The organism is Spirochaetae bacterium HGW-Spirochaetae-1 (assembly GCA_002839375.1).
Taxonomy (GTDB): domain Bacteria; phylum Spirochaetota; class UBA4802; order UBA4802; family UBA5550; genus PGXY01.
In genome coordinates, this window is record PGXY01000011.1 from 57,672 (window position 1) to 173,014 (window position 115,343).

Sequence of the window (115,343 nt, forward strand, 5' to 3'; positions counted from 1 at the left end):
AATAAAAAATGTTCTTTTTTGCCTTTTCTAAAACCCATATGGGAGGTTTTTTGTTGACATTATTTTAGAGATGTCGTTATAATAGATTTGTCGTTAAAGTTAAAAATACCGGCTGGACGGTTTGATAGTTTGAAAAAACTTATCCTTCTCCATCAGTGTTTTAACGGGCCTTTGAAATTAAAAAATATAAAGACTCACAATAATCAATCAGCCAGATTATAAAACAACTCACTGACAAAAAAAGACCTTACATGCAAAATCAATCACACCTGGCTGCCGTCTGAAAGTATCCTGAAAAACTCCATCAATGAAGTTTTTCAGCTAATTGTTAATTGTAATACTTGGGGGGTATTCCATAATGAATAAAAAGCTCGTCACCACGAACCAGAGTGATCTTGCCACACTTCCTGATGCGGTCACTTCAGGACCGGAACTCAATATTCTTCCTTATTTTCCCTTGACCCTTGTGGATATGATCTGCTCAACGGCCAGGATTGCCTCAAAAAGGGGCATTATCTATGTTGATACACAGGGAAATGAAGAGCTGCAGACATACCCTGAACTGCTGGAGCAGAGCGGTCGAATCATGGGTGCTATGCGATCTATGGGGCTGGCTAAGGGCGACAGCGTCATAATGCAGCTGGATAACGAGAGAAATTTCATCGAGGGATTCTGGGCCTGTATCCTGGGCGGATTTATTCCCGTGCCGCTGGCGCTTCCCGCGGGCCTCATGGGAATCGGTGCCGAAAAGGTGGCCAATGTATGCCGCATCATGGGCAACGCTCATCTGCTCACGGATCAGTCCACTGACCAGTACAGGGATTTCCAGGTTCTTTCGGTCATTGAAATAGCGGGCCTTGGTGACCATGCCGAGGATCGGGACTATCATCGGCCCGATCCTGATGATCTGGCCTACCTGCAGTTTTCCTCGGGATCAACGGGAGATCCCAAGGGCGTCATGCTTTCTCACCGGAATCTCGCCAGCAATATATACGCTATAATCCGGGCCTCGGCCAACGAGGAGGAGCAGAAACTTATCGATGATATGTTCAGCAATCCCCCCGTTGAAATGGAATACCCCGTTTCTACGTGCAGCTGGCTTCCCCTTTCCCACGACATGGGTCTTATCGGTTTTCACATCGCACCCCTTGCCGTGAGTATGATGCAGATAAAAATGGGGACCACAACTTTTGTGGTCAATCCCTCGCTTCATTTACAGCTTATTCACAAGCACCGCGTTACGCAGATGGCAAGCCCCAATTTCGGTCTTTCATGGATGGTGAATGTCGTCAAGGATGAACTCATCCAGGGCGTTGATCTTTCCTGTGTCGAAATTCTTTTCAACGGCGCCGAACCCATTTCCGGCAGCGCCGTCAGGGCCTTTGTCGATCGTTTTTCGAAATATGGATTCAATCCCCGGGCCATGTTTCCGGTTTACGGCATGGCTGAGGCAACGCTCATGATATCGGCGCCTCCCGTCAACTCTGAAAACGTTTTTCATCACCTGGATCGGCGGACCTTTGCGCTCCGACATATGGCCGTTGATGCCGAAGGCGATGCCGAGATGATAGAATTCGCCGACGAGGGATACCCCTGCGCGGGCATGGAGGTGCGGATCGTCGATGATGAAGGAAATGCCGTCAAGGAAACCGTTGCCGGGCATATCCAGATAAAGGGCCCCCATGTAACGGGAGGCTATTACATGAATGAGAAGGCAAACACGGAGCTCTTCACCGAGGGATGGCTGAAAACCGGCGATCTGGGTTTCATCAGGGAGGGAAGGATCACTGTAACGGGCCGCTTTAAAGATGTTATTTTTGTCAACGGGCAGAATTTTTACTCGGAAGATATCGAGGAAATGCTGCAGCAACTTCCCTTTGTGGGATTCAAAAACCTGGCCGTATGCGGCATCACCGATTGTGAAGATGGAAATGAGAAGATAATTCTTTTTATGAAGACCGGCAAAGACAGGGAAAAGCTCCAGGACCTGCTCATGCGGATAAATGAAAGCATCGGTAAAAGAATAATGACGGGCATTTCTTCCATCGTTCCCATGCAGGATATTCCCCGCACGACGAGCGGTAAAACCCAGCGGTACGTCATGAGGGAGATGTACATGCAGGGAAAATTCGAGGACAGGGAAGTGAAGGCATCGATTGAAATCATGCCGGAAAACGAACCGGCCGGAGCCCCGGAAGAAAAGAGGAAGGAGATGGACCTTGAAGGTTTTATTAACATGCTCCCGCCGGCGATTACCAAAGGAAAATCAGGTCCCCGTCACCAGAGCCTTCACCTTTTCATCAGAAATCTGCCCATGATTATCAGGGTGGCCAATATAATCGCACCTGACAAGGGCCCCATATTCGTTGATACCGAGGGGAACGAAGAGCTGCTTACCTATGCAGAGCTGCTTCACAACGCCCGCTGCGTTCTGGGTGGTCTGAGGAAGCAGGGGATGAAACCCGGCGACCAGGTCATAATGCAGATTGAAGGAACCCGGGATTTCCTGGCGGGCTTCTGGGGATGCATCCTCGGCGGGTTTCTGCCGGCCCCGCTCCCCGTTCCCGGAGGGTTTCCTATAAGTGAAGGTATGGAGCGTGTGGCAAAAGTAAGCGAGCTGCTCACCAGCTTCTGTATCATCACCGATCAGCCTCATGACACATATGCCTCCCTGGGTGAAGTAAAAATATATACTATCGGTGACTTGCTTAAAAATGTGCCTGATAAAAAGCATCACCGGCCGAAACAGAGTGACGCCGCTCTTCTGCAGTTTTCCTCGGGTTCAACGGGCGATCCCAAGGGTGTCATGCCCACGCACAAGAACATCATAAACGCCATTGAGGCGGGGACTGCCGGCGTATTCGGCGTGCCCGACAATGATTACCGGCCCATCATCGGGTTTATCCTGCATATCATAAGGCGGAAGTTCCATAAACAGAATGCGATAAAAAATAACATGAAGCCGGGCCTGCTCCGCCGTTTCGACAGATCCAGGGCCGGTATCCTGCTGCGGAGATGGAAGGCGAGCGAGTACCTCCTGGATACGCTGCTCATCCTTTCGGGCAAAAAAATATCCACGTCGCTGGACATAACCTTCGACGATATTTCCATGGCCAACTGGATGCCCTTTTCCCATGTCATGGGACTTATCGGCTTTCATATTGCTCCCATGCTCGGCGCCGTGTACGCCGTGACTCTGACTCCCAGGACTTTCATTGAAAAACCGGCCCTGTTTCTAAGGCTTATCGACCGGTACGGCGCGACTCATATCCCGTGCCCCAATTTTGCGGCGCAGTGGCTTACGGCCCAGGTTAAGGAAGAGGATATGGACAGGGTGGACCTCTCGTGCGTCAAGGCTCTCCTGAACGGATCGGAGCCCATCTCTTCCATGGTGACCAGGGACTTCCTCACCAGGTTCAGCAGATATGGTCTTGATCCCAGGACCATGTGGTGTGCCTACGGCATGTCCGAGGCCACGGTGGAAATCACCACATCACCGGTAATGCGTGAGCCCCTGTTCCATCGCGTCGACAAGGAAATGTTTTTTAAGCACAAGATCGCCGCTCCCACTATTTCACCCAATGACGGCATAGACCTGGCCGATGTGGGGAGTCCCATACAGGGCCTTGAAGTCCGCATTACGGATGAAAACGATCAGGTTGTACGCGAAAACATGGTGGGTCATATACAGGTGAAGGGAAACACCGTGGCATGGCGGGGATATTTCAATAATCCCGTGGCGAACGAAAATCTCTTCACGACCGACGGATGGCTGAAAACCGGCGATATGGGTTTCATGATCGGCGGGCGCATCGTGGTGGCCGGAAGGTTAAAAGATATTATTTTTGTGAATGGCCAGAACCTGTATTCCAATGACATCGAAGAGCATATCAAGAAGGTTCCCGGTATGGCATATATCGAGTTTGCCGTAACGGGACTTAGGCAGTATGAGTCCGACAGCGAAAAGATCGTTATGTTTGTAAGGTCCGGTGAATCAAGCGAGGCCATGGCCGTGCGGCTGGCAAGGATAAACAAGGCGCTTACCTCGGATATCGGTATTCATATAGATATCCTGGTCCCCGTGGAATCGATTCCCAGGACGCCCAGCGCCAAGATAAAGCGTTTTAAGCTGCGCGATAATTTCGAACAGGGAATGTACGGCGAACAGATCACTGCGGAAGATGCAGCCAAAATGCTTCCCGATTCCGGCGAGGCGGGCAGGGAAGAGGAGTTGACCGACACGGAAGAGCGACTCATGAGGATATGGCGGGAGGTTGTAGACCGGCAGGATATCCGCAAGACCGATAATTTTTTTGACATGGGAGGCAACTCTCTCAAGGCCACCAGGATAGGGTCGCGCGTAAAAGAGGAATTCGGCATAGACGTTCCGCTGAGGGTGGCCTTTGAGAACCAGACCGTGCAGTCCCTTTCCGCGGCCATTGACGCTCTCCTGGGAAAGGTAAAGCCCGGCGAAGAAAAATCGTCCCTGCCGAAACTCGTACCCGTTGAGAAGAAGGAATACTACGAGGTCTCCCACGCTCAGAAGAGACTCTGGTATCTTGACAAGATCATACCCGACAGCCCCTTCTATAATATTCCCGGCGCCGTGCTCGTGGAGAATGTGGAACTGGATGTTGCCGTCATTGCCAGGGCCATGCAGGCCGTGGCGGACCGTCATGAAACACTGCGCACCGTTTTTCATGAAGTTAACGGAGAGCCGGTCCAGGTCATTTCTGAATCAATCGCCATTGAAGTGCCGGTCATAGACCTTCAGGGAAAGGAGAACCAGGACGGTCTTATCGCGGAAATTCTGGAGAAGGAAAAGTTCAGGCCCTTTAATCTTGCAGCGGGCCCCCTTTTCAGGGTGAAAGTTGTGCGCTGCTCACCGCAGAAACACGCGCTGATCATAGTCATGCATCATATTATCTCTGATGGCTGGTCCATGGGGCTTCTGGTCCAGGAGGCCGTGGGCAATTATTTTGCCATGGCCGCCGGCGGAGCCGTTCCCCAGGGCAAACTCGCCATACAGTACAGGGATTATGCAGCCTGGCAGAACAGGGTACTGGCAGGCGATGCCTATGATGCTCAGAAAGAATACTGGCTGAAGGATCTTACGGGCGAGCTTCCCGTTCTGGAGCTCCCCTATGACCGTCAGCGGCCCGTCGTCCAGAGCCAGCGCGGTAAAACCTTCCGCACGGTCATGGATAAAAATCTGTCACGGCAGATCAGGGAATCGGCGCGCAGTCTCGATGTGACGCCCTTCATTCTGACCCAGGCAATATTTAAAATACTGCTTCATAAGCTTTCGCGGCAGGATGATATCATCATCGGCACTCCCATCGCCGGAAGAAACAGGTCCGAGATCGAGCCCCTCATCGGGTTTTTCGTCAACGTGCTTCCCATGCGGACCGTTATGACGGGAGATCCCGTGTTTAAGGCGCTTGTGGAAAGCGTGAAACAGACAGCCCTGGGAGCCTATGCCAACCAGGACTACCCCTTCGACAAGCTCGTGGAGGTCCTCAATCCCGCAAGGAACATGAGCCGTTCACCTATATTCGACGTGGTCTTCGAGTTCATCGAGGAGTCGGAGTACCTCTTCAATAACATGAACAGGAATGAAATACTACTGCGTGACATCACCGGCGATGATCCCAATGCGAAGTTTGATATTTTTCTCACTTTCATCGAGGGAAAGGAAGGCATAAATGTTAAGTTTGAATACAACGCCGACCTGTTCAACGATGAAACCATTGAACGCTTCATGAAATATTATGTGAATATTGCGTCGTCGGTTCTGGAGAATCCCGATCTGTATATTTCTCAAATCAGCATGCTTGATGCCGGCGAAGAGAACATGGTTCTCCATGAATTCAACGGCAGGGAGCGCGATTATCCGCGGAACAAATGCATCCACGAGATATTTCAGGATATGGCCCTGCGGTACGCCGATAAGGCTGCCCTGGTCATGGGCGGCGAGACCATGACCTATGGAGAACTGGACATTCTTTCCAACCGGATGGCGCGCCATCTCCGCGAACACGGCGTGGGCAAGGGAACCCATGTCATACTCATGGTTGAAAAATCAACGGCGATGCTGGCGGCGGTTCTGGGCATCCTCAAGGCCGGGGGCGTGTATGTGCCCGTGGATCCCGAGTATCCACTGGCCCGCCGTAATTATATGATAAGCGATGTGAAGGCTCCCGTGGCCATTGTTCAAGGGTCCCTGACGGGAAACCTGGGTGATTTCACCGGACACACGGTGATACTGGACAGCTTTATACATGAGTGCGGTCATATAAACGGTTCGGCGATCACGAACGTCAATGATCCCGATGATGACTGTAATATCATTTATACATCGGGCTCAACGGGACAACCCAAGGGAGTCATGGTCACGCACCGGGGAGTGACGCGCCTGGTGATCAATACGGACTGGGCCGACATTACTGAAAATGACCGATTTGCCCAGCTTAGCACTATATCTTTTGACGCGGCCACAATGGAATTCTGGGCGCCGCTTCTCAACGGGTGCACGCTCTTTATCGCCCGGAAGGAACAGGTTCTGAGTATTGAAAGCCTGGCAGAATTCCTGACGGAAAACGGAATTTCCATATTGTTCCTGACCACGGTACTGTACAATCAGTTTGTTGATACGAAGCCTGAGGCACTCAGGATATTTAAAAAAATACTGGTGGGAGGTGAGGCCCTCTCGGTCTCCCATGTTAGAAAAGGACTGGCATATATCGAGCCGGGAGTTTTTACCAACGTTTACGGGCCCACGGAGAATACTACCTTTTCAACCTGGTATTCCGTAAAGAGCGTGCCCGATGACGCCGTGAGCATCCCGATCGGCTATCCAATAGCGAACTCCACCCTCTACATTCTCGACCAGTATATGAAGCCCGTTCCCGTGGGTGTGCCGGGAGAGATTTATGTGGGCGGCGACGGACTTGCCAGGGGCTACCTCAATGACAATGAAAAAACAGCCATGACCTTTATCAAGAACCCCGTAAAGGGAATAGCCGACAAGATCCTGTATAAAACGGGAGACCTTGGGAAATGGCTTCCCGACGGCAGCGTTGACTTCCTTGGCAGGATTGACCACCAGGTTAAGATCAGGGGACACCGCATCGAGCTCGGCGAAATCGAATGCGCCGTTCGTGCCATGGACGGGGTCAGTGACGCCGTGGTCGTGGTGAAAGGCACGGGAGACCAGAACAAGATACTTGCCGCCTACTATGTATCAGAGAGTGAGATGCCGGCCGACACCATCCGCGCGATCCTCAGGAAAGACCTGCCCGATTACATGATACCAAATGTATTCATGCGACTTGGGTCGCTTCCTCTGAACAGGAACGGGAAGGTTGACAGAAAGGCCCTGCCTGAGCCCGATAACTCCAGGCCCGATATGGCAACGGAGTATATGGCGCCCCAGGGTGATGTGGAAACGGCCATCACCGCTATATGGCAGGATGTGCTGAAGATTGATAAAATAGGACGTTCCGATAATTTCTTCGACCTTGGCGGTGATTCCATAATAAGCCTCCAGGTGGTGAACAGGCTGAACCAGCGTGGCTTCAGCCTGCAGCCCCGGGATTTGCTTCTTCATCAGACGATCGCCGAACTGGCACAAATAGTCGACATGAAGAAATCCGTGGAAGCGGAGCAGGGCATAGTCACGGGACGCGCTCCTCTTACTCCCGTGCAGAAATGGTTCTTTTCACAGTCGCTCTGCAATGTGAATCACTTTAACCAGGCACTTCTGTTTAAAACATCTCTCAGGCTCGATGATGAACTCATGCGCCGCTGTATGGAGGAAATTCTTAAACATCACGACGCTCTTCGCATGCGCTTCGCGGACGCTGGACAGGAGAACAGTGCCGGGGAAGGGGAACTGCTTTTTGTATCGTGCCGCGTGGAAAGCCAGGAAGAGCTGGAAAGAGAAATCATGCGGCTCCAGTCATCCTTCGATATCTCCAGCGGTCCTCTTTTCGGCATGGGGCATTTTATCATGAAGGATACGGAATATCTCATGCTGACCGCCCATCACCTGGTGGTGGATGGCGTGTCCTGGAGAATACTTATGGAAGATATTCTCAGTTCATACATGAGTCTCATGAAGGGGGAGGATATTTCTCTTCCGCGTAAAACCACATCCTTCAAGGAGTGGGCGGTGAAGCTCCATGAATATTCAGCTTCTGAAAAGGTGAAGAAAGAAATTTCCTACTGGAATGAACTGACTGCCGGCGACAACGGGATAGTCGAAAGGGACCACGATCTGGGCGAAAATACCATGGCGGTCCAGGACGTGGTAGGCATATCATTCACTCCCGAATTCACGAACAGCCTGCTCCGCGAGGTTCACAGGACCTATAACACCGATGTGAATGACCTTATGCTCGCGGCCCTCATGAAATCCATGCAGGAATGGACGGGCAGTGACATGGTATACATCGACCTGGAGGGCCATGGACGCGAGGATGTAATCGACGATGTCGATATAACCCGGACCGTTGGCTGGTTTACGACGATTTTTCCCGTGGTGATGAGAATGCCCGTCGAATCGGAGCTTTCGAGCCAGATTAAATATGTGAAGGAAAAACTGCATTCCATACCAGTCAAGGGGTTCAATTACGGACTTCTCCGCTTTAACGGTGAACTGGCGGAAACATTCCAGCCCGATGTAAGTTTCAATTATCTGGGCCAGGTCCAGAACAGTGAAATGGGAGAAGTTTTCTCCCTGGTGACCACGGAGGTTGCCGGTGTCGTGGACGGGAAGAACAGCAGGGCCCATCTGCTGGACATCATCGGTATTGTGGTTGACGGCGCCATGCAGCTCGAGTTTTGCTACAGCACCAATCATTTCAGGCGCGGGACGATTGAAACCCTGGCCGCCTTTTATAAAAGGGACCTGGAAGATGTTGTTAAACACTGCATGAACATGGAAAATTATGACATAACGCCATCGGACTTTGATCTTATCGATCTGAAACAGGAAGAGCTGGATAGCATCATCGATTTTGACTAAGGAGTTTTCTATGGATTATCTCACCAAGCAGAACATTGCCGATATATATCCCCTCTCGCCTATGCAGCAGGGGATGCTTTTTCATACGCTGTATGATCCCGAAGCATCGGCATATTTTGAGCAATTCTGCTGCACCATAACAGGCACCTGGAACCTGGAAAATTTCCGGAAGGCCTGGAACCACCTTGTTGATCAGCATGATATATTCAGAACCGTTTTTAACTGGAAAAATGTGGCCCAGCCGCTGCAGATCGTTTTAAAAAAAAGGCCCGTGGATTTTTTTGTTCACGACCTGGGGGCCATGAGTGAGGAGGAGCAGAAGAAGCGGATAGATGAGTTTATAATCCGTGACAGGAGCGGATCTTTTGATCTCGCCCGCGGCTCCCTTATGCGTTTCAATGTATTCCAGCTCACGGCGGACAGGTTTTATTTTGTCTGGAGTTATCATCACATCCTCCTTGACGGGTGGTGTCTGTCCCTTATCATCTCCGATCTCATGGCGGCTTACATGGCCCTGGAAAAGGGGACAGCACTTCCTCATTTCAACCGCCCGTCATACAAGGGGTATATTGCCTGGCTTATGAAGCAGGATAAAAAGAAGTCCACGACATTCTGGACGGAATATCTCCAGGGTTTCGAGGCGCCCACGGTCCTGCCCTGGGACAACCGTGATGCTGGAAAGGAATTCGATATCAGGGAATATGCCTTTACCCTTCCGCAGGAAATGACCGCTGAACTCAATGATTTCGCACGGAAAAATCGTGTTACCATGAGCACTCTCATACAGGGTGCCTGGGCTCTGGTTCTCGGCAGGTACAGTGGGAGTGATGACGTGGTGTTCGGTTCCATTGTTTCCGGAAGGCCCGCTGATCTTAAAGGGGCGGAACAGATGATAGGTCTCTTCATCAATGCTCTTCCGGTCCGGGTCAAGCTGAACCGGAGTGTGGGCGACATGCTCGCCATGCTGCAGGAGAAGACACTGGGTATACAGGAATTCAGTCATTCCTTCCTTCCCGATGTGAAGGCATGCAGCCGTGTACCCCGTAGCAGCAATCTCTTCGACAGTCTTTTTATTTTTGAGAATTATCCCCTCGATTCCTTTTCTTTTGTCAACGAGGACGGCATCGGTGTAACGGATATTAAAGCCATTGAAATGACCAATTTTGATCTCACCCTCTGCGTTCTGCCCGGTGAGAAACTGAAAATGACCCTGGCCTATATGCAGGGACGTTTCCTTGACGTCACCATTGAGCGGCTCATGAATCACCTGGTGACCTGTCTCAGGGCATTCCTCGACGATGCATCGGCATCTGCCAACGATATCGATATTCTTTCCCTTGAAGAAAAACGACTGATCCTGAACGATTTTAACAATACATCCCTGTCCTATGATGAAAGCAAAACCCTGGTAGGACTTTTTGAGGAACAGGTCCTGCTATCGGGCCTTGAGGCGGCTGTCCGGTTCAGGGATCAATCTCTCACCTATGAGGAACTGAACGCACACGCCAACCGGCTTGCCTGGATGCTCCGCGAACAGGGGGTTGTTCCCGGCACCCTGGTGGGCATGATGTTCGATTCGCCCGTGGAAACCGTGGTTTCCATCATGGGTATACTCAAGGCCGGCGGCGGCTATCTTCCCATCGACTATGAATTTCCCGAAAGCCGCATACAGTACATTCTCGGCGACAGCGCCATGCCCGTTCTGCTCACAACGGAAAAACTCGCCGGCAATGTGAAACACGCCGTAAAGAAGATATGCCTTGATTTAAATAACGACGGATTTCTTTCTCAGCCCTCGCATGATCCTGATCGGATCAACAATGCCGGTGATACGGCCTATGCCATATACACATCGGGCTCAACGGGAAATCCCAAGGGAAGCCTCATTCCGCACCGCGGCGTGGTGAACCTGGTCCAGGGTCTGAAAAAGGAGATATACTCACATTACGAAGGAAGGCTGAAGGTGGCGCAGCTGGCGTCCTTCAGTTTCGATGCCTCTGTGCAGCAGATATTTGCAGTCCTGCTGCAGGGGCACACCCTGCTGCCCGTACCTGCCGCCATGAAGCGTGACCTGGGGGAACTGATTCCGTATATTGTCGAAAATAAAATAGATATCATCGACGGTACGCCCTCGCTCTGGGGGCTTCTTATTGAAAACGGTCTGGGTGACCGCGAAGGCCTTAATCTGAAGCATATCATTGTGGGAGGCGAGCCCCTGCCGGCGGTACTGGTGAGAAGATTCGGTGAAAGCAGTTACGGCACTTCCGTTAAGTGGACCAACGTGTACGGTGTCACGGAAGCCAGTGTTGATTCCACGCATTACACGGTGCGGGCCGCTGAACTGCAAAACAGGAGTCATGTTCCCATCGGTACGCCCCTGGCCAATACGCAGATATACATCCTGGACCGCTCGCGCCGGCCCGTTCCTATCGGCGTGCAGGGAGAGATTTATATCGGCGGCCATGGCCTGGCAAAGGGATACCTGAACAATCCCGGACTCACAGAAAAAGCCTTTGTCGCCAGTCCTTTTATTCCAGGAGAGCTCCTGTACAAGTCCGGGGACCTGGGGCGATGGCTTCCCGAGGGAACGGTTGAATTCATCGGGAGGATGGACTACCAGGTAAAAATCCGCGGTTTCAGGATTGAGCTCGGTGAGATAGAGGTCGCCCTGGGAGGCCATGAATCCGTGAACGACTGCGTAGTAGTGGACAGGGACGACCCCCGCGGGGAGAAGTTCATCATCGCCTATTATGCCTCGGAGAACGAAATTCCCATCGCCGAACTGCGGTCCTTTCTGGGACTGACCCTTCCCGAATACATGATACCCCTGAAGTTCATCTGGATGAAAGAGCTTCCCCTCAACACCAGCGGTAAAATAGACCGCAGATCTCTGCCTGAACCTGATGATCTCAGGCCCGAGATGGCCGTCGAGTATGTGGCGCCAAGAAACGAGATGGAAGAAAAGATCGTTGAGCTGTGGAAACAAGTCCTGGGAGTTGACCGTATAGGTGTTTTCGATAATTTTTTTGAACTGGGCGGCCATTCCCTCAGGGCGACCCAGGTCGTAGCGGCCATAAAGAAGGAAATGAACAGGGATGTGGCCCTGAAGGCCATATTTGAGAATCCCACCATTGAAGGTCTGTGTCGTGTACTGGAGTCCCGGGGCGGAGAAGCCTATGAGCCCATAGATGCCCTGCCGGTTCAGAAATATTATGAAATGTCCAATTCCCAGAAGCGTCTCTGGTTTCTTTATAAACTCATGCCGGGATCTTCATCGTATAACATACACGGCGATATAATGCTGGAAGGAAAAGTCGATATCGACGCCGTCATCGGGGCGCTCCGGATCATTATGGAACGCCATGAGATACTTCGCACCGTGTTCAAAGAGGTGAATGATGAACCGCGCCAGTTCATTTCCCGGGAGATGCAGCTGACTGTTCCCGTGGAGGATGTCTCCGGAATGAAAGACGCAGATAACCGTGTGGCGGCTATCATAAAGGAAGAAGAAAACTTTGTTTTTGACCTGGAAAGGGGACCCCTTTTCAGAGTAAAGATAGTGAAACAGGCCGTGGAAAAGCACATGCTCCTGCTCACCATGCATCATATTATTTCCGACGCTTGGTCATCGGGCGTACTCATGAAGGAGGCAGCGCTGCTCTACTCGCAGATAACGGCATCGGGTTCGCCGCAGCTGCCGGCCCTCAGGGTCCAGTACCGGGACTTTGCCGTATGGCAGCAGCGCATGCTGGACCGCGGCATGCTGAAGAAGCACGAGGAGTACTGGAAGAAGGAACTGTCCCATCCGCTGCCTGTGCTGGATATCCCGGCTGACCGTTCGCGGCCGCCTGTCCAGACCGATCACGGCGACGTCTGCCGTTTCAGTCTCGATGCCGATGTATCGGAGTTATTGAAAAAACTGACGGGCGAGAAGGGCGCTACGCTGTACATGACCATCCTGGGCCTCTTCGCTCTTTTTCTCAGCAAGCTCACGCAGCACGATGATATTATCATCGGTTCGCCCATTTCCGGCAGGAACCATCCCGACCTCCAGGACCTCATCGGGTTCTTCGTGAACACCATTGCATTGCGCCTGGACCTGGCGGAAAATCCCTCCTTCAGTGATTTTATGAACCAGGTCAAGACAAAATCTATCGATGCCTTCGCGCACCAGGACTATCCCTTTGACCGTCTCATCGATGTGGTGAATCCCGCGAGGGACACGAGCCGGACGCCCATATTCAACACCATGTTTGTCCTGCAGAATGACGCCGATTCCCTGCGGCAGGCCACCATGGGGGGCATCACATTCAGTGATGTCACGGGAGACCGGGGAATAGCCAAGTTCGATCTTACCCTTTTTGCCTTTGAGAAAAGGGACGCCCTTGAATTGGCCTTTGAATACAACACGGACCTCTTTGACCGTGAAACCGTCGAGGCCTATGCAGGATATTTTACCAACCTGATAAAGCAGGTTTGTTTATCGCCGGAGAAAAATGTCTCGGCCTACGGGCTCCTGAGCGATTCCGACAGGGAAAGACTTTTTGAAACCTTTAACCGTACGGAGAAGGAATATCCGGCTGAGCGCTGCATACAGGAACTCATGGGAGACATGATTGAAAAATATCCCGACAGGACAGCTCTCGTCTGTGGCGGCGAAACGCTCACGTACGGCGAAATGGGGAGCCGTGTCAACCGCCTGGCCCACTACCTGCAGAACCGGGGTGTGGGGCCCGGGGTGCCCGTGGGTATATTCATGGACAGGTCCATGGAAATGGTCCTGGGTGTACTGGCCGTTATACAGGCAGGCGGTACCTATATTCCCATAGAATCGGAATATCCCGCGGCGCGGATATCCTACATACTGAACGACTGCGGGGCTTCCCTTATACTCACGCTTACCGACGTCATGGACCGCCTTCCCGTTTTTAACGGAGAGATCATTGTTCTGGATAAAGACCATGGTACCCTGGATAAATACCCCGATACAAAACCGGAAACGACAGTCACCGGCGATGACTTGGTGTATGTCATCTATACATCGGGATCAACAGGAGAACCCAAGGGGATAGAGATCGAGCACCGGGGGCTGGTTAATTACATAACCTGGGCTGCCGACTACTACGGAGCCTGGGATGGCGGCAGCTTTCCGCTCTACACCTCCATGACCTTCGACCTCACGGTCACCAGTATATTCGTACCACTTACCACAGGTCATGCCATACACATTATGCCTCCCGGCCTGGATGCCACGTCGCTGGTAAGGGCCGTGATAACCAGCGATACGGATATTGCAAAGCTCACGCCGGCGCACCTGGAGATTGCCGATGCACTCACGGCCGGTGATGTTGTCAAACCGCGACGGCTCAACAGGTTTATTCTCGGCGGCGAGGCCCTTTCACCGCGGGTATCCCGTTCCATGCTTGAGCGCTATCCTGAACTGACTATCTACAATGAATACGGTCCAGCCGAGACCGTTGTGGGCTGTATCGTCCATGCCTTTAAATCGCTGGAAGAGGATTGCGCCAGTGTGCCAATTGGTACGCCCATCGCCAACACGGTCATCTATATCCTGGACCGGTACATGAATCCCGTTCCCGTGGGAGTGCCCGGCGAGATTTACATCAGCAGCCCCGGCGTAGCCCGGGGATATCACAATAAGGATGATATCACCGCCGGGAGTTTTGTTCCCAATCCCTTCAGGCCCGGCAACCGTCTGTACAAAACAGGGGATCAGGCCCGGTGGATGCGTGACGGTATTATCGAATATATCGGCCGCGTTGATCACCAGGTCAAGATCCGGGGCTATCGCATCGAGCCCGGAGAGATTGCAACACTGCTATCAACAATGCAGGGGATTACGGAATGCACGGTCATCGATCGCAGGGATAAAACCGGCGACTTGTACCTGGCCGCGTATTATGTGGCCGGAGCGGAGATACCGGTCCAGGAGATCAAGTCCTTTCTGAAGGATCGGCTCCCGGAATACATGGTGCCGTCTCGTTTCATGCGCCTTGATTCAATGCCCTTGAATCCCAACGGCAAGGTGGACCGCAAAGCGCTGCCTGAACCTGAAGCCGTTGTATCGGCAGCGCACTACGTTGCGCCTCGTGATGAGATGGAGCGTGCCCTTGTGCAGCTCTGGCAGGAACTCCTGGGTGTGGAGAAGATTGGTATTCACGATAACTTTTTTGATCTCGGCGGCCATTCCCTCAAGGTGACGCAGGTTGTCGCGAGAGTTAAAAAAATGTTCGACAGGGACGTGACCATAAGCGGATTTTTTACTGAACCTACCGTGGAGGGTCTTGCCGCGCTTCTTGGTGGAGCGGCTGAAGAGGGCATCCCTTCCATACTCCCCGTGGCAAAGAGCGATTTCTACGAGCTCTCCCATGCGCAGAAGAGAATGTGGTTCCTGGACCAGATGATGCCCGGTACCGCTACCTATAATATCCCCATGCTTTTCAACCTGGAAAGTACGATCAACATAGAAAAGCTCCGCGGTGCACTCCAGGCTGTCGTTGATTCCCAGGAATCACTCAGGACCTGTTTCAGGGATTTTGATGGAAGGCCCGTCCAGGTGATCGCCGATTATTTGAAAGCGGAAATCACCGTGATTGAAAATACGGACAATGTGATGGAAACGGCATTCCGGGAAATGCTGCGGCCTTTCAACCTGGCCGAAGCACCGCTTTTCCGCGTCATGCTGGTAAAGAAAAATGACGGCGCATTCCTCATGGTCATGACCATGCATCATATCATCTCCGACGGCTGGTCCGTGGAACTGCTCATGCGCCAGCTCATGGGCGCTTATACGTCACTCGCAGCAGGCTCATCACCGCAAATCCCGGCATTGCCTGTCCAGTACAGGGACTATGCCGCATGGCAGAACACCCTCCTGGAAACGGAATTCCTGCGGAAACAGGAAGATTATTGGAAACAGAAACTGGGGGGGACTCTCCCCGTTATTGATCTCCCCTTTGACCGGCCCAGGCCGGCCATGCAGACACTGAATGGCGCCGCGTACCGGTTCACCATCCCGGTGCAGGCCACTGAGAAGCTGAGAGTCCTGGCCAGGCAAGAGAACATGACCATGTTCATGATCATGCTGGCTGTTTTCGATATGCTCATCATGAAGCTCTCGGGACAGGAGGATATCATCGTGGGTACGCCCATCGCGGGGCGCAATAATCCCGATGTGCAGAATATCATCGGTTTCTTTGTGAATACACTGGCACTGCGCGTGGCCGGAGAGGGAAACCCGTCTTTCACGGCATACCTGGAACGGGTAAAGGAGAGCTGCCTGGGGGGATACGCGAATCAGGATTATCCCTTTGACCGGCTTATCGATGCTGTAAATCCCGTGCGGGACATCAGCAGAAATCCCATCTTCGACATATTTTTCGTCTACCACCAGAGCGGTGGTGATATCGGCAAGGCCGCTTCTTCGGGACTCATAAGCTTTGACGGGCTGGTGGAGGGGATTTCAACGTCGAAGTTTGATATCACCCTTAACATCTCCGATCCCGGCGATGAACTGCAGGCCATTTTTGAATACAATACCGATCTTTTTAATCGAGAAACCATGAGCCGCTTTGCCGCTTATGTTCTGAATCTCGTTGATGCCGTGACGGCCGATCCCGGACGACCCCTGTCGGAATACAGTGTCATGGGTGCGGACGAACTCCATTCGATCCTGTATGGTTTCAATGAAACTGCGGCCCCATTTCCTGCCGCGACATGTCCCTATCGGCTTTTTGAGGAGCAGGCGGCGAAAACTCCCGACAGGACGGCAGCGGAGTTCAACGGCGCATTTCTGACCTACCGGGAATTGAACGAAAAGGCCAACAGGCTTGCACACCGCCTCATGAAGGCAGGAGTTACAGCCGAATCCAAGGTTGGTCTTCTCGTGGACCGGTCCTTTGATATTCTCATCGGCATCCTCGGCATTCACAAGGCCGGCGGGGGCTATGTTCCCATGGACCCGGACTATCCCCAGTCGCGTATCGAGTACATGCTGGAGGATTCGCAGAGCCCGGTCCTGGTAACCCAGAGCAGGCATATCCCGCGTCTGAAAAAGAAACCGGAACATATCATAGCCCTTGACCGCGAAGACATGGGCGGCGAGAACAGTCAAAATCCCGTATCACGGGCCGGTTCGGATAACCTATCCCATCTCATCTACACCTCGGGGTCAACGGGGCTTCCCAAGGGAGTCATGATCGAGCACCGTAATGTCACGGCCTTCCTTCACTGGTGCCTGCGGGAATTTTCACCGGAGGAATACGCCGAGATGATAGCGGCCACATCAATGTGTTTCGATCTCTCGGTTTTTGAGTACCTGCTGCCCCTCATTACCGGATCGAAGGTGATCATACTGCGCTCGTCCCTGGAGATGAACGAGTACCTGGAGAAAAACACGGCAACCATGATAAACACGGTGCCCTCGGCGCTGAAGCATTTCATCAGCGTGAGTTCGAAACGGCACCGGGTCATGGCTATAAACCTGGCTGGTGAGCCGCTGAAGCTTGATCTCGTCCAGGCCGCCTATGAACATATTGACGTTGACAAGGTGCGGAATCTTTACGGTCCCACGGAGGATACCACCTATTCAACGGGATTCATGGTTCCCCGGAATTATGGCAGGCAGCCTCTTATCGGGCGGCCCATCGACAATACCAGGGCCTATATTCTTGACCGTTATATGAAACCGGTACCGGTGGGAGTCAAGGGCGAGATATACCTCTGCGGTGCAGACCTGGCCCGTGGATACTGGAACGCTCCGGAAAAAACAAAGGAACGCTTTATTCCGAATCCCATAACGGGCGATGAATACCCCTTTATCTACAAAACGGGAGACCTGGGCAGCTGGCTTTCCGATGGCAACATCGATTTCCACGGCAGGGTCGACTACCAGGTGAAGATACGGGGCAACCGCATCGAGCTGGGTGAAATAGAGACGCGCCTGTCCGAAGTCGATGAAATCAGCGACATCTGTGTCATCGACCGCGACGACCGCGACGGAAACAAATACCTGGTTGCTTACTATGTCGCCGATGAGGACCTGGTCATTGGCAGCCTCCGCGAGTTCCTTAAAAAGACTCTGCCGGACTACATGATTCCGTCCCGGTTTATCCGGGTGAATACACTTCCCCTGACACCTAACGGTAAAGTTGACCGTAAAGCACTCCCCGATCCCGACGAACTCCGCCCTGTACTGCAGTCGGAATACGTGGCACCCCGCAGCGAAACGGAAAAAACACTGGCTGATATCTGGCAGCAGGTGCTGGGAATGGAACAGATCGGCGTAAAAGATAACTTCTTCGACCTGGGAGGTCATTCCCTGAAGGTTACCGAAGTAGTCGCCCTGGGCAAAAAACGCTTCTCACTCGATCTCGAAGTGCGAATGCTTTTCGAGGCGCCCACCATCGAGACCATGGCCGAAAGGATTGAGGAACTGCGAAAGGGTGGATCTGGGTATATGCTTATCGGTAAACAGGAAAGGAAAGAGTTCTATGAGCTCTCCCATGCGCAGATGCGCCTCTGGTTTCTTGACAGGATGAGTCCCGGCGAAGCCACGTATCATATACCCATGGCCATGATTATGGAAATGAATCTCGATGTGACCCTGCTGGAGCGGGCCATCCAGATGGTCGTCGACGGGCAGGAATCGCTGCGAACGGGCATCACCTCACGCAACGGCGAACCCGTTCAGTACATAGTTGACGAGGTGAACGTTTCTCTCGATGTACAGACTATTTCCTCCAAGGATATACTGCAAAGTGTTGTTCTCGAGGTTTCTGCTCCCTTTGATCTCTCACAGGCACCCCTTTTCCGGGTCAGGCTTTTCAGAATAGAAGATGGAAGATATTTATTCGTCTTCGTCATGCATCATATAATATCTGACGGCTGGTCCCTGAAGGTTCTGGTCAGGTCCCTTGTGGAAGCCTATGCCGGACTATCGCGTGACGAATCTTTCACCATGCCGGAATCGGCCATACAATACCGTGATTATGCCGTATGGCAGAACGAGCTTATCCGCAGCGGCGGTATGAAAAAACAGGAGGAGTACTGGAAAGCGAAGCTGGGCGGAACACTGCCGGTGCTGGATCTTCCCTTTGATCGTCCCAGGCCGGCGGTGCAGACGCAAAATGGTGCCGGTTTCAAGTTTACCCTCGATGCTGCTCTCACCGGCCGGATTTATGAAAGGGTCCGGGAGAAAAACATCACGCTCTATATGTATCTCCTTGCCGTTTTCAACATGATGCTTTCACGGCTAACGAATCTCGATGATATCATAGTGGGTTCCCCCATCGCGGGCCGGAACCATCCCGATGTGGAAAATGTGATCGGCTTTTTCGTCAATACCCTGGCATTCAGGACCGACATGGCCGGCAACCCGTCTTTTGAAACGCTCCTGGGACGCGTTCGGGAAGTCTGCCTCGAGGGATACGCCGGACAGGATTATCCCTTTGACCGGCTTATCGATCTTATTAACCCCGTGCGCGATACGAGCCGAAGCCCCATCTTCAATGTTTTCTTCGTGCTGCAGAACGAGGCCGATGAACTTTCGGCCGGCGGCATGAAGGGATTTAATTTCGAAGAGGTGAGCGGAGAGCACCGGACTGCCAAGTTTGATCTCAGCCTCTATGTGTCGGAATTCAGCGACCGGCTCGAGGCCTATTTTGAATACAACACCGATCTTTTTGATAAAGCCACGGTGGAGCGTTTTGCCGGTTACTTTAATATGCTGCTCAGTGCAGTCACTGCCGATACGACGGTAAAGATCGGCCATTGCCCCATGCTGGACGATACGGAAAAACAGGCGTTGCTTGCCGATTTCAATGCAACTGACAGGGAATACCGGAAAGATATCCGTACCTACCAGCTTTTCGAGGAGCAGGCGCAGAAAAATCCCGGGTCCGTGGCCGTGGTGTACGGCGATATGTCCATAACCTACGGCGAACTCAATGTCAGGGCCAATCAGCTGGCACGGAACCTCCGGGAAAAGGGTGTTCGGGCCGATGACATTGTGGGAATCATGGTGGATCGCTCGATTGAGATGATCATCGGCATACTGGCGATAAACAAGGCCGGCGCGGCCTATCTACCCCTTGATCCCGTCTATCCCCAGGACCGCATTATCTATATGCTGGAAGATGCCGGGGCACGCATACTCCTTTCCCGGGAAAGCCTGGGAGAAAAAATACGCGAGATGAATTTCCAGGGAACGGTCATCGATATATTTGATAAAGACCTCTATACGGGCGACGGCTCTGATCTTACCCCGATAAACGGGCCGGAGAATCTCATCTATGTGATCTACACCTCGGGATCCACGGGGAAACCCAAGGGCGTCATGCTGGAGCATGGGAACGTGGTCAATTTTATCACGGGGATGTGCGAGGATATCGACTTCTCACCGGCCAAAACCATTGTCTGTCTCACCACCATTTCCTTTGACATATTCGTTCTGGAGACCCATCTGGCCCTGGCACGGGGAATGAAGATCGTCATGGCCGGCGAGGTCGAGCAGAATGACCCGGAACACCTGAAGGACCTCATTGTCCGCAATGGTGTGAACATGCTGCAGAGTACGCCATCGAGGCTTCGCCTGCTCATGGAGAGCGCCGGATTTATAGAGAGCCTCTCCTGTCTGTCGGAGATACTCGTGGGAGGGGAACCCTTTCCGGAAGACCTGCTGGCCATTCTGCGGAAGTCAATGAAGGGACGTATCATAAACGTCTACGGTCCCACGGAGACCACGGTATGGTCGACACTGAAGGATCTGACCGATGAGGCGCGGATCACCATTGGAAAACCCATCGCCAATACGCAGATATACATCGTCGACCGCTTTGACAATATCCAGCCCCGCGGCGTCATGGGCGAACTCTGCATAGGCGGTGACGGCCTGGCCCGCGGCTATCATAACAGGCCCGAGCTGACCGCGGAGAAATTTTGTCCCAACCCCTTTGCCGCCGGCAAGAAAATGTACCGCACCGGCGATCTGGCCCTATGGCTTCCCGACGGAAACCTCATCTGCCACGGCCGCGTGGACCATCAGGTCAAGATCCGCGGGAACAGGATCGAGCTGGGTGAAATAGAAATCAGGATTCGTAACTTTGAAGCCATTGACGATGTGGCCGTCATCGACCGCGACGACCGGCTGGGAAACAAGTACCTGGCCGCTTATTATGTTTCACAAAATGAGATACTTCCTGCCGAGTTCCGTGAATTTCTTAAAAAGGATCTTCCGGCCTATATGATTCCCAGCCGCTTCATGCGCATGGATTCCCTGCCTCTGACGCCTAACGGCAAGGTGGACCGGAAAGCCCTGCCCGAGCCCGATGATAAAAGGCTCATGGCGGAAAATGAGTATGTGGCGCCTGCAGGAGATGTTGAAACGGCCCTGTCCCTGGCCTGGGGTGAGGTGCTGGGACTGGAAAGAGTGGGGGCAACGGATAATTTCTTCGACCTGGGAGGGCATTCGCTGCTCATCATGAAGGTAATCGCCAGGCTACAGTTCCGATATCCCGTTACGGTCCAGGATTTCTTTGATTACCAGACGGTTCGTCTTCTTGCTGAACGTATCGCCGATAATATGAGCCAGGCCGGTAAGGTGCCGGTCAATGAAACACTGGTAAGCGAGGAAAAGACAGCCGTCAGTGTTGATATTCCCCTGTCAGGAACCGCGGAAAGGCCGCGCACTGTTTTTCTTACCGGTGTCACGGGATACCTGGGAGCCCACCTTCTCTTTGAACTTCTGAAAGAAAGCGATGCCGTCATATACTGCCTTGTCCGTGCGAAAAGCAGGGAACAGGCCGAAGAGCGGATACTTGCAACCATGAATTTCTATTTTGAAAATGTGAATATTGATTTTGCCCGTATCCATGCCGTTCCCGGTGATATTGCCGTTGACGGACTGGCCATCGGGAAGAAAGACATGGCGAAACTCGGGAAAGGCCTTGATGCGGTCATGCACTGCGCCGCCGATGTCAGGCACTTTGGTGATTATGCCCAATTCGAGAATATCAATGTCATGGGTACCGGGAGAATGATAGAACTGGCCAGGGCCGTCAACTGCCGCCGGTTCCATCACATTTCCACCATGAGTGTTTCCGGCGATCACGTCCCGGGCATGTCTCAGGCCGTTTTCAGAGAAGGGGATTACGACCGGAACCAGCGTTTGGATAATGTGTACGCCCGGAGCAAGTTTCATGCCGAGGGACTGGTAAGGGCTGCCATGGATTCCGGCCTCAATGCTACCATCTACCGGGTCGGTATCCTGGTAGGTGAAACGGGCAGCGGCAGGTTCCAGCGTTCCATCGGTACCAATGCCTTTTACGGTTTTCTCAAAGGGATACTGGACCTGGGTGCAATCCTGGATTTCACGGCGGAAACCGTGGAAATGACTCCCGTTGATTCCTGCCGGGAGGCTATTGTGAAGCTTATGACCATGCCGGAAACAGCGGGACAGTGTCTGCATCTGTATAATCCCCGTTATATAAGCCTTAACCGGATCGGGCAGTATCTTAATTCTTTCGGGTACGATATTACCATGGCCTCACCGGGTGATTTTGCCCGTGTCATCGGCAGGGCCAACGAGGAGAACGCCGCATCTCTCGAGGGCATGGTGCCTCATCTTTCCGGCGGTGTCGCAGCGAAAACAAACATACTGTATGATGACAGTATTACCAGCTATTTTCTCACGGCAACGGGATTCAGATGGCCGGAGCTGAATGAAGAATTCATCCATGCCATTTTCAGATATGGCGTCACAGCCGAATTTTTCGAACCGCCCGTTTCCAGAAAAGAATTTGCATACTCGGAATAAAACAGGGCGGTGTATATGACAAAAAGAATCGCGATTATAACAGGCGCCTCTTCCGGGCTGGGAAGGGAGTTCGCTATACAGCTTTCAGCCGCGTATGAACTTGACGAGATGATACTCCTGGCTCATGAAAAAGAACTCAAGGGCCTGGAGGAAACGGCATCTATGATTTCCGTGCCCGCGGTCCTGGTTCCCCTGGACCTGACTGCGTCGGGCAGTATGGACCGGATTCGTGATATGCTGCGTGACCGGGCTCCCCGGATCAGCATCCTGGTGAATAATGCCGGATTCGCCCATCTGGGCACCTTTACCGAGGCGCCGCTGGACCGGCTTCTAACAATGATAGATTTGAATGTCAAGGCTCTGGTGGAGCTTACGCATATCTGCATCCCCCTCATGGATGCGGGAAGTTTCATATATCAGGTGGCGTCAATTTCGGCCTTTCTGCCGGGACCGAACCTCGCGGTTTATGCCGCGTCTAAATCCTTTGTGCTCAGTTTCGCCCATGCCCTGTACCGTGAACTGGAGGGGAGGGGCATACATGTCATATCAGTGTCGCCCGGCCCCGTGGCAACCGGTTTCTGGCAGACCGCTTCATCGGGAGCCATGGCTCCTCCGCAGAATGCTTCCCGTCCCGCCGATGTCGTGGCCAGGGCTCTTAAAGACGCCGGAAAGAAAAGAATAAATTCCACCTATGGCTTTGCGGCGCAGCTCACAATCGCGCTTTCAAGAATTTTGAACAGAAAATTTCATCTGAGGCTGCTGCAATAGCTGATGATTTGAGGTCGATACTATGGGAAACCAATGGATAGATTTTACCCGAAGCACCGGTTATTCTGCCACGCTTTTCTGCTTTCCCTATTCCGGGGGGAGCGCCCAGGTATTCCTGAACCTGCCCAGGTATTTTTCTCCCGCTGTACGCATCATGGCCTTTGAGCCGCCGGGACGGGGGAGGCGTTTTGTCGATACCCTGGCCGGCTCTCTTGAAGATCTGGTGAATGATGCCTTCCGGGATTTTGACGACCTGTCAGGGGGGAAACCCTTTTATTTCTTCGGCCATTCTCTGGGCGGACTCACTGCCTTCGTGATGGCAGAGCGGTTGAAGTCCACCAACCTGCCCATGCCGGGCCATCTTTTCGTATCGGGGGTCAGAGCCCCAAACGTGCCCAGGCGCGAAGGCAATACCCATGATCTGCCCTTTGACGACTTCGTGGAAAAACTGAAGGAAATGGGCGGGACGCCCCAGGAGATCATGGATAACCGGGAAATGCTGGAGATCATGGTTCCCATCCTGAAAAGCGATTTCCGCTGCTATGAAACCTATCGCCCGGGCGAACCGGAACCGCTGCCCTGTCCCATAAGCGCCCTGGGAGGCAGCGCCGACCAGTTTGTGCTCCCCGCCGATATTGAACAGTGGTCATTGTACACGGGTTCCCGTTTTTCCAGCAGGATATTTTCGGGAGGTCATTTCTTCCTGCACACCGACATGAAAAATGTATGCCGTTACATCCAGGAGCGGACCGGCCTGAAGGCATGATCATTCCCGGGTGGCTGTGGTATTTTCATGGCTTCTTTTATCCATTGACAAATAACATTAATGATGAGATGTTATGTTACTGCAAGGGAGGATATTTCCATGAAGAAATCAGCCAGTACTGTTAAGACCAGGAAGATCGGGAAAATACTGTTACAGGTTTTCGGCCTCATTCTGGCCATATTGATTATTCTGGGTGCAGTTTACCACCGGCAGCTTGTGGCTCTCTACCGCGCCGTTACCCTCTTCGAACCGGGTCCCATAACGGAGAATTTCCGGAGCATGGGAGATATGTTCGAGTCACGGGTTATTCACCATGGCGATGCGGTTTTCCCATTTCGGCACGATATGAAAAAACTGCCCGTGAACTACCGCTTTGAAGGTAAAACTTTAAATATCGAAAAATTTCTTAATCGTACCGACACCACGGGCATTATAGTTGTAAAAGACGATATCATTCTTTATGAAAATTATTATCGGGGAAATACCGATACATCACGGGCAATAGCCTGGTCCGTATCGAAGTCCTTCGTTTCAGCCTTATTTGGAATTGCCATACATGAAGGCTTTATAAAGGATATAATGCAGCCCGTGACGAATTACGTACCATATCTCAAGGGCAGCGGGTACGATGGAGTTCCTGTAAAACATGTACTGCAGATGTCATCGGGCATCCGCTTCAACGAAGACTATGCCGATTTTAATTCCGATATCAACCGTATGGGCAGGGCCTTCGCCCTGAATACGTCCATGGATGAATTCGTGTCGTCGTTGAAATCAGAAAGAAAATCGGGAGAATACAACCACTATGTGAGCATGGATACACAGGTGCTGGGTATGATTTTGCGTGAGACAACGGGTAAAACGCTGTCGCAATATACCGAGGAGAAGCTCTGGAAACCGCTGGGCATGGAATCGGACGCACTCTGGCTCATTGATGGTAAGGGTATGGAACTGGCTTTTGGCGGCCTTAATGCCGTGCTGAGGGACTACGCACGATTCGGGCGTCTCTATCTGAAACGAGGTAACTGGAATGGACGGCAGATAGTCCCGGAGGCCTGGGTCAAGGCATCGCTGACGCCCGATGCCCCGCACCTCGTTCCCGGAAAGCGTGATAGTTCAAGCTGGGTCCTGGGCTACGGCTACCAGTGGTGGATCCCGGAGAATCCCGACAGTGATTTTCTGGCCATCGGCATCTATGGGCAGGCCATCTACATCTATCCGAAATACAATATTGTTATCGCACGGACCTCGGCATACAGGGACTACAACAAAGACGGCGATGCCATGGAAATAGAATCAATCGAGATGTACCGGGCCATCGCGAAAAGCATGGGGAAGTAATACATGGCTCAACACTACATTGCCTGATAGCCTGCTTTCCGCAGTAAATGTCTGTCCTTTATGAACCCGGGAAGAGATATTTTTCAGTATCGTCCCGTGAAAAATTCCCGTATCATCGTCGCGGCGAAGCTCGGCATCCTTGAAATCGATATAGGCTCCCACCAGGGGGAAGAAGGCTTTGTATGCCGCTTCCTTGGCGGAAAAAATCATCCTGAAGCGGAGCTGGCATTCGTCGCGGGAAGCGTGGATCCATTGCAATTCAGAATCGGAGCAGACCAGGTTGAAGACGGGAAGTTCGACCGGTTCACCCATGTCCTCCACGTCAAGGCCGATGCCTGAGGCCAATATCACCGGGCATACGGCCGATACGGCCACTACCGATGTATGGGAAATGGCGCCCACGTATCCTTCGGGCCACAGGGGTTCACCCATGGCCCCCCTGAGGACCGGGGGCGGGTCAGTGCATCCCGCACGCATGAGGGCGTTGCGGCTTGCAGCCCGTCCCATGATGAATTCACGGCGCCGTTTTTCCCGGGCCTTTTTTCCGAGCGAGCGCAGTTCGTCGGGATGAATGGCGAGGCCGTTAACATCATCCATGGTGCTGATTGAAAAACCCACGTATTCGGGAAAGGGTGAAGCTATCATACTCGTTACGTCGTACCGTTTCTATTGTTTGTATTCTGAAAAAGAGATGACAAAAATCTTTCATGAGAGTATGGTAAAGTAAAGAATGCGTCAAGCCCTTAAATATAATTGTTTATCCACGAGGGAGCCACAGTGAATTTCCGAACCGCGGACAGAATCGGTAGAACAAGGGAGACAATACCCCTTAATCATGTGGATTATCTCTGGCTGGTCCTGGAAGACCTCATGCCCTCCATGGGGCAGCTTATCACGCTGAGATTCAAAACCCGGCACGGGGTGGAGGACATGTCATCTGCCTTGCGCCACATGATGCAGATATATCCCCGTCTCAGGCATCTCGTCTGTCCTGCACGGTGTACATACAGGCTGGAAATTCTTCCCGATACGGAAATAGATGATTATTTTCAGGATATTTTCACGGTGGAAACCGGTATTCCTTATGAATCGGATTCCTTTATGCATAGACGAAGAAATTTTCTGAACAGGGGTTTTGATCTGGAAAGGGAGCTGCCCCTGCGGGCCGTCTTTTTCCCCGACCATGAAAGTCCCACGCTTCTCCTGTCCCTGCACCACATTACCTGCGACGGCATGGGGTGGCGCCACCTGGTCGATACTCTCATGGCCTTTCTCAACGGCAAAACCGTGATGCCTCTTCCTGTGGAGGATAATAGAATCTATTCATCATTCCTGGAAAAGCCGATCTGCCGGGTTCCCCGTCAACTGTTCCGTTCATGGAAGAATAACCGTGAAAACGTGTCGCGTAATCGGCAGGGAAAGCCCTTCATTTATCCGCTGAAAAACCGGTGTCCGGTTTTCGGTCCCACTGATATGCATGAACAGGACCTGTCATTGGGGCTTGATGTATTGAAAGGAGCGTCGAGGAGATATGACTGCACCATTACCGTTCTCCTCATGGCCGCCCTTGCCCTGACCATGGAGGAGCTGGATAGCTCCGACCGGGGCGGCGATACCGCCCATATCCATTTTCTTATCGATCTGCGACCCTTTATGAAGCAGCCGGCGCCTGTTTTCGGAAATTATATCATCTCGGGGCTGGTTCGCGCTCATAACGCTATTTTCTCCGATTATCGGGCTCTGGTGAATACAGTGAAGGAACAACTCCAATATAACCTGGCGCAGGCGGAGAAGAAAAATATCATCATGCCTATTCTGATAAACGCCCTGATCAAGGTGGCGGGAAGAAGGCTGTCGGTACGCATAGCACACATAATCGAGAAGAAGGGGCTGCTTTCCTTTTCATATGTTTTTTCCAACATGGGAAACCTGGGAGCTTTGAACAGACATGGGTCCGGGGCAGTGCTTCTGGGCGCTAATGCCACGGTCTCCCAGCAGGGAATATTTTTTGTCACCAGCTGTATCGGGAACACCATGAACATGGTATTCTCATATCCGGAACGGGAAGTATCAAGAAATGAAATTCAATATCTTATTAATGTCTTCGAAAAGCATCTTAAAATGATTGTTGGCGGGTAAAACCCGTAGTCTTCGACAGGGCAATGTCCCATTATACTTTAAGCAGGTCGTCCAGGGCGCCATCGAAGGCGTGGAAAAATTTTTCAATCTCGTCGCGGGTGAAAATATCCACGGGGTAGGAAATGCCCGTATTGATCCGGTCGCCCAGTATGGAGGAACTTATAAATATCCCATTCTGGGGAACGGTGCCGATCACTTCGCAGATTTGCGCTTTTGCCCCGTGGGAGTTAAGACGGTCGGCATGGCCTATGTTGGAGAATATATAGGTCAGGGGTACCTTGCCGCTTCTTTTCGCATAACGAGCCGCTTTTGTGTAGTTCTTGAGTCCCATGAATGTAGACAGCTTGTTGAGCATCATGGGAAACATGGTCTCTCTTTTTTTAACCTGCCTGAGATTCTCCATGAGTTCGGACCTGACGATCGTTATAAGCCTGTGGGGGTTTTCCGGAGCTTCACCGGGAATGCGTATCATGCCCAGGAGCAGGTAGTTGCCGAAAACGGGCTTTCCCGTGTGAAAGAGAGGTCTCATGTCAATGATGAAATATATCTGGATTACGTTTCCGTCGTGGGAGTGAGCCATTTTCCTGATTGCCATGGAGATGGCGGCGATGCACAGTTCTGTGAAGGCGAAAATACTGCATCCCAGCTCATGCGATTTGGCGTGGATGGCTGAGAAGGGGTGCGTGATTTCGGCCTGGAAAAGATCGGCATCTCCGAAGGTGTTGAAATCGGTGCACCGAGCGTGAATGATGGGGATATCATTTCGTCTGATATTCATGTTCCTTTTATATGTCTTGAAAGAGACAAGGAGCCTCGCAGGCATGTCGTACCAGGGTTTCAGCAGCGCCGAGGGAATGAGGCTGGGATTGTCCGCGGGGATGGGCTTTACCGGGGCGCCGTTCAGGAAAGACATGAATGTGTTGAGCATGTGCAGCCATCCCCTGGCATCGGTAAGGACATGATGGATTGAAAGGAACAATACCGGCGTATCACCGTCGGGAAGGTAGTGAATTTTAAAGGCCAACCCGTGTTCCAGGTCAAAGGGTTCGTTGAACAGCATTTTTCGGTACTCGAAATAACCACGGCCATTATAGACCATATCGTGCTTCACGATAAATGACTCATCGAAGAGTTTCTCCAGAATGGGATCGTTATCGGCCGGAACTTTCAGACGGAGTCTCATGATTTTATTTTCAAGCACCGAACGCATGCGGGGATATGCCGAGAGAAGGGACCGAACCGCCCTTTTTATTTCCTCGGGAGCATGCTTCGTGGTGAAGCGCAGCGTGATAAGCTGGCCGAATGAGGGGAACAGGCGGCTCATGACCAGCCATAAAAAATCGATGTGGTTGAGTTTGATGTACTGTGACCGGGTAGACATATTATACATTCCCGAGGCTTTTTTCTGTTTTATGCGACTGTTCATTGTTCGGTATCCATCTCAAAGGTTATGACGCGCGTGTCCGAGCTGCTCTGGAGATGAGCCGCTTCCTTCTGGATAACCCGGATCATCGCCATGTTGTCCTCCCAGACATAGGCTGATAGTTTTTTGAAGCCCATATTGCCGGCTATTTCCGTCATGTACTTCAGGAGATAAGTTCCTATTCCCTTGTTCTGCCACCGGGGGTCTACCATGGCCGCAAATTCAGCCGTGTCCTTTTTGTCGTCGCCGTTTTCCCGGGCGATGTGGGCCACGGCAAGAACGTTGTCCTTGTTCCTGTTTAGCTCAGTCACGACAAGGGCCATGCTGTTTATGTAATCGGCGTTCACCAGGGGCTGAGCCTGCTGGTGGTGCAGCACTGTGACGTTTCGCAGGAACCTGAAAAATTTATCATTCTGCGGCATAGTATAGAAGAGATCCTGGATGGCGCGTTCATCGGTGATCTTGACGGGCCTGATGATAAACTTGTTCTCCCGTATGGTTTTTTTCATCTCATATTTAAAGGGATAAATGGCACTTTCAGCGGGAAGAACCTGGTCCTGGTATACGAAATTGAGGCGTTTGGCCTCTTCAAGGAGCCACTGACGGAAGCCGGGGTGGGCGATGCTTATAAGAGCCAGGGCCCGGTCCCGGATGGATTTGCCGTAGAGGTTGACGCAGCCATATTCGGTGACGATCCAGTTGGTGTCCGTCTGGGTGGTAATGATACCGCTGCGGCTGTAGGTGAATTCAGGCACGATGCGCGATTGGCTCCCGTCGCGCGTAGTGGAGCGCAGAGCGATGATACCCTTGCCGCCCGGTGAGAGCATGGCTGTCCGGTTGAAATCGGCGTGGGAGAGAACGCCGAAGAAGTCAATCTGGTCCTTCATGCCCACACAGGTCTGGCCGGTCAGGTCCACTTCCACGGCACCGTTGATGGCCACCATGTTGCCGTGGCTTCCAATGACCTGTGGATTGCTCACGTATTCCGGTTTACGCATTTCGATGCCGGGATTGTCGTTAAGGTAGTCAAAGAGGCGACGGGTGCCCAGACACAGGCTGGCAGTGGTTTTTCCCGTGTCGATATCCTTATTCATGTTTGTGACCGTTCCCGATTCCATGAGGTCGCAGATTGTGTCAGTTATAATTTCGGAATGGATTCCCAGGTCTTTTTTTCCCACCAGGGAAAGCAGGGCGGCTTCTGGTATGCGGCCGAAGCCGAACTGGATGGTGGAGCCGTCGTCGATGAGAGAGGCGATATTTTCTCCCACCTCGAGCGTTTCAATATCGAGCTTTTCCATGGGGTACTCAATGAGAGGGGCGTCATGCTCGATAAGGTGATCCACCATGCTCATGTGGATGAACCCATCGCCGAAGGTCCGTGGGATGTTCCTGTTTACCTGGGCAATGACAACGCTGGCCTTTTCAATGATTGTCCTGGTAATGTCAACGGTGACTCCCAGACTCATGAATCCCCGGGAGTCGGGAATGCCAAGCTGGATCAGTGCCACGTCAACGGGTATGTATTCCTCAAGGATGAGGCGGGAAAGCCCGAAGGTTGAAACTGGCATATGGTCTGCATTACCCTGGTCAAAGGCGCTGCGCAGGCTGGGCGAAATGAAAAATGATTTTATCCGGAACCTCGAACCGAATTTCCCGCCGAAATCGCTGTAACCGCTCAGAGGTATGGTGGTAAAAATTTCCACATCACTGAGCCCCCTGTTGTTTATGATGAGAGTTTCCACAAGGAACCGGGGCTCGCTGCAGCCCGTTTCTATATACACCTTGTTGCCCGGCTGAACGAGATTTATGAGCTGTTCGGGCTGCCGCAGTTTTTCTTTGTATTCATTCTGCCACATATTAGTATTCCATGGCCCATCGGGCCCTGAGACGGTTTGATTCATAATAGTTCCATTCTCAAATACAGGTTGCCGTATATGCAAGGGTTGTTAAGATTACTGTAATGCCCGGGCATTAAAAAAAGCAACAAAAAAAGTATGACTGGACGGTTAAAATGAAAAATTCAGGTCAGGGCATTCCACACCAGTGCACCGGCCCCGGCAATGGCTGCATTTATCTCCGAGAGCTGTGAGGGCAGAATGCGCACCTTGCCGCGGTAAATGGGAAGGAGATACTCTTCCAGGTGCCGCCGAACCGGTTCCAGGATCAGGTCGCCTGCCCCGGCCAGTCCGCCAAAAAGGAAAATAGCCTGGGGACTCACATGGGCCACCGTGTCAGCCAGCTTCATGGCCAGGATTCTGCCCGTCCGTTCAAAGGCCTCCAGGGCCAGTGAATCGCCCTTTTCCGCCGCCTCGCTGATCATGCGGGCCGTGAGATCGTTAAAGGAAATATTCCTCATGGAGCTTTCGGAGATATATTCCGCCATCAATTCAAAAACAGTGCGGCGGATACCCGTGGCTGAGACATAGGTTTCCAGGCAGCCTCTTTTCCCGCAGCCGCATTCCCTGCCAGCTGGGTCCACAATGGTGTGTCCCAGTTCTCCGGCAAATCCATCGTGGCCATAGACCATCTGTCCGTTCACCACGATTCCGCTTCCCAGCCCCGTTCCCAGGGTAATGAGTACAAAGTCTTTCATGCCCTGCGCCCCGCCGTAGATCATCTCTCCCAGGGCCGCGGCATTGGCGTCGTTGGTAAGATATACGGGAAGATCAAAGTGATTCCTGAAAATATCTGCCAGGGGGACGATGCCCTTCCAGCGCAGGTTAGGAGCGAACTCAACGGTGCCTCTGAAGAAATTACCATTGGGTACGCCAATACCGATACCCTTCAAACCCAGGTCCCGGGGCAGGCCGGCGAGCATAGCGTTGATTTTTTCCGCCAGGCGGGACACGAAATCTTCAGCTTTCTCATGTTCACTCGTGGGAATGGAGTCCTCGGCCAGGCTTGCGCCCGAACGGTCCACGGCGCCGAATTTTGTGTAGGTTCCCCCGATATCGATACCGATTACAATCTCTTTCATGGTGTTTTCCCCGTTTTTAAGGATTAAGTCTGCGACAGCCATAACTGAACGACATATATATGATAAATGCAAGCAGATTCACTGATTTTTAATACTATTCAGAAGCTGTCTCGTGCTGAACTCAAGTTCTGACCGGTAGACCCTATTTTTATTGACAGTGTGCTGCAACTATGTTAATAAATGACTGAATTGTCATTCATATTAATTATCTGGAGAGGTATTCATGGCTAAAAAAACTGCTTTTTTTACAATGATTGTTTCCCTCATGATTTTTGCGGGAACATCGGCTATTTCAGCGGGAAATCCCGATGCGCTGCTGGGAACCTGGCTTGTGGCTGCCAAGGACGGCAAGGTTGAGATTTACAAGTGCGGCAGCCGTTATTGCGGGAAAATCGTCTGGACACAGATTCCCGATGACAAGGACGTGAATAATCCCGATCCTGCCAGGAGAAACGACAAACTGCAGGGCAAGCTCATGCTGCAGAATTTTTCTTTTGACGGGGAGGAGTGGGTTGACGGTACCATCTATGATCCCGGTGATGGTAAAACCTATAGCTGCCTGATGTGGATGGATGGGAATAACAAACTCTGGGTCAAGGGCTATATCGGCATATCACTCATAGGACGAAAGGAACTCTGGACACGGGTAGAAAAATAAGCGGCGAAAACTATGCTCCCGAAGGGGCCGATGGCCGTGACCGTCGTCCCTTCGGGCTACATATATCCATGATAGGGTAAAAGGCAGTATAAATTCTATTCGGTTGTTTCGGTCTGGGCAATGGCCAGGGCAATTTCGTCGATCTGCAGGGCTGCCGAGCGGAGTAAATCCGCAGAGTTGTCCATTCCAAAAAGAGTTGAAATTACTACATTCAACTGAAGACTGTATTCAATTTCAAAAATATCATATCCAAAAATAACGATTGTTTCATAGAGATCCGCAAAGGCATTCACCGTTTTGCTGATATTATAGACAAGTTCCGAGTTAATGGAAAGCTCTGTTCCGGCGGTTTCCGGATCGGCCTGCTGGGGATTTACCTCCCCCAGAATGGGTATCAGAAAATCAATGAAGATTACGAGCTGTTCGCGTCCGATTTGAATGTTTACACCGGAGATATAGCCTAATATCATATCGGCTATGGCTGAAGGATCCGTTGTATCAATCCCGGTATCGGTATCGTCGAGAGCGCCGCTTCCCAGGAGACCCGTGATAAAACCGATGTAAGGGGCTAATTCATCAGCTGTAAATATCGGATCACCAGCGGCCCGGGCCGGGCTTGACGGTGCTGCCTGACTTCTCAGATTGTTCAATGCTGTAATGACGGGCTGGAGATCAAGATTGGTGAACAGAACCTTAGAAGTGCCATCATAGGTTACAGTAACATCATCATAACCCAGGAGTTGGGCCATGGTATTGAATGCATCAATGATCATGGCTGCCAGGTCATTGAGGGCGATAGGTAATATGTTATTCATGAGTTCAGTGTTAAGGCCGGGAAGGGCCGCCAGAAAGGCCCCCAGTTCTTCGGTGCCTTCAATATCCTGAAATTGTGCGGCCAGATTCGTAAGCATCTGTACATAGCTATCAACGCCACTGACTTCTTTCAACTCACCATCAGAGAGATCGCTGTACATTTCAAAAATTGCCGCCAGAGCTGAAAGACTGTCGGTATCTGTATCCCCCGGCAGTCCCTGAAGAAGCGCCTTGAAATCGCTTAATTTTGTTTGAAGGTCGCCGTATTGCGTCGTGATATCGCCCAGGATTTTAGTGATATCTTCTGCGTTGACCCCGGTTCCACTTTCTTCATCAATGGTCTGCAGCTGACTGAAGAGATCAGCCAGTGAATTCATATCAAGGGCTATACTATCGGCCTGTTCCGCAACCTGCCGTACCTGATCGTCGGTGGCACTGTCGGAAGAGCTCATTTCACAGCCTGAAAAGGCCATCATGAGCAGGGAAATGAAGATAATTGCATGGTTTTTAAGAAGCTTTTTAATGCCGGATTTAATTATATGTTTCATAATACACACCTCTACACGGAAATAATGCACAGTATACCAATTAAGAGCAAATTGTCAAGATTAATTTAAACCGTCCGGATGGTTTTGTTCATTATTGGGGCAATCCAAAAATTGCCCCAATAAAATACCCTATTTCCCCAGGGCACCCTTGGAAAATACCGAATCGGGAATCCGGATATTATATTGAACAGATTTTACTTTTAAAATGGTCTTTCCCTCGCCATTGGCCATGGTCATGATTACTTCCATTGGTGTCAGGATTCCGCTTATATTCTGTACATTATTGTTTTCCAGGAACTTGAAAAGTTTTCCATGCTTGTAAAAATCAACGCGGATTACGAAAAAGTCCGCCTTCCTGACATGGAGCACTATCTTGTCGTAGTTTATGGTTCCAACGGTCTTGACCGCTTCTACAACATAGCAGGGCGTTCCCATGGTTGTGGCGTCGGACAGCTTTTTATACGTAAAGTCGTCGGTTTCCCTTGATTCCAGATCGTCATAAGTCATGTGTGATCCCGCAAAGGGTTTGTCCCGTTCGCCGCCCACGATCCGTTTTACCTTACCCGAACTGAGACGGATCCACTGGTCGTCATCCCTGCCGGCGTGGGCATGTGACAGGACCTTCATTTTAGTAGGTTTGATAAAGGCGCTGAGGGTTCTTGTTTCGCCGCCGACCTTTTTGGTCTTGATCTCAAATTCCTTGACGAGCTCACGCCCGCCCTTGAAAATTATCATTTCAATTTTACTCTCGGCACTGTCGGCGCCCTTGAGGTTATTGGCCTTGTCGATTATTTCTCTTCCCGTCATGGCATACAGTACGGCTGCGGCTAAAAGTACGATAAGTACGGCTGATGCTGCTTTTCTAATCATTCTGATTCTCCTCTGATAGTTTCCTGAATGAGTCCTCACCGGACTTCTTCAATGTGTATGTTTGTAGGAGTCCATTTCCCTTCAATAGGTTTCAGAAGAGAAGCGGACCGATTGATATAATACGTTGAGTCTGTTTTCAATATAGGTGTTTTCGTTAATCATTTTTATTTTGTCAGGCCAGTAGATGTATGTGAAGAGGCCCGTTCTTCGCCAGTAGTATCCGATATTCTCGCCATCATCGATGAGGCCGTTATTGTTTTCATCGAGGATTCCTATGAGATAGATGCTGTCTATTCTAAAGTTGTCGCCCACAGTTATTTCATCGAAGATGAAGGGAAATATGTCCATGTAGACGTAATCTGTGGCAAAATTGCCGTCACCGTCTACGTCCAGGGCTGTCACGGTCTGCAGGCCTATGACATAGTCGATATCGTCGATCTGGAAGAAATTGATGAGGTCCGTGCTGATGCCCCCTTCCTGGATTGCCACCATGATGATATTTTTACCGTTAACATCTGCATAGGGCAGGACTCCCCTGTCGAAGACAAAGGCCAGCCGGGCATTATGGTCATGGATGGTCCTGTTTATGCGGAAGTCCCATCCGCTCTGCGGTATCACATTATCTCCCGCTGTGATCGGGAAGGAGAATTTCATGTCGTCCTTGTTCTGGCAGTATCCTATTTTATCACCCGCGTCGGGATAGACAAATCCGCCGTCATAGTTGCGGTCCCAGATGGCGATGACCATGATCTCTGTTCCGTCACCGGGCTGGAGGCCCGTTGCAGCCAGGTCGATGTCGAAATGGGTTGATCCCGGCTCCAGCTTGCCGTAATACCGCAGTGAGGTGAAAAGGTTGTCCAGGATATTCATGGACGATGATTCCGTCACGAGCAGGAAGATGGGCGGCGAGTTCTCGTCGTATCCATCGGGGGCTTCGAAATCGCCTATGAGCCGCATGGGCTCCCCGCCCGGGTCGGGCGTGTCCGAGATATCCATGACGAAGTTGATATCGATGTCCGTAACGCCCGTGGAGGGCACGGTAATCATGGATGGAATACCGTATTCATTGTCGGCATAAAAGCCCAGGCCGTCGCCCGCATCGGGGCTCCCGTTGTTGTTCCGGTCGAGTATTGCGAAAAGGGTCACGTTCTCCAGGGGCAGTGTATAAAAGGGCAGGATATCCAGCTCGTAGGCCATGGGTCCGGACCCCTTGGTGAAGGACTGGTACGCCGCGATTTCATCGGTGTCAATTTGTGTCATATCGAGGGAATTGATCTCGCCGGTATAGGCAATGAAAAGGACTGTTCCGCTCTCCGTGCCGTTTACCGTTCCCCGGACCGAGGCCTGGGTGCCGTAATGGGTTTTGTCTACCGCTATGGTCACCGGCGGATTTTCCAGGGACTCCAGGGTATAATTCATGGAGAGGTTGGCCTCGTCGATATAGTAGCCTATCATGTCACCCTGGTTCATTACGGGGAAACCGCCTGCGTCCATATCAAAGTCCCGGTCCCACAGGGCGAAGATAGTGATGTTTTCACCTGCCGTCAGGTCCGTCAGGGAGAGGTCGATGTCAAAGGTTTTCTGGCCTGCGGGCACCTGGTAATAGGTTTTCAGCGAGGCCAGGGGACTGCTCAACAGATTGGATGCACCGTTGCTGTCCGATACGATGATAAAGACCGCGCCTGAATCAATGTCAGTCATGCCGTCGGGCAGGGTATAGGCGCCCCTAAGATGCACATCGTATCCCGAGGGCTCCATGATATCCATGATGAATTCAATGCTGCCGCAGTTATTGGTCCCTTTGTTGATTATCATGGTGGAAGGATATCCGTCATCACCGGAGAGGAAGCCGATGATATCGCCCTCATCGATGAGGCCGCTGCCGTTCCTGTCCAGTATGGCGAAAATATACACATCGTTCACCGGCGCGTCGAAGCCGTAGGGAATAATGGGAAGGGTGAATTTCTGGCAGGTGCCTGTTTTTTTTATGCGGCTGTATCCTATGATGGCATTAACATCAATGTCGGTAAAATCCATCCCCGTGAGCTCACCGGCATAAGCAACGAGGAACACATCGCCGTTTTCTTCTCCCCGCAGGGTTCCCTCTACCTCGGCGCTGTAATCGAAGACCTCACGGTTCAGCTTGATGTGAATACCGCTGTTTACCCCGTCTTCGAGCACGTAGGCCATGCTGAGCGTATCCTCGTTTATATAGAAACCCACCATGTCACCGGGGCCCGGGAAAGGCACCGAATTGGTAAAGTCGTCGTCGGTAAAGGCAAAGAGGTATACGGCATCGCCGGGGCTTACGCCGTCGTCCGTGAGGTCAATGCTGAAGTTGTCGGCGCCCGTTTCCACGGAGACAAGCGTAATGATCGTATTCAGGGGGTCTGATATGACCAGGGAAAAATCGTCGGTGTTGGACACTGCAACAAAGAGGGGGGACGCCGTCGCAGCGAGTTCCGGTGTCACAGCCCAGGATCTCTCCAGGGTACCCTCAAGCATGAGGTTTCCTTTCGTATCCAGGCCGCAGCCGGAAAAGGCGGCGCATATCAGTAGTATTACGGGAATGAAGAACTTAAAAATCATAGCGGACTCCCAGGGAGACGACGTCGTTATTGCTGAAGAGGTCGAACATGTTTACCGTGGCAACATCACCGTCGTCGACGCTCCTGATAAAGGCATAGGACAGGCGCAGGGTGACGCCGTTTTCAAAATCGTAGTCAAACTGCTGCATGAGAATGAATCCGCTCTCAAAGGTGTCAAAGACGCCCGTGAGTGACGCCGAGAGCCGGTCGTTCAGGAAGCTCCGGTTGATGTTCATGGTGAGAAGACCGGTGTAGTACGATGACATAAGGTCCGGGGCGAAGTATTTTGACTGCGACCATTCCATGGTGAACCGCCAGTCACCTCGGAAATAGTTGAATCCCATAGCATAGGAGAAGTAGTGGGAATCGCGTATCCTGAAAGGCCATATGATGGCGCCGGGATCGAGGTTTCCGTCGTCATCGGTGGCTATTGCCGATTCATCAACAACTCCCGGCTTGTCAGGCGAATAGAGCGCCTCGGCCTGGATGACGAACTTGTCCAGGGAAAAGGAGAGAGCCGCTCCCAACGCGGTATAGGTATAATATACAGGAGTGACTGCGACAAAGGAACCCTGGTTGGGCGGTGACAATATCTCCATGGGACGAAGGGCCGGTGTCTTGTCGGGTCCATGATAGGCGCTCACGGCAAAGTCGTATCCGTTTACGCTGCCGGCAAACCGCATGGCATATCCGAAATTTTCCCATGAGACGGGAAGCGCGCTGTTGCCGTCCTGAAGGATGGTCAGTGGTCCTAACTCATAATTATATCCCCAGAAATTCGTCTGGGACGGCGTTATGGCGGAAATATGCATGGGAACGAAGACAACATCAAGGGTATAATCTCCGATAAAAAACAGCGACGATACGGAAGGAACCCCGCAGTTTATCTCATCGCCGTCTTTAAAAAAGAGCTCACGCATGTCCTGGGGATTGATATACGACGTGGGATTGGTCGTATCGGCCGTTCCCCAGGCATAGATCTGGTTTCCCACGCGGAATTGAAACAGTGACGTGGTTACATTGAAATAGAATTCATTGAAGGTGGCCTCAAATTCCCTGGTGGAAAAGCGTCCGTTCCGGGCGAGTGACCTGTCTTCGGTATAACAATAATCATCATACAGTCCCTTGTTGATGAAGGTGGGAAGGTAATAGAAGTTGGGAACGGCCTTTACGTAGACGGACTCGCCACCCATTTTCATGGTCAGTTTCAGTCTCACTTCATTTTTTTTAATGCTGTCCACAGGCTCCTGTTCGGTGTAGGTGCTGATGAAGTTTTCAAGTTCTATCATGCCGTTCACCGAAAAGAAGGAATCACCACTTTCATTGCCGGAAAAATCCTCGTCATCGTCTGAATCCTTAAAATCCTCCTCGTCATCAAGGTCCTGGTTTTTTTTCACCGGCAGCATGGGTTTGTCCGCTACGCGCGGAATCGTTGTTTTTTTGGTTAGCCCTTTATTGACTGTCTGGGCCGCTGCCGAATTAGAAAAAGTGTGCAGAGTAACAAAAATAAGAAGGTAGAAACAAAAAATATTGACACAACCCCTAAAAACGCTCATAATTATTCCCTCAAATGCGCTATATGAGGGAAAGCGCAGATGTGTCTGATTTTTTTTCATGATTTGCAGTTGCTGGATATTCTGATTTTTTATTTTTTTATGTGATACTATACTGTATAGTATATAACCCGTCCGGACGGTACCAGTATACTAAAGAATCAGGATTTTTTTTGCAATAAAAAAACACATTATTAAAATTAATTTTTTGATTAATATTAATAGTGTTAAGTTCTCTAATATAGAGTAAAATATGCAGTCGAAGTTTTTTGTGACTTTATTCCCGATTACAATACTGATTACCTGTATTTTACACCGGTGTTTCAGATGAAAATTGATTCCCGGACATTCTATCAACGGTTACAGAAAGATAAGGGAGCTCGAATGATGAAAAGTGAATTAAAGGAATACTTTGAAACAGTCAGGGGAGCGGGAGTACTTTCCACGGCCGATTCCCGGGGGAGTGTCGATGCCGCCCTGTACGGCCGTCCCCATTTTATGGATGATGGTACTGTGGCATTCATAATGCAGGACCGTCTCAGCCATGAAAATCTTCAGAGCAATGGGAAGGCCGTCTATCTTTTCAAAGAGGACGGCCCCGGCCACAAGGGCAGGCGTCTCTACCTGGAAAAGAAGCACGAGGAAAAAAACACTCCCCGGATCAATGAACTCAGGAGGAGTTCCCATGGCCATAATGGCGGAGACGCCGATGAAAAGGACCGCTTCCTGGTGTTTTTTTCGATAGAGAAGGTCCGTCCTCTTGTTGGTGATTGATTTTTCGGCAAGGACATTCGATTAATAACAGGGGGGTTCTTTGTCATGAGGATATTTATTACGGGCGGTAATGGTCTTGTGGGCAATGCGGTAACGTCACTTTTACTGCAACAGGGACACGAGGTGACCCATATGCAGCGGCAGGCAGGCCCGGACGGTTTTCACGATGGGAAAGTGCATACCATTCTTGCCGACGGGACCGGTTCGGGACCGTGGCAGGACGAGATGATATCTCATGACGTGGTTATAAATCTGGCAGGGGCAACCATTTTTACACGCTGGAATGAAAAGAACAAGTCACTTATCTATAAGAGCAGGATTCTCACCACGCGGAATATTGTGCAGGCACTGGAACGGAAGGGTAACAGGGTAACGCGTTTTATCAGTACCTCGGCTGTGGGCTATTACGGACCGCACGGTGATGAATTTCTTGATGAGGAGGAACTGCCCGGCAATGATTTCCTGGCCGTGGTAACACGAGATTGGGAAGGAGAGGCACGGCAGGCTGAAAGGTCCGGCGTATCTACGGCCATAACCCGTTTTGGCATAGTCCTGAGTGAAAAGGGAGGGGCCCTGGGACAGCTCATTCCCCTCTTTCGCCGTGGACTGGGCAGTCCTCTGGGAACCGGCAGGCAATGGTTCTCCTGGATCCACCACGAAGACCTGGCGCGTATTATCCTGTTTCTGATTGATAGCACCCGTATACAGGGACCGGTGAACTGTACGGCCCCGGTGCCCGTGACCAACAGGGAACTCACCACTGTCCTGGCCCGGGTTCTTGGCAGGCCTGCCTTTTTGCCGGCCGTTCCCTCCTTTGCATTGAAGCTCGCCCTGGGAGAATTCGCCTCGGTTCTTCTCGGGGGACAGCGGGCCGTACCAACACGGCTCCTCGGGGAAGGATTCTCCTTCTCCCACGGGTCCCTGGCGGAAGCCCTGGAGGATATCCTGAAAGCGCGATAGGACCCCGGCGAAGTTACTGATGCCATGCATGAATTGAAAGTCGCCACCCCTGCGAGGGATTTTTAAATTTTCCTATCTTATCCAAAGGCCTCTTTTTAATAAATCAGTGAGTTTTGAGCCCCTGAGGGGGCGGCGGGAGCGGGTATCGGAATTATATCGATATTTATGCCGGGGGTCTTATGTTTTTTCCATGGAGATAATTATCTTGACAAACCGCTTCACAACCCGGCACCTTTCAGAATACTATCACATCAATAAAGGATACGGTCGCGCCCCCATGCCGCTTTCTAAGGAAGAAATAAACAGTCTCATCGACAAGTTGAGGCAGAAATATGACGAGTATGCTGAAAAATACAGCATGAAATGGTTCGATAACGGACCCTTCGAGGACAGGCTCCGCATGGCTGTTAAAAACAAGATGAACCTGGAAGGCTTTATCCTTGCCGAGATTACCAACTTTGAAAAGCTGAAAGAGAAATACGATAAAAAGAAAAATGAGAAGTCCTTTTCTGCCACGGTGGAAAATATCATAGAAGAGAATACGGCCAGGATACGGCGCCATCCCCGTATTGAGTTTCATCCCAGCGCCGGTTTTGAAATCAGCCATTTTTACGGGGCCCTGGCGGAATTCACCCAGTTCTATCTTCCCGTGCTGTGGATTCTGGAGCCCGATGATGAGGCCAAAAAGTCTCTTCTCGCATTTGAGAACAGCCTGAACTTTCAGGCCATGCCCAGGGGCAATAAGCCGTCAAAGAGAATCGAGGACCACGCCCTGCTCCTTTCCCGCAAGGGTATCACCGAGCTGGAGATTGAGCGGGACGCCAGCCATATCATGAAGGATTGTGCTTTTCTGCTTCATGAAATCATTGATTACTGCGGGGCTCTTCTGGAGGAGCGGAGGGCCCAGTGGGAGAACCCGCTGCGTTTCGACAAGCTTTACCTCGAGGAATCGCGGAAAAAAAGGATGATAGATATTTTCTCGGGAACAACGGGATATGGGGCCATACTGGCAGTCAGTGAATACGCCGGAGCCGTTATCGAGGATTTTCGGCTCCAGGCCTTCAGAAGATGACGATGTCGCCCACGTCGCGGTCCCGCCTTATGCATATGATGGTGATATCATCCTCCTGATCGGCGTACTCGGTGAATTCATAGAGACTCCCGATGATGGTATGAATAATATCGCGGGAACTGTGCCCCTGGCCTTCGATAAACTGATCTTCAATCCTCTGTTCACCGAACATTTCCCCGTCCTCTTTCTTGTGGGCTGACCCCGCTTCCTGGATGCCGTCAGTGTAGAGAATTAACGAATCGCCCTCTTCAATGATTATCTCGCTGTCTTTATAGAGGTTGTCGGGGAACAGGCCTATGAGGGGGCCGGTGCTCGATAGCCTGTTGCAGCTTTTTTCCCTGATGCGGTAATAGAACATGGGTGGGTGCCCCGCATTCACATAACGGATAACCCCGCTTTCCAGATTTATATGCAGGACAAGGGCCGTGGCAAAATAATAAAGGCCCTGCAGGTCTGCGGCGATGACGTCGTTCACTGATTTGACTATTTCTGCCGGCGTTTTTCCATTACCCGAAAGAGTCTTGAAGAGAGTGCGTATCTGGTTCCCGATATAAGAAGAGGCGATGCCGTGACCCGAAACATCGCAGAGGATTATCTGGTAAACCTTTTTGCTGATGAAATACCCGTCGAAAAAATCACCGGAAATGTCCTGGGCCGGAAGGAATGCCGATGATATGTCGTAGCCCGTTATACGGCTGAAATCGGGAAGGGATGAGACCTGAATCTTCCTGACCCGGGAAACCTCGGATTTATACTCGCTGTTCATTTTTTCAATGGCGTGCTCTACGCTGAAGCGGTTGTGCAGAATGGTGAAAAAATTTGAAAAAAGGTTTATCATTTTCTGGTCGTCGTCGCGGAAAGGCGTATCGTTTTCGAACAGAATATAGCCGAATATTTTTTCCCCGAGGAGAAGGGGAATTATCAGGCAGTATATGTGAGAATCTCCCGATTTGATGCGCATGGTGTCGCTGTTGGTGGTAAACCTTTCCGAAATACTGAGTATTTTGTTCAGTTCCTCGAAGGAGCGGTATTTTCCCGATTCCTCATATTCCTTTTTCACCAGGGTGATGAATTGCAGCCCCTGTTTTTTAACCACTTCGATGTAGCTCACGTTGATGATTTCCGAGAGGTGCTCAGCTGTCTTGAAACTCGATTCCGGGTCCCGGGTGATTATATTTTCCTGGACGATCTGGTTGAAGGTATTGAGTTTATTATTCAATTCAAGCTGAGAGAGATACGCTGAATGTATGTTGGATCTGTCTCGTATGATCTTTTCGAACATCAGTATTTTTGCTTTCAGCTCATAGGGGATGAAGGGTTTACGGATGAAATCGTCGCTTCCGGCCACGTACCCTTTTTCAATGGTTTCAGAATCGGTTGTGCCCGTTATGATAAGAATCGCCGTTTCGGAAAAGGTTTTTTGTGCACGCAGTGAGCGGCAGATATCGATGCCGTTTCCATCAGGGAGGTTCAGGTCCAGGAGGATTATTTCCGGTGTCACGGATTTAATGGCGGTTTCGAAATCGGCCAGGTTTTTTGTCAGGATAAGGTGATAATCCTGATCCAGAAGTCCTCTCAGGGCTTCGAGCATGACTGCCGAATCATCGACAGCCAGGACGGTTAATTTTTCGTTATCGGGAATCTGTCTCATGGTCGTATGGACGTTTTAATGAATATAGCTGTTGATATATTATACGCCCTTTTTGCGGTGAGTCAACAATAAAGTCGGGAAAAACCCCCTGCCGAGTTATTCCCCGCTGTCAAAATCAAGTTCATACGAAACGGTCCTGTTTTCAAAAAAGACCCAGGCCATTTCAGCACCGATGACAAAGAGGAAGCAGGTATACCAAATCCATATCATGAGAATAACAATGGTGGAGAGGGGGCCGAAGATGGAAGAATAGTCGTTTATTTCAGTTATATAGTAGGAAAAGAGCGATTTGATGACCTCGTAGCTGAAGCAGGCGAAAAGCGCCCCCTGGAAGAGCGATTTATTGTCCAGTTTTTTCGGCGGCACAAAGCGATAGAGGGTGAAAAAGAGAAGGGTGTTCACAGCCAGGGTGGATATAGAAGAAAGCAGGAAAGGGATATGGCCGATTGCTATGATAAAGTCGTGTAGGACCGGCACTGTTTTCATGTTTCTTTCAATAAAAGAGATTATATCACTGTTTTTAGCGATGGCGATAAAGTTGGAGATGATGGTAAAAGACAGGGCGAGTATGCTGATGCCGCCGATTATTATGAAGTGCCGTATTTTTGCCTTCCAGTACCGCCTGCTTTCCCCTATCCTGAAGGCCTTTTCCAGCACCCTTTCGAAAATATCGAAGACAAGGCTGCCCCACCAGAAGAGAAAGGGGATCCAGATAAAGGCCAGGTATCTTTTCGTATACACGATCTGGTCGAGGATAGCCACGAGTCTTTCGATATTTATTGACGGCAGCTGGAGCTTCAACTGGTTCAGGTAAAAGGTGACCATATCGCCAGATTTGTAAAAAAAACTGAGAAGAGAAATAATTACCAGAGAAGCGGGGATAAAGGATATGAGAAGAAAAAACGCAATGGCACAGGTGGAAAGTTCCCCATCATGTTCCTCGTAATTACGTATTACCAGCCGCAGGTCGTTGAAAATGAGCTTTTTGATGGCACGGAGGGGTTTGATCACGAGCTGTTTTGGTATAATTAATAATTTTTTTACTATTCCTTTCATCAGGTCCGGTTATTTGCTAAATTCGGGCGCGGGATTTGTATCTTCAAACGTGATACGGCAACCATGAGACATTTTTACTATTTAGCGGGTTGAAACATCAAGTGTTTTTTTTACAGATTAATCATCTCCACCGAGAAAACCGGCACGCATGAGAAAATAGAGCAGTGTGGCTATGGCTGAAGCGGTCGCCGCGACATAGGTCATGGCCGCAGCAGACAGGACGCTGTTCACGCCGCTAAGTTCCGCTGATGATACAAGGCCTTCGGCGGCCAGTATCTGTTTTGCCCTGCTTGAGGCATTGAATTCTACGGGAAGCGTTATGATCTGAAAAAGGACCACCACACTGAAAAGGGCGATGCCGATTTTTACCAGTCCGGTAAAACTGAGAAGAAGACCGGCGATGATAATGATCCAGGCGAAGTTCGATCCTACGGATGCCACGGGGACCATCATGTTTCTCAGCATGAGAGGTGAATAGGCTTCTTTGTGCTGAAGGGCATGGCCTGTTTCGTGGGCCGCGACTCCTATGGCAGCCACGCTGCTGCCCCGGTAAACTTCCGGGGAAAGACGTACTACTTTGCGGGCCGGATCATAGTGGTCAGAGAGAAAGCCTCCTGTTTCCACAACGTTAACACTGGAGAGACCGTGGCGGTCCAGTATCCTGCGCGCCGCTTGTGCTCCTGTCACCCCTGACCGGACAAAGGAACGTGAATATTTCTTAAAGGTGCTCTTTACCCTGTATGACGCCAGAAGTGATAGTATAAGTACGGGCGCCATTATCATCCAGTAAAGGGGATCTATTCCAAAGTACATAATTCTTCTCCTTAATATCAGGCATAAACCAGGTCTTTTTGCGTCTCTTAATATATCTATGAAATATTGAATGAAATATGTGGTTTTTGTTACAAAAATATGACTGTCCGGTCCGGGATGGCATGCCGTAGCATACGGGGAACTGATGTGGACAATATCATTTGACAATTTTACCGTGAATTGATATCTTAGTTCCGATTCGGTACTGCCTGCAATTAATTGGAACCGATATCAGAGGACGAATACATGAAATTGACCATCAGAACGGCATTCCTTCTTTTACTGCTTATACCCGTCACCCATTGTGCTACTACAGGGCAAAAGGAAGGGATCAAAGCGGCTGCGGAACCGGGGCATTCATCCCCGAATGAAAATGGTATTTTAATCAGGGAAGACTGGTCCCTCTACAGTTATGGCCTTCATTACAAGCAATACGCAGTCGAGAATCCCCAGGACCCGAAGCGTGCGGAATACCTGAATAAGGCCCTGGGCTATTTCCAGGAAGCACAGGCTTCGGAGCGCGCCCTTGACCGTGTCTGGTCCCAGATTTCGGACTGCTATTTTTACCTCTATAATTTCCCCGCGGCACTGGAGTATGCCCGGAAGGCAATCGATCTGAACCCATCTTTCCAGGAGCCGTATAACAGGACGTATAACATCTATATGCGCCTTAAAAATGAGGGGAAGGCCGCTGAAATTCTGGAAGAATACTGCCGGGCCAATCCCGGGGATATTCACATCCTTTTCCTTCTGGGTGAACATTATCTGAAATCCATGTCGGACCGTGATAATGCCGGGCGGATATTCAGGAGGGTGATTGAATTATCCAACAATTCGGCCAATGAAAACTACTACAGGGAATACTCGTATTACTATTTAGGGTACCTGGCATTCTACAATAATGATTACGAGAAGGCTCTTACATATTACCGTGAGGTCTATTCCATCAACAATACCAATGATAAGGCCCTGTACATGCTGGCCCTTCTCTACATGCTTCGATATGACCTGGACAGGGCGCAGGAATTCGCCCTCCTGTATCTTGCCATTGCTCCCGATAACAGCGTAATGAACGGCATCATGGGAAGGTCTCTCTATCTCAGGGATGACGGCAGGGCGATTCATTATCTGAGAAAAGCAATTGATGGCAGGACCGTTGAAGGCTTCCAGGCCCAGGGGCTGCTTCTGGAAATGCGGCAGAAAGATGACGAAGCCGCCAATGTGCTCACGGCCATTATAAAAAACAGGCCCAGGGCCATAACGCCGCACATCGCCATGGCGCATATATACAGGCGGGCCGGCGATACGAGGAGTGAGTTCAATGAGCTGATCAGCGCCGGAATTATTTCATACCAGTCCGGCTTAATGTCCGTAGCCAGAGAATGCTTCAGCCGCGCCGTTGAGATCGATGACAGCGTTGCAGAAGCCTTTTATTACCTGGGGAGGATTTATGAGGAGAATGAGGATTATTCCATGGCCCTGGTGCGGTATCGGAGGGTAAACGAAATCAATCCCGACACCGACATGCTGCTGCATATGGGTTACCTGTACGGTTTGCAGAAAAATTATGATATGGCCTTTCAGCATTTTGAAATGGCTTCCAGGCGTGAACCGGTAAATCCCAAGCCGTATTTTTACAAGGGACTGGTGTTCCTGTGGGTGAAAGATTATACATTCGCCGAGGAAAACATGCTCAAGGCCATTGAACTGGATGATGGCAGCGAGACCTACTATTTTTATCTTGCCGTCATTCAGGAAAAGAATAAAAAACTGAATGAGGCCATAAGCTCTCTTGAAAAAGCCCATGAGAAAAATCCTGAGAGTGCCAGGGTGAATAATTACCTTGGTTATCTCTACGCTGATAATGATATGAAGATCGACAGGTCCCTGGAATTGATACAGAAGGCACTTCTGTCCGAACCGAACAACGGGGCATACCTGGACTCTCTGGGCTGGGCCTATTACCGGCAGGGCAACTATCCCCTGGCCCTGGAAAAACTCCTTCTGGCCGAGAAGCAGCTGGATAAAACCAGCTCCCCGGACCCTGTGGTTTATGATCACATCGGGGACACGTATTATAAAATCGGCGATGCCGATCGGGCGGTCTTTTACTGGAAGAAGTCCCTGAAGCTTGATGACAACAGGAAAATCAGGGGAAAGCTCGACGGTGTTTCAAAAAAATAATCACAGGACAGAATGAAGATGAAATTAAAGACCATTGCCGTAGCATCGGCAGCGCTGCTTCTGTTTTGCCTCGGCTGCCTCGGCGGGCAACTGCATAAAGAGAAAAAGGAAGCGGTCATACGCTCCGGGGATGGAAAAACCCGGTCCATGCTTGATGCGGTGAAGGCCTTTAATACCGCGGCTCCCGACACAATATCGGCTTCCATGACCATTGATGGTGCAATGAAGACTAAAAAATTCAAAGCCCTGGGAAAGGCACAATTTGACCGGAAAGCGGGTAAAATGTCCCTGGCCTTTATCGACTTTATATTCAAAAGCCCCATTACGCATATGTTTCAGGACAGGGACGTGATATATTTTTATTTTCCCGCGGAAAAAAAGATTTTCAAGGATAATATCAATACCATCAGTCTCCTGAACTACAGCACCATAAATCTTGATTTTAAATTGATTCAGGATCTGGCCACGGGTCGTATACCGGTTCTCGAGAACTATACGGTGAAGGACGGACTGGCGTCGCCGCAGGACAACAAATCCTATCTCATCCTGGAGAATGATCTCTGGTACGAAACAATATCATTCTCATCGGACCAGCCCGATAGGATTAAACTGATGAATAAAAAGACCAGGGAAGAGGTGGAGATATACCTGAAGAGGAAAATCTCCACCGACAGCTGCTCCTTTTTCCGGCAGATCTCAATCGTTATTAAAAATGCCGAAACGCGCATCGATGTTCAGTTCGACGATGTAAAGCTCAATAAGCCGGTCATGGTAAAAACCATCGGTGAAATAAAAATACCCCGCGATGTTCAGATCATCGGCATGTAGATCATCATACATCGATTCCTATGAGGACCCTGACGCCATATCCAATTGCGAAGGAAAGGGCGGCCACACCCAGGCTTATAGCGCACATCTCGAGAAACCTTTTTCTGAAAGGAAGGTCCTTCGCTACAGAAATATAAAAATTGAACATGAGGATGATGAGAATGGCATTAACAAGCGTCATGGCCAGGCACAGGAGATAATGGTCAAGTAACAGGTATGGAGCGATAAGTATCGCTACCGTTATGACATAGGCGATGCCGGTATAGATGCTCGATTTAAGGGGATTTTCTCCACCCTCATCGGATTTCGTAGAAAGATACTCCGAAGCCGCCATGGAAAGCGACGCGGCAATGCCGGTGATGAGCCCGGCAATGGCGATAAGGCGAGTGTTCTGAAGAGCGAAGCTGAGTCCCGCCAGTGTTCCCGTGAGTTCCACCAGTGCGTCGTTGAGGCCCAGAACCACGGAGCCCATATATTTCAGATGCTCCTCTTCTATGAGTCCGATGAGTTCCTTCTCATGGGCATCCTCATCGGCCATTATCCGGTCAGCATCGGGAATGGACTGGGCGACGAGTCCATAATTGATGACGGCCTGTTCCTCTCCGCGCTCCATTAGTTTGATGCCGAAGGTTATGCCCAGGAGACGCGAGATCCAGAAAAATTTGAATATTTTCCACCGGCTTGGACGAACATCTTTACCGGTAAATTCCTTCCAGAACGAATAGTGGCGCAGTTCATCGCCGGCAATATCCAGAAGAATTTTACTGTTTCGGGGGTCCTTGATTTTTCCCGAGAGCCTGGTGTAGATGTGGTGCTCGGTTATCTCATTTTTCTGTGCTGTCAGGAGCGTCCGTATGAGTTCATCGCTGAGTTTATTTTCACTCATGATCCGTGCTCCTCGTTTTATTTCTGCAGCAGAAAATTTTCAATGAGATCGGCCGTCATCGTAGCGCCCTTGCAGTTCAGGTGCAGGTAGTCCGTCATGAGGCTGAAACCGTTTGTCGTTGATATGTCATTGAAACTTGTACCCATGATGGTGTTCATGAAAATGGCCTTGTACATCATCATCTCGTGCTGATCGTACGGCGACGGGGGACTGCATGTTTTGTCAGCGAGATACGTCCGCATATTTTCGTGGAGCGGAATATAGGATACATTTTTACCTGCAGCGATTTCCTTTATGATGGCGCTGTATTCTCCGGTTCTCCGGAAGGCCTCATGATTATTATCCTCCCCGATGGGAGGCAGGGAGAGCAGGGCGATACGTGCCTTTGTTTTTGTCCGCAGGATATCGCACAGTGACGAGAGGTTTTTGCGGAACCATTCCCTGTCGGGATATTGCGGAAGTTTCATTTCCTTCATCTGGTGGCGTGCTGTGGAATCGCGCAGTGATCCGTTTGCGTCATTGGAGCCGATGAGGATGGTGATATAATCGGGGTCGCACCGGATAACCTCATCGACACGCTGAAGGGCGTTCCAGGCCAGTTCGCTGTTTATCCCGGCATTGACGAAGATAAACCCATCCCCTTCCATTTTTTCCGATAATATATCGACATAGTTGCAGCTCACACGGCCGTGGGTAATACTGTCACCGATACATACAACAACTTTTTTCTCAGGGTTTTTGTTCTGCAGGATAAAGACTGCCGGCCTGTTGTCGGGCAGCTTTGTAGCCCGGTAATAACCAACGGTATAGATGACGACAAGAATTATGATAAGAGCGGCTAAAGCTGCCAGAGCATATTTTATCATAGCGGGTTTCTCCTGTGAACCTGTTTATTTATATGTATAAACAGTCCCGGATAATAGCAAACATATTTTAATACGGTCGCAGCTGAAAAGGTGCAGCATGCTGCTCCTTTTCAACTGGATTGAAAATCAAAAAAATAATTGTAAATCTCCCGCCGGGTCTTTATATTGTGATCAATCATTCCGCCATAAATCGAGACAAAAAAGGGTAAGTTCCCGGGAGGTAATTTATGAAAAAGTATGGTGTTGCTGTTTTAGTCTTGTCTATGATTACAGCTGTTTCTTTCAGTTGTAAACCAAAGGAGACGGCCAGGGATATGTCTATCAAGAACCTGAAGGAGGCCATAACAGGTGAAACCACGGCCAGCCAAAAGTATGCGGCCTACGCGAAAAAGGCAAAGGAGGAGGGATTTGCACCGATCGCCGTTATGTTCGAGGCCACTTCAAAAGCTGAAAGCATTCACGCAAAAAGGGACATGGAGGCGCTTTCAGGTCTTGGTGAGAAAATGGAACCCATTAACCCTCAGTTTGCGGTAAAGACGACCATGGAAAATATCAAGGATGCCATAAAGGGCGAATCCTATGAGATTGAAACAATGTATCCCGGTTTTATTAAAACTGCCGAAGAGGCGCAGTTGAATGAGGTTGTAACATCCTTCAACTATGCTTTTGATACAGAGAAAAAACACCTGGCAATTTACAAGGAAGCCCTGGCAGCACTGGAGAAAAAAGATCTGAAACAATTATCAGCAACATACAGTGTATGTCCGAAGTGCGGCAATACATATTCCAAGGATGTCCCCACGTCATGTGAGATATGCGGCGAGGCGCAAGGTACATTCATAGTTATAAAATAACAGCATAAATTCAGACGGCATGGAATCGATGGCGGACCTGCATGGCGGGTTTTCAAGCCGTCTGAATGAATTTCAATTCTTTTCCTGTATTCATCGGTTTCAAAGAACCTGCAGTAAGTCCCTGACCGTAATAAGTGTGGTACGGTCGTCGTTCATATCTTAATTTCTATCATTCTCGAGGAGGCGTGATATGATCAACAGGCCTGGGTTTTTTTTCCAATCGGTAATCATTGTTTTCATTTCGGCAGTTTTTTTGTGGTTTGCAGGGTGTTCCGTGAAGGGGTGTGGAACCACAGGATCTGTGATTGCACCGGCGGTGGATAATGCGGGCTATATTATCCTGGCCTGGAACGATCTCGGTATGCACTGTCTCAACGCCACGTATGATAACGGGGTGATTCTGCCGCCCTATAATACACTGTGGGCCCAGGTAATAAAACGGGGCGTCAGGCCGGAGATAATAACGGGAGACGTTTCTCTGCGTTACCGGATTCTCAATAATACCCGTTCCTATGGAAAGAAAAACGCGAAAACCGGCGCCGATTATGGACAATTCTGGGATAACGCCAAAAAACTTTTTGGCGCTGTTCTTGAGCGGGATACGGGACTGAATCTTGAGGATCCGCAGACACATAACGGCCTGCAGGGGGAAATGGTTGCCATGACCGATCATTTCCAGGCCAATGGCATTCCTTTAACACCTGTTGACGATTCCGGCACATGGAATCCCTTTCAGGTTGCCGAAATATCTCTCTATGATGCTGACAATAAACTGCTTGCCATGACCAGGACCACAATTCCCACATCTGATGAAATAAATTGCGGTAAATGTCATAATGACGTAAAACCGGTCATGCTCGATGTATTACGGAAGCATGATGAAAAAGTTAAAAAAGTGAACCTGGAAAAAGGCAAGCCAAAATTATGCGCCGAATGCCACGGCAGTCCGGCTCTGGGAATGAAGGGACGGGGTTCGGCGAATACATATCTTTCCGAAGCAATCCACGGTTTCCACGCCGACAAGGGAGCTCTTTGCTATGACTGCCATCCCGGTCCCGTCACCAGGTGCAATCGAAGCATAAGTCATAGCGCCGATGATGGTAATTGTATTAAATGTCACGGTGATTTGAAGACAATGGCCGACGGCATTAAAAAGGGCAGAATTCCCTGGATGGAGGAACCGGCCTGTTCCGATTGCCATAAGGGCGTTGCCCAGGTGGATACGAAAAGTGTGCTCTATCGGAATGCTGGAACAGGCCACGGAAATCTTTTCTGCCCGGCCTGCCACGGAAGTCCGCATGCCATGACTCCTTCGTCAAAGGAGACCGATAACTATCAGGCCCTCCAGTATCAGGGAAAGGCCATGAGCCTGGGAAGCTGTGGTGTCTGCCATGATGATTCACGGGGCAAAGGCAATATGGGGTTTATCAAAAAACACGGAGAATCGTCCGTGGCCTTCTCGGCCTGTAATGTGTGTCATACGCAGGTTATATCCGGTGAAGTGGCAAAATGGCCCCATGAATTTAAATGGAACGCCAGGGCGAAGAAAGGAGTTAAAATAAAATAATGTAATATATCATGTTGGGGCGGATTATTTTGCAGGGGCGGGTTTCAAACCCGCCCCTGCAACAGAATAACCCGCCCTTACATGTATTTTCGCACCATGTATGGTATGGCTGTCAACCGCATCGCGAAAAACCGCAGGAACGGCATACGGAACAGCCCGATTCAAACTCCAGGGGGCCGTGGCAGTCGGGGCATACGCCCACCATAGTCGTATCGCTTCCCTTGCCGTTTGTTTCGGCCAGGTTTTTTGATATTTCATGCAGATCAGACTCATGTCCTTCGGGGGCCGTGCCGGTTATTCCCGTATGGCTCTCCAGTGCCTTGGCAATGGCGTCGGCGCAGGAGTAGATTCTTCCTCCCTTGGCCCAGGCCTGGTTGGGGCAGCGTACTCCCTTGAGCTGCTTGACTATCTGGTCCTTTTCGATGCCGCTCCTGAGGCCCAGGGATATGAGCCGGCTTACTGCCTCGGTCTGGCTTGCGGCGCATCCTCCTCCCTTGCCCATTGTGGCGAAGACCTCGAACATACCCTTCTCGTCTTCATTGATCGTGACGTAAAGGGAACCGCAACCCGTGGTCATCTTTCTCGTGGCACCCCAGGTTACTTCACTGCGCGGCCTGGGAACGATATGCCCGTCCCCGTAATGGGACTCCATGGGTGATTCACTTTTTGTCTTGCCGGTGCTCTTCGTGGAGAGTACCTGGGCGTCGCGGGAACCGTCGCGGTATACCGTGACCCCTTTGCATCCCAGTTCATAGGCCATGGTGTAGACCTTTTCTATGTCGTGAACCGTTGCGCTGTTAGAGAAGTTCACGGTTTTTGAAACGGCATTGTCGACGAACTTCTGAAAAACCGCCTGGAGGCGAATATGCCATTCCGGCGATATGTCATGGGCTGTGACAAAGACTTTCTGTATTTCTTCCGGTATGCCGTCGATGCCCGCCGCTGATCCGTGTTCAGCCACCATCTCCATGATCTCTGCGTCGTAGAATCCCATTTTTTTCGCGGTCTCCTCGAATATGGGGTTGGTTTCGATGAGAATGTCGTTGTCCATGACATTGCGCATGTATGCCAGCGCAAAGACCGGTTCTATGCCGCTCGAGGAATTGGCGATGATGCTGATGGTCCCTGTTGGTGCGATGGTGGTGGTCGTGGCGTTTCTCAGAGGCTTTTCACCTTTTTCGGCGTAGGCGCTGTGTTCAAAGTTGGGGAAGGCGCCCCGCTCCACGGCAAGGGCGCGGGACTCTTCCGTGGAATCGGCCTGGATTGCCGACATGATTTTTTCAGCCAGGTCAATGGCCTCCTGGGAGTCGTAGGGGATGCCCATCCTGAGAAGGACGTCGGCAAAACCCATGATACCCAGGCCTATTTTCCTGTTATCCTTGGTCTGCCTGTCGATTTCGGGAAGGGGATACCTGTTCATATCGATGACATTATCCAGGAAGTGAACGGACGTGACGGTAATATCCCTGAGCAAGTCAAAGTCGATTTCAAAGTGTTCATTTTTTTCCACCAGGACGCTGTTCAGGTTGATGGATCCCAGGTTGCATGATTCGTAGGGAAGAAGGGGCTGTTCACCGCAGGGATTGGTGGACTCGATGAGCCCGATTTTTTTAAGCGGGTTGTGCTCGTTGATGCGGTCGATGAAGACAATCCCCGGTTCGCCGTTGCTCCAGGCTTTTTCCACGATGAGTTGGAAGATTTCGCGGGCGTCGATCGTTTCCACGACGGCGCCGCTGCGCGGGTTTTTCAGATCGAAGGAGGTTCCATCCTTAACGGCATTCATGAATTCATCCGTGAGGGCAACGGATAGGTTGAAATTGGTCAGCGCCGTTCCGTCCTCCTTGGCGCGGATGAACTCAATGATATTGGGATGATCAATGTTGAGGATAGCCATATTGGCACCGCGCCGCGTCCCGCCCTGTTTTATGGTCTCGGTTGCCGCGTTGAAAATATTCATGAAGGATACGGGGCCGCTGGAAACTCCTGCCGTTGATTTGACCATATCGTCGCGCGGCCGGAGCTTTGAAAAGGAAAATCCCGTGCCGCCGCCGCTTTTATGAATGAGGGCCATGTTCTTCACGGAGTCGAATATTTTATCCATGGAGTCTTCCACGGGAAGCACGAAGCAGGCCGAGAGCTGCCCCAGGGGCCGTCCGGCGTTCATGAGAGTGGGGCTGTTGGGTATGAACTGCAGCTCCGCCATGAGATTATAAAAACGGTCGGCAGTTTTATTAATATCTTCCGTTGTCCTGCCGTAAAAAGAATCGGCTGAAGCCACGTATTTAGCCACGCGTTGAAATAATTCCCCGGGTGTTTCTATTATTTCGCCCTTGTCGTTTTTGGCCAGGTATCGTCGTTCCAGTACGACCCGGGCATTGGGGGATAAGGAGGGCTGTTTCTCCGAGGAAATGGTGATATCATGCCAGTTCATGTCTTTTGATTTATTCACTGCCTGCACTGCTCCTGTGTATTTTAAATATATCGATAGTACGCATGTGCCCGTTTCAGGGCGGTTGGTTGTATTATGTCTTGTTTGAAAAGCTATTTGTTAAAAAAAAAATTTGCCGGTTCTCTGATGAACCGGGGAAAATATTAAATGATTGTTCGGAAATGGCAACAATTATTCGATATGCTTGTGTAAATAATAACCGGACTGCCTGATACGGGATCAGATCGAATAGTACCGGATCACTCCTGAAGTGTAGAATATCAGCCCTTTACGACCATGTCGTAAAATTGCGCAAAGAGATATTGTGAATCATGCGGTCCGGGACTCGCTTCGGGGTGATGCTGTACCGACAGTATGGGCAGTTTGGTGTGACGGAGCCCCTCCACGGTGTTGTCGTTCAGGTTTATGTGGGTAATTTCCACATCGGGATTGTCTTTCATGGAATCCATATCAACGGCGAAACCGTGATTCTGGGATGAAATCTCTATTTTATCGGTGAGGAAATTTTTAACCGGCTGATTTCCTCCGCGGTGGCCGAACTTCAGCTTGTAGGTTTTTCCTCCCAGGCCCAGGGCAAGGATCTGGTGCCCGAGACAGATGCCCAGTGTGGGGATCTTTTCTTTTACTATATCATGCACCAGGTCTTTGGCGTAATCGATGGCATCGGGGTCGCCTGGACCGTTGCTGAGAAAAACAGCATTGATTCCATCCTTTATGGCCTCTTTAAGCTGCGTTTTGGCAGGATAGACCCTTACAGAGAATCCGGCTTCCCCTAAGAGATGCAGGATATTCCTTTTTACGCCGAAATCAAAGACGGCCACACGGGGCGCCTTTTCCTTTTCGGTATAATCGTAAGCAACGGCGCAGGATACGTCCGATGCCAGGTCCAGTCCTTCCATGAGGGGGTGGGCCAGCAGTTTTTCCATGGCCCCCTTCCTTTCGAAGAATATGCCGGAACGCATGGCGCCCTTGTCGCGGATGTGCCTGGTGAGCTTACGGGTATCGATCCCTTCTATGGCGGGGATTTTATTTTTCTTGAGGTAATCTCCCAGGGATGACGTGGCCCTGAAATTCGAATAGGTCTTGCTGTATTCCTTGACGATGAAACCGGCAACCTGCACCTTCTCCGATTCCACATCCTCTTCGTTCACACCGTAATTGCCGATCATGGGGTAGGTCATGGCGACGATCTGACCAATATAGGAAGGGTCTGTGAGTATTTCCTGATAGCCGCTCATGGAAGTGTTGAAAACCGCTTCTCCCATGGTATCAGCCTCGTATCCGAAACTCTTTCCTTCGAATTCCGTACCATCTTCAAGGAGGAGAAAGCATTGTTTTGACATATAAAACCCCGATTTACTGAAATTACCCGCCGCAGGACCGTTAACACGGTCATGATACTTGGATTACAATTTCTCATCACACCTGTTGTCAATATTAATAATGACGGCAGGTTTATTTTTCTTAAGGTACTGCGGTGAAAGACAGCTGTCAATGGTTGTCGGGAAAAATGGGAAAGATTGTAATAAAATTTGAAAAATCACCGTCTGTTGGGTATGTTATGAGCATCCTCTTTGTCAAATTACAATAATGTAAATTCATTTTGTACTATGAAAATTAAAGTAAAAAAAACTTGACAGAAATACCGCTATACTATCAGGATTATGTCACATATTTTAAGTATAAAAAACATTAATCGTATGGATGGGCTCACCATGAATGTTGTGAATGGCTCGCTTCATAAAAATGATGCCATTGTGTATCATTTCCCCGAATATATCGATTTTGAAACGGCATCCAACTATTTCGATAAGATTATCCGTGTGAATTTTGAAAAGAAGCTTGTTTTTGACCTCACTACAACCAGGGAAGTCCATTCCTCCTTTATCGGTTTTCTCCTCGATATAAAGCAGAAGTATGAATCCAATGGCGGACATTTTTTACTGAAACTGTCACCGTCCCTGGAGCATCTTTTTAATCAGATCAAACTCCTGGAACATTTCAATCGGAACGTCCATTAAATTCCATTAGTCTGCCGCCGTTCCCGGCGATATCCTATTCTGTCATTTTATCCATAACCGGTTCCCGGAGTCGCTTGTTCCTGGTTCGAAGCTTCATGTTCAGGACCTCTACGAACAGAGAGAAGAATACGGCGAAATATATATATCCTTTCGGTATCTCGTAATGAAAGCCCTCGAGTACGAGCATAAATCCAATCAACAGGAGAAAAGAAAGAGCCAGTATCTCCAGTGTCGGATTCTTGTGTATGAAATCGGAAACCTTTCCTGAAAAAATCATCATGATGATAATTGAGAGAACAACAGCTGTTATCATGACCGGGAGCCTGTCCGTAAGTCCTATGGCTGTCAGAATCGAGTCGAAGGAAAATACTATATCGAGGAGACCTATCTGGATGATAGTGCTCAGGAAATTCACCTTTACCTGTACGTAATCTTCCTTATTATTGGCAATATTCATTTTATGATGAATTTCACTGGTACTCTTGGCGAGAAGAAAAATCCCCCCCGCGGCGAGTATAATTTCCCGTATGCTGAAGTCCGAGGAGAAAACGGAGAAGAGTGGTTCGGTCAGATGCTTCACCATCCAGGTCAGTGAGATGAGTAGTATTATCCTGAAACCCAGGGCGAGGGTCAGGCCTAAAACCCGCCCCTTTTTTTTCTGTGAATCGGGAAGTTTTCCCGTCAGTATCGATATAAAAATGATATTGTCAATGCCCAGGACGATCTCAAGAAAGGTGAGAGTAATAAGCGCAATAATCCATTCCATAATCACTTCTCCGTCATGGTTGTAATTGTGATGCTCAGATTATTTCTGCATCCGATTACGTCAATAAATTTCACTTTGAATAATTAACGGTGTTTCAGAATGCCGCTGCCGATGATGTCGGCCATGAAGGTCCTGAATTCCCGGTCCGATACATTGATGGCGTCGAAGATGCCCATCTTTTTGTACTGCAGCATGCCTTCCGTCACCGAGGCCAGGAGAAGCGAGAGCTTTACCGGGTCCACGTCGCGATAGATTTCCTGATCAATGCCCTGGGTAATGGTTTCGGCCATGATGGACATGAGGAGCCTCATCTGCGCGACGATCTCGTCGTTTTCCGTATCGTCACCGGAGTCATAGGCCGATTTATACTCCATGAGCAGGTTGTAATGTTCCTTGTTTTCATTGAAAAACGAAATGAAGGCGTCATAGGTCGATATGAGCTTGTTCTGGGGCATCTCCTGGTGGGCCGTGACGTCCTTGAATTTCCGTATCAGTATTTCCGTGGCCTCGATGCAGATGGTCTTATAGATGTCTTTCTTGTTTTTAAAATGAAAATAGACGGCCCCCGTGGTCAGTTTCGCCTCGGCCGCGATGGTGCGCATGGAAATCCCGCTGTATCCGTATTTAAGGAAGAGTTTCCGTGCTGTTTTTAAGATGGCTTCCCGGTTATTGGGCCGCATATATCATTCCTTTCCGAACCGTACATCGATAGAACCGCCGTGCTTGTCGTCGAATCCCTCGACCTTCGACATGACACCCACGGGGCTCCGGGCCTTTTTCAGCGCTTCGCGTGTCAGGTGCTGAAACGTTGTGCGGCGCATGAAGGTCTCCACGGAGGTTCCCGATGAGAACCGCGCGGCCCCGCCCGTGGGCAGGATGTGGTTTGTCCCCGAATAGTAGTCGCCGACGGCTACGGGTGCATGGTCTCCCAGGAAGAGGGAGCCCACGTTTCTCAGCCGGTGCAGGTATTCCAGGGGATTTTCCACCATGAATTCCATGTGCTCCGGTCCATAGCTGTTGGAAAACTGAATAGCCTCGTCAAGGGAGTCCACGAGAAGGATAGAGGCGTTCCTGAGCGAAGTCTTCTTTATCTCATGCCTTCCGCATCCCGATTCGATATCTTTTTTTATTTCCTCATTTACCGCTTCCGCCAGGGATTTCGACGTGGTGACCAGAACCGCCAGGGCCCGTTCCTCGTGCTCGGCCTGGGACAAAAGGTCAAAGGCAACCCAGCGCGGATTGGCCCGGTCGTCGGCGATAATAAGGACCTCCGAGGGGCCCGCCATGGAGTCGATCTGGATCACGCCCAGGCTGAAGAGATAGGTCTTGGCCGCCGTGACGTAGATGTTTCCCGGGCCCACGATTATTTCCGCTTTCGGAACGGTTTCAGTGCCGAAACCGGCGGCGGCGATTCCCTGGGCGCCGCCCGATTTGATCACCCGATCTACACCCAGGATCCGGCATATGGCGAGAATCGTGTCGGGAACGCGTCCCGTTTTGTCGGGGGGAGTGATGACGGAGATGTTTTTCGTTCCGGCGATCTGGGCGGGAATGACGCCCATGAGGACCGATGACGGATATGAGGCCTTGCCTCCCGGTACATACATGGCGGCGCTTTCAATGGGCTGGTACATGATGCCCAGAGTAGAACCGCCCCGGTTATATATGATGGCGTCGCGTTTCTGGTGGAGATGAAATTCTTCGATATTATTTTTAGCTTCCGTGAAGGCCTCGAGAATGTGTTTCGGTGTGTTTTTATATCCCGTCCCGATTTCCTCTTCCGTGGCCACGACGCGGTCAAGCTTCACCCCGTCGAATTTTTCCGTGTATTTTTTTACGGCTTCATCACCGCTGCTCCGCACGTCATTGACAATGGGGACCACGGTTTCCATCATGATGGAACTGAAATCATCGCCGAAACGGTTGAATAGACGGTCCAGCTCCTGTTTGGTCAGGTCATTGAGTTTCTTAATCGGTATCATGTCGCACCTGTGTATTATTTTAAGGGTGTAAATGAAAAATCTACAGGAAAGCCCGTTTTCGTCAATAAGTTTATGGTTTTACCGCTGCCGGGAGAATCCCTGTTTATGGTACAGAAGGAAGATACCCGGTTTACCGGATCATCTTCCGGTGTGGAAATTCCCGGCGATAATGTTCAATTTATTCGAAAACTCCCCGGGTTTTCTGCTTGATTTTCATGAGGTATTTCTGTCTATCTTTATATGGCGACCGGTTTCACAATAAATAATATTGCCATAAAACATGCAACCGATGATTAAAAATAATATGAAATTTATTTATGTACTGCTCATTCTAATAATCATCACTCCTGCGCTTGATGCCGCGGATCAACCGGAAAAGCCCATTACAAGGGATTATCACAGCATAAAGAAGGAACAGGCCAAAGATTACCGGTCCGGGGTGGATGAATCGGAAAAAGACAGGGTGAAGGAATGGTTCACCGAGGATATCGATTATTATGAAAGGCTTATCAAGCTGAAAAGCGATTACCGTGACTGGGCCATGGATAAAATCAATGAAAACCAGGAAGTGAAATTTTCCGCATATACCGACGGTAAAAATTTTACCGCTAAAGAGAAAGAGATATTATATGATTATCACCTGAGGTTGTTCTCCAGGGGTAACGCTGAAAAGGTGGTAAAGAGGCCCGGGAAAAAACGTTCACGCGCCATTGTGCCCGTGGTTAAGGAGAAGGAACAGGGTATGCCTTTGGATTTTCCCGTGCCGAATTCCAGAAATAATGAGAATAAAAAAACATTTCATGGTATTATGCTGCCAACGGCAATAGGTGCCGCACTGGCAATTATGTTCGGTATTGCCGTGATCGCGATGAAGAAACGAAAGGCCGGAAACAATTGAAAACAAGCCGGGGAAGGATCAGGTGAAAGACAGGTATTGTATTGCAGGAATAGGCGAGGTTCTCTGGGATGTTTTCCCCGAAGGCGAGCAACTCGGCGGCGCTCCCGCCAATGTGGCATGCCAGTGTGCGCGCCTGGGAGCGCAGGCATATCTGATAAGCTGCGTTGGCAATGATGGCAGGGGTGAGCGGGCAAGGAACTATCTGCGAGGGCACGGTGTTGACCTTTCCTGCCTGGCGGTCAGTCTTGAATTTGAGACGGGGGTCGTCAATATTGTCCTTGATGCCCAGGGCAAGCCGGCCTACGAGATAAGGGAAGGAGTCGCCTGGGACCACATACCCTGGTCAGAAGACCTGAAGCCGGTTCTCGCGAGGCTCGACGCCATCTGTTTCGGAACCCTGGCCCAGCGCAGTGAGCTGTCGCGGTCCTGCATTGAATCATGTCTGTCGGAAGTCCCTGAAAAATGCCTGCGGGTCTTCGATGTGAATCTGCGGATGCAGTTTTATTCCCGGGAGATACTCCGGCGCTCGCTGGAAGCTGCCAATGCCCTGAAACTCAACGACGAAGAACTGCCTGTGCTTGCGGCGATGTTCGGTCTTTCCGGAACGGACCGGGAACAACTGGGACAATTGATGGATATCTTTGATCTGCGCATTGCGGCATTGACCTGCGGGGCGAAGGGCGCATGGATGATGACCCGCGAGGAAGCCCATTTCTCCGTGAGTCCCGAAATCGTTGTTGTCGATACCGTGGGCGCCGGGGATGCATTCACCGCCGCAATGATCTCGGGGTTCCTGACGGGAAAGCCCCTCAGTGAGATAAACAGGGATGCGAACGCCCTGGCCGCGTATATATGCACCGTGAAGGGCGCCCTGCCGTCTTTGCCCGGTTCCGGTGAAGCCCTGTAATGTTTGTATGGAGAAAATAATGAACCACAAACGTCTGTTTTCCTGGTCGGTCATCGCGGCCCTTGCCGGGTTTCTTTTCGGATTTGACACGATTGTCATCTCCGGCGCTGAGCAGAAGATACAACAGGTCTGGAACATGACGGGTTTCATGCACGGCCTGGCCATGAGCAGCGCCCTCTGGGGAACGGTAATCGGTTCGCTTACGGGCGGATGGCCCGCGGAACGGTGGGGCAGAAAGAAGACCCTGTTTATGATCGGAGCCCTGTATTTTGTCTCGGCCATCACCTCGGGAATCGCGCCGGATAAGTTTTTCTTCATGGCTTCACGATTTATCGGCGGTCTCGGGGTCGGCATGGCCACGGTCGCCGCTCCAATGTACATTTCTGAAATTTCTCCGGCACGGCTGCGGGGGCGTCTAGCCGGCATGTTTCAGTTTAATATCGTTTTCGGTATTCTTGTGGCGTTCCTGTCGAACTACCTCCTGGCCAGGTATGTGAATGAACAGATTGCCTGGCGCTGGATGCTGGGAGTCGAGGCCTTTCCAGCGCTGATATATACGATCTTTTGTCTCACCATTCCTGAAAGTCCGCGCTGGCTGATTGTGCATGGCGGTAAGTATGATGAAGGGCTTCGTGTGTTTCGCCTGATCAATCCGGATATGTCTGAGAGCGAAATAAAGGAACTGGCCGACAGTGTCAGGGTTTCTGCCGGTCACCGTGAAACGGCGGCAAAATTCTGGACCACGAGTCTCCGGATTCCCATTCTGCTCGCGTTTTTCGTCGCCTTCTTCAATCAGCTCTCGGGGATCAACGCAATACTCTACTTTGCCCCGCGAATTTTTGAATGGACCGGTCTGGGGGCTCGTGCGGCATTGCTGCAGTCCGTGGGAATCGGTATTATGAATTTGATTTTTACCTTTGTCGGATTGTGGATGATCGACAGGCTGGGCAGGCGCACGCTGCTGTACATCGGTTCTATCGGCTATATTCTTTCCCTGGGGACCTGCGCCTGGGCCTTTCACGCGGGGAATTATTCCATTGTCCCCATCTGCATTTTCGCCTTTATCGCGGCACATGCCATCGGGCAGGGAACCGTTATCTGGGTTCTCATCAGTGAGATATTCCCGAACCGGAACCGGGCGAACGGGCAGGCCCTGGGAAGTTTCACACACTGGTTTTTTGCCGCCTTCCTGACGCTGTTTTTTCCCCGCATGGCCGAATCCCTGGCGCCATCGACCATCTTCGCTTTTTTCTGTTTCATGATGGTCCTGCAGCTCATCTGGGTGAAGACCATGGTCCCTGAAACAAAGAATGTTTCGCTGGAAGAGATGCAGGAAAAACTGGGGATCGGGGCAGATAAGTAATTATTCCCGTCGCCTGAATATCATCGCCATGAAAAGATTTAAAAGAATATATATAGAAATAACCAATGTCTGCAATCTGAGCTGCAGCTTTTGTCCCGGTTCAGGAAGAAGACCGGAATTCATGGATGAAAAAACGTTTACCCTGATCCTCGATCAGGTAAAAGAGTTCTCGGACTACATCTATTTTCATGTGAAGGGTGAACCGCTTATGCACCCCCTTCTCGGCCGGTTTCTCGACATCAGCCATGAAAAAGGCTTCAGGGTCAGCCTGGCAACGAACGGCATACTTGCCGGGAAAATGAAAGACCTGCTGCTTGATAAACCGGCCCTCCGGCAGATAAGTTTTTCTCTTCACAGCCTGGAAGGGCAGTCGGACCTTTCTGAACAGGAAAAATATCTCGATGATATATTTTCCTTTGCCCTGGATGCCGTAAAAAAAACAAAAATGTTCATAGAATTCAAGCTGTGGAACCTGGACGGCGGAACGGAACACGACTTAAATGCGATGATAATTGACCGCATGGAGAAGAGACTTGCCGTTTCCGTGAAGGAACAGGAGAAAGAAGCTAAGGGGAAGGGGATACGGTTGTTGAATAAAATTTATTTAAGCAGGGCGGAAAAATTTTTCTGGCCCGATATGAAATCCCCGGATAACCATCCTCGTGGTTTTTGTTATGGATTGAAAAGACAGGCCGCCCTGCTCGTAGACGGTACCGTGGTCCCCTGCTGTCTTGACGGGCAGGGGATCATGAACCTGGGGAATATCCATGAAACGCCCTTCGCCGAGATTATTTACGGTGAACGGGCATCAAGTATCGTCCGTGGTTTCTCTGAAAGGATGGCTGTCGAGGAATTATGCAGAAAATGCACCTACCGGGACAGGTTTGATATTTGATCGCCGGGACCCCGGTTTTTCGCGGCGGGAAGTGATATCAAACGTCCCGCCGGCCGGGGTTTGCAAGAGGAATAAGGTGTATCTGAGAGCGGTACTACAGTATGTGCGTCTGACACGAGTTGAACGTGCGACACATGGCTTCGGAGGCCATTGCTCTATCCACTGAGCTACAGACGCGTAATTTACGGCACCATGGCCTTAAAAAAAGTCTTGCCTGACCGGTGTTTTCTGTCAATAATAAAAAATACCTGTAGAAGATATTCAAAAGGACTGGAGAAGTATCCCCGATGAAAAAGAGAGCAGCAAAAATGATTATGGCCATTCTCCTGGCGGGGAGTTCGCTTTTTGCCGGTGAAGAAGCCGCTCCGCAAAAGCTGCGGTTTAAGTACACGCCGGGCGAAAAGTACCGGATAGTGACTGAAGTAGAAGAGGATGTGCTGATCAATGGCGTCCTTACGCATCAGTCCATGATACTGAACAAGGTTGCCGTGGATACCGCCGAGGTCAAAGACGGTTCCGGCCGCCTTGATTGCGATTTCCAGATGTCCGAATCGTTCCAGGGCATGTTCAACACCTTTTATCTTAAAGAAAGCTACCGGTCACAGTTCTGGCGTGATGAACTGGGCGTTTTTACCATCGACGCGTCATTCTTCATGCCCGTCGTGCGCAATGTTCCCCGGTTCCCCGAAGGGACGGTTAAACCGGGCGATACCTGGACGGGCGATGCCGAGGAGGCCCATGATTTTCGCAGGAGCTACGGTATCGCCAATGCTTTCAGATTCCCCGTGAAGGTGCATTACACCTATCTCAGGGATGAGATCAAAGAGGGCGTGAAGACCGCCGTGCTGAAGGTTGAATTCACCGTTTTTCACCAGGTGAAGTACGAGGGCGTTCCGGCAAGACCCGTACCGGTGAAAATTACCGGCACATCGTCACAGCTCTACTGGTGGGACAGGGCTGCCGGACAGTTCCATTCTTATCACGAGGATTTCGATTTTATTTTCTTTCTCTCCAATGCCTCATCGGTCGAATACAGGGGAACGGCCGAGGGACGGCTTCTGAAATCACCGAAGCTTGACCGGGACCGTCTTGTCGATGAACTGAATAAAAAAATAAAAGAGGACAACATTGCCGATGCATCGGTCAGAAAGGATAAAAACGGCGTCACCATTATACTTGAGGACGTCCGGTTTCCGCCCAATTCCGATGAACTGACCAAGGCTGAAAAGGACAAGCTCACGCGTATAGCTGATATTTTAAAACAATTCCCGGAACGTGATTTTCTCCTAACGGGGCACACGGCGCGGGTCGGCGAGGAAAAGACTTCGCAGGTCCTGTCGGAACAGCGAGCCATGGCAGTCGCCGGTTACCTCGTTTCAAAAGGCGCCTGCGACAAGACCCGTATCGTTACACAGGGAAAGGGGTCCCGTGAACCGGCAGCGGACAATTCCACGGAAGAGGGGCGCAGGCGCAACCGCCGCGTGGAGATTACAATACTTGAAAACTAGCAATTGTGCAAAGGAGGCTTCATTATGTTCTGGTTGGCACTTATTCCCGGCATCGTCGCAATACTGTTCTTTCTCGTTGTAAGGGTCAAAAGAGGGGGGCTTCCCGGTACCCTGGCAAAATCCATACCGTCATTTTTTTTCATCGTCACGGCCTGCGCGGCCCTGGCTGCCAACCCTGACCAGTACCGGTATGGCCTGCTCATTATTCCCGGCCTGGTGTGCGGGCTCCTGGGCGATATCTGGCTCGATCTTAAGTATGCCTATCCCGGCGATGCCGATATCTATCTCTATGCGGGATTCTATTCATTTTTTGTCGGGCATATCTTTTTTATCACGGCGATATTCTCGCACTACGACTGGAACGTGCTCACTCTTGTGATCTCTTTCGTTCTTGCCCTGGCCGGTGCAGTGATCAATATCGCCCTGGAAAGGCCGCTCAAACTGAATATGGGCGCATTCAAAATCACGTGCTTTATATATGGACTTTCCCTTATGATGACCGCATCATCATCCATTGTGGCGGCATACGTAACCGGGGAAACAGTCTGGTATGTCATGTCCGCAGGAAGTATTTTCTTTCTTCTTTCCGACCTGGTTCTTTCCGGGACTTACTTCGGTGAGGGGAAAAACACTCCGGCCTATGTTGTGGTGAATCACGGCCTGTATTATATTGCGCAGTTTCTCATCGCGTCGTCGATTCTTTTTATGAAATGATTTATTATCTTTCCCCGGCAATAATGAGATCAGGGTTTTACCCTCACGCAATGAGCCCCAGCTGCCTCTTCTTTCGGTAGTGGTCTTTCACTCCCTTGATAAATGTAACACAGCGATTGATCTCCGTGAATTCCGGCAGACCGGCATTTTCAGCCACGGTGCGGTATTTGTCCATGTATTCCTGGCCGCCCGGTGCGATGAGCCACAGGGCCACGGGTTTTTCATACCGGTCTTTGAGCTTTGCCAGGTCAGCCATGTGATCGGGCGCTGTGAATGTGGAGGCCAGGCCCTCAACGATGACGGAATCAACCGCGGGGTCCTTCATGACAGCCTCCAGGGCTGTTGTATATACTTTTGCCAGGCCGTTTTTTTCCACGGCGGGCCACAGGTCCACGGGGTGCGTGGGGTCCATCCATTCCGGGAAGACGTTTTTAATCTCCTGCAGGGTCTCCGGTGAGAGTTCCGCCAGGGGAAGACCCTGGTCGTGGAGGAGGTCCGTGGTGATGATGCCGGCGCCGCCCGAGAAGGTGATGACTGCCGTACCACCCCGGTGGTTGCCCATAACGGTTTTGGAAAAGCCGCGGATGACGTCCATGAGCTCATGGGTGTCGTAGACCTGGACTATTCCCGCCTGTTTGAAGGCACCGGTGTAGACGGCTGATTCGCCCGAAAGGCTGGCCGTGTGACTCATGGCTGCTTTTGCGCCCATGGGGCTCCTGCCTGCCTTGAGTATAACAATGGGTTTATGCGTGGAACGGGCCAGCTCAAGGAACTTTCTGCCGTCGCTGATGGATTCGGAGTAGAGGCCGATAACGTCCGTGTTGTCGTCATTTATATAGTATTCCAGCAGTTCCGTTTCGTTAACGTCGCACTTGTTGCCGATGGAGGCCACCTTGCTGAGGCCCATACCGCCGCGTTCCAGCATCATCATGAGAAAACCGGCCGAGAGCATGCCGCTCTGGACAATGAGGGAAACATTGCCGGGCTGCATCAGGGTTTTCCAGTTATCCTGGTACATGAAGGAGAAAACGTTGCGGGAATGACCGTCGAGGAGACCCATGCAGTTGGGGCCCCAGAGACGGATGCCGTTTTCCCGGGCCAGCTTCATCGATTCATCCTGGAGGCGGCGTCCCTCATTACCCGTCTCGGAAAAACCGGCCGATTCGATGATGATGGCCTTCACTTTTTTGGCAGCGCAGGCTTTAATAGTTTCGGGCAGGAACTTCGCCGGGATGAAGTATATGACCAGGTCAAAATCTTCCGGTATGGAAGCGATGTCGGGATAGCAGGGAATGCCCAGTATTTCGGTATACTTGGGGTTTACGGGATAGACCCTGCCCGTGTATCCTCCCAGGGCGTTTCTCAGTATGTGGAATCCGCCGCGCTGGGGATTGTCCGTGGCGCCCAGGACGGCCACGCCTTTGGGATGAAAAAAATGATCGATCATGACAGTACTATCCTCCTCGTTATTTCAACACCAGTGCTTCTATGAAAACATTTTCAGCAAAGGTGAGCGTAGATTTCAGGTTTTTATTGAGCTTGTCCCCGGGATTTTTCATGTCCAGAGACTGAACGATTCCCAGGAACGCGCCCCAGAGAAGGTCCTGGAGCTGGTATACGTCGGATTTTTTAATGAGGCCCTGGTCCATGGCCAGGGTATAAATTTTTCTCATGCCGCGATAGCGCAGCCGCGCCGCATCGATGACCCTGGAACGCACTTCCTCGGTCACCTCGTCGATGATGCCCGTCAGGTTGAAGAGCATGAAAATCCGGAAGGCATCGGGGTCACGGCTGAAGATCCGGTAATAGGTGGCAAAATGGTCGCCGATGATAGCGGCGCCCGAGGTGTACTGGCCATGGGAGACTTTCTCCAGCATGGTTTCCATGTCGGTTTTGAGGTCCTCTATGACGGGGTAGGTAATGGTGCAGTAGAGCTCATCCTTGGTCTTGAAATACTGGTATATGGTGGGTTTGGATATTTCCGCCTCGACGGCTATTTCATCCATGGTGGCTTTGCGGTATCCCCGCGATATGAACATCCTTTTTGCCGCATCGAGAATGGACTGCATGCGCTGCTGCCGTTCACGTTCCCTTCGTTCCTGTATCATTGTACGGTTATCCATGTATTTAACTTAACTGATAGTTAAATCATTTTACTATCAGTTAAGCAATTGGCAGATTGTCAAGCCATTAATGTATGCTAACGAAGGCCCCCGGCGAAAATAGTCAAACTGTTCATAAACATACAGTCGCCACCCCTGGGAGGGGTTTTGAAATTGCTGTTGTTAAGCATTTTTAAAAGACTATTTTCAGATGACTGAGAGGTTTCAACGCCCCTTGTGGGGGCGGCGAGAATGAGTGCCGGTATCATATTGATACTTTCGCCGGGGTCCCAGGAGGGGGGATTGCTAATCAACGTGCTCTACGCGGTTGCGGCCCAGTTTTTTGGCGTGGTACAGGGAGGCGTCGGCCTTTTCGCGGAAGGCCGCCAGTTCCCGGGCCGTTTCGGGAAAGGAGCTGATGCCCAGGCTGGCAGTTACCGTGATGGCTTCCCCGCCGAAAAAGGAGGAAAAATCATTTTTTTCAACATCGAGGCGGATATTCTCTGCAATGCTTCCGGCCCTGGCGAGGTCCGCTTCGGGCAGTAGAATGGAAAATTCATCGCCACCGTAACGGGCAATGATGCCGTGTTTACTGATGTTTTTTTCTATGAGGGTCACCAGGGTCTTGATTAGGGAGTCACCGGTTTTATTGCCGTATTTTTCATTGATGTCACGGAAATTATCGATATCCATCATGATGAGCGAGAGGGGCTTGTTATTGCTCACGGAAATGGAAAAGAAATTTTCCAGGGCGTCATCCAGGAATGCCCTGTTGTACACGCCCGTCATCTCGTCGGTAATGACACGGCGGCTTGCCTTTTCTCCCCACTGCAGAATGTCGGAAAGGAACATGCTGGTGTTGGCGAAACTGTAGACCGTTGAATTAAGCATATGAAAGAGTATCTGCACCGCTATGCCGGTGTCCCGGTTCATGAGGTTGTGCAACTGGTCCTCCGTCATGGTAAGTATTTCGCCTTTCAGTGTCCCGATACAGGCCGTGAGGGATGGCCTGTCGCTGAAAAATGATACGATGTTGAAGACGTTCCCGGGGTGAAATTCCCCCTGTTTTCGTTCAACACGACCCGGCATTTTGAGGATGCTGTCGATAGCTCCGTCCAGTACAATGAAGAGTCTCCGGTCAACTTTGTCCTGGGGGACCACTACATCGCCTTTGTCAAAGGTGTACAGGGAGAAGGAATCAATGACAATGTCCAGTTCATCGCTGCTGAGTTGTGAAAATATATTGAGTTTTTTCAGTCTGTCTTTCATGAGATTCCTTTGTCAGGCCACTATTTTTCCGCCTCCGGCACTGCGGGCCCGGAGCATTCTTTCATGTGCCTTTTCCACCAGGGATTTGCTGCTCCCGGCATTATCGGGATACATGGCGATACCGATGCTTGATTTGAGAACCATCTCGGCATTCCCGGTTATGGCAGCCAGGTCGATTTCTTTATATGCCGCCTGGAGTTCCCTGGCAATGCCGATGGCCTTCTCGCGGTTTACGTTAAGGAGAACCGCGGCATATTCATCACCCCTGAAGCGCACACCCATATCCTCCTCGCGGAGCACGGACTGGAGGTAAATGGCCATGAGACGCAGGACCTGGTCGCCCGCCTCGTGGCCGAAGTTGTCATTGATTTCCTTGAAGTTGTCGGGCTTGATGATGAGAAGGGCGGCGCTGCTCTCCAGTTCCGGCAGGAGATTCACAAAATCCTCCTGGAGGTAGATTCGGTTGTAGAGGCCTGTGAGCTTATCCATGAGGAGCTGCTTGCGCAGGTCCGTGACCCACCGGGCCTTCTGCTGTACCTCCATGTTTATGTTCCAGATCCTGTCGGAGACTATGCCCAGGAGGCGGTAGAGCAGATTGGCGAAAACGTCGGGATGGCGTTGGAAAATATCCGATGAGGTATGTGCTTCGTCCGGGAAGCGCAGGAGCATGGTATCCTTGTCGGCAAAGGCCGAAGCGCTGCGCAGAGACTGGCCGAGAAAATCCAGCTCGCCGAAGGACTCGCCCTCGATGATCTGGGCGATTTCGATATCGTCACCGTCCTTGACGTTTATGATCCCCACGCGTCCCTGTTCCACCACGTAAAAATCTCTGGCCAGGGAGCCCTGGACGAACACGGGCTTCCCCTTTTTTATATGAACAAATTCGCAGTACCGCGAAATCGTGTCCAGTTCATATTCCCGGAGCTCCCGGAAAAAATCGACCTTCCGGAGCAGTTCTACTTTATCTTCGTGCAGTGCCATGGGTTCCTATGTATATCGACAGGTTTGTAATTCTAAATAAGTGTAATATGGTACCGGTATTTCTGTCAATAACAAGTCAGGGAGAAATCAAAAGAATGTCGCCACAGAGGCACGGTGAGTTTGATATGACGGATTCAGCTTGAGTTGCATACCAGTGAGGAGTGCATGGATAGGAGTAAAATACAGAATTTTTAAATTTTAATGAAGACTTTTTTCCGGTACAGAGAAGCCATGGCAAGCACCCACAGAATCAGAAAACCCAGCGCATAGCCCAGGGAGGCGGCGCAGGGCTCCAGCCACGATGCATAAAGTGTCCGGTGAATCATAGCTTTCATGGTAATTGCCGTGCCCGGCATGGTGGTGACGGCGAGAAATTTTCCCAGGGCCGAGGAAAGGATGTAGGCTGTCAGGGCATTGGCGCCCAGGACCGTGAAGGGCATGGCCCACTTTGAGAACCCTTTCGTGTCCATGATCCGCCGCAGCAGGGAAAGATGCGCCAGGGCCAGGCCTGTCATAAAAAGAACATACGATGGTGTCCAGAGATTTTTGTTTATGGGTATCCAGCGGTCCAGGGCCAGGCCCGCTGCGGTACAGATAATGGCTGCAGCAATCATGAGGACCGATTTCACTTTTTCCGGTATGCCGGAACGCAGAAGGTCCGCCGTGAAGACACCTGCCAGGGTCGATACTGCGGCGGGCAGGGTAGAGAGGATTCCCTCGGGATCAAAGCCCGGGACCGGGGCATGCTCATAGGTATGTCCTGCCAGAATGAGGCGGTCCAGGTACAGACACCAGTTTGCATCCAGGGCAAGGCCCGGAGCAGGGGAGCCGGGCGGCGGTATAAAAAGAAGCAGTGCTCCGTATCCCGCCAGTATGGTCAGGGCAATAATCCATTGATACGTCCGTTTCATGTAGAGAAAAGACAGGGCAGCCAGGAGGTAACAGAGGCCTATGCGCTGGAGCACGCCGGGAATGCGCATCGCGGCAAAATCAAAGTTCGGGAAAAGGTTCAGGATAATTCCCAGCAGAACAAGAAGGCCCGTGCGTCTCGGGATTTTGAGGATCAATGCCTTTTTCGGTGCCCCGTCTTCAATTTTTGATGATAACGACAGGGGGATGGACATACCCACGGCGAAGAGGAAAAAGGGAAAGACAATATCAGCGCCGTGCCAGCCGTGCCACGCCGCGTGTCTGAGAAAGGGATATACGCCGGACCAGTCGCCCTGATTGTTCACGATAATCATCATGGCGATGGTCATGCCCCGGAACACGTCCAGGGAGAGAAGGCGCTTTCTGGTGTTGTCGGTTGCCTGTTTCATGGGTTTCCGGTACTTTTATTACGTGATTTATGCAATGTCAATTATTATGATGGTTGGGAAGAGAATATTTCATTGCTGCAAGTCATTTTTGGCTTGAATTATCAGCCTCTCTGTAATTAGTGAATAATGACTATTTGGCCTAAAATCCCCAAGAGGGGGGCTTCCATAAAATGGATTTCAAACCCCAACCGGGGGTGGCGACTGAAAATTTTTATTATATAAGTATCTTCGCCGGGGGCGTTGTACTAAAATTCGGAGTGAACCCATGGCATTTAAAAACCTGCACGATTTTATAGACGCCCTTGAAAAGAAGGGTGAACTGAGGCGGATATCCGTGGAAGTGGACCCCTTCCTTGAAATAACGGAAATCACGGACCGCATGAGCAAGCCCGCGGGACCGGCCCTGCTCTTTGAAAAGGTGAAGGGCTCGCCCTATCCGCTGCTCATCAATGCCTTCGGCAGTTTCGGCCGCATGGAGCTGGCCCTGAACTGCAACTCCCTCGACGATGTAGCCGCGAAGATCGAGGGCCTGATAAAAATGCAGCCGCCCCGGGGGCTCATGGACAAAATCAGGATGCTTCTGCAACTGAAGGATATAGCTTCCCTCATGCCGAAACAGGTGTCCCGTGCCGCCTGTCAGGAGCAGGTTTTTGATTCGGGCCCGCTGCTTGATTTGCTGCCCATCCAGACCTGCTGGCCCGGTGACGGCGGTCCCTTTATCACCCTGCCGCTTGTGATCACAAAAGATCCGGAAACAGGCATCCAGAACATGGGCATGTACCGAATGCATAAATACGATAACACCTCAACGGGCATGCACTGGCAGTACAACAAGGACGGCGCACGTCATTATGAAAAGTATAAAAAACTGGGGAAACGCATGGATGTAGCCGTGGCCCTGGGAGGCATACCCGCCGTTACCTACGCGGCATCGGCACCCCTGCCGCCCGATGTGCCGGAACTCCTCTTCGCGGGATTCCTGGAGTCCCGGGCCATAGAAGTGGTGAAGGCAAAGACCGTGGATCTCCTGGTGCCTGCCGAATCGGACTTCATCATCGAGGGTTACGTTGATCCCGGTGATACGCGCATCGAGGGGCCCTTCGGCGATCATACGGGATTTTATTCCGCCGCCGATATTTACCCCGTATTCCATGTAACGTGCATAACGGCGCGGCACGGCGCCGTGTACCCTTCCACGATCGTGGGCAAGCCGCCCATGGAGGACTGCTACATGGCCAAGGCCACGGAGCGGCTGTTCCTGCCTATGCTGAAGTTCGTCATACCCGAGGTCGTGGATATGAACCTGCCCATGGAGGGAGTATTCCACAACTGCGCCCTGGTTTCCATTAACAAGGAATTTCCCGGCCAGGCCAAGAAGGTAATCAATGCATTCTGGGGCCTGGGGCAGATGTCTTCCACGAAAAGCGTGGTGGTCTTTGACAAGGATATCGATCTGAATGATTCAAGCACGGTGCTCTGGAAACTCCTGAACAATGTGGACCCGCGGCGTGATATGATATTTTCCGAGGGACCCCTGGACGCACTGGATCACAGCGCCCCCTATGCCAATTTTGGCGGCAAGGTGGGTATCGACGCTACGCGTAAAACAAAGGAGGAGGGCATGGGGCGACCCTGGCCCGACGAGATAGCCATGTCCGATGACATAAAAAAACTGGTGGACGGGCGGTGGAAAGAATATGGATTTTAAAAAATTCTCACAGATGATAATGATCGAACAGACCCTTTTTGCACTGCCTTTCGCCTACATGGGAATTCTCTTTGCCGGGGGAGGCTCGCCTGCGCAGTGGCTCTGGGCCACGCTGGCCCTTTTCGGCGCCCGTACAGCGGGCATGTCATTTAACCGGGTCCTGGATGCGCGTATCGATGCGAAAAATCCCCGCACGGCCGGAAGGCATATTCCCACGGGAGAGCTGTCCGTAGTGTCCGTGTGGCTTATGTCCCTGCTGGCCTGTGCCGTTCTTGTCGGGTCCTCATATATGCTGAACAGACTCTGTTTCTACCTTTCCTTTGTCGCCGTTGCGCTCCTCTTTACGTATTCGTTTTTTAAGCGTTTCAGCGCCTCGTCGCATTTTTACCTGGGATTTGTCGAGGCGGCGGCGCCTGTTGGGGGGTATCTTGCCGTGACCGGCGCCTTTGCGCCCATGGCCTTCATGCCCGGCCTTGCCATCATGTTCTGGATAGCCGGGCTGGATATTCTCTACGCCATGCAGGATATGGACCATGACCGGCGCGAGGGACTTTTTTCCATTCCGGCTCGCTACGGCCGGGAAAAGGCCCTTGCCCTTTCAGGATCGTCATATGTTCTTGCCCTGGCCTCGCTGACGGGCGCCGGGATTATGGCCGGTCTGGGTCTTATGTACTGGACTGCCGTATCGGCCGTGGCATTTATCTTCTTCCGGCAGCAGGCCCTGGCGCGTACCGAGGGACAGGAGCTACAGGCATCGGTGCTGCAGATATTTTCCCTTAACCGGTTTATTTCACCGGTTATCTTCATCGGAATGTTCATGGATGCCATGTTCAGAAATTTATTCCGGTGACGGGATCGCAATATTTTTATCGTGCGCTCTTAACATGGGGTTGACATCGAGAATGATCTGATGTTAAATGTAAACTTCATTTGAAGGTGTATTATCCCCATGGAAAAATCAATAATACAGTATTTATTTAAACGTATTCCCATCAATACCATTTATCTGTATGGTTCTTTCGGGAGAGGTATGGAGAGAAACGATAGTGATGTCGATATAGCCATAATTCCCGGGAAGGAACAGGATACAAAAGAGCTGTTTGATATATCCTGTGATTTGGCCGTAATAATCGACAGGGATGTGGACCTGGTGGATTTTACCGCCGTTGATCCCTTTCTCCGTGCGGAGATAATAAGGAGCGGCAGAATCATTTATTGCGCCGATCATGAGGTTCGCCTGCAGCATGAAATGAGGGCACTGAAAGATTACAGCCGCATACGAGAGGAGCGGGCGATGATAATAGAGGCCAGGTATGGATGTTATTCTGAATAAAGCCGATTCCATTGAACGATGCATAAAGCGGATTCATGAAGAGTATGATGAAAAACCTGAGAACCTGCGGAATTTTACACGGCAGGATTCTATCGTACTGAATCTTCAGAGGGCGTGCGAGCTGGCCATCGATATGGCAAACTATGTCAATTCGCGATACCGCTTCAGCATTCCTAAAAGCAGTAGGGACAGTTTTAAAGTCCTCCAGGAAAAGAGAGTTATCAGCGAAGAAATAAGCGGCAGATTGCAGAAGATGGTGGGATTTAGAAATCTTGCCATTCATGATTACAGAAAACTAGATCTATCTATCCTCCAGTCCATCGTTGAGACTAATTTGCAGGATTTTACCGTTTACAGTGAAATGATTGTCACGTTTGTAAAAGAAAATCCCGTATTGTTATAACACTGCGCATTTTTCAATCAACTGTTTTAAAAATATCCGGAGGTTTCCATGATGAAAAAAACTTTGTACCTGATAATCTTTTCATTTCTTCTTGTTCCAGCGCTTCTCCTTGCCGGGGAAAAACCCTTCACTATAATCCACACCAACGACATGCATTCACATATGCTGGGATACTCTCCCAACAGGGACTATACGCCGAATATCGTAAACGATGACAAAACCGTGGGAGGCTGGGCCAGAATAGCCACGGTCATCAGCGATACGAAAAAGGCCCGTAAGAGCCCGGTCCTGGTTCTCGATGCCGGTGACTACATGATGGGAACCCTTTTTCACATGGTGGGCCGCGAGTACGCCTTTGAGCTTCGTACCATGAAACAGATGGGATATGAGGTGGTGACCCTGGGAAACCACGAGTTTGATCTCATGCCGCGGGGCCTGGCGCGCATACTTGAGTCAGGGACGAACCTTGGCGGCATACCAGCGGTTGTAAGTTCCAACCTGATATTCAGCAAGGAGAGCGATAAGGACGATTCCCTGGAAAAGGCTTATGAAAAGGGACTGATACGGCCATGGCATATCATAAAAAAGGACGGCATCACCTTCGGCTTTTTCGGTTTAATGGGAAAGGACGCGGGAGAAGTGGCCCCCTTCGCCTCACCGGTGGAGTTTAAAGACCGGGTCGAGGTCGCACGCAAAATGGTGGCTCTTCTTCGCAATGAGAAAAAGGTCGATGTGGTGATACTCCTGTCCCACAGCGGGCTCTGGGCCGACCCGGAGAAATCCGAGGATGAACTTCTCGCCGCTGAAGTCCCGGGCATTGATATCATCATCAGCGGTCACACGCACACGAAGCTGGACAAGCCTCTCATAGTCAAAAATACAATTATTGCTCAGGCATGGGCCTACTGCAAGGAGGTAAGCATAATTGACTTTGCCCTTGTGGACGGGAAGGTTGTTTTGAAAAAAAATGAATTTGTCGCAGTTGATGACTCTATTAAGGGCGATCCTGCCATAATGAATCTCATCAATATCGATAAAACGGCCGTTAACATGAAGGTGCTGGCGCCTCTGGGCCTGGGGTTTGATTCCATCATCGCCCATACGGATTTCGAGATATTCAACGAAGAGGCCGAATCGAACCTGGGGAACATGATCGCCGACTCTATATGCTGGTATGCCGATAAATTCGAATATGATCCGAAGGACCCGTCATCAAAGATCGATATAGGCGTCATCTCGGGCGGTGTCATCCGTGACGATATATATCCCGGGACTAAGGGCAATATCGCCGTGAGCGATCTTTTCAGAACTATTCCCCTGGGCATCGGCATGGACGACACCATGGCCTATCCCCTCATCACCATTTATATCAATGCCGCCGAGGTGAAGAAAGCCCTGGAAATCCTCACCACCATTTATCCCCTGAAGGGCGAAGATTACTTTCTGCAGATATCGGGCCTGAAATTCACGTATAATCCCAACCGCATGCTTTTCGACCGCGTCACGGAAATATGGATCGGCAGTGAGGAAAAAGGATACGAACTTCTGGATTACAGCAGCGGCAAAAACAAAAAGCTCTACAAGGCCTGCGCCGACATCTACAACGCCACCTTTCTGAAAATCGTAGGCAGTTTTACCAAGGATATTCTGAAGATCGTGCCCAAGGATAAAGACGGCAATCCCGTGTCGGATCTGGTTACGCGCCGTATCGATGCCAATAAAACAAAGGAAGGCATCCAGGAGGTGAAGGAATGGGTTGGCCTCCTTGAATACGTACGCAGCTTTCCCGATACCAACGGTGACGGTATTCCCGACGTGCCGGAAAAATACAAGGGCCCCCTGGGGCGTACCGTGGCCGTGGCGAGTCTCAATCCTTACCGGCTCCTGAGGCGCGGCACCTGGGTTACCTGGGCCGGTTTCGGTATCATTGTTCTGCTGCTGGGTCTCGGCGCCGGGGCGGTGGTAGTGGTGAGGCGCTTTGTGGTGAAGAAACGGGCGTAGGCAAAGGGAACAGTGAATAACAAAACTTAAATAATTTACAGGAAGAACTGAAGAGCGCGAAGGCCCCCGGCAGATGGAAGTAATGTCTGTCGATAAAAGTTCCTTCGCCGCCCCCTGAGGGGGCTGGGGATGTGTTGTAGAAATGCAAAATACAAATTTTCAGGAATTCAGTAAAAAAAGGGGTGATCCTTATAGGACACCCCTTTTTTTGCAAGCACGGGATCCGGCTTACCGGTAATCGTGGATGATCGCGTCTTTGTTGCTGCCGAAGAACATCTGTTCCCAGATGGCCCCGGTTTTCATGGTTGTTTCTTTTCCTTTTTCAGTAACAGTCAGTATGGCGTCACCCGTTGTCCTGATGTAGGTGGGATTGGCGCCGATGAGCTTGGCCACCCTGATCATGAAGGGCGAGAGGGTGCTGACATCGAGGAGGTTTACGACCATGATGTCGTTTTTCCTTTTCAGGTCGATTTTATATACGGTTCCATCAGCTGTCTTCTGGATATAGGTCATGGTGTTGTCGATGAATTTTTTTGTCACGGGATGCTGCACCGTGTCGGCCCGTGTTATGGCCAGGGTCTGTTCATTGTCATCGAGAATTTTGCCGTTCCTGGCGGCCATGAATACGGGAAGGCGTGTGTACCCGAATTTTTTCTCGCTTACGAGATCACAGGCTATGATGGTGTATTCGCCGAAGGCGGCGCGGGACCAGTACCAGTGGTTGAAGAGCTTGTTCATCTCCTCGTTGCCCCAGTTGTGGTCATGGTATCCCATGCCCTTGAGTTTCCGCACGTCTTTGCCCATGGAGAGCGTGGCTGTTATTTCAGCTGCGGGAACGGCTACGAACCAGGCGAAATATTTTTCGGCTTTTTCGCCGAAGTACCAGTGCCCCGTTCCGGGACGCCACATGGGAAGCGTCGGCTTCATGAGGAGGTCATAGGTGAGTTCGCCGTCTTTATAGCGTATCTCGTAATTGCCGTTTTTATAACGGATATAGCTGTCCTTGATTTTCACATCGCAGACGTCTTTCGAGGCGTCAATCAGTTTGCCTTCACTGTCCGCGATCTCCCTGGAGATGTGTTTCCCGTCGGGAAGATTGATATCGATCGTGACAGTGGGATGCGCCGGGCCCTTGACATCGAAGCGGTACTTCGTATAGAATACAACGACGACCTTGGTGTGGTCGGAATATTCGGCGTCAATGTACCACCATTCATAGGTGCCCTCTTTGCCCGTTGATCGGATTCCGTCTTCCCGGGGTGCCGTTTCCCGGCCGATACCCAGGCTGTCGTAATGCTTCTGGTCTTTTGCCAGAAAGGCCCCGGCTTTGGAATCGGAACCTCCGCATCCCATGGATGTGATAACCAGTGCCGTGATGAACACTGTAATGGCTGTTTTTAATTTCATTTTTTCTCCTTTACTCCTGTTCCGGCGTTATGACCGATGTGATCCTTCTGCCGGTGATGATATTAATATGTATATAGCACGACAGGATAAATTAATCAACCGGAATTTATAACAGGCTTCTTTATGGTGTGCACTGATACGAGTTTCTTCCTTAAAAAATAATCCAGGAACCCCGGCGAATGTATTTCTCCTTTGCAATCATCTGTTGTCGCCACCCCTGAAAGGGGTTTTAAAATATTATTTTGAGACTGAATGTTTTTAACCCCCTCCGGGGGTGGTGGCGTAATGTGAATGAACTGATTGTATTTATTCGCCGGGGGCCCGGGTGAATAAATTTATATCGTGAATATTTTATTCGTTCCCGGAATATTTTTCCGGCCTGAAGTCTTTCAGTCGAACTTCCGGCATATGATATCGCTTAAACCAGCGGGTCCCCGTGGTGAAAGTGAAAAGTCTGTTTATAATGGGAACTTTCATCAGGTAATAGAGAATGAAGTATACGATGAAAATGCCGAATATTTTGAAGGGATAGTCCAGCAGAAAAAGCATGTATTTATTCTGCAGCAACAGGACTGCCGGTATCCGCGTGCCGATCCAGCCCGTCACATAGAGCGCCACGGGAATAGTTGTGACCAGGTAGAGCAGTACTGCCAGGCTATGTCCCGATTCCACGGCCTGGAGCGGACAATAGTTGATGCAGCGGCCGCAGCTTTCGCAGCTAAAGGTCCAGTAGGGCCGCCGCGATTTCATTGAACCCTTCATGATAATGGCGTTGTGCGGACAGTTTCCAGCGCATATGCCACAGGCATTGCATTTCTCCGAGGCGAAGAACATCTTGGCGATGTAGAAGCGTCCCAGTATAAGGTACAGAAACGATACGGGCAGAAGGGCCAGACCCCCGATGAATTCAAAGAGGTTGTCACCGGTAAAAATATGACGGCGGCCCGTCAGGATGTTGTCCATGAAATATCCGGTTTTAGCCCGGGCCTTTTCGAAGAAACGATTGTTGTGTGTATTGCTGAGGCCCGGAAATACGGCGGTCCAGTTCTGGGGCATGTCAATGCTGACAATGCCTTGTATCGCATATCCCTTCATGCGCATGATAAGGGCAATGAGAAAAGTTGTGGAGGCCGAAAGGCCCCGCAGGTAGAATCCCGGCCAGGAACCACCGCGCGTGGCCATGACCAGGGCCGCAGTATGGTTTCTCCGGGGGAGGCGCAGTGCGAAACGGATCATCGCCCAGGGGGCAGTGAACCCGTGCACGGGCATTACCATGGTCAGGAGGAAATCATTATTATCGGGTATCTCTCTTCCCGGTTCTGCTTCGCCTATGGGGCAGATTAATACATCGCTTCCCGTTTCATGCGCCTTTTCACCGGCCCACCGGGCTATCCGGAGACTGTTTCCTGTGCCGCTCCAGTAGTATATGGTCATATTTTTTATATTCATGGCTTCTATCCTTTATTTAATTTCAATATCACCAATATACGTCACAAGAAAATGTTCAACGGTCTTTTCCAGGGGAAAGGTGTGACCCATGACCAGGTAGGCCGTAATGCCGTCCAGAGCCGCCATGAGGGTCAGAGCCCTGGCAGCCGTGTCATGGTGTCGCAGGAGGCCCTTTTCGATTCCCTTTTTAAAAAGAGATTCATAGAACGCCATTACACCGGTACTGTAGTCTTCCATCTGTGGCCACATTCCCCGGCATGAAATTATTTTAGTCATCGTAAGGAAGGTGAAGGCCAGTTCCTTTTCGTGGGTTGACCAGTGGTGCAGGTATTCCCGGATATAGAGGGTCAGAGCCTCCACGGGATTGTCCACGGCCGCTGTCCTGTGAACCAGGTCGTGTACCGGCCGTGCAAATTCATCATTGGCGGCCATGAGTATCTCGTCCTTGCCGCTGAAGTGGTGATAGAGGCCGCCCTTGGAAAGGCCGGCCCGGGCTGCGATGGAGTTCATGGACGCGCCGTTGTATCCTTTTTCAAGAAATTCTTCCACGGCGGCCTGGATTATTTCCTTTATCCGCATGTTTCCCGGCTTTTTTTTCGTCATTATAGTTCCTGCATCCTGTGTTGCTCAGAGTAAATTGGCTGTATATAAAAACCGACCGACGGTATAAATGTACCAATACTATTGCCCTTGTCAAGACTATACAGGGAAAGAATAGAGAAAAATATCCTGCTCTTTTCTTTTTTTATTGAAATTATTTTTTTGCAACCCAATTTGGATATTACTGTCTTTTCTTTAGACAGCATATTTTCACACTGATAGCCCCCCTTTTTTTATAAAAAATCAGCATTCTCAATACATGCTGATGTGATGACAGATTACAGGAGAAATATTCCCATGAATCAGAAAAACAGTATCACCGAACCAGATAAGAGAGGATCTCTGAGCATCCTGTCGCAGATCAAGGGTTCAATAGCATTTTTGCTCCTCGTCGCCAATACACTTACCTGTTTTGGCCCTCTCATGGCCGCGACCTTTATGAAAGTCGTCATTCCCGTCAAGATATGGAGGGTGCTCTGGAGCTGGGTTATTGACGGCATCGCCACGTACTGGATATCGGTAAACAACACGGTTATTACGATAATGATGCCTGTTCAGTGGAACGTGCGCGGCCTGGAAAACCTTGAGGGAAAGAACTGGTACCTGGTGCTTTCCAATCACCAGACCTGGGTTGATATCGTGGTGCTCCAGAAAATATTTAACCACCAGATACCCTTTCTCAAGTTTTTCCTGAAAAAAGAACTCATCTGGGTTCCTGTTATGGGAATCTGCTGGTGGGCCCTTGATTTTCCCTTTATGAAACGCTACAGCGAATCTTTCGTCAAAAAGAACCCGCACCTGAAGGGCAAGGACCTGGAGATAACCAGGAAGGCCTGCCGGAAGTTCCGGGACAAGCCCGTCTCCGTCATGAATTTTGTCGAGGGAACGCGCTTTACGCCGGAGAAACATCTCCAAAACAAATCTCCCTTCAACCGTCTTCTCAGGCCCAAGGCCGGTGGCACGGCTTTTGTTCTGTCCGCCATGGGTGACCTCATCAACTATGTTGTCAATGTCACTATCACCTATCCTGAAGGAGCGAAGACCATGTGGGAATTCCTCTGCGGCGAGGTGAAGGTTATCGATGTTACCGTGGAAACGATTCCCGTCACCGAGGAACTGCGCGGCGACTATTCGGTAGACCCCACGTTCCGCGAAAGAATCCAGACCTGGCTCAACGGCCTCTGGGAAAACAAGGATCGCCTTATGGAGAGGGTCCTGGCCCATTACCGTGAATCGGGCGGGAAGGATAACCCGGCAGTCATGCTGGAGGACCTGCATAAAATCGGCGTGACCCGCGATAAGGCGGGCGCCATGCATTTTTCTAAAAACGCTGATTCATAATTAATGTATAAGTCTATTGACCGGGGAAGAATATCACGGCAGGATATTTCCTCCCCGGCAATCTGTCAGGCCTGCAAAAAGTCTCCGGCAATCACATATCCTGAATAAGCTTATCCGTTTCTTTTACCTTCTCAGGGAACAAATTTCTGTGCCAGGGGTATGCGCCGCCCTGTTCCAAAAGCTTTTGAGGTGATCTTCAGGCCCGTGGCCGCCTGCCGACGCTTGTATTCGTTGAGGTTCACGATGCGGAGGATCCAGCGCACCGTTTCGATGTCGAATCCCCGTGCGATGATCTCTTCGGCGGAGCGCAGCTCCTCAATATAAAGCTCCAGAATTTTATCCAGCACTTCGTAGGGGGGGAGGGAATCCTCATCCTTCTGGTTTTCCCGCAGTTCCGCCGATGGCGGTTTTTCAATGGTTTCCAGTGGAATTTTAATGCCGTCACGGTTCAGGTGGCGCGAGAGCCGGTAGACCAGGGTCTTGGGCAGATCGGAGATGACGGCAAGCCCGCCGTTCATGTCGCCGTAGAGCGTACAGTATCCCATGGCCAGCTCCGACTTGTTGCCCGTGGTAAGGAGCAGGCGTCCCGTCTTGTTGCTTACGGCCATTAGCAGGGTTCCGCGTATGCGGGCCTGGATATTTTCCTCGGTGATATCTTCGGGCAGGCCTTCAAAGAGGGGACCCAGGTCGCGGACAAACTGTTCATGGAGTTCCCGTATGGGGATGGTCTCGATGCGGACGCCCAGGTTCCGGGCCAGGCTCACGGAATCGTCGATGCTTCCCGCCGAGGAAAAGCGTGACGGCATGGTGATGCCAAGGATATTTTCCTTTCCCAGGGCCTCGACGGCCAGGGCGCAGGTCAGGGCCGAATCGATGCCTCCCGAAAGGCCTATGAGCACCTGCCTGAACCCGCACTTGTGCACATAGTCCCGGATTCCCAGCATCAGGGCGCGCCGGATATCTTCCAGCATGTCGTCGGGTACGGGCACCTCAATTTCCGATGTCGTGTCAACAACGGCCAGGGTTTCTTCAAATCCCGGGGCGTGTCCCGTCAGAACCCCCCTGTTGTTTATGGCCATGCTGTTGCCGTCGAATATGAGACTGTCATTGCCTCCAACCTGGTTTACGTATATAATTGAAACGTTATGCGATAGTGCTTCCTTTCTGAGCATGGCTATCCGCGCGTTATTTTTCTCCTTAACGAAGGGTGAGGCTGAAATGTTGATGATGATGTCCACATTTTTACCCGTGAGTATTTCCACGGGGTCTATGGGATATTTGACGTTTTCCATTATCCTGCCCTCGTCGCTGTCCAGGGCGTTCCAGATATCCTCGCATATGGTGATGCCCAGGCGCGTACCTTTCAGTTCCACGATATCGTGCCTTCGCGCCGGTGTGAAATAGCGCAGTTCGTCGAATACATCGTACTGGGGCAGGAGCGTTTTGTTGTGGCGGGAATGGACCGCTCCGCCCGTCATGAAGGCTGCCGAGTTGAAGAGCATGGGGGGATTTTCGATATCAACATCAACATAGCCGCAGATTATGGCAATGTCAGTGCTTAAGGTTGCGATATCCTCCAGCGACGCCAGGTTGTCCCGGATGAGTTTCGGGCTTTTTACCAGGTCCATGGGAGGATAACCCATGGTGGCCATTTCCGGGAATACCACGAGATCAGCCCCTTGCCGTATCGCCTCGTTTATGAAGGATTTTATCTTTTTATTGTTGCCGTCGATATCGGCTACAATGGGATTTATCTGCGCCATGGCGATTTTCATAATGGTGCTCCATCGGGAATCAATCTGCAGTATACATAATAAAACCCGCCCGCTGTAATCAAATATTTTTTATATCTCCCGTGTTTTTTCTATGATTGTCGCAAATCGGTGCCAGTTCCGTTTTGTTCGATTGTAGTATATAAAAACCGGCCTGTCTTCAGGAAAAATGGAACTAATCCCTGTAATCCGGGGGTTTACAGTAAAATCCGCCACATTTGTTATAATCCCGCTTACGGGGATTGATAAGGCTCATAAAAGGGATATTCATATGGAACACGAGAAAATTGAGATAATCCAGATAAATGACCGGCGTATCGCCATCGTCACCCTGCCTGGATTTACCGACGGCCATGTCTTCTGCAGGATCATCGATGATGTCCTGTCGGTCATTAACGGTTATAAATCAAACAGCCTTCTGCCCCTCATCAAAACAGGGGGATTTGTCATGAACGAGAAAATAGCCCTGAGAATGAAACACCTCTTTGAACACTGCATCCAGAGACAGCAGGACGGCGCCATAGTCATACACGAGGATTACAATTTCGATATTGCCTCTATTATCAGCAGGTCCTTTTCTTTGGATAAACGGCGCGGGTTTCAGGTCTTCAATGATACGGCTTCAGCCATGCAGTACCTTCTCTTCAACCGGTAGGCTTTACGGTATAGTTTTTTGCAATTCATGATAAAAAACAGCAGAAAAATGGAACCCCTGTGATACAATAGGGGTTAACACTATAATTGAATGAAGCATGTACCGGAGGCGGCCGTGAAAAGAAACTGTATATTGATAATTTTGGGCCTGGTGATACTGAACATAGCCGGGGCCATATATTTTATCGACAGGACCAGGGAAAGGTCGTTCCACATGATTCAGAGATTCATGGAGGAAAGGCTCATTGATCAGCAGATGATCAAGCGTATGGCCCTGGACCTGGACCTGGACCATCACCAGATCGATGCCATGATGGAGATAAGCCGCAGTTACGAAGAAAAGATGAAACCGTACCGGGATAAGCTGACACCCCTGCACAGGGATATGAATGCCGTGATGATGTCGGAAAAACCTTTTGATGAAAAGGCCCTGAGAGCCCTCATGGAGGAAATCGATAAACAGCGGCGTGAGATCAGGATTCTCACTTTGGAACAGCGCTTTGAACTGGAGAAGGTCATGACGGCGCAGCAAAGGAAAAAACATTATGAAAGACTGTATGATATGGGCAGGCACTTCAGGAAAGGATTCGGCATACCGGGATCGCCGCCTGATTCTGACGGTCCGCCCGATCATCCGGGACCGCCGCCTGATCCTGACGGCCCGCCAGATCATTCGGGACCGCCACATTATCCTGACGGCCCGCCCGATCATTCGGGACCGCCCCGTGAATTTGAAGGAAGAAGATAAAAAGGGTTGCGCCGATTTCCATGCCTGTAATGAATGAAAGAGAATTTTTCATCCTGGTGGAGGAGACCAAGTCCATAGTCCTGGCTGCGGTCAGGAAGTACCTGGCAAAACGGTACTGTCACGCCATTGACGATGTGGTGCAGGAGACTTATATCAGGGTATACCGGTTCATGGAAAACAACAGCTATGCCGATGAATCGGCGCGCAATAACTGGCTCTACACCGTAGCCAAGAACGAGGCTCTGCGCATGACGGAAAAGCTGAACCGCGAAGAGATGAAGATCCGGAAGATGCAGGTGCAGATAGCAGGTGAGGAGGTACGGAATAACGCCCCGGTGAATCACGACATCATGGATATGGAAGAACTGATATCGCGCATGCCGGGGAAATACCGTGAGGTTTTCGACCTGCTGCTCCAGGGATATACGGAAGCCGAGATCGCCCGCCGGCTGTCCACAAGGCCCGGGACCATCAAGTCGCGGATTCATCGCGGCAGGGAACTGTTGAACAGATCTTTTCATGGGAGGTGATGCATCATGAACAATGAAGAACATGAAAGGCGTTTTGACGAGGCATTGGATCTCCGGGAACGGAGCAGTCTCTGGAGCGCGAAAATCACGGGCCAGGTTTTCAAATCAGTCAGGCCCTCAAAGGGAGAACGGGCTGTTCGGATTTTCTCCTATGCCTTCAGCCTTGCATCGGCGGCCGCGCTGGTCCTGGCCATCATGCTGGGGGCCGGTAATGAAAAGGCATCACAAAATGACGTGTATGCCTACTTTCTGATGGGAAACCAGGGCCTCATCGACGCCTCGTCACCGGCTTTTTACGAGGGTGTCGACCTGTATATTGATTATGCCGCTTCCCTGAAACGGTGACTCCTCTGTCGCCGTTTTCACCGCATTAATATCTTCCATGTAAAAAAAGTGAAACCATCGGATCGATTCGCCGGGTCAATGCATATGTAAGCCGGACAACACGGCATATGCGATACTGATACGGATGCGATGGTATGAAGATAAAAACAAGTTTGTCATTAAGAGCCCTGGCGCTGATGTCCCTGATTTTTTCAAGTCTGTGCCTCTCCTGCATGCTCGAAGAGGATACGCCCTATACCCTGACGATCGACGGGTATAAAGCAAATTTTTACGGCTATTATTACGTCGATGGTGAATTGGTCCGCTCCTTTGAAGGAATTGAGGATTTCACCGATTCAGCCGGCAACACCCATTATTACTATGACCGGGATCTGGAGGAATTCGATTCCATCAAGGTGTATGCCTTTAAGTCCAATGAAAAGTGCACGCTGACCGCATCTATCTGGTCCGCTAACCTGGAAGTGGCCACGGAAACCAGCGGTGAGTATGAGTATGAAAGCTATGACGAAGACACGGACACCTATACTTATAAAATAGCTCTTGATCCGCTGTATTATGAAAGTGACGACGACAGCACCGATGGGGATGAGTGACCATACTGCCCAGCAGCAATTGTTTTAATTATCAATAACAAAAAGGAGAAAGATATGAAAAAGATGTACCTTATGCTTGCCGTTCTGGCGCTTGCCCTTCCGGCCCTCAACGGATTCAGTACTGAAAAGAAGCGTCCCTGTGACGATGATTTTCTGAAGTATTGCGCCGACGCCAGGGATGACCGTGAAGCCATGCGGGAATGTATCGATGAAAACCTGGATAATTTTTCCGAGGCATGCCAGGATGACCTGGAGAAGATGAAACAGAGAATGGAAGAGAGAAGAGAACGCAGAGAGATGAGGGAACGCTGATTTTAACATAGTATCTTCTATAAAGGATATATTATTCAGATCCCCGGCTTTCAACCCCCAAGGTAAGCCGGGGATTTTTTTTATCTTTTTTATCAAAATCACAAAAAATTTTTAAATTCCTGCCGGCCTCCTTCGTGTTATAGATGGGCGGCTAATCGACTGAATCCGCCCCTGCAAACTTATAACAATTTTAATGCAACAGGGAGGAGATTATGAAAAAAAATGTATGTATTCTGGCGGTATTTTTATCGGGCCTGTTTATGGCCTTTACGGCCTGCGGCGGCGAGGGGAGCAGGGGGACGCCCCTTCAGACTGAAGAAGTACAGGACGACGGTGACCTGGTTCTTGGTCCCGACACGGGTGTCGGTTCAGGAAACGGGGAGAATGCGGATCTGCACCCCCTTTTTAATGAAATTCCGGGATATGTCATATCCCGGTCAGCCATGGGAGCCGTTGATCCCGATCCCAGCGGATACACCATCTGTGATGATTATGACGGCGACGGTATTCCCAATGATGAGGAGATAGTGACAAATCCGGCCGTGGCCGATTATCCCCGAATCGTGGCGCGTATAGCTCCCGAAGTGGTTATGGAGATTAAGATCGACAGGACACAGACCGAGGAAAGTTATATCGAATTTTCAGAAAACGATGATTTCAGGGAAACCATCAGCGATAGCATGGAGGACCGGCATTATTCGCAGTTCAATCAGAAGACCACGCCCTATGTAGTCAAGGAGAGCAGCAGTGAAAGCGGAAATTATTCCGAGTCCTACGGTTATGACAACGAGGATGAATATAAGTTTAAGGCAAAAATGTCGGTCGATGTGGCGATCTTCGGCGGCGAGCAGGAAATTTCCGGAGAAGAAAAGACCAGGCGCAGTGAGAACTGGGCGATGGCTGAGGCTTTTTCCAGTTCAAACATGAGCGAAAAAACGGTTTTTGATAAGGTGGATTACTGGGATAATCTGGATCGCGGCGGCATCGCCTTTACCGATGACAAGGTCAGGGCCATGGCCCGTAATTTTCGCAACAACACGAAGCTGAAGGAAACTGGCGTCACGGGCCCCAACGCCGGGGTTGTCTCGGCCAGCCTGTACCTGAAAAATACTACGGTCAACATGCCTGTGAAGATTTCGAATGTCACCTGTTCCCTGTCGTTCAGAACTCCCGGCGGTGAGTATATAGGCGTGAGCACTTTCAAGCTGTTAAATGACGACTTCAGCGATTTTGAGCAGGAGATCTACGGCGACAGCGAGGCCGGTCCTTTTGTCATTGTAGTCAGAGACCTGGATACGGAAAAAGTCAAGAGGGCCCTGGCCAACGGCTATTCCCCGCAGATACACGTGGTGAATTATGACATGCACCGCGTTGAGGATTCCAATTATAATCCCGGTACGAACAATCTCAGGATAGTCGAGGAAACGGCAAAGGGCAGGACGGCCCAGATTAAAATAATCGGCAACGGCGTGCGGGAACTCTACCGCGTTTCCGCTTTTGATGTAGCAGGCGGCGGCGACAGCGGCAATGGTGAATTGTCGGCGGGCATCTCGCTTAAGAAGGCCCTTTTTAATATACTGAGAAAGCGAGCCGGAAACAGGGAAACCTGGAATGACGAGGTACTGACCGTGGACGATGACGGCTTACGCTGGAAGACGGGCAGTGAAAATCATGATTTCCGGACCGGGGTCAACGGCAATGCCTGGGAAATGTTTGAAACGACCGTGAAGACCAGCGTTGATTCCTACAATAATGAACGAAAGATCGAGGTCATAAAACGGATCGGTCAGCTGCAGCAGTATAATCCCTTCAATCCCGAGGACAACCCAGCCTTCAATCCCAATGAACTCCTGGGCGAATCGGAGATCAATAAAATGAAGTACTGGGTCATCCTTCACAATGGAAGATATTTCACCGGCGATATCAATGACCCTATCTGGGCCGGGGAGCGTTATGAAATAATATGCATGGATGTGGGAGACTTCAACCGGCATTTCAGGTCATTCACTTATACGCCCCTCCAGTCGGGAGAGCGGTTTGATATTAATACGCGGTGGAATGAACTTGCCAATGAAAAGGAATTTTCCCGTTCCCTGTACATGGGGAAACTCTTTTCCGGCGAAGTGGTGCATCTCGAGGTCGATCTTCTTGAGTCACGGTTTCTCTTTGGCAAGAATGCAGTTGTGAAGGGGGAAACAGTATCCGATGATATGATTTCCGTCGGGGATATTCCCTATCAGATCCAGGGGAACGATGAGGCCGAAACGGGAATACCCGGGGTTTTCACCCATGAGGCTAATGGAGGCAATAACAGTGTCAGGGTCAGGATAGTTCCGTCGAAATCAGCGGAAAAATACCGCATAACGATATCTGGCGTTCAGGGTGATACCTATAGGAGGGAGATAGATATCACCGCAGAGTCCCTGAATGACGAAAACGGCGAGGTTGTCATATGCAGCAGAACGGAAGATGTAAACGGCATTGCCTTGGGCCATATCGCCGGATCAGCCGGTATTGGCAGGACCTACCGTATCGATGCTACAGCCCTGGGTACATATATGGGATGTCCCGTTGAAACGCCCAGTTCAAGCAGCGGCGTTCTGGCTTTTGTTTTTGAAGCTGAAGGAACTCCGTCGCCCTTTTCCTTTTCGGCCATGGGCTCGGGAGAGTCCGTGTATGTCAGGAACGGGGAATCTTCCGGTGCCGAGTACTATCGCGTGGTCTGTGAGGGTCCGCTTAATTCCGGTCTTCAGTCCATGACGACGGTACAGGAGTTCACCGGTAAGGCGGGATTGAACATCATCAGGCCGCTTTTACCCGATGCAAATATCAAGGACCCCCTGCTGTACCGCGTTACCGTATATGCTCACAATAAAAACACGGGACAGGGAGGTGTGTGTGCCGGAAACAGGTACCAGTTCATCACGCTGGCGGGTGAACTGTACCGGGAGCAGAGAAAGAACCAGGGCCGGATGAGCGATGACTTTTTTCAGGCCGGTGCTGTTGATCTCGAGGTAAACTTCAACGACGGATCGGGCTGGTACCGACTGAGACTCGAGTACAATGATACGAAGAACACTGAACGGTTCATCGACTGCCGCTATTCCAGCAATGTGGAATATGATAAACAGAAATTCCATATTTATTTCAAGGCCCCCAACGGGAGCGATGGTGATCATTTTAATGTTTTCAGGGGCGGCCGCGACGAGGTTGATCTCTATATCAGGACGGCCCCCGATGCGAAATACCGAGATACCTTCTGGCCTTCTAATTCCGATAATGGTCCGGACTGCGACACCTGTCCCCTGTCTAACCCACCCGTCATGGTTAAGACAATGTCCGATGGGGCCAATTCCTTCGACCTGCTTTCCTTTTGGATAAACAATCCACATACAGACGCGACACGCATTGAGGAAACCCTGTCGGAAAAATCCGGAGAGGATTATTCTGGTCTTGATGAGGATGATTTTATGTTGAAGAGCGGTTCAATCGAGGATTATTTTTTCTCTCCCCTGGAGAAAAGAATCTATTCTCTGCGGGCCTCCCTTGAAAGCACGCTTCCCGGTCCGGGTGGTCAGCTCATTGCAGCCCCGGTATTTTCCATCAGCCGGGGGAATGAATCTGTCAGTGTCCTGAACATGGACTCGCCCATGGCCGATTATTACGAGATTTATTACCGTGCCTGGGAGCATGACGGGCACAACAGTGAAAATCCCGCCGGGAATGCTTTCTGGAAATGTTTTTACGCATCGGACCCTTCGCTGGACCGACAGATCATTGGTGATCTCGTTCCCAACCAGAAATATGTCGTGGCAGTCAGGGCCTGCAATGAACATATCGGACGGAGCGGATGGGCCTTTTCCGAACCGGTCATGCCCTTTTCACGGGACATCCCGCCGGCACCCCAGGGCCTTATCGTTCATACAAGGATGGAGAACGGCACATGGGTTCTTGATGTGGCAAATATTTATGTCCCGGGCCAGGTGAGTTACCAGGTGGGATATCGCCGTGCTTCCCAGCCCGTTGATTCATTGGTGATTACTGAACCGCTTATTGAAACGGAGTACGGCATCGCGGCCGGTCCTGTCAGCCTGGGGCCCCTGGTGCCCTGGGAGAGATACCTGGTACGGGCCCGGGCAGTACAGCTTTCCGGTGTGGCCGGCGACTGGTCACAGGACATTGCCGTGGATGTTCCCGGTGACGGGTCTTTTACCGTTGAGGCCCTGTGGACCGGCAAAACTGATAACGGCCGACGCGAGGTTTTCGATTTTTACAGCAGGTATGGTTATCAGTGCAACACGGGATGCTGCGACTACGAAAAGCGGTTTTATGATTATGTTCTTACGCTGGCCAACGTGACCGGGCCTGAAAATCTCGAGGAATACAGGGTCGAAGGCTCCATCGAATATGATGAGTCTACAAACCGCAGTGCCTTTCTCAACCCGGTGCGCCGTTCAGTGCCGGTCTCCGTGGACTGGACCGATGAGGATGAAATCGATATACTGGGTCCTGTTGAAAACAGGTTTGAGAAATACAATCTGGTGAGATTAAGTCAGATGTGCAGCGCAGGGTATCTGATTCAGAACACGCAGCTTCACCTTGTCGTGACCGGAAGAAACAGTTATGGCGAGGAGGTGAGCAGTGATACCTTGATTATTGATGTTCCCGATCCTGAGTGAAATATAAAATGGAGGGGGTTGCGGCCCCCTCTTTCTTTATTTATCCAGTAGGAAGGGAACAATATGAAGAGAATTATAATTCTAATTCTTATGTGTCTTGCTGTTTTTTCATCATGCAAGGAAAAATATAATGACGCATATAAACAGGATCTGAACGACACGGCTGAGATGCCTTCCGGCACCGACGCCATATCGAGCTCCACAAACCAGAGCGGCCGGGAAAATGAGACCGCGCCAAAACTCAACCCCCTGGCCGGGGCCGCCTATGTGCAGCCGCCGCAGATAAACAACTACGGAACGGTGAACCTGGGCTATACCATGGACACGCCGGGCGGACGTGCCGGTATGCAGCCGCAACTGGGGCTCTCCTATTCCTCGTCGGGGGGCGACGGCCTGGCGGGCATCGGCTGGAGCCTGGGAACGGGCCTGGGAGTCATCTCCCGGACCACAAGAAACGGTGAGCTCTATTACGATCACCGCGATGTGTTTACTTTTAACGGCAAACGGCTGGTAAAAGTTGAGGGCGATGATAATGACGAAAACGGTACCTATCGCCTGGAGATCGAGTCGGGCTTCTCGAAGTTTGTGCTAACAGAGGCTGAAAGCGGCGGTATCTGGCGCGTCTACGACAAGGCCGGTACTGTGACCATTTTCGGCGAGGACAGGGACAGCCGCATATACCGGCCCGACGATGAGTCCCGGACCTACATTTGGAACTTTACCCGGTCCATTGATCTCAACGGCAACTACATGTACGCCATTTATGATACATCGGATTATGACGATAAACACATTCTGTACCTCTCGGAGATCCGCTACACGGGAAATATCCGCGAGAACACGCCGGCCCGGCAGTGGGTGCGCTTTGAATATAAGGAGCGTGATGACGAGTATGTATCCAAGGCCCCGGGATTCATTATGGCTATGGACCGCATGCTGGACCGCGTCGTTGTGGGCTGGGACGCGCCGGGATTTCTCGGCGGCGGCGAGACGGACCTCTGGGAGTATGAACTGGTCTATGAAGAGTCGGAAGACTCGCACCGGCCATTGCTCATGACCGTGGAGTCGTCGCGGAATACCACGAAGCCCGCCTTTCACTACCAGGAGGCGCAGCATCTGTTCACCTGGCAGAAGGTGGCCAATCCCCGGTACAACGACACCGAGGAGAACCCCGACGCCACGAAGTTTTTTGAGGGGGACTTTAACGGCGACGGTATTTCCGACATGGTCTTTTTTAACCCGGAAACAGGTTACTGGCGCGCGGCCCAGGGACGGCGCGAGGGGGGATATACCTTCCCCGTGTACGGAAACCGCTTTCAGGGCTATGACTCGGATAAAAAGATACAGTTTTTCAAGGGAAATGTAACCGGCGACTATAACGGTGACGGCCGGAGCGATATCGCCTTTTATCTTCCCGAGACCCGGGAGTTCTGGGTGGCCGAACACAACGGCAGTGTTTTTACCTTCAGAAATTACGGGCGCCAGTCCATCACCAGTCTCGATATCTTCTCCTGCGAATGGTTCCCCGGTGACTACGACGGCAACGGGCTTTCCGACACGGTGCTCTTTAATGAGTCCACGGGCGAGTGGATTCTCATGCGTAACACAGGCGGCCGGTTTGAGTTCACAAAATTCTCGCAGCATTTCCGGAACCTCTTCCGCGATGATTACAGTCCCAATTCCAACCTGGACAGCACCTATACGGCCGATGATTCGGATTTTGGCAAGGACCGCGGCAAAGTATATTTCCTCAACGGTGACTATAACGGCGACGGCCGTACGGACATATCTCTGTATGACTCCCGGTCCGGCCAGTGGTGGGTCGGCGAGAATTACCGGAAAGCCGGCTCATCATCGGCGGTGCAGTTCGAGCTGAAGTGGAAGCTGTACAAGGTTTTTACCGCGCCGGAACAGGCCCTGTTCGGCCACGACCGGTTCAGCGGCGACTTCAACGGCGACGGACTCTCGGACTTTCTCCTCTTTGACAAGGAGACGGCCCAGTGGTGGATCGGCGAGACGGGCGACGGTACGATCCGTTTCCGGATCTTTTCCCGGGCGCCCCAGTTCCGCGACATCACGCGGTGGCTCCAGGGAGACTTCAACGGCGACGGCCGTACCGATATCGGCTTCTATTCCAAAACCGACAACAATTTCTGGATAGGCGAGGCCACGCCCGATGGTTTTCGGTACCGTATCTACAACAACCTGTCTTATGGCCCTGACCCCGACGAGGTGCTGGCAACGCCCCTGCCGAAAGACGAGGTGAAGATTGAGAAGGGTGAGGCGATCGTGGCCGGTGTCAGTGACCCGACACGCCTGGTGACCTATGATTATGATCATAATATCTACGAGGGACGCGGAGAAAAGGTCTTTGTGGGCCACTTTACGGGCAGCGCTGCGCCGGAGATGCTCATCTACCGGATGAATTATTCCGACGACTTGAATATCGGCTGGCGGAAGAAATCGGTGTCGGATGGGGAAAGTGCGGAGTCCGTTAACATAGAAAGCAATTCCATGGAAATTGACCCGACTCATGATTCAGTCCATATCCTCAATGAAGGCAGTACCTACCGGTATATGCCGACTAAAGACGGGATTCTTTACCATACGGTATCTTCGGGAACTCATTACTTTAATGTCATCGGCAATGACGGTGCATGGAATGATAGCATCAGGCTGGGAGCCTTTTCCTCCACGGAGATATCGAACTTTTCCATTGATCAGTCACTGTATTTCATCGATTATTTCGAAAATTCAGGCCTAAAATCACTCTTTGTGCTGGGCAATGAATCCGACAATGATCCTGTTTTTTATAATGTGGAAGGGACAACGGTAACCAATTATGAGATCGTTTATAACGGTTCGACCCTGTCCCAGGAACAGTTCAGGACATTGCTGCGGGATTACGGCAATTATAAAAACAACCTGGCCTTTGTGTCCGGAACATTTACCGGAAATGTGACTGAAATTCTGTTTGTTGATATGCGTGAAAGTACCCACCGATGGTTCCTGGGTGCAATTGATACTACATATAAACGCGTTACATTTACCGATATCATGCAGAGCAGTTCCATCCTTTTCGCCAAACAGGGGTATAGCGGCATATTCCGTATAGTAAGCGATGAGTATAACAATCATGCCCTCGTTACCGTAACTCAGAGCAGTTCCGGGTTTCAGTTTCACCGGTTTGTTATTACTACCGGCAATGTCACACGCAATTCATCATCGGTCTATTCCAGCGTGACCTTCACCGGTTCCTTTGATCATAACGGCTATCCCATTGTGAAGACTTCTACCGGATATAGCACAATAAATCCCTGGACCTGGGAAATGAAGCTGATCAATTTCACGAACAACACGGGATTCGAAGCTGCCGAGATCAAACGGCCCGAGCTCATGACCCATATATCGACCTACAACTGGATCCAGGGCGACTACAACGGCGACGGCAAGACCGATATCGGCATCTTCCGGCTGAAGGACCGCACCTGGTACTTTGCCCTGACGCAGGGCACGGTGCCCGACATGGTGGACCGCGTGGACAACGGCATCGGTGGCCGATATTACTTCGACTATATCAATTCCTCGACCCTGGATAACACGGGCAGCGACGATATTCCCGATCTTCCCATGAACTACAAGGTGTGTTCGAAACTCACCATGGAAGACGGGCAGGGGAACCGCGTCGTGACCCGGTACGGGTATGCCGACGGGTACGCCTTCTCGGCCTATATCAATGGGTACAAGGAGACCGATTACTTCGGGTTCAATACCTTTACGGTCACCGACGCCCTGGGCGGGAAGAATACCAGCACGTATTATAACGTACCCTACAGTGACTTCCGCATGAACCGCGCCCTGGCCGGGGCCGTGAAGGAGAACTGGTTCATCGGCTATGACCAGAAGGAGTATTCCAGGACGAAGTATGAGTATACATTGCATGAGATAAGCCCCCTAAATCCCCCGGGGGGGGACTTGAAGAGCTTTCTGGTGGAACCGGTGAAGGTGGAGAAGTATATAAAAGGAATACTTACCGAAACGCGGCGGTCGAATATTGTGCTGACCGATGGGGAGTACGCCATGGAGAGCAAGACCGAGAGCGTTACGGACCACTACAGCGACGGTGTCCATGAACCGGAAGCGGTGTCATCGTACAGCGAATTTGAAAATATCGACGAGACAAACGAGATGCGTCTCACCACGAAGATTGATTTTCTCGACTCTGATCACGAGGTGACAAGCTCATACCGGTACGACAGCCGGGGAAACCTGGAGCGCGAGGTGAAGTCCTACACAGGCGGAACCTTGCAGAAACCCGACGATATCATTATGGCCTATGAGTATGACAGCTACGGCAACCGCATAAAAGAGCAGAACCGCAGCGGTTCGCCCTGGCGTGAAACCGTGATCGAATACGACGAGGCCCTGAAGCAGTATGTGACGGCCCGGACAGCCAGGAGCGCCCAGCGCGACCTTACCACGGCGTATCACATCAACTACTCCTCGGCCTTCGGCGGGATCAGCGCCGTGGTTGACCCCAATGGCAATGCCACGCTCTTTGAGTACGACGATTACGGCCGCCTGGCCCGTCAGCGCGCCAATACCGACAGCGGCGTGCGCACTCTGAACGAATATTCATACAGTACAACCTTCCCGCTGCGGGGCAGTTTTACGCGTTTTACCGGTACGGCTGACCCGGCCGTGGAAATGGCGGCCTATGTGGACGGCATGGGCCGCACGATCCATACCGTGCAGGGTTATACCGACGCCGACAGCGGCGACGCGCACTACACCAAAACGGGCCGCCTTGTCTACGATGCCCTGGGCAGACTTGTCCGCAAGAGCCAGACTTCGTGGGCCGCGGCTGCTGAGATGACAAAATTTGCGGCGAACACGCGGGATAAATATCCCACCATAACCGACTACGACGCCTCGGGCCGCACGAAGAAAGTGACCCTGCCGGCGGACCCCGGCGATGAGGGCCGCGAGACATCCATCACCTTCACCTTCAACGATCCCTGGGAGACCGTGGAGACCCACAGCGTGGGCCGCAGCAAGCGCACGGTGAAGAACGCCCGGGGCCAGGTGCTTTATGTAGAAGATTTCGGCATGGGCGACGACGGAACAGAGTCGCGCGCCAGGATGGGCTTCGCCTATGACCTGGCGGGGAACCGGGTGAAGAAGATGGATCTCCCTTCTGGCCCCCTAAATCCCCCAGAGGGGGACTTAATGAGTATTGCGATAGACAATTCTCTCTTCAGTCCAGGTGAGAAGGATACTTCCGGCAGCAACATTGCCCAGTGGCAGTACGACGGTTTCGGCAGGGTGATATCGAGCTCGGACCCTGACCTGGGTTATACGGGCTTTACCTACACGGCCTACGGCGAAACCGCCGCGGTTACGGACGCCCGGGGATGGGTCACGACCATGGCCTACGACGGGTTCGGACGCCTCACGGAGAAGCGCGTGCCCGACTTTGAAAACCCGGCACAGAAGAAGGTGGTCCGATACCTCTACGACGAAATGCAGGGCTGCGAGAACGCCCTGGGTCGCCTCGTGGCCATTGACGACCCGGCGCAGCGCAAGGAATTCTCCTACGACCGCATGGGCCGCGTGAAAAAAGAGGTGCGCGAGATATATCGTTCGGACCTCACCCCCGGCCCCTCTCCCGCGGGGAGAGGGGAGGTTTTTGTGACGCGCTTTGAGCACGACCTCCTGAACCGGAACAAGCGCATATCGTACCCCCGCGACCCGAAGAGTAACCGCAGCATGACGGCCCTGTACACCTACAGCGCCTTCGGCGCCACGAGCCTGAAAGTTGACAACGGTTCCGATATAAAAGAAATCATTTCAAACATCGAATACAACGAGTTTGGCCAGATGACCGAAGTGACGCGGGGCAATAGTACCGTCACGAAATATACTTATGACGTTCGGGGACGCCTTGATAAACTGAATACGTCCGCAGGTGAGAGTTATGAATCCCGTAGTATTCAGAACGTGGAATATACATTCCGCGTAGATAACAGCATAAAGGCCGTGTCCAACAACACTGATATCGACACGGGCGTCGCAAACAACAGCGCCATAGAATACAGCTACACCTACGACGGCCTGAACCGCCTGAAGACCGCCAGCGGATCATATGTGAAGGACAGCCCCCTAACCCCCGGAGGGGGAATGCTGGAGGATCGTACATTCAGTCAAAGCTACACCTATGCCGCCAACGGCAACCTCATGAGCAAAACTATACACGACTCCGAAGGCCTGTACGGCTCAGACAGTACCACAAGCGACACCTGGAACTACGACTACGCCAACCACGCCGCCACCTCAATCGACACCACAGCTCATGGATATGAAAGATTCACCATGGAATACGACGCTTCCGGGAACATGATCCATCAGCACGACGCGCAGAAGAGCAAGTCCAAAACCATGGATTACGACGCCTCGAACCGCATCCGCAAAGTCACGGACGAAGAAAAGTCTCGCGCCGCACCGTAGCAGGAGAAGACCGGCAGATAGAGGTGCTGTATCCGTCCATGTATTTCGGCATAGAAAAACAGTATACGACGGGCGGCACGGAGATCGAAGAAAGCCATTGTGCGGTGAATAACGTGTACCTCAACGGTGTCCGGGTAGCGGTCGTTGCCCCTTCGGGCCAGGCCCTATATTACTTGACAGACCAGGTTGACTCCGTAAAGGTAGTGGTCAATGATTCGGGTCTGCCCATTAAGAGATTCGAGTATTTGCCCTACGGCGAGACGTGGTTCGAAGAAGGTGAAGGGAGTCACGCGCCGAAATACAATAGCCAGGAACTGGACCTGGAGACCGGGTATTATTTTTATAATGCGCGGCATTACGATCCGGAGATAAACAGGTTTGTGACTGCCGACAATGTGATTGATGGTGAGTACGATACGCAGGGGTGGAATCGGTATATGTACTGTCATGGGAATCCGGTGATGTATTTAGATCCCACAGGACATGGAATTCTTGATATATTCAGAAGTGGGGGAGAAGCCTTAAACGAGGCTGGAACTAAATTGAATAAGGCTGTTAATAATTTAATACATGGAGAGCAAAAAGGAACAGAAGCAGAAATTAATCCAATTAAGAATGAAATGTTGAAAAATTACAATTCTAAAACAAAATCAACAAGAATTGGTAATACTAAAATAAATATGGCGCAAGTGACTGATCCTGAAAAAGCAATAAACGGAATGAATAATAAGACTCTGGACGTACTTGGAGATATGACTAAAAAATTTGAACTGACGAGTATGACAATTAGTAGTTTAGCAAGAAAACCGTTATCAGATGATCCTAAAAAAGATCCACATAGATATGAGGAATATGATAATGCAGGTGGCGGAAGAGGAGTTGATATAACGGATGTAACATCAAAAAAATATGGTTATGCTAGGTTGCAGGGAAAAACTGATTCTGATCCAAAATTTGAGCAAAAGAATGAATCATCATTAACGGAAAAAATTACAGATTATCTGAGAGATGACAAAAGGGTAAAACAAGTCATTACGCCGTGGAGAGTTATTGATAAATATAATCAAAGAGATCCAGAAAGACCCAATGAAATTTGGACAAATCCGTCTGGAGCAAGTAAAAATGATTGGCAACATAAAAATCATCTTCATTTTGGAACGTAAAAACTAAGTAATAGGAGACTATTGAAAATGAAAATTCTAAAATTAGTGCTTTTTGTTTCATTGATATTGTTTCAAGATAATTTTATCAAAGCAGATGAAAATGAGTTCGTTATTGCGATTGCTGATAATATTAATGTCAGGAGTGAACCAACTACAAGTTCATCAATATTATCTAAAGTTTATATCACAAAACAAGTAATGATATTAAAAAGGAAAGGGAAAAAAATCAAACTAGGAGATATTGAAGGCGAATGGATATTTATAGATACTCGATCTTATGCTAAAGGAACTAAAAGTACTGTAAAAGGGTGGGCGTTCGATTATTATTTTGCAAAAATAAATGATTTTAAAAAAATGGATTCATTCAAATCCTGTTCCATCGAAGGTGTAGTTGGTGATTATCTATTATCCTATAAGTTTAATGATAATGGTGCATATAAGAGAAAAATATATAATGCTGAATCAGGAAAATACGATTTTATAGGTGGACATCTATATCGTTTAAAAGATGTAGTAGCGGCAATTGATGCTGATAAGAAATATGAATTATTTTATTTTACACCAAAAGGTATCTTATGTAGTCAACAGTATGATGAAACTGGTCAGATCTGCTCTCAGTGCAAGGATAAATGAACAGTCACGGTATTCACCCGACACTCGTCAGGAATAGTTTCTAGTTTAAAGCAAAAGTCTTACAGAAACTTTGGACTAGAAACTTGAAACTATTTCAAGTATTCACCTGACACTCCCCCGAAAAAAAATAAAGGCAGTCAATACTTCCCTTTAACACCAACCAATCTCCGGACACCATGCCGGGTTTACCTCACCCCCAGCCCCTCTCCCACAGGAGAGGGGCGATTCGTAAGGAAATAACAGACGTTGTACAAAAATTATGATCAGCCATCAACCGTCTCATCCCGCCCTCGGGCCAGAACGGCGGAGCAGGGAAAAACCAAAAAATATATTTCACATAAGATGAGCAGGCATGGACGCCTGCGAAGGAAGGGCGCGAGGATGATCAGGATGATCTTCCGTAGCGCCCCGTGCAGTCCTATGTTTAGAATAAATCGCTTCGACGTTATGGACAGAGCGGCGGGATAAAATTGATAATCGATAATAACAGATAAAAAAAAGAAAAAGTTAGCGAGGCATGGACGCCGAGCGGATAGGGCGTTCTACTCCAAGCAGGAGGCTTAAAAAAGAACGCCCGTTAGAGAGAGGCCAGGTCGTGGGAGAGTACTTCTACGACGACCAGGGATTCCGGGTGCGCAAAGTCTCGCGCCGCACCGTGGCAGGAGAAGACCGGCAGATAGAGGTGCTGTACCCCTCCATGTATTTCGGCATAGAAAAACAGTACACGGCCGGCGGCACGGAGATCGAAGAAAGCCACTGCGCAGTGAATAATGTGTACCTCAATGGTGTACGGGTGGCAGTCGTTGCCCCTTCGGGTCAGGCCCTTTACTACTTGACAGACCAGGTTGACTCGGTAAAAGTAGTGGTGAATGACAGCGGTCTGCCGATTAAACGGTTCGAGTATTTGCCCTACGGAGAAACCTGGTTCGAGGAAGGTGAAGGGAGCCACGCGCCGAAATATAACTCGCAGGAACTGGACCTGGAGACCGGGTATTATTTCTATAATGCCAGGCATTATGATCCGGAGATAAACAGGTTTGTGACTGCCGACAATGTGATTGATGGTGAGTACGATACGCAGGGGTGGAATCGGTATAGTTATGTTAAAGGGAATCCTATAGCATATAAGGACCCGACGGGGCATGAGGCTGACTATTTTGCAAGCACTGGTGGAGAAATGCCAAGTTTTGGTCAGATGTGGAATTTTCTGACTGGCAAGGGGGGAGGACAAGGAGGCGGTAAGAGTGATTCATCTGGTGTAAAAGAAAAATTGCAAAATGTTAAAATTAGGGAAGTAAATAATAAAGCAAAACAATATATAAATCAATACGATAAAGTTGCACCAAATGGAGATTCCGCATGCAATGTTTCTTTAGTTGCAATGTTTACTGGTGAAGATCCAAATAAAATAAGAGCAGAAATTAGGAAAAAATATGGAGACTCTCAGAATGAAGATTATCTTATTAAGTATTTAAAAGATGATAAAAAATACAATGTTAAAGCAATAACAAAATATTCAAAAGATGGCAATGCCCCAACTGAAGATGATTTCTCGAAAATGAGAGAAGAAATAGATAGTGGAAAAAAAGTATTTTATCATATGAAAGGTCACTATACAATGTTGAAGGGTTATCGTGAAAAAGATGTTGATGGTGAAAAATCTTATGAATATATTTTCAATGACCCAGGAGGAGATAGGAAAATAAAAGGATACTATTCAAGGAATTTGCCTTTAGAAAGTGGGAAAGATACAACCTATTCTCAATCGATGCTAGAAAAAATAGGAATAAAAGGGAGGACGTGGTCAGTTGAAGAGAAATAATATTATCGCAAACATTATTCTTACATTATTAATATTTTCTATATTCAATGCTTATTCTAAAGATCATCCAATCTCTTTAATTGATTGCAATGAAGATGAATGGGTGGCTAGAGTAGAAAAAGCGAAGAATAAAATTATTGCATCATCGGTACATGTGACAGAAGGAAAATATAATTATATTCCTGAAAACTTGGTTGATAATAAGACTGATACATGTTGGTGCCCTGACAATAATGGTATTAATCAATTTGTCATTATTAAAATACCTAAAAAATCAAAAGGATTCCGAATTTCAAACGGAGTTGGAAAATCAAAACAATTATATTATGAAAATAATCGAGTAAAAACTTTGTACTGGGCGTTAATATCTGAAAGAATTTATGAGTCTGAAGAAGAGATGGAAAATGATTCGTGTAGAGCGCGAGACCCGAATCTAAAATATGGCGTAGCTTTTCAAACACCGCCTGGGCTTAAATTAATTCAAATTATTGATACACCCGAACCACAAAAAATATTGTTTAAAAATTATGAATATTTTTCTTGGGAGTTAAATAATTTAAAAAAATCTCAAAACGTCTATCTGGTAATAAGTATTACTGATATATATAAAGGTTCGAAGTATAATGATACATGTATTTCAGAAATAGAGATTATTCCTTAGTGTGAACAGTGATGGTGTTGACCCGACACTCTCCGGGAATGGTTGTTAGTTTCAGGTTTCGAGTCTCTGGTTTCAGGCAAGAGTCTTCCGGAAACTTTAAACTTGAAACTATTTCAAATAATTCCCCCAACACTCCCCTGAAAAAATAAAGGCATTCAACACTTTCATTTAACAGCAACCAATCTCCGGACCCGGCCCCGGGTTTACCTCGCCCCCGGGGCCCCTCCTTCGGCGCCTTTTACGACACTACCGTCGCGCGCCGAAACGCACGCGTCCTGCGTGCAGTCCCACAGGAGAGGGCTCACTGGCCGGAATGTGGCTCTTGCCATAACCGGTCAAATCCCCCTCGGTCCCCCTTTAATAAAGGGGGAAGGAAGATTCTGGCAGGGGATTTGGACCCGGGAGAAAGAACCGGAAATTGCATCAACCGTCTCATCCCGCCCTCGGGCCAGAACGTCGGAGCAGGGAAAAACCAAAAAATAAATTCTACATAAGATGAGCAGGCACAGGGTGTCGGTTGCTCGTGATTCATCCCGCCGAAAGTTGTTACGCGGTTTTCCCGGCAAATTCCTTGTATGAAAATTCGGGCAACGAGGCATTTTTTTTCGCGTGTTCGATCGTCATGCTGACGAGGTTCCCGTCTTTGTCGAGGTCGATATAGATATTCTCATTTATTTCTTTCGTTTCAATTATTTCCTTTTCGGAGAATTCTATGTGAGCGGTATCGGTATCGAAAAAGTATTTAATATTCATATTGTCACCTTTTGAAAAAGTTCCGGTCAAAAAAAGCATTGTGTACTGTTTCCGCATCGGGAAGCAGTATGATCCGCAAATATTTATTTTCTTCACTGATGAATGCCCAGCGCCTTATTCTGCCATCTGCCTGTATTTCCTCGTGTTCATATCGATCAATGACATGTTGAATCCACTCAATTTTTATATTGCATCGATCCGGCCTGGAGCGCGTATAGAGAAAATATTCCGTAAATTTCATAAGTTTTCAATATAAGGTAAATTTAACACCAAACCAGGATACACGGCAATAAAAATATTAACAAGCAAAATTTGCCTGCAAACAATAATATAGTACATTTTGTAAAAAATATTCCTTTGTTGGAAATGCTTGAATATGCGTGAGTAACTGGAAGTTATTCCCCGGACGCGCCGCGTCCGCTGATGATTGCATGCCGTGACCGCGTGAGGGACGCGCAGGGGCACGCCCAACATCAACTATTCATCGGCCTTCGGCGGGATCAGCGCCGTGGTGGACCCCAACGGCAATGCCACGCTCTTCGAGTACGACGATTACGGCCGCCTGGCCCGCCAGCGCGCCAATACGGACAGCGGTATACGCACCCTGAACGAGTATTCGTACAGTGAGACCTTTCCGCTGCGGGGCAGCTTCACGCGCTTTACCGGTACGGCTGACCCGGCCGTGGGAATGAGCGCCTACGCGCCAGGTTTACCTCACCCCGGCTCCGCCGCGCCCTTCCTTCGGCGCTTTTTGCGACATCGTGTCGCGCGCCGAAACGCACGCGTCCTGCGTGCAGTCCCACGGGAGAGGGGTGACTCTGTCAGAGTCTCAAAGACTTTATATGAACGTTAGTCGATATAAATAGCAATTATACATGTAACAAACGGTGTCCAGCAGAAAGGCAGACACGACGTCGGCCCGGTAGGGGGAAAGGATAGTTTAAAGTTGGAAAGATTAAAGTTCAAAAAATATTCTTTTGGATACTTTCAACTTTTAATTTTAAACTTGCGGCATTAAACATTTTTATCCATGAAACAATTCGAAGACCCTCTCCGGGCAGGGGACTTATATGAAAGACATTTATCCGGAGTTTAGTGAACCCCAAGAAGTCCTTCAACGGACAAGTCCTCGTCTATGTCCTTCCAGCTGATCCCCTGTCCTCTTCCAATCAGCCGCCAACTGTTTCGCTGTTCCGGTGTAGCCTGGAGAAGCCGGGGGAAGTACGCTATAGGGACGCTGATGATCCTTCCGTCCTCCAGGTAAATTGTCAGCATTTCACTGTCGATTTTAACATCTGTGGCGTTTGCCGAGAAGCTGTGGTCATGCATTGAAGTGGTCATTCCATTTATCCTCTATCATTGCCTGGTTTTCAAAAATAATCTCAATAATTCTTTTCAGTTCTTTTGGTTTGAAGCCTTCATTCTTTGCCGGTTTAATCGGTTTAATTCAGAATTTTGCCACGTTGCCGGCTTTTTCAATATGTACATGAATGGGTTCGTGTTTTTCATTGCTGTAAAAGAAAAAAAGAAAAATCGAACCCCGTCTTTTGTAAATATAAGCGGCATATTTCTCCTGGTTATCAATGATAATATAATAATGTGGCCGGGTCTTGGGATAGTCAATAGTTTTTCAGAGGAGGCAGGAAAAATTGGAGCTGAAATGGCGCGGGTGAACATCTGCTATTGACGGAATATCCGGGAACCGGAACCGGTGAAATATCCCTCGGTCCCCCTTCGGGATAAAGGGGGGAATGAAGATTGCGGGCAGGGGATTTGGACTCGGAAGATGGAACCGGAAATTGCATCAACCGTCTCATCCCGCGTCTGGCCATGATGGCAGTGCGGGCTAGTCGAAGAGAAGGGTTTTCAGCGGACCTTATAGTCATTGCAAGTGGCACCGGCAGAGTATTAAGGCTTAACATAAACGGGCTACAAGAGAAAAAATAATTTGACAAGTAATCAAAAATAGCTTACATAGTAATATGTAAAGAGTAAAGATCAAGAAACAAGCCCTCAAAAGTATTATGAAGATGCCAAAGGCTATACAGGGTGTATTTCGAGATCTTGTCAGGGATTTAGAGACATCAGGTCCTGTTCGGCCATCATGGCCTCATTATAGTAAATTGGGAAAAGAACAGTATCATTGCCATCTTTCCCATAAGTGGGTTGCCTGTTGGAGGAAAGAGGGAGATGCGGTAATTATCGAGGTATACTATGCAGGTTCACGTGAAAACGCCCCGTATTAACATAGAAATGAAAGGGGAGATTCCTGAAGAAATCGTCAGAGTTATCAGGAAAGTATATGGAAAGAAGGCTGTTATTTCAGAGGATGATACCTTGGTGAACATTCGGGACACCGAGTGGTTTAAAGATATTGATGCCCGGTTGACCCCTGGAAAGGCTATGGCAAATTACCGCAAGCTTTTGAAACTTACACAGGCCGAACTCGGTGAAAAGCTCGGCGGTATTCCGAAACAAAACATCTCGCAGATGGAATGCGATGTGCGGCCGATAAGCAAGAAAGTCGCAAAGCAACTCGCGGCGCTCTATAAAGTCTCTGTGGAAGAATTCATATAATGTGAGCAAAGACAGTACTTACCCGACACTCGGCTAAGGAAAGTTCAAAGTCACAAGGTTTAAAATCTAAAAATGATTCCGGTAAGGACAGTTCAAAGTTCTGAAAGTTAATCTTGAAAGAAGATTCCAGCCGGATACTTTCAACTTTTATCTTTAAACATTTAATAAATATTTAATTGTCCTTAACAACCTGTATCCAGCTAGAAGGCCGAGACGACGTCGGCCCGGTCGAGTCGGCCACGATGGCCGTTGCGAGACCGCTACCAGTGATTCGTGTAACAGGTTGATAAACAGAGATTTCTGCTTGCAAAAAATATCTTCACAGAATAAATTCCACTACAGAAAAAAGTAAGCCGCAGCGGCGAATGAGCTGAAGCCTCCGCCGGCAACTGAGGCGGCGCCCTTTTCGCCCCTTTTGTGGCGCTATAAAAGGGGCTACACCCTATTTCCTCGGCTTTGCCCGGCTTGTGGGTTCGGCCTCGCGCGGATTGTCGGGCCAGGAGTGTCGCGGGTACCGGCCCCGGAGCTCCTTCTTTACCTCGGGATAGGAGCGGTCCCAGAACCCGTCCAGGTCGCGCGTGATCTGGATGGGCCTTCCTGCCGGAGAAAGAAGGTGAAGCAGAAGCGGTTCGCCGCAGAGCGCCGGGGTTTCCCGTGAGCCGAAAAATTCCTGAAGGCGTGCGGCAATAATGGGGATGTCGCCCGATTCATAATCAATTGATTTATGTGTTCCCGATGGGAGGACCCACTGTTCCGGCGCCAGGGTGTCGAGCTGTCGGATATTTCCCCATCCCAGCCTGTTTTTCAGTGCCTGCAAAACCGTATCGTCGGTAAAAACCGGCCCGCCGTCATAGCGGCCGTACGGAATGAGCCACTCCCCGAACTCAGCAGCCAGAGACTCGGGTGCAAAGTCGGGCCATGTGCTCTGACCTCCGAATCTGCGGACAAACATGATCCTGGCGCAGAGCCGCCGCGCCTGATCATTCCAGGGAAGGCATGAAAGGCCCTCTTTTGAAACCCGGTCAAAGGCGGCACGGCGCAGCTCATTTTCCGGCGGCAGTAATCCCCGTTTCTCCCTGAGGACAAGTTTTTTCAGCCGCACCTGTGATTGACATCGCGGGACCCATTCGTTCCATTCCGTGATATGCTCCTCAACGGGCTGTCCGGCAAGGCCGCTTTCCAGGTCGCTCAGACTTATAGGCGCGGCCAGGAATATGCGGGCGTCGGTTTCTCCGCCGTCCATTTCAGCAGCGGCAAGGTATTCCGCGTTGCCCAGGCTGCCGGCAAGGCGCGCGCCCCGTCCTGTTGCCATGAGCCACCGGGTAACGGGACCCCCATCGGTCAGGCGCGCTGCCCGGTCCGGGTATGCCGTAAGGAGGAGTCTTCCGGCCAGTTCCGGATCTATATCATTTTCCGTTATTTTCCGCTGATCAAACCCGGCATTGCCGATGATGCGCCGCGCCTCATCGGCAATGCGTCGGGCAGAACCTTCAGTCATGGCGCTTCGCTCGCCCCTGGCCCAGGCTGCCCATGCCGTCAGCCTATCGCGGAAATCAGGATCATTGCCGCCCATGGAGTCCCTTTCTTCGAGAAGGGCCGCTGTAACGGCTGCCGTGGCGACCCAGCCTTTTTCTGCCGCTGTTATTATCATGCGGCCCAGTCGCGGGTGAAGTCCCAGGCGGGCCGCTTTACGGCCCGTGTCGGTTATGCGGCCCGTATTATCGAGAAGGCCCAGGTCCGCAAGCAGGGAAGAGGCCCGTTCAAGGCCGCCGCGGGGAGGCACGGTGAGCCAGGTAAGGTCCAGGGGAGAGGCGCCCCACAAAGCCGTTTCCAGGAAAAGGGGAGCCAGATCCGATTCAATAATCTCAGGCTGGGAGAATTCCTCGCGCATGTCATTTTCAGGCCACCAGCGGAGACAGGTCCCGGGACCGGTACGGCCCGCTCGCCCTTTCCGCTGTTCAGCCGATGCGATGCTGATCGGAGCGGTGTCCCAGTGGTCCATGCCGGTTCGCGGCAGGTAGCGGACTCTGCGCTCCAGGCCCGTATCTACCACGACACGGACGCCGGGAATCGTGAGGCTCGTCTCGGCTACATTTGTCGAGAGAATTATCCTGCTGCGACTGCCGGGAGGCGGGTTGAGCACCCTGCGCTGATCGTCGGGCAGCAGCCGGCCGTGGAGTATGGTAATATCTGCTCCGGCAGCCTGTCGGCCTTTTTCCAGGATTTCCTGCGTGCGGCGGATTTCCCTGAATCCCGGCAGGAATACCAGGATATCGCCGCTTCCTTCCGCGGACAGTATCTCCCCTGCCTCGGTGGCAAGTCTTGCGGCACCTTCCCATGACTTTTCACCGGGAAAAGGAGGACGATAAAAAACACGTACCGGGTGTGTCCGTCCCGGTATGGAAATGCACTGCGCGCCGCCGAAGATGCTTTGAATATCCGCTGCGGGCAGCGTGGCTGACATGAAAAGTATATTGAGGTCCGGGCGAAGCGTCGTACGGCAGTCCAGTGACAGGGCCAGGGCAATATCGGCCTGGAGACTCCGCTCATGGAACTCATCAAAGATCAGTGTCCCGTATCCTTCCAGTGACTGGTCGTTTTGTATGATGCGTGTGAGGATTCCCTCGGTGACCACTTCTAAGCGGGCCGCGGGTCCGGTCACGGTCTCTGTCCTGGTTCTGAGTCCCACGGTTTTACCGATTTTTTCTCCCAACAGAGAGGCGATGCGGTCAGCCGCTGCACGCGCCGCTATCCTCCTGGGCTGGAGGAGGAGGATCTTTGATCCGGAGAAATTACGATGAGAGAGAAGATGCCATGGAACAAGTGTCGTCTTTCCCGCGCCGGTTTCGGCATGGAGTAGGAGAGTTCTGTCATGGGCAAGCGTCGCGGCTATCTCATCGAGACGGGAATATACGGGAAGGGACAGGGTTTCGTTTGTTGTCATGCTTGTATTCTCAGTCGTGAATGATTGATGAAAGATATTTCCGGCTGGATAATTATGTCAATAGATAAATTGCAGGGCGGTATACCGGGTTCCTGCAGGCCGGGAGCCGACGGGCGGTTCTGAATAGAGGGGAATTATCCCTCGAGCCTGAACCGGATGGGGAGCCGTATCCTGCATTTGACCGGCTCGCGTGACGGGGTTTTGGCCGGATAAAATTTTATGCACCTGGCCCAGGCCAGGACTGCCTTGTCAAATTCGAGGCCCAGGGACTGCACGATCTTTCCGAAGACTACGGTCCCGTCGGTGTTGATGCCGATTTCGATCACAACGAGTCCCTCGACCCCTTCTTTCCTCATGCTGTCGGGATATTTGGGGAGCCGCGAAAAGAGCGGTTTGGGCGGACGGATCGAGTCGCCGGGATCATTGAACTCGCCGCTGTCGTCACCGAAGATGAGGGGCTCCTCGGGTGTCTTTTCGATAGAGGCCTCGGACTTCTCGTCGGCTACCTGTATCTCGCCCGGGGCTTTGGCGCCGCTCAGTTTGAGTTCCACCATGTCAAAAAATTTGTACTCCTCGTTCAGGGATGCTTCGCCTGATCCGCTCCACTGCACCAGGACGAGGAGGGACAGGATGAAAAAAAACGAGAAGACCGACCATCCCAGCTGGGGCCGGAGCCTGAAATAATGTGCGATTCGGTTTATGTAGACGCTAATTATCTGCATTTTCCTTTTTCCTGGTCAGGAGAACAATGTTGAATACGCCCGAATCGCGCAGCATCTCCATGACCGTGTTGATCCTGCTGAAACCAACTTCCCGGTCGGCACCGATCATTCCCTTGACGCGGGGATTGGCCGCTGCCCGGTATTTCGCCGTGGAAATGAGATCATCGGCCGATATGGGCGCACCGTTAATGAAGAGGCCGCCTTCCCGGGACAGCCACACGTGGAAATATCCCCCGCTCGTGGTGGTCGATATTTCCGAAAGGGGAAGGTCCACGGGAATGCTCTTCTCCATGTCCACGGCGCTGGTCAGTATGAAAAAGATGAGCAGAATAAAGGCAATATCCGCCATGGAAGAAACGGGCACCAGGGGGAGCTGTTTTGTTTTTCTCTTGATGGCCATTCAGAACGTCCGTATGGAAAATCTCGATTCACCGGCACGCTTGATAGCGTCTATGACCGCCACGGCCTTTTCATAGGGGAGAGAACCGGAAATTTTCAGAAGCAGTGCTGATTTCGGCGATGCTTCGCGTTTTTCCTTCATGAGCGAGGTGATTTCCGGAACCGGGCATTTCTTCCCGTTGAAGAGGATGGCTCCGTCGGCCTTCAGTTCTATCTCGATGAGCTGGTCAGGCGATACCTGCATGGCCGGCCGCGCCGGGTCGGGGAGGGTTATGACGAGTCCCTCCTTGACAAGGAAAACCGAAGTGACGAGAAAAAATATGATGAGCAGAAAGGCCACATCAGACATGGACGAGAGGGGAACCTCCGCCGCGGAATTTTTAGTTCGCTTTATCTTTACCATCTTCCCTCAGAATTGTTTCAACAATGTCGGAGGCGAGCCTCTCAATCTCGGCGACGAAGGAGTCGATCCGGTGAGTGAAGTAATTGGAGAAGGCGAACATGGGGATAGCCACAATGAGGCCTGCTTCAGTGGTGATCAGGGCCTCGAATATCCCGCCAGCCACGAGCCTCGCGCTGATCTGGTCCGCCGCGGCAATGGTCTGGAAGGCGCCGATCATGCCCGAAACCGTACCGAGAAAACCCAGAAGGGGCGCGATATTCCCGATCGATGAGATCATGGTCAGTCCCTTTTCAAGCGATGCCGTCTCAATCGCTCCTGCCGCAGCTATACCCTTTTCCACGTGATCAAGGCCTAGTTTCCGCATGTGAAGTCCCTTGAGCAGTATTCTCGAAATGAGGATATTTTTTTCGGCGCAGAGCTTTTCGGCTTCGGCAGTGCCGCCCTGTTTTATCACCTCGTCGAATTCCGTAATGAACTCCCTGGGGTTTATGTTTATTTTCCGGTAGAAAAGATACCGCTCAATGATGAAGCCCATACCGGCGGCGGCGCACAGGAGCAGGGGCCACATGAAGAGGCCTCCCTTCATAAACCAGTCGAGAAGGGATATGCTTTCAGTCTCCATGTTCTCTCCGGCTTCAATTTTATTTATACCGGTATTTTCCAGGGCAGGTGCTTCTTCGGCGGCGAAGACGGCGCCGCCTGCTGCGGCCCGCATCATTATGGGATTCGTCGGCATCACGGAAAACAGAGTTATACTAATTAAAAAGATCCTGATTATCACTGGAATATCTCCTCTTTTTCGGTTTCAATGGAAGTGTTATCCGGGACATGCATCCTGGAAAAATAACACCTCGGGATTATTTAAGGTCTTCAATTGTATCGATCATGATAATATGAGTCAGGCCCCATGTTTCCCGGTCTACGTAGTAGTCCGACACGGGTCCGAGGCTTGAGCCGCCATGAGCGGGCTTTCCGTCAACCTTCGTGATGAGCATCATGTTTTTGCCGGCAGCGGTGTTGAAAATCTCACGGCCCGAGAACATGGCCCTGTATCCGTCGCAGGCCACGAAAAGAAACCAGGCGTCGGCTCCGCAGCCCGGAAAATTCTTTTTGAGCAGATCCCTCATCTCAAATCCCTGAGCATTTGATATCCCCTTGAATCCCTGCCCGTGTCCCGTTCGTACCCATCCGTTAATGGAAGCGGGCTTTACTCCGGCCGTTATCAGTTTCCTCATTTTTCTGTCATTGACGGTCATCACGGTATCGGAGCTGCACTTGATCCCCTTTTTCAGCGCGGGCAGTCCGGTTCCGTCAACCGGAATATCCCGCAGGACTATCTTTATAACGTTGTCGAGATAGCGCGAGGTGTCAGGCTCGGCTGGACAGACAAGGCGCAGTCCCTGCACATTGCCTTTATGCATGTTCCAGGTGTAGGCCTTGCCTTTAGTCTCTTTCGAGGGACGGAGCTCTTTCCGGTGAAAGGCCAGTACGACGGGACGCGAATCATCCGCCATGGTGAGTTCTCCGTAGCTGAAATGTTTCTGTTTGCCGTCGGCTGCGATAAAGGTAACCACCATGTCAAGGGGGCGGTCAAAGGCCGCGGTTTTCGGTTTTTCCGGCGCCACGCCTTCCAGTATGTGCAGGACCGGAATCCCGGCATAGCGGTATGTTCCTTCAAAGGCGCCCGAGGGGGATACTTCCCTGGTGCGGAGGTAAACCGGGGCGAAGGCATTCAGGGCGCTGCTGTCGAAGGTATAGACTTTTTTGGTCAGCCCCGAGACCTCAAGAGTGACTCCTGATGCCACGTCTGTTTTTACTGCCAGGGGTGTTGCGCCGGTTACGGCCATAATTTCCACATAATTTTTTTCACCGGCGAAAACGAAAAACGCCGTCAGGCAGACAAGTGCAGTTATGATTGCGCTCAGTGCGATATGCTTTCTGTTCATGTATTGCAGTCCTTTTTTTGAAAAATGTCCGGGAGTTCGATGTCTGTACCGACTTTATTTTGCCTTCCCTGTGGTACATTCTGTAATAAGGGGAATTATTCGGTCAATAAAAATTGTAGTAAAAAGTAATATATAGTAAAATACTACATTAAAAATGAAAAAACATACAAATACTACTATGAATATAAAAATAGTACCTGCATTGAACCCGGAAACACTGTACAATAGAGCGCCTCTATTCATGGTAACAAATGATTGACTGTTTTTTCGGGATATGATAGATTCGTTACTGATAAGGAGAAAAACCATGGCTGGAAAAATATTCTACCGGGAAAGAAGAAAAGTTGAACGGGGCGAGAAAAAGCCGCGATTCATGGTAGCGGCCGTGTATGACATGGACCTGAATGTCACGGCCGAGCATTTTAAGAAATCCGAGCTGGAGCAGATTGCGGCTGCAACAGGAGCTGAACTGATCCTCTTAACCTCGGAAGAGAAATCAAAAAAATACGGCGAAAAATAAGTGAACCGCTGTTTTTCTTGAAGGGAAACAGATGTATACAGGGAACATTTCCGGAGACGTTCAATGGCATTGATACGCGAAAAAGACGGCAGGCGCCTGCACATTAAAAGCAAACTCATGGGCGAAAGCCTGGTGAGTAAAACACTGCTCGATGACCTGAAGGTGGCTCCGCAGCAGCGCCTCTTTCCCGACGTCAATATCATGAAGGTGGGAGGGCAGTCCATCTCCGACCGGGGCGCGAAGGCTCTTCCCCAGGTCATGCGGGAGATCGGAAGTAACAGGGATCGCCATAAAATGCTGGTCACAACGGGCGGAGGAACCAGGAGCAGGCACATATATTCCATAGGCATGGAACTTGGCATGCCCACGGGTATGATGGGAAAATTCGGCAGCGCCATTTCCGAGCAGAACGCCCTTCTCGTGGCCACACTTCTTTCACAGTGGGGCGGCATAAAAATCGGTGCCGACCAGATACTGGAACTCTCGCTGTATTATGATCAGAAGGCCATACCCGTAATGGCCGCCATGCCGCCCTATGATCTCTTTTCCATTCCCTCAAAAAACGGGAGAATACCCAACCTGAGGACGGACTCGGGAACCGTCATACTGGCCGATCTCATCGGCGCGAAGAGCTGCATATTTATTAAAGATGAGAAGGGGCTCTATACCGATGATCCGAAAAAGAATCCCGACGCGGTTTTCATACCCGAGATCACGGTAGAAGAACTGATTGCAAGGGACCTCAATGATCTTATTGTAGAACGGACCTGCCTTACAATCCTCCAGGACAGTGAAGTGGTTGATTCAATACAAATCATTAACGGCCTCGAAGAGGGAAACATCACCAGGGCCCTTGAGGGCGAGCATGTCGGGACCATAATACGTTCAAGTAAAAAGTGACGGACCGATTTCTCCCTCCGCAAAGAAAAACCCCGCTTATGAAAAGCGGGGTTTCGTTTTATCATGTTTTTTAAAAAAGACTGTAATCAGATGCGTACTACCTTGACCGTATAGGTCCTGGTTGTAACACCGTCCTCGGCGGTCACCGTGATGTAGATGTAATTTGAGCCCCAACCGAAATCAATGTATTGCGACTCGCTGCCCGAAGCGACGGTTTGACCGTTTACCTTGATTGTGGCTCCTGGATGGGAAGCCGTAGGTGTAACGCGAGTGCCGCCAATCCATAGGGGGATCCAGTCGTCGTAATAAGTTGTTGTTGAAGAAAAGCCCGGACTAAGATCAACGTCACGAACATACAGGCCTGAGAGATAGGCGTTGTTGCTTTTTTGCCTGGTGACTGTTACGGTATATATCCTGACTGTAACACCGTCCTGGGCGGTCACCGCAATGGTGATAGTGTTGGTTCCCGTGGCCAGGCTTATGGCCTGCGATGCTGAACCGGAAGCAACGGCGGTTCCGTTGACCTTTACCGTGGCTGTTCCATCTTCAACGCGGGGGGTAACGGTCATGGAGGTAATCGTGTTGGCAACGGTGGCGCTGTATGATGTGGTTCCCGCGGCAAAGGTCGGCGACAGGGTTCCCTGCGATATGGCCAGGCCCGACAGGTTCGCATTGCTGCTCGCCTTCCGTGTCACGGTTACCGTGTAGATTTTCGTGGTTGTTCCGTCCTGGGCCGTGACAACGATGCGGATCGTGTTGCCGCCCACGAGGAGGTTGCTTACTGTAACTGCCGTGCCCGAGGTGGCGGCCACGCCGTTTACATCTATCATGGCGTGGGATTCAGCCGTGGTGGGCGTGACGGTAAGTGATGTTATGGCATTGGCTACTTCAGCGGTATAGCTGAGCGTTCCTGAAGTGAAGGACGGTGTCAGAGTTCCCTGTGAAAGTGCGATTGCGCTGAGATCGGCGATATGGCTGCCCAGCCGTTTCACTGTAATGGTGTATGTGCAGGTCGTTTCATCCTCGGCCGTTACTACTACCGATATAAGGTTTGTGCCAACGTTGAGGCTGATGGGGGCCGATGCGGCGCCTGAGTTGACTGCAGTTCCATTGACGGTTATGGTTGAGAATGGGCTGTCTATTGTGGGTGTAACCTGAATAGAAGTTATGTTGTTATCCACTTCCACGGAATAATCGAGTTTGTCGGCGTTAAAAGCGGGAAGCAGAGTGCCTGTCGATACGGTGAGTCCCGACAGGGTGACGGTGCTGTCGCCGATTCTTCGGGCGGAAATTGTATATGTTTTTTCAGTGCCGCTTTCGCTGTCATCAACTGCGATGGTTATGGTTGTATAAGAATCGGTATCAAGCGTGATGGGCTGGGAAGGATAGCCCGATTTCACCGCCGAGCCGTTTACGGTAATATCCATGTCATTACCGGGAACTGACGGGGTTACCGTTATGGACGCGATGTTTCTCGGTACCAGTATGGAATATTCCAGTGTATCAGGCGAAAAGGCAGGTGTCAGC

Annotated in this window: 84 protein-coding genes, 1 tRNA gene and 1 pseudogene (1 of these 86 only partly in view); 45 read left to right on the forward strand and 41 right to left on the reverse strand. The window is 50.6% G+C overall.

Going from position 1 to position 115,343, the window contains the following annotated elements; translation table 11 throughout:
* Positions 1-358 precede the first annotated feature (358 nt).
* From CVV44_21080 to CVV44_21100, 5 genes are read left to right on the forward strand one after another with little or no spacing between them, the layout of a single operon-like run.
* Positions 359-9,028: a hypothetical protein gene (locus CVV44_21080; protein ID PKL35309.1), complete on the forward strand. Its 8,670-nt coding sequence runs from the start codon at positions 359-361 to the stop codon at positions 9,026-9,028.
* Positions 9,029-9,038: 10 nt separating this feature from the next.
* Positions 9,039-22,862: a non-ribosomal peptide synthetase gene (locus CVV44_21085; protein PKL35310.1), complete on the forward strand. Its 13,824-nt coding sequence runs from the start codon at positions 9,039-9,041 to the stop codon at positions 22,860-22,862.
* Between the two features lie 15 nt (positions 22,863-22,877).
* Positions 22,878-23,630 (forward strand): short-chain dehydrogenase, encoded by a 753-nt coding sequence (locus tag CVV44_21090; GenBank protein PKL35311.1) that lies wholly within the window; start codon positions 22,878-22,880, stop codon positions 23,628-23,630.
* Between the two features lie 22 nt (positions 23,631-23,652).
* The gene (locus CVV44_21095; protein ID PKL35312.1) at positions 23,653-24,396 is read left to right on the forward strand and encodes a putative thioesterase; all 744 of its coding nucleotides are present in this window, start codon (positions 23,653-23,655) and stop codon (positions 24,394-24,396) included.
* Between the two features lie 60 nt (positions 24,397-24,456).
* Complete coding sequence (locus CVV44_21100) at positions 24,457-25,737, forward strand: serine hydrolase (GenBank protein ID PKL35313.1); 1,281 nt, start codon at positions 24,457-24,459, stop codon at positions 25,735-25,737.
* Here CVV44_21100 and CVV44_21105 read toward each other — a convergent pair.
* Positions 25,693-26,382: a 4-phosphopantetheinyl transferase gene (locus CVV44_21105; protein ID PKL35314.1), complete on the reverse strand. Its 690-nt coding sequence runs from the start codon at positions 26,380-26,382 to the stop codon at positions 25,693-25,695. The genes CVV44_21100 and CVV44_21105 overlap by 45 nt on opposite strands.
* A gap of 132 nt (positions 26,383-26,514) precedes the next feature.
* On the opposite strand from CVV44_21105, the gene CVV44_21110 reads away from it, so the two are divergent.
* Complete coding sequence (locus CVV44_21110) at positions 26,515-27,876, forward strand: hypothetical protein (GenBank protein ID PKL35315.1); 1,362 nt, start codon at positions 26,515-26,517, stop codon at positions 27,874-27,876.
* A 31-nt stretch (positions 27,877-27,907) separates the two neighbouring features.
* Here the strand turns inward: CVV44_21110 and CVV44_21115 are convergent, their stop codons facing one another.
* The 3 genes from CVV44_21115 to CVV44_21125 all read right to left on the reverse strand — a co-directional run bounded on the left by CVV44_21115 (position 27,908) and on the right by CVV44_21125 (position 32,276).
* Complete coding sequence (locus CVV44_21115; GenBank protein ID PKL35316.1) at positions 27,908-29,302, reverse strand: hypothetical protein; 1,395 nt, start codon at positions 29,300-29,302, stop codon at positions 27,908-27,910.
* Positions 29,299-31,200 (reverse strand): acetyl-CoA hydrolase, encoded by a 1,902-nt coding sequence (locus CVV44_21120; protein PKL35317.1) that lies wholly within the window; start codon positions 31,198-31,200, stop codon positions 29,299-29,301. The genes CVV44_21115 and CVV44_21120 overlap by 4 nt, the downstream gene beginning before the upstream one ends.
* Positions 31,201-31,319: 119 nt before the next feature.
* Complete coding sequence (locus CVV44_21125) at positions 31,320-32,276, reverse strand: glucokinase (GenBank protein PKL35318.1); 957 nt, start codon at positions 32,274-32,276, stop codon at positions 31,320-31,322.
* Between the two features lie 223 nt (positions 32,277-32,499).
* On the opposite strand from CVV44_21125, the gene CVV44_21130 reads away from it, so the two are divergent.
* The gene (locus CVV44_21130) at positions 32,500-32,934 is read left to right on the forward strand and encodes a DUF2147 domain-containing protein (GenBank protein ID PKL35319.1); all 435 of its coding nucleotides are present in this window, start codon (positions 32,500-32,502) and stop codon (positions 32,932-32,934) included.
* A 95-nt stretch (positions 32,935-33,029) separates the two neighbouring features.
* On the opposite strand, the gene CVV44_21135 is transcribed toward CVV44_21130, so the two are convergent.
* The 4 genes from CVV44_21135 to CVV44_21150 form a co-directional block, all read right to left on the reverse strand.
* The gene (locus CVV44_21135) at positions 33,030-34,295 is read right to left on the reverse strand and encodes a hypothetical protein (GenBank protein ID PKL35320.1); all 1,266 of its coding nucleotides are present in this window, start codon (positions 34,293-34,295) and stop codon (positions 33,030-33,032) included.
* A 129-nt stretch (positions 34,296-34,424) separates the two neighbouring features.
* Positions 34,425-35,165: a hypothetical protein gene (locus CVV44_21140; protein PKL35321.1), complete on the reverse strand. Its 741-nt coding sequence runs from the start codon at positions 35,163-35,165 to the stop codon at positions 34,425-34,427.
* An 81-nt stretch (positions 35,166-35,246) separates the two neighbouring features.
* Entirely contained in the window at positions 35,247-37,754 is a 2,508-nt protein-coding gene (locus CVV44_21145) for a hypothetical protein (protein PKL35322.1), read from the reverse strand.
* Positions 37,744-39,369 carry a hypothetical protein gene (locus CVV44_21150; GenBank protein PKL35323.1) on the reverse strand — a complete coding sequence of 542 codons (1,626 nt, stop codon included), beginning with the start codon at positions 39,367-39,369 and terminating at the stop codon, positions 37,744-37,746. Before CVV44_21150 ends, CVV44_21145 begins: the two co-directional genes overlap by 11 nt.
* A 321-nt stretch (positions 39,370-39,690) precedes the next feature.
* On the opposite strand from CVV44_21150, the gene CVV44_21155 reads away from it, so the two are divergent.
* The 3 genes from CVV44_21155 (at position 39,691) to CVV44_21165 (ending at position 42,112) form a co-directional block, all read left to right on the forward strand.
* A complete protein-coding gene (locus CVV44_21155; protein PKL35324.1) occupies positions 39,691-40,080 on the forward strand; it encodes a pyridoxamine 5'-phosphate oxidase in 390 nt (129 codons plus the stop codon).
* 45 nt (positions 40,081-40,125) lie between these two features.
* Positions 40,126-41,040 carry a TIGR01777 family protein gene (locus CVV44_21160; protein PKL35325.1) on the forward strand — a complete coding sequence of 305 codons (915 nt, stop codon included), beginning with the start codon at positions 40,126-40,128 and terminating at the stop codon, positions 41,038-41,040.
* Positions 41,041-41,230: 190 nt separating this feature from the next.
* Positions 41,231-42,112 carry a hypothetical protein gene (locus CVV44_21165; GenBank protein PKL35326.1) on the forward strand — a complete coding sequence of 294 codons (882 nt, stop codon included), beginning with the start codon at positions 41,231-41,233 and terminating at the stop codon, positions 42,110-42,112.
* On the opposite strand, the gene CVV44_21170 is transcribed toward CVV44_21165, so the two are convergent.
* The 3 genes from CVV44_21170 to CVV44_21180 all read right to left on the reverse strand — a co-directional run bounded on the left by CVV44_21170 (position 42,102) and on the right by CVV44_21180 (position 45,632).
* A complete protein-coding gene (locus CVV44_21170; GenBank protein ID PKL35327.1) occupies positions 42,102-43,763 on the reverse strand; it encodes a hypothetical protein in 1,662 nt (553 codons plus the stop codon). The two genes, CVV44_21165 and CVV44_21170, sit on opposite strands and share 11 nt — an antisense overlap.
* A 96-nt stretch (positions 43,764-43,859) precedes the next feature.
* Positions 43,860-44,819 carry a hypothetical protein gene (locus tag CVV44_21175; protein PKL35328.1) on the reverse strand — a complete coding sequence of 320 codons (960 nt, stop codon included), beginning with the start codon at positions 44,817-44,819 and terminating at the stop codon, positions 43,860-43,862.
* A 117-nt stretch (positions 44,820-44,936) separates the two neighbouring features.
* Positions 44,937-45,632 carry a hypothetical protein gene (locus CVV44_21180; protein PKL35329.1) on the reverse strand — a complete coding sequence of 232 codons (696 nt, stop codon included), beginning with the start codon at positions 45,630-45,632 and terminating at the stop codon, positions 44,937-44,939.
* Between the two features lie 246 nt (positions 45,633-45,878).
* Between CVV44_21180 and CVV44_21185 the strand changes: the two genes are divergently transcribed.
* Both CVV44_21185 and CVV44_21190 read left to right on the forward strand, forming a co-directional pair.
* Positions 45,879-47,816 carry a hypothetical protein gene (locus CVV44_21185; GenBank protein ID PKL35330.1) on the forward strand — a complete coding sequence of 646 codons (1,938 nt, stop codon included), beginning with the start codon at positions 45,879-45,881 and terminating at the stop codon, positions 47,814-47,816.
* A gap of 12 nt (positions 47,817-47,828) precedes the next feature.
* Positions 47,829-48,644 carry a hypothetical protein gene (locus CVV44_21190; protein ID PKL35331.1) on the forward strand — a complete coding sequence of 272 codons (816 nt, stop codon included), beginning with the start codon at positions 47,829-47,831 and terminating at the stop codon, positions 48,642-48,644.
* Between the two features lie 4 nt (positions 48,645-48,648).
* Here the strand turns inward: CVV44_21190 and CVV44_21195 are convergent, their stop codons facing one another.
* Together CVV44_21195 and CVV44_21200 are read right to left on the reverse strand one after the other, a co-directional pair.
* Complete coding sequence (locus CVV44_21195) at positions 48,649-49,530, reverse strand: rubrerythrin family protein (GenBank protein ID PKL35332.1); 882 nt, start codon at positions 49,528-49,530, stop codon at positions 48,649-48,651.
* A gap of 17 nt (positions 49,531-49,547) precedes the next feature.
* Positions 49,548-50,396, reverse strand: coding sequence for an SGNH/GDSL hydrolase family protein (locus CVV44_21200; protein PKL35333.1), 849 nt, complete (start codon positions 50,394-50,396; stop codon positions 49,548-49,550).
* 227 nt (positions 50,397-50,623) lie between these two features.
* On the opposite strand from CVV44_21200, the gene CVV44_21205 reads away from it, so the two are divergent.
* The gene (locus CVV44_21205) at positions 50,624-51,250 is read left to right on the forward strand and encodes a rubrerythrin (protein ID PKL35334.1); all 627 of its coding nucleotides are present in this window, start codon (positions 50,624-50,626) and stop codon (positions 51,248-51,250) included.
* 190 nt (positions 51,251-51,440) lie between these two features.
* Positions 51,441-52,817, forward strand: coding sequence for a hypothetical protein (locus tag CVV44_21210; protein PKL35335.1), 1,377 nt, complete (start codon positions 51,441-51,443; stop codon positions 52,815-52,817).
* A gap of 112 nt (positions 52,818-52,929) precedes the next feature.
* Here CVV44_21210 and CVV44_21215 read toward each other — a convergent pair whose 3' ends face one another.
* Together CVV44_21215 and CVV44_21220 are read right to left on the reverse strand one after the other, a co-directional pair.
* On the reverse strand, positions 52,930-55,248 hold the full coding sequence (locus CVV44_21215; GenBank protein ID PKL35573.1) for a ribonucleoside-diphosphate reductase, adenosylcobalamin-dependent: 2,319 nt from the start codon (positions 55,246-55,248) through the stop codon (positions 52,930-52,932).
* Between the two features lie 278 nt (positions 55,249-55,526).
* On the reverse strand, positions 55,527-56,609 hold the full coding sequence (locus CVV44_21220; protein ID PKL35336.1) for a carbamoyl phosphate synthase small subunit: 1,083 nt from the start codon (positions 56,607-56,609) through the stop codon (positions 55,527-55,529).
* 321 nt (positions 56,610-56,930) lie between these two features.
* Between CVV44_21220 and CVV44_21225 the strand changes: the two genes are divergently transcribed.
* The gene (locus CVV44_21225; protein ID PKL35337.1) at positions 56,931-57,287 is read left to right on the forward strand and encodes a hypothetical protein; all 357 of its coding nucleotides are present in this window, start codon (positions 56,931-56,933) and stop codon (positions 57,285-57,287) included.
* Positions 57,288-57,321: 34 nt separating this feature from the next.
* Here the strand turns inward: CVV44_21225 and CVV44_21230 are convergent, their stop codons facing one another.
* From CVV44_21230 to hisD, 3 genes are all read right to left on the reverse strand, one after another.
* Complete coding sequence (locus tag CVV44_21230) at positions 57,322-58,053, reverse strand: hypothetical protein (GenBank protein PKL35338.1); 732 nt, start codon at positions 58,051-58,053, stop codon at positions 57,322-57,324.
* Positions 58,054-58,136: 83 nt separating this feature from the next.
* Positions 58,137-58,733 carry a hypothetical protein gene (locus CVV44_21235; GenBank protein ID PKL35339.1) on the reverse strand — a complete coding sequence of 199 codons (597 nt, stop codon included), beginning with the start codon at positions 58,731-58,733 and terminating at the stop codon, positions 58,137-58,139.
* A 3-nt stretch (positions 58,734-58,736) separates the two neighbouring features.
* Positions 58,737-60,035, reverse strand: coding sequence for a histidinol dehydrogenase (hisD, locus tag CVV44_21240; GenBank protein PKL35340.1), 1,299 nt, complete (start codon positions 60,033-60,035; stop codon positions 58,737-58,739).
* Between the two features lie 9 nt (positions 60,036-60,044).
* On the opposite strand from hisD, the gene CVV44_21245 reads away from it, so the two are divergent.
* From CVV44_21245 to CVV44_21265, 5 genes are all read left to right on the forward strand, one after another.
* The gene (locus tag CVV44_21245; protein ID PKL35341.1) at positions 60,045-60,245 is read left to right on the forward strand and encodes a hypothetical protein; all 201 of its coding nucleotides are present in this window, start codon (positions 60,045-60,047) and stop codon (positions 60,243-60,245) included.
* Between the two features lie 79 nt (positions 60,246-60,324).
* Positions 60,325-60,933 carry a hypothetical protein gene (locus tag CVV44_21250; protein ID PKL35342.1) on the forward strand — a complete coding sequence of 203 codons (609 nt, stop codon included), beginning with the start codon at positions 60,325-60,327 and terminating at the stop codon, positions 60,931-60,933.
* Positions 60,929-61,840, forward strand: a complete 912-nt coding sequence (locus CVV44_21255) for a carbohydrate kinase (GenBank protein ID PKL35343.1) — start codon at positions 60,929-60,931, stop codon at positions 61,838-61,840. The genes CVV44_21250 and CVV44_21255 overlap by 5 nt, the downstream gene beginning before the upstream one ends.
* A 19-nt stretch (positions 61,841-61,859) precedes the next feature.
* A complete protein-coding gene (locus CVV44_21260; protein ID PKL35574.1) occupies positions 61,860-63,203 on the forward strand; it encodes an MFS transporter in 1,344 nt (447 codons plus the stop codon).
* A 28-nt stretch (positions 63,204-63,231) separates the two neighbouring features.
* Positions 63,232-64,098 (forward strand): radical SAM protein, encoded by an 867-nt coding sequence (locus tag CVV44_21265; GenBank protein ID PKL35575.1) that lies wholly within the window; start codon positions 63,232-63,234, stop codon positions 64,096-64,098.
* Positions 64,099-64,202: 104 nt separating this feature from the next.
* Here the strand turns inward: CVV44_21265 and CVV44_21270 are convergent.
* Positions 64,203-64,275 (reverse strand) — tRNA-Arg (locus tag CVV44_21270).
* 110 nt (positions 64,276-64,385) lie between these two features.
* Here CVV44_21270 and CVV44_21275 point away from each other — a divergent pair.
* Together CVV44_21275 and CVV44_21280 are read left to right on the forward strand one after the other, a co-directional pair.
* Positions 64,386-65,606 (forward strand): OmpA family protein, encoded by a 1,221-nt coding sequence (locus CVV44_21275; protein PKL35344.1) that lies wholly within the window; start codon positions 64,386-64,388, stop codon positions 65,604-65,606.
* 24 nt (positions 65,607-65,630) lie between these two features.
* Positions 65,631-66,320 carry a hypothetical protein gene (locus CVV44_21280; protein ID PKL35345.1) on the forward strand — a complete coding sequence of 230 codons (690 nt, stop codon included), beginning with the start codon at positions 65,631-65,633 and terminating at the stop codon, positions 66,318-66,320.
* Positions 66,321-66,363: 43 nt separating this feature from the next.
* On the opposite strand, the gene CVV44_21285 is transcribed toward CVV44_21280, so the two are convergent.
* The 5 genes from CVV44_21285 to CVV44_21305 form a co-directional block, all read right to left on the reverse strand.
* A complete protein-coding gene (locus tag CVV44_21285) occupies positions 66,364-67,767 on the reverse strand; it encodes a hypothetical protein (protein ID PKL35346.1) in 1,404 nt (467 codons plus the stop codon).
* Between the two features lie 19 nt (positions 67,768-67,786).
* Complete coding sequence (locus CVV44_21290) at positions 67,787-68,443, reverse strand: hypothetical protein (GenBank protein PKL35347.1); 657 nt, start codon at positions 68,441-68,443, stop codon at positions 67,787-67,789.
* A 285-nt stretch (positions 68,444-68,728) separates the two neighbouring features.
* Positions 68,729-69,691 (reverse strand): hypothetical protein, encoded by a 963-nt coding sequence (locus CVV44_21295; GenBank protein ID PKL35348.1) that lies wholly within the window; start codon positions 69,689-69,691, stop codon positions 68,729-68,731.
* A 12-nt stretch (positions 69,692-69,703) separates the two neighbouring features.
* Positions 69,704-70,672, reverse strand: a complete 969-nt coding sequence (locus tag CVV44_21300) for a hypothetical protein (protein PKL35349.1) — start codon at positions 70,670-70,672, stop codon at positions 69,704-69,706.
* 191 nt (positions 70,673-70,863) lie between these two features.
* Positions 70,864-71,991: a DUF5009 domain-containing protein gene (locus tag CVV44_21305; GenBank protein ID PKL35350.1), complete on the reverse strand. Its 1,128-nt coding sequence runs from the start codon at positions 71,989-71,991 to the stop codon at positions 70,864-70,866.
* A gap of 265 nt (positions 71,992-72,256) precedes the next feature.
* Between CVV44_21305 and CVV44_21310 the strand changes: the two genes are divergently transcribed.
* From CVV44_21310 to CVV44_21330, 5 genes are all read left to right on the forward strand, one after another.
* The gene (locus tag CVV44_21310; GenBank protein PKL35351.1) at positions 72,257-73,699 is read left to right on the forward strand and encodes a menaquinone biosynthesis decarboxylase; all 1,443 of its coding nucleotides are present in this window, start codon (positions 72,257-72,259) and stop codon (positions 73,697-73,699) included.
* The gene (locus CVV44_21315; protein PKL35352.1) at positions 73,689-74,549 is read left to right on the forward strand and encodes a 4-hydroxybenzoate octaprenyltransferase; all 861 of its coding nucleotides are present in this window, start codon (positions 73,689-73,691) and stop codon (positions 74,547-74,549) included. Before CVV44_21310 ends, CVV44_21315 begins: the two co-directional genes overlap by 11 nt.
* Before the next feature lie 99 nt (positions 74,550-74,648).
* Entirely contained in the window at positions 74,649-75,032 is a 384-nt protein-coding gene (locus tag CVV44_21320) for a nucleotidyltransferase domain-containing protein (protein PKL35353.1), read from the forward strand.
* On the forward strand, positions 75,013-75,435 hold the full coding sequence (locus CVV44_21325) for a hypothetical protein (protein ID PKL35354.1): 423 nt from the start codon (positions 75,013-75,015) through the stop codon (positions 75,433-75,435). Before CVV44_21320 ends, CVV44_21325 begins: the two co-directional genes overlap by 20 nt.
* Before the next feature lie 48 nt (positions 75,436-75,483).
* Positions 75,484-77,436, forward strand: a complete 1,953-nt coding sequence (locus tag CVV44_21330) for a bifunctional metallophosphatase/5'-nucleotidase (GenBank protein ID PKL35355.1) — start codon at positions 75,484-75,486, stop codon at positions 77,434-77,436.
* A gap of 228 nt (positions 77,437-77,664) precedes the next feature.
* Here CVV44_21330 and CVV44_21335 read toward each other — a convergent pair whose 3' ends face one another.
* The 4 genes from CVV44_21335 to CVV44_21350 form a co-directional block, all read right to left on the reverse strand.
* Positions 77,665-78,843: a hypothetical protein gene (locus CVV44_21335; protein PKL35356.1), complete on the reverse strand. Its 1,179-nt coding sequence runs from the start codon at positions 78,841-78,843 to the stop codon at positions 77,665-77,667.
* A gap of 351 nt (positions 78,844-79,194) precedes the next feature.
* Positions 79,195-80,292 carry a (4Fe-4S)-binding protein gene (locus CVV44_21340; GenBank protein PKL35357.1) on the reverse strand — a complete coding sequence of 366 codons (1,098 nt, stop codon included), beginning with the start codon at positions 80,290-80,292 and terminating at the stop codon, positions 79,195-79,197.
* Between the two features lie 12 nt (positions 80,293-80,304).
* Positions 80,305-80,895: a TetR/AcrR family transcriptional regulator gene (locus CVV44_21345; GenBank protein PKL35358.1), complete on the reverse strand. Its 591-nt coding sequence runs from the start codon at positions 80,893-80,895 to the stop codon at positions 80,305-80,307.
* On the reverse strand, positions 80,895-81,098 hold the full coding sequence (locus CVV44_21350; GenBank protein PKL35359.1) for a hypothetical protein: 204 nt from the start codon (positions 81,096-81,098) through the stop codon (positions 80,895-80,897). The genes CVV44_21345 and CVV44_21350 overlap by 1 nt, the downstream gene beginning before the upstream one ends.
* A 91-nt stretch (positions 81,099-81,189) precedes the next feature.
* Between CVV44_21350 and CVV44_21355 the strand changes: the two genes are divergently transcribed.
* The gene (locus CVV44_21355; protein PKL35360.1) at positions 81,190-82,233 is read left to right on the forward strand and encodes an acyltransferase; all 1,044 of its coding nucleotides are present in this window, start codon (positions 81,190-81,192) and stop codon (positions 82,231-82,233) included.
* 131 nt (positions 82,234-82,364) lie between these two features.
* On the opposite strand, the gene CVV44_21360 is transcribed toward CVV44_21355, so the two are convergent.
* On the reverse strand, positions 82,365-84,008 hold the full coding sequence (locus tag CVV44_21360) for an NAD+ synthase (GenBank protein PKL35361.1): 1,644 nt from the start codon (positions 84,006-84,008) through the stop codon (positions 82,365-82,367).
* Between the two features lie 166 nt (positions 84,009-84,174).
* Between CVV44_21360 and CVV44_21365 the strand changes: the two genes are divergently transcribed.
* The 12 genes from CVV44_21365 (at position 84,175) to CVV44_21420 (ending at position 102,652) form a co-directional block, all read left to right on the forward strand.
* The gene (locus tag CVV44_21365) at positions 84,175-84,660 is read left to right on the forward strand and encodes a hypothetical protein (GenBank protein PKL35362.1); all 486 of its coding nucleotides are present in this window, start codon (positions 84,175-84,177) and stop codon (positions 84,658-84,660) included.
* Between the two features lie 90 nt (positions 84,661-84,750).
* Positions 84,751-85,407 carry a hypothetical protein gene (locus tag CVV44_21370; protein PKL35363.1) on the forward strand — a complete coding sequence of 219 codons (657 nt, stop codon included), beginning with the start codon at positions 84,751-84,753 and terminating at the stop codon, positions 85,405-85,407.
* A gap of 20 nt (positions 85,408-85,427) precedes the next feature.
* Positions 85,428-85,937, forward strand: coding sequence for an RNA polymerase (locus CVV44_21375; protein ID PKL35364.1), 510 nt, complete (start codon positions 85,428-85,430; stop codon positions 85,935-85,937).
* A 6-nt stretch (positions 85,938-85,943) separates the two neighbouring features.
* Positions 85,944-86,282: a hypothetical protein gene (locus CVV44_21380; GenBank protein ID PKL35365.1), complete on the forward strand. Its 339-nt coding sequence runs from the start codon at positions 85,944-85,946 to the stop codon at positions 86,280-86,282.
* 134 nt (positions 86,283-86,416) lie between these two features.
* Complete coding sequence (locus tag CVV44_21385; protein PKL35366.1) at positions 86,417-86,875, forward strand: hypothetical protein; 459 nt, start codon at positions 86,417-86,419, stop codon at positions 86,873-86,875.
* A 54-nt stretch (positions 86,876-86,929) separates the two neighbouring features.
* Positions 86,930-87,187: a hypothetical protein gene (locus CVV44_21390; GenBank protein ID PKL35367.1), complete on the forward strand. Its 258-nt coding sequence runs from the start codon at positions 86,930-86,932 to the stop codon at positions 87,185-87,187.
* Between the two features lie 212 nt (positions 87,188-87,399).
* Positions 87,400-91,866: a hypothetical protein gene (locus tag CVV44_21395; protein PKL35368.1), complete on the forward strand. Its 4,467-nt coding sequence runs from the start codon at positions 87,400-87,402 to the stop codon at positions 91,864-91,866.
* Positions 91,867-91,929: 63 nt separating this feature from the next.
* Positions 91,930-98,373: a hypothetical protein gene (locus CVV44_21400; protein ID PKL35369.1), complete on the forward strand. Its 6,444-nt coding sequence runs from the start codon at positions 91,930-91,932 to the stop codon at positions 98,371-98,373.
* 38 nt (positions 98,374-98,411) lie between these two features.
* Positions 98,412-99,536 carry a hypothetical protein gene (locus tag CVV44_21405; GenBank protein PKL35370.1) on the forward strand — a complete coding sequence of 375 codons (1,125 nt, stop codon included), beginning with the start codon at positions 98,412-98,414 and terminating at the stop codon, positions 99,534-99,536.
* A gap of 27 nt (positions 99,537-99,563) precedes the next feature.
* Positions 99,564-100,169, forward strand: a complete 606-nt coding sequence (locus tag CVV44_21410) for a hypothetical protein (GenBank protein PKL35371.1) — start codon at positions 99,564-99,566, stop codon at positions 100,167-100,169.
* Positions 100,170-100,686: 517 nt separating this feature from the next.
* Entirely contained in the window at positions 100,687-101,991 is a 1,305-nt protein-coding gene (locus tag CVV44_21415) for a hypothetical protein (GenBank protein PKL35372.1), read from the forward strand.
* On the forward strand, positions 101,978-102,652 hold the full coding sequence (locus tag CVV44_21420) for a hypothetical protein (protein PKL35373.1): 675 nt from the start codon (positions 101,978-101,980) through the stop codon (positions 102,650-102,652). Before CVV44_21415 ends, CVV44_21420 begins: the two co-directional genes overlap by 14 nt.
* A 546-nt stretch (positions 102,653-103,198) precedes the next feature.
* Here CVV44_21420 and CVV44_21425 read toward each other — a convergent pair.
* Together CVV44_21425 and CVV44_21430 are read right to left on the reverse strand one after the other, a co-directional pair.
* Complete coding sequence (locus tag CVV44_21425; protein PKL35374.1) at positions 103,199-103,405, reverse strand: hypothetical protein; 207 nt, start codon at positions 103,403-103,405, stop codon at positions 103,199-103,201.
* A gap of 4 nt (positions 103,406-103,409) precedes the next feature.
* The gene (locus CVV44_21430) at positions 103,410-103,646 is read right to left on the reverse strand and encodes a hypothetical protein (protein PKL35375.1); all 237 of its coding nucleotides are present in this window, start codon (positions 103,644-103,646) and stop codon (positions 103,410-103,412) included.
* A 231-nt stretch (positions 103,647-103,877) separates the two neighbouring features.
* Here CVV44_21430 and CVV44_21435 point away from each other — a divergent pair, with 231 nt between their 5' ends.
* Positions 103,878-104,258 carry a hypothetical protein gene (locus CVV44_21435; GenBank protein PKL35376.1) on the forward strand — a complete coding sequence of 127 codons (381 nt, stop codon included), beginning with the start codon at positions 103,878-103,880 and terminating at the stop codon, positions 104,256-104,258.
* Between the two features lie 239 nt (positions 104,259-104,497).
* Here CVV44_21435 and CVV44_21440 read toward each other — a convergent pair whose 3' ends face one another.
* Genes CVV44_21440 through CVV44_21450 form a run of 3 tightly spaced genes read right to left on the reverse strand, consistent with a single transcriptional unit; the run spans position 104,498 to position 105,029 of the window.
* The gene (locus tag CVV44_21440; protein ID PKL35576.1) at positions 104,498-104,734 is read right to left on the reverse strand and encodes a DUF2442 domain-containing protein; all 237 of its coding nucleotides are present in this window, start codon (positions 104,732-104,734) and stop codon (positions 104,498-104,500) included.
* Entirely contained in the window at positions 104,727-104,852 is a 126-nt protein-coding gene (locus CVV44_21445; protein PKL35577.1) for a hypothetical protein, read from the reverse strand. The genes CVV44_21440 and CVV44_21445 overlap by 8 nt, the downstream gene beginning before the upstream one ends.
* Positions 104,853-105,029 carry a hypothetical protein gene (locus CVV44_21450; protein PKL35578.1) on the reverse strand — a complete coding sequence of 59 codons (177 nt, stop codon included), beginning with the start codon at positions 105,027-105,029 and terminating at the stop codon, positions 104,853-104,855.
* A gap of 358 nt (positions 105,030-105,387) precedes the next feature.
* Here CVV44_21450 and CVV44_21455 point away from each other — a divergent pair.
* A pseudogene (locus tag CVV44_21455) lies at positions 105,388-105,651 on the forward strand (hypothetical protein).
* Entirely contained in the window at positions 105,620-105,982 is a 363-nt protein-coding gene (locus CVV44_21460) for an XRE family transcriptional regulator (protein PKL35377.1), read from the forward strand. The pseudogene CVV44_21455 and the gene CVV44_21460 overlap by 32 nt, the downstream one beginning before the upstream one ends.
* A 442-nt stretch (positions 105,983-106,424) precedes the next feature.
* Here the strand turns inward: CVV44_21460 and hrpB are convergent, their stop codons facing one another.
* The 6 genes from hrpB to CVV44_21490 form a co-directional block, all read right to left on the reverse strand.
* Complete coding sequence (hrpB, locus tag CVV44_21465; protein ID PKL35378.1) at positions 106,425-108,926, reverse strand: ATP-dependent helicase HrpB; 2,502 nt, start codon at positions 108,924-108,926, stop codon at positions 106,425-106,427.
* 134 nt (positions 108,927-109,060) lie between these two features.
* Positions 109,061-109,648 carry a hypothetical protein gene (locus CVV44_21470; GenBank protein ID PKL35379.1) on the reverse strand — a complete coding sequence of 196 codons (588 nt, stop codon included), beginning with the start codon at positions 109,646-109,648 and terminating at the stop codon, positions 109,061-109,063.
* Entirely contained in the window at positions 109,635-110,048 is a 414-nt protein-coding gene (locus CVV44_21475; GenBank protein ID PKL35380.1) for a hypothetical protein, read from the reverse strand. The genes CVV44_21470 and CVV44_21475 overlap by 14 nt, the downstream gene beginning before the upstream one ends.
* Positions 110,049-110,450 carry a hypothetical protein gene (locus CVV44_21480; GenBank protein ID PKL35381.1) on the reverse strand — a complete coding sequence of 134 codons (402 nt, stop codon included), beginning with the start codon at positions 110,448-110,450 and terminating at the stop codon, positions 110,049-110,051.
* Positions 110,428-111,186 carry a hypothetical protein gene (locus CVV44_21485; GenBank protein PKL35382.1) on the reverse strand — a complete coding sequence of 253 codons (759 nt, stop codon included), beginning with the start codon at positions 111,184-111,186 and terminating at the stop codon, positions 110,428-110,430. The genes CVV44_21480 and CVV44_21485 overlap by 23 nt, the downstream gene beginning before the upstream one ends.
* A gap of 121 nt (positions 111,187-111,307) precedes the next feature.
* A complete protein-coding gene (locus CVV44_21490; GenBank protein PKL35383.1) occupies positions 111,308-112,396 on the reverse strand; it encodes a hypothetical protein in 1,089 nt (362 codons plus the stop codon).
* A gap of 307 nt (positions 112,397-112,703) precedes the next feature.
* On the opposite strand from CVV44_21490, the gene CVV44_21495 reads away from it, so the two are divergent.
* Both CVV44_21495 and CVV44_21500 read left to right on the forward strand, forming a co-directional pair.
* The gene (locus CVV44_21495; GenBank protein ID PKL35384.1) at positions 112,704-112,916 is read left to right on the forward strand and encodes a hypothetical protein; all 213 of its coding nucleotides are present in this window, start codon (positions 112,704-112,706) and stop codon (positions 112,914-112,916) included.
* A 63-nt stretch (positions 112,917-112,979) separates the two neighbouring features.
* A complete protein-coding gene (locus CVV44_21500; GenBank protein ID PKL35385.1) occupies positions 112,980-113,816 on the forward strand; it encodes a uridine kinase in 837 nt (278 codons plus the stop codon).
* A gap of 86 nt (positions 113,817-113,902) precedes the next feature.
* Here CVV44_21500 and CVV44_21505 read toward each other — a convergent pair whose 3' ends face one another.
* On the reverse strand, positions 113,903-115,343 hold the 3' portion of the coding sequence (locus CVV44_21505) for a hypothetical protein (protein PKL35386.1). Its footprint extends 1,043 nt past the window's final position; 1,441 of the gene's 2,484 nt are visible here — the last part of the coding sequence; its start codon lies off the right edge, out of view; it ends in the stop codon at positions 113,903-113,905.

Bases quoted from the DNA above. Each gene is read 5' to 3' on its own strand.
- CVV44_21080 (PKL35309.1), top strand. From the start codon at position 359: ATGAATAAAAAGCTCGTCACCACGAACCAGAGTGATCTTGCCACACTT.
- CVV44_21085 (PKL35310.1), top strand. From the start codon at position 9,039: ATGGATTATCTCACCAAGCAGAACATTGCCGATATATATCCCCTCTCG.
- CVV44_21090 (PKL35311.1), top strand. From the start codon at position 22,878: ATGACAAAAAGAATCGCGATTATAACAGGCGCCTCTTCCGGGCTGGGA.
- CVV44_21095 (PKL35312.1), top strand. From the start codon at position 23,653: ATGGGAAACCAATGGATAGATTTTACCCGAAGCACCGGTTATTCTGCC.
- CVV44_21100 (PKL35313.1), top strand. From the start codon at position 24,457: ATGATGAGATGTTATGTTACTGCAAGGGAGGATATTTCCATGAAGAAA.
- CVV44_21105 (PKL35314.1), bottom strand. From the start codon at position 26,382: ATGATAGCTTCACCCTTTCCCGAATACGTGGGTTTTTCAATCAGCACC.
- CVV44_21115 (PKL35316.1), bottom strand. From the start codon at position 29,302: ATGAACAGTCGCATAAAACAGAAAAAAGCCTCGGGAATGTATAATATG.
- CVV44_21120 (PKL35317.1), bottom strand. From the start codon at position 31,200: ATGAATCAAACCGTCTCAGGGCCCGATGGGCCATGGAATACTAATATG.
- CVV44_21125 (PKL35318.1), bottom strand. From the start codon at position 32,276: ATGAAAGAGATTGTAATCGGTATCGATATCGGGGGAACCTACACAAAA.
- CVV44_21130 (PKL35319.1), top strand. From the start codon at position 32,500: ATGGCTAAAAAAACTGCTTTTTTTACAATGATTGTTTCCCTCATGATT.
- CVV44_21135 (PKL35320.1), bottom strand. From the start codon at position 34,295: ATGAAACATATAATTAAATCCGGCATTAAAAAGCTTCTTAAAAACCAT.
- CVV44_21140 (PKL35321.1), bottom strand. From the start codon at position 35,165: ATGATTAGAAAAGCAGCATCAGCCGTACTTATCGTACTTTTAGCCGCA.
- CVV44_21145 (PKL35322.1), bottom strand. From the start codon at position 37,754: ATGATTTTTAAGTTCTTCATTCCCGTAATACTACTGATATGCGCCGCC.
- CVV44_21150 (PKL35323.1), bottom strand. From the start codon at position 39,369: ATGAAAAAAAATCAGACACATCTGCGCTTTCCCTCATATAGCGCATTT.
- CVV44_21155 (PKL35324.1), top strand. From the start codon at position 39,691: ATGATGAAAAGTGAATTAAAGGAATACTTTGAAACAGTCAGGGGAGCG.
- CVV44_21160 (PKL35325.1), top strand. From the start codon at position 40,126: ATGAGGATATTTATTACGGGCGGTAATGGTCTTGTGGGCAATGCGGTA.
- CVV44_21165 (PKL35326.1), top strand. From the start codon at position 41,231: ATGGAGATAATTATCTTGACAAACCGCTTCACAACCCGGCACCTTTCA.
- CVV44_21170 (PKL35327.1), bottom strand. From the start codon at position 43,763: ATGAGACAGATTCCCGATAACGAAAAATTAACCGTCCTGGCTGTCGAT.
- CVV44_21175 (PKL35328.1), bottom strand. From the start codon at position 44,819: ATGAAAGGAATAGTAAAAAAATTATTAATTATACCAAAACAGCTCGTG.
- CVV44_21180 (PKL35329.1), bottom strand. From the start codon at position 45,632: ATGTACTTTGGAATAGATCCCCTTTACTGGATGATAATGGCGCCCGTA.
- CVV44_21185 (PKL35330.1), top strand. From the start codon at position 45,879: ATGAAATTGACCATCAGAACGGCATTCCTTCTTTTACTGCTTATACCC.
- CVV44_21190 (PKL35331.1), top strand. From the start codon at position 47,829: ATGAAGATGAAATTAAAGACCATTGCCGTAGCATCGGCAGCGCTGCTT.
- CVV44_21195 (PKL35332.1), bottom strand. From the start codon at position 49,530: ATGAGTGAAAATAAACTCAGCGATGAACTCATACGGACGCTCCTGACA.
- CVV44_21200 (PKL35333.1), bottom strand. From the start codon at position 50,396: ATGATAAAATATGCTCTGGCAGCTTTAGCCGCTCTTATCATAATTCTT.
- CVV44_21205 (PKL35334.1), top strand. From the start codon at position 50,624: ATGAAAAAGTATGGTGTTGCTGTTTTAGTCTTGTCTATGATTACAGCT.
- CVV44_21210 (PKL35335.1), top strand. From the start codon at position 51,441: ATGATCAACAGGCCTGGGTTTTTTTTCCAATCGGTAATCATTGTTTTC.
- CVV44_21215 (PKL35573.1), bottom strand. From the start codon at position 55,248: ATGAACTGGCATGATATCACCATTTCCTCGGAGAAACAGCCCTCCTTA.
- CVV44_21220 (PKL35336.1), bottom strand. From the start codon at position 56,609: ATGTCAAAACAATGCTTTCTCCTCCTTGAAGATGGTACGGAATTCGAA.
- CVV44_21225 (PKL35337.1), top strand. From the start codon at position 56,931: ATGTCACATATTTTAAGTATAAAAAACATTAATCGTATGGATGGGCTC.
- CVV44_21230 (PKL35338.1), bottom strand. From the start codon at position 58,053: ATGGAATGGATTATTGCGCTTATTACTCTCACCTTTCTTGAGATCGTC.
- CVV44_21235 (PKL35339.1), bottom strand. From the start codon at position 58,733: ATGCGGCCCAATAACCGGGAAGCCATCTTAAAAACAGCACGGAAACTC.
- hisD (PKL35340.1), bottom strand. From the start codon at position 60,035: ATGATACCGATTAAGAAACTCAATGACCTGACCAAACAGGAGCTGGAC.
- CVV44_21250 (PKL35342.1), top strand. From the start codon at position 60,325: ATGATTAAAAATAATATGAAATTTATTTATGTACTGCTCATTCTAATA.
- CVV44_21260 (PKL35574.1), top strand. From the start codon at position 61,860: ATGAACCACAAACGTCTGTTTTCCTGGTCGGTCATCGCGGCCCTTGCC.
- CVV44_21265 (PKL35575.1), top strand. From the start codon at position 63,232: ATGAAAAGATTTAAAAGAATATATATAGAAATAACCAATGTCTGCAAT.
- CVV44_21275 (PKL35344.1), top strand. From the start codon at position 64,386: ATGAAAAAGAGAGCAGCAAAAATGATTATGGCCATTCTCCTGGCGGGG.
- CVV44_21280 (PKL35345.1), top strand. From the start codon at position 65,631: ATGTTCTGGTTGGCACTTATTCCCGGCATCGTCGCAATACTGTTCTTT.
- CVV44_21285 (PKL35346.1), bottom strand. From the start codon at position 67,767: ATGATCGATCATTTTTTTCATCCCAAAGGCGTGGCCGTCCTGGGCGCC.
- CVV44_21290 (PKL35347.1), bottom strand. From the start codon at position 68,443: ATGGATAACCGTACAATGATACAGGAACGAAGGGAACGTGAACGGCAG.
- CVV44_21295 (PKL35348.1), bottom strand. From the start codon at position 69,691: ATGAAAGACAGACTGAAAAAACTCAATATATTTTCACAACTCAGCAGC.
- CVV44_21300 (PKL35349.1), bottom strand. From the start codon at position 70,672: ATGGCACTGCACGAAGATAAAGTAGAACTGCTCCGGAAGGTCGATTTT.
- CVV44_21305 (PKL35350.1), bottom strand. From the start codon at position 71,991: ATGAAACAGGCAACCGACAACACCAGAAAGCGCCTTCTCTCCCTGGAC.
- CVV44_21310 (PKL35351.1), top strand. From the start codon at position 72,257: ATGGCATTTAAAAACCTGCACGATTTTATAGACGCCCTTGAAAAGAAG.
- CVV44_21315 (PKL35352.1), top strand. From the start codon at position 73,689: ATGGATTTTAAAAAATTCTCACAGATGATAATGATCGAACAGACCCTT.
- CVV44_21320 (PKL35353.1), top strand. From the start codon at position 74,649: ATGGAAAAATCAATAATACAGTATTTATTTAAACGTATTCCCATCAAT.
- CVV44_21325 (PKL35354.1), top strand. From the start codon at position 75,013: ATGGATGTTATTCTGAATAAAGCCGATTCCATTGAACGATGCATAAAG.
- CVV44_21330 (PKL35355.1), top strand. From the start codon at position 75,484: ATGATGAAAAAAACTTTGTACCTGATAATCTTTTCATTTCTTCTTGTT.
- CVV44_21335 (PKL35356.1), bottom strand. From the start codon at position 78,843: ATGAAATTAAAAACAGCCATTACAGTGTTCATCACGGCACTGGTTATC.
- CVV44_21340 (PKL35357.1), bottom strand. From the start codon at position 80,292: ATGAATATAAAAAATATGACCATATACTACTGGAGCGGCACAGGAAAC.
- CVV44_21345 (PKL35358.1), bottom strand. From the start codon at position 80,895: ATGACGAAAAAAAAGCCGGGAAACATGCGGATAAAGGAAATAATCCAG.
- CVV44_21350 (PKL35359.1), bottom strand. From the start codon at position 81,098: ATGCTGTCTAAAGAAAAGACAGTAATATCCAAATTGGGTTGCAAAAAA.
- CVV44_21355 (PKL35360.1), top strand. From the start codon at position 81,190: ATGAATCAGAAAAACAGTATCACCGAACCAGATAAGAGAGGATCTCTG.
- CVV44_21360 (PKL35361.1), bottom strand. From the start codon at position 84,008: ATGAAAATCGCCATGGCGCAGATAAATCCCATTGTAGCCGATATCGAC.
- CVV44_21365 (PKL35362.1), top strand. From the start codon at position 84,175: ATGGAACTAATCCCTGTAATCCGGGGGTTTACAGTAAAATCCGCCACA.
- CVV44_21370 (PKL35363.1), top strand. From the start codon at position 84,751: ATGAAGCATGTACCGGAGGCGGCCGTGAAAAGAAACTGTATATTGATA.
- CVV44_21375 (PKL35364.1), top strand. From the start codon at position 85,428: ATGCCTGTAATGAATGAAAGAGAATTTTTCATCCTGGTGGAGGAGACC.
- CVV44_21380 (PKL35365.1), top strand. From the start codon at position 85,944: ATGAACAATGAAGAACATGAAAGGCGTTTTGACGAGGCATTGGATCTC.
- CVV44_21385 (PKL35366.1), top strand. From the start codon at position 86,417: ATGAAGATAAAAACAAGTTTGTCATTAAGAGCCCTGGCGCTGATGTCC.
- CVV44_21390 (PKL35367.1), top strand. From the start codon at position 86,930: ATGAAAAAGATGTACCTTATGCTTGCCGTTCTGGCGCTTGCCCTTCCG.
- CVV44_21395 (PKL35368.1), top strand. From the start codon at position 87,400: ATGAAAAAAAATGTATGTATTCTGGCGGTATTTTTATCGGGCCTGTTT.
- CVV44_21400 (PKL35369.1), top strand. From the start codon at position 91,930: ATGAAGAGAATTATAATTCTAATTCTTATGTGTCTTGCTGTTTTTTCA.
- CVV44_21405 (PKL35370.1), top strand. From the start codon at position 98,412: ATGTATTTCGGCATAGAAAAACAGTATACGACGGGCGGCACGGAGATC.
- CVV44_21410 (PKL35371.1), top strand. From the start codon at position 99,564: ATGAAAATTCTAAAATTAGTGCTTTTTGTTTCATTGATATTGTTTCAA.
- CVV44_21415 (PKL35372.1), top strand. From the start codon at position 100,687: ATGGACGCCGAGCGGATAGGGCGTTCTACTCCAAGCAGGAGGCTTAAA.
- CVV44_21425 (PKL35374.1), bottom strand. From the start codon at position 103,405: ATGAATATTAAATACTTTTTCGATACCGATACCGCTCACATAGAATTC.
- CVV44_21430 (PKL35375.1), bottom strand. From the start codon at position 103,646: ATGAAATTTACGGAATATTTTCTCTATACGCGCTCCAGGCCGGATCGA.
- CVV44_21440 (PKL35576.1), bottom strand. From the start codon at position 104,734: ATGCATGACCACAGCTTCTCGGCAAACGCCACAGATGTTAAAATCGAC.
- CVV44_21460 (PKL35377.1), top strand. From the start codon at position 105,620: ATGCAGGTTCACGTGAAAACGCCCCGTATTAACATAGAAATGAAAGGG.
- hrpB (PKL35378.1), bottom strand. From the start codon at position 108,926: ATGACAACAAACGAAACCCTGTCCCTTCCCGTATATTCCCGTCTCGAT.
- CVV44_21470 (PKL35379.1), bottom strand. From the start codon at position 109,648: ATGCAGATAATTAGCGTCTACATAAACCGAATCGCACATTATTTCAGG.
- CVV44_21475 (PKL35380.1), bottom strand. From the start codon at position 110,048: ATGGCCATCAAGAGAAAAACAAAACAGCTCCCCCTGGTGCCCGTTTCT.
- CVV44_21480 (PKL35381.1), bottom strand. From the start codon at position 110,450: ATGGTAAAGATAAAGCGAACTAAAAATTCCGCGGCGGAGGTTCCCCTC.
- CVV44_21485 (PKL35382.1), bottom strand. From the start codon at position 111,186: ATGCCGACGAATCCCATAATGATGCGGGCCGCAGCAGGCGGCGCCGTC.
- CVV44_21490 (PKL35383.1), bottom strand. From the start codon at position 112,396: ATGAACAGAAAGCATATCGCACTGAGCGCAATCATAACTGCACTTGTC.
- CVV44_21495 (PKL35384.1), top strand. From the start codon at position 112,704: ATGGCTGGAAAAATATTCTACCGGGAAAGAAGAAAAGTTGAACGGGGC.
- CVV44_21500 (PKL35385.1), top strand. From the start codon at position 112,980: ATGGCATTGATACGCGAAAAAGACGGCAGGCGCCTGCACATTAAAAGC.